The following is a 115,343-nucleotide window of genomic DNA, read 5'->3' as shown; positions in this document are numbered from 1 at the left end:
CAGCCATTCTCTGTAGTTGCGCGGGAGCTTCGCGTGAGGCTCCCGCGAGTAAGCGGCGGAAGCTTCGCGTCCTCGCGACCGTCCAGCCCAGGACCGCCACCACGCCCACGAGCCAGAGGAGCACGAGGCTCGATGCTCCATACTCGGCAAACCACCCTCGGTCGACTGCTCCACCGACGGCGGCGGGCTGGCCGTCTCCGATGGCGACGGCGACCGGGGATACGACGTCACGTGACGCGACGTCCGCAGGCACGCTGGCTGAGGGCTCGGGCTGCAGCACCGGGAGCCCGATCAGCGGCGGGATGAGCAGGGCCGCGAGCAGCGTGAGGCAGAGCGCATGACACAGGCGCGGCCGTTCGCTGCCCCGGGCGGCGAGCCACACCGCGGCGCCGAGAACGATCGAGATCGCCAGCTTGCTGCCGGCGACCTGCAGGGCGAGGTCCGTCATCTCTCCTCCAGCAGCCGGCGCAGGCGTTCCATGTCGGCGTCGGACAGCTTCCGCTCCTCCACCAGGTGCGTGATCATCGGGACGAACGATCCGCCGGTGACCTGATCCGCCAGCGCCTCCAGCCGGCCGGCCGCATAGGCCTCGCGGCTGATCCGAGGCGTGAAAAGGTGGGCCGCGCGGTCGCGGTCACGGTGGACGAAAGCCTTGTCCTCAAGCCGCTGCAGGAGTCTCTGGATCGTTCCGTGCATGGGTCTCGCGGCCTCCGGATAGAGCTGCTCCCGGAGGAGGCGAGCCGTCAGGCTCCGTTCCTCCCAGAGCCGCTCCATGACCGCGAGTTCCGCGTTCGCAAGTTTCGGTACCGCCATCTTGCACTCTCCTCCCGCTTGAACTACGACACTGAGTCGTATACTGCGACACGATGTCGTACCTGTCAAGCGGTCGGATCGGGCACGGTCGCCGCGGCCCGCCTGAGAAACGGCGCGAGATCCCAAGCCACCATGGGAGTGTCGGCGCCCCTGTGTCGGTCTATGCCAATTGAAAATATGATTTTGAATTGGCATACGGCTTCACAGGGGGCTTCCAGTAACAACCCCCAGGCAGGAACCTCAGGTCGCGCTCCCTCGGCGCCCCTCGCGGGAAGGTGGAGGCGAACGCCCCGGGTTGATGGAACGTTCCCGCGGGAACGTCTCTCGACTCTGGTCAGGCGCGGGTCAGTTGATGCGCTTCTCGCGGTCGGCCCACTCGCGGTCGCGGAGGACGTACTTCTGGACCTTGCCGGTGGAGGTCTTGGGGAGGGCGCTGAACTCGATCGCGTCGGGGCACTTGAAGTGGGCGATCCGGCCGCGGCAGAAGTCGATGATCTCCCGCTCCGTGGCGTCAGCTCCCGGTTTCAGCGTGACGAAGGCCTTGGGTCGTTCGCCCCATTCGTCGTGCGGGACGGCGATGACGGCGCATTCCAGCACGGCCGGGTGGCGGGCGACGGTCTGCTCGACTTCGATGGTCGAGATGTTCTCACCGCCGGAGATGATGATGTCCTTGGCCCGGTCCCGGAGTTCGACGTATCCGTCGGGGTGCCACACCGCGAGGTCGCCGGAGTGGAACCAGCCCCCGCGGAACGCCTCTGTGGTCGCCTCGGGCTGCGCGAAGTAGCCCTTCATGACGATGTTCCCGCGCATCACGACCTCACCCATGGTTGTGGCGTCGCGCGGCACGTCGCGGCCTTCTTCGTCCACCACCCGCATCAGATCGGAGGTGACGAACCCCTGCCCCTGGCGTGCGAGGAGCTGTGCCTGCTCCGCGGCGGGCCGGTCTGCCCAGTCGGCGTGCCAGGCGCAGGTAGCGGTGGGGCCATACGTCTCGGTCAGACCGTAGGCATGGATCGGCTCGAAGTTGAGCGCGCGTAGTTGCTCGAGCAGAGTGGGCGAGGGCGGCGCCCCCGCGATCATCGTCCGCACCGGCTGCTCCAGCCGCCGGGCCGCCGGGTGGTTGACGAGCATGATCTGGACGGTCGGCGCCCCGTTGTAGTGCGTGACGCCCTCCGACTCGATCAGCTCCCAGATGCGGTCGGGATCGACGTCCCTGAGGCACACGTGCGTGCCCGCCACGGCGGTCACCGCCCAGGTGAAGCACCAGCCGTTGCAGTGGAACATGGGGAGGGTCCACAGATAGACGGCGCCCGGCGTCATCTCCACCTCGATCAACTCTCCGAGCGCGTTCAGATACGCGCCGCGGTGGGTGTACACGACGCCCTTGGGGCGGCCGGTCGTCCCCGAGGTGTAGTTCATCGAGATCGGGTCTTCCTCGTCCGCCGGCCCGGTGGCGAGCGGGGGCGGCTCCGTCGCGCCGGGACCGGAGTCGAGCGCGAACGCAAGAAACGCCTCGTAGGGGTCGTCCGGGGCGCCGGTGTCGTCGATCCGCACGACGGGCACCCCTTCGCCGGCGAGCGCATCCCCGTCGATGCGCGATTCGAGGGCCCGGTCCACGAACAGGTACCGCGCGCCGCTGTGCTCCAGGATGTAGGCGATCTCGGTGGCGGCCAGCCGTGTATTGATTGCAACCAGCACCCCGCCCGCCGCCGGCACCCCGTAATGCGCCTCGAGCAGGGGCGGCGTGTTCGGCGACAGGAACGCGACCCGGTCGCCCGGCTGCAGCCCGGCGCCGAGCAGCCCCGCGGCCAGCCGCCGCACGCGAAGCTCGAACTCGCGGTAGGAGTAGCTCCGGTCCCCGTGCACGACCGCGATCTTGTCGGGATAGACGAACGCGCTCCGCCGCAGGAAGTCGAGCGGCGTGAGTTCGGTCCGGTCCGGGCTCCTCAAGGTCCGCCCTGCCCCTCTCGGCTCAGTCGCCACCGGCTGCGGAGGCTCCGCCGGCTTCAGACAGCAGCCGGCGATAGACCTCGCGCGCTTCCTCGAACTGCCCGTAGACGTGGTCCTGCTCTGTCTGCGACCGCCAGCCAGGCCACTGCCTCGCCTGCCGCTCGAGTTCGTCGATCCAGTCGAGCCCGTACTGCGCGCCCGCCGCGTCCCGGATCGCCGCGCCCCCGACGGTGAACCAGACGGGATTCGTGAACCCCTGCGGATAGGCGGCGTCGAGCGGGAACCGTTCCGCCGGCTCGCCCTCGGCCCGCAGATGGATCCAGCCGCTTCCCTCGATCTCCACGTCGCCCGAGAAGGAAGCGGACATGCGGTCGTCGGAGAGTTCGAGATCGAGCACGTCCTGACCGTCGCGCACCAGCCACACCCGCGTGAGCGGTACGATGGAGCGGACGCTGGCCTCGACGCTTACGCTCGCGGCGTCCGCCCCGAGATCGAGCACCGAACCGGGGATCGCGCCGTCCACCGTGAGTTCGACCAGCGGCCCGTTGGTGACGAACGCGGCCGCGCCCCGCAGCCCCTCGTACCAGCCCTCGGCCGTCCGGCGTCCGTCCGGCGTCCGCACGTAGGTCCGCATCGCGCCCAGCAGCGGGGTCGCCTGCAGGTTGCTGATCGAGTCCTCTCCGCCGGTGGCGCATACGCGCACGTCGTTGCTCCACAGCGCGTAGATCGGGAAGAAGCCCGCCCGCTCGGCCGAAGACCATTCGAGCGCGTCGCTCGTCCCCAGCACGGCGTCGACCATGAACCCCTTCCCGCCCATGAGGCCCACCGTCGAGCGGGTCCATGTCCCCGGAGTAGGGGTGGACGTACCCGGTCGTCGCCCCCTGGTCCTTCGCCTTCCGCATCATGTCCGTGTTCGACGGATAGAGGCTCTCGATCGCCGTCCCCTCGTATCCGGTCGTGAACGGGGAGATGAGGTGGTCGCGGAGCCCGAACATGAACACGTGCCCGTAGAACGGGGGCCGGTACTCCTGTCCCACCACGACGACGATATCCTCCGTCGACACCGGGTGCGCGCCGCCGCCGGGGACGAAGAACTGGTGGTCGAGGATCCGGTTGTCCTTGTTCGCCACCTGCTCGTTCACGATGTCCTGGTCCTCCGCCTCGGACATGAACATCAGGTTCTCGAGCGTGTTGTGGAGGTTCCCGGCGTAGTTCATGTGCACGTGCGTCGAGCCGTTGTGCCAGCCGCCGGCCGAGAGATCCGCGAACCGGTGCAGCGTGACGGCCAGATCGACCGTCTCGCCCGCCTCGATCGTCACCTTCATGCGCTGGGGCTCGATCTCGAAGCCCTTCACGACGGTGAGGTCCGCTTCGCCCGGCGGGAGGGCGACCGTGAACGTCCCGTCGGTGTGGAAGGCCGGATAGCCTCCCCGCTGGCCGATGCGCGCGTATTCGTCGGCCGGGGCGTGGTACTTCCCGTCACCGCCCAGCAGCGTGACGCGGGCCGGCACCGGACCCCGTCCGGTGGCGTCCGTGCGCACCGTGACCGAGAGCGTGCCCGTGGGCCCGGCGTACGAACGCTCGCCGATCTCGATCCGCCGCCGCCGCCCGCCGTAGGTCTCGATCAACTCGAGTTGCGGCAGGCCGTCTTCGTTCGTGATGTAGGCGATCATCTCGCCGTCGGGCGACCAGCGGGGATGGAAGGCATCGTGATCGAAGAAGGTGAGCTTGTACGGCTCCCCACCTTCCGTCGGCTGCACGTACAGGTTGTTGAACTGGTCCGCGGCCCCCGCCGTCGACGAGTAGACGAAGCGTCGGCCATCGAGCGACACGTCGGGCCGGGTGCGGTACAGCGTCTGCTCTCGCAGCACCGTCGTCGCCTGTTGTATCCCGTCCGCGCGCGCCGGCACCCGGATCACGTTCCCGGAGCCCAGCGGGACGTCGCGGTTCGATACGAGGAGGAGGTCCTCGCCGCCCGGCATCCACGCGGGCGACAGGTGCATGTCCATCGGCCCGAAGTAGAGCCGGTTGTTCCCGTAGTCGTTGTCGCTGGTGACCGCGATCTCGGACCCCGCCCAGTCTCCGTCCGCGACCGCCCGGATGTAGACGTTGAAGAACCCGTTGGGCGCGCTCGACACGTACGCGACGCGGCCCCCGTCCGGAGAGAACACGGGATCCGCATACACGAAGTCGTCGTCCGTCAGCGCCCGCGTCTCGCCGGTCTCCGTGTCCAGCATCTCGAGCTGGATCCGCTCCCCGCCGTGGTCCGCCGTGTACACGACCCAACGGCCATCGGGAGAATAGGAGGGGGACGAATGGTACGTGTCCCCGCGCGTGAGTTCGGTGGCGTCGCCGGTCTCCACGTCCACTTCCCAGATGGAGCCGGCCATGCCCACGGCGATGGAGGCTCCGTCAGGCGACCAGGACGGGAACCAGGGCGTCGTGCCCGGCGCCGGCGGCAGGTAGTAGTTGTGCATGTAGTTGCCGCCGTGCCGCACGCCGGGATACCCGCCGAACTCGGGCGGCGGCTCCTCGGCGAGGACAGGCGTCACGGGCCGGGCCGAAGACGACTCCAGCGGACCGGGTTCGCCGGCGACGCCGGGCGCACCGCCACCGGGCTCGCAGGCAAGCGCGAGTCCGGCGGCAAGGAAAGAGAAAAGGAGGACGGGAGCGGGGCCGATACGCATTGCAGCTCGCAGGCTGAGAGAATCGGGGTAACGGAGCCCCAACTTGCCCCGCGCCAACCGCCCCGCGCAACGCTCCCGGAGCTATGATCAGCCCCGGGAACGGCGGTGGATCAAGCTCCCGGCAGGCGGTAGGAAACGCCCTGGGCGACGGCCTCGTCCACCGTCTCCGGGGTGAGCAGTACGGTCACGGAGACGGTCAGGGCCCCGGCCGCGGCGATGTTCAGCGACAGCGACAGGGCGGCGGTCTCGTCGGGGAGATCCGTGATGAGATAGAGGTCGTTTTCCCCGAACGCGTAGTAGAAGCCTTCCAGCGTCCCTCCCACGCTCTCGACGGTCTGCCTCAGGGCCTCGCGGCGTCCCGTGCCTCCCTCGGCGATCAGACCCTTCAGACCGGACTGCGTGTAGCTCGCCCGAAACATGTACTTGGCCATGACTCTCCGTGTCGTGCCGGCTGGAAGTTGCTGGTTAGCAGGTCACGCAGTTGTTGTTGTTCTTCGCGCCGAGACTCTCGAGGAGCGCAACGGTCTCCGGGAAGGGAGATACACGCTGCACCGGACCGTTCGCCATATCGGCCGTGGTCTGGCCGCGGCGACTGACGACGGTGACGTCCCCACCCATCTCTACGAGGTAGAGGATCATCTCGTCGTCGCCGCGCGAGGCCGCGTTGTGGAGCGCCGTGTAGCCCCCGTGGTCGCGTGCGTCGATGTCGGCGCCCAGTTCCTCGATGAGGTACTTGACCGCCGGCATCCAGCCGTCCGGCGTATGCCGGTGCGCGTTGCCGGCGAACCCCTCGCCGTACCCCACACCCGAGGCGGCGTGCAGCGGCATCACACCCGGCCCGCCCGGGGGCACGGGCGCCAGTCCCGACGCGTCCGGTGCGTTCGCCCGGGCCTGGTCCGCGGCTTCGGCGGCCTGGATGAGGGCGGCCCGAATCTCTTCGTTCAGATTCTCGAGGTCCTTGTCGGGAAACTGCGACTGTTCTGCTTCGGGCAACTGTTCCCGGATGTCCTGCAGCAACGTCAGCTGGTCATCCTCGGACAGTTCCGCGTACGAAGAGTCGCGCAGCGCGTTCAGCGCCTGCTGCCGCAGGAACTCGTCCGGTGACAGACGCTGCCGACGCGGGGGCGCCTTGGTCGGCATATTCGGATCGGCTCCGTACTCGATCAGAAGCTTCATCGCCTCGACATCCGTCGCGTACGCCGCGCGCCAGAAGGCGGTGGCGCCGTTCGTGTCGACGAGGCCGCAGTTCCGGTTGCCGCAGCCGGTGTACACCATGTACCACGGGTGCCGGGTGATTCGGTGGTCGGGATCCGCGCCGGCGTCGAGCAGCGCCCGGGCCACTTCCAGGTAGTTCGCGCGCTGCAGCGACCGCTCCTGGGGCTGCGGGAAGCGGGTCCGCGGCTGCCACCTCGCGTTGATCACGGCCCACAGCGGCGATACCCCGTTGAGTTCGGCGGCGATGTTGGGGTCGGCGCCTCGCTCGAGAAGGAGCAGCACGAGATCGAACTGGCCGTTGATCCCGGCCATGACCAGGGGACTCGTCCCGTCCGCGGTACTCACCCGATCGATGTCCGCGCCGCCGTCCAGAAGGGCGACGGTCGACTCCACATAGCCCTCACGCACCGCATGCAGGAGTGGGGTCAGTCCGCCGATCTTCTCGACCGGGGGAAGGAAGAGACGGCTGAAATCGCTCGGATCCTCTTCTTCTTCTTCCTCTTCGGGCAGGCCCTCCGCGTACACTTCGCGTCCGGCGCGGACGGCGGCCTGGAGTTCAAGCGACGTGGGGGTGCGGGCTTCGTCTCCCTCACCGACGAAGGCTTCAAGCACCTCCGTCTCCCGCTGCCGCGCCAGACGGTCCAGCTTCTCCTGCTCTAGCAGATCGACCACGATGGAAGTGAGGTCGGGATCCGCGCCGCCCTCCAGCAGCGCCGTGATCGCCTCGGCCCGGTTGCCGGCGGCCGCGAACGTGAGCGGGGTCTGGCCCCACTCCGTCTCGCGCGCATCGGGATCCGCCCCGGCGTCGAGCAGGACGGTGACGGCCTCGGGGTTCCCGGCCGCGGCGGCCAGATGGAGCGCTGTCGCGCCGCTGTTGTCCGTAAGGGCCATGACGTCGGACCGGGCTTCGATCAGGCTGCGCAGGATCTCCGGCGCCCCCCGCCGCGCCGCGAGATGCAGCGGCGTGTACTGCCCGACCCGCGTGACCGCCGCGACATCCGCACCGGCGTAGATGAGCATGTCGGCCAGTTCCGCGTCACCGCGATCCGCGGCCCAGTGCAGCGCCGTCATCCCGTCGCCCTGCGCCGCGTTGACGTCGAGCCCCTGCCGCAGCAGCTCGCGTACCGTCGCCGCGTCTCCGCGCATGGCGGCGTCGGCTACGGGAGAATCAGGGGGAGAATCAAGGGGAGAAGCGGGCGGCGTCCCCGCCGAAACGAGGACGGCCGCACAGAGGACCGCGAGCCCGTGCCGAAGCTTCGCCGCGCGCACCGTCAGCTCCCCGCGTCCGTCGTGACCGGGTCGGCCTGGTTGAGCGATAGCGGCCCCGTGCTGTCGCCGAACGCATCCATGTCATCCATGCCGAGTCCGTGCATGACCGACAGCATGGCGTTCGCCATCGGCGTCCCGTCCGGCGCCTGGATGTGCATGTTTCCGTCGAGCATCCCGTTCCCGTGCCCGAGCATGAAGAGCGGCGCCCGCCGGTGGTTATGCAGGTTGGCGTCGGCCATCGGCGAACCCCACAGGACCACCGTCTGGTCGAGCAGGTTCGACTCCCCGTGCATCGTGTTCTTGAGCTTGTCGATCAGATACGGAAGCTGGCCCACGCGGAACTGGTTGATCCTGTTGAACTCCAGCACCGCCTCTTCACGGTTCCCGTGGTGCGAGGCCGGGTGGAAGGGCCGGTCGGATGGGCCCTCGGGGAACACGCGGTTCTGCGCGTCGCGCCCGGTCTTGAACGAGATCACGCGCGTCATGTCCGTCTCGAGCGCCAGCACCTGGATGTCGAACAGCATCTGCATGTGCTCGCTGAACGAATCGGGCACGCCGGCCGGCGCCTCGGGCAGTAGGCGCTCCTCGCCGCTCGAGTTCCGCGACTCGACCATCTCGATCCGCCGCTCCAGCTCCCGCACGTTCGTCAGGTACTGATCCATGCGGCGCGAATCTTCCGCGCCGAGGGTCCGCCGCACCGAGGAGATCTCGCCCGAAATCCAGTCGAGGATGCTGCGCCGCGTGGCCCGTCGCGCCGCGCGCTCCTCCTCGCTGCCGCCGGCGCCGAAGAGAAGGTCGAAGGCAACCCGCGGATCGCGGATCATGGGCAGCGGCTCGGTCGGCGACGCCCAGCTCAGCGAATCCGTGTAGGCGCACGAGTAGTTATAGGTGCAGCCGCCCGCTTGATCGAGGTTCTCGATGCAGAACTGCATGGACGGCATCGGCGTGTCCTGGCCGAAGCGCTGGGCGTAGATCTGGTCCATCGAGGTCCCGCAGAAGATGTCGGACCCCTGGGTCTGCTTCGGATGGGACTGCGTCAGGAACACCGCACTCGAGCGGAAGTGGTCTCCGCCGATCTCGGGCGGCGTGAACGCCTCCGCATTCCGGACATCCGTGTTGCTGATGATCGTCAGATGCTCGCGGTACGGGCGCAGCGAGACGAGCGCGCTGTCGTCGATGATCTCGAACTCGTGGCCCGCCTTCTCCGGCGCGAAGAGGAAATTCGGCGCGCCATGCTCGCTGTTGCAGCCGGCGAGCCCGTGCACTTCCTCGATCGCGATGAACCGGGTGCCGGTCTCCGCCTTCGTCGACGTCGCACCCCACAGGCGGCCCGCGGGAACCATCGCTTCGAGCAACGGCAGGGCCAGCGTGGCCCCGACCCCTCGGACGAAGGTCCTCCGCTGCATGTGCTGTCCGGTGATGAATTCCATGTTTTCCCTCTACCGGCGGTCTTCGGAAACCTCTTCTTCTACCGTAGTCACGGGCATGGCCCGCTTCATTCTGAACGCGTCGCCCTTCACCACTCCCAGGATCAGCGACGACACCCTGTAGTCGTCCGCTTCCGCCTCCTGGACGATCGACCGGATCCACGGCTGATCGTAGTACTCCACGCGACGTCCGAGCGCGTACGCCGCCAGGTTCTCCGTGAAGTTCCGGAGGAGCGGCAGCGGACGCGCGAGCAGTGCGTCGACTAGCTGGGGCGGCGTCGAAACCGCCGTCCCGTCATAGAAGTCACCGCGCGTGTCGAGCGGCATCCCGTTCTCGCGCAGGCGCCATTTACCCGTGACGTCGAAGTTGTCGAGGGCCAGACCGATCGGATCCATGAACCTGTGGCAAGAGCGGCAGGCCGGACTCGCCCGGTGCATCTCCATCCGCTCGCGCGTCGTGAGCAGACGACCGTCCTTCGAACTCTCGGTCTCATCCAGATCCGGTACCCCCGGCGGGGGCGGCGGCGGCGGCGTGCCGAGCAGCACCTCCATAACCCACTTCCCGCGCAGTACGGGAGAGGTGCGGTTCGCCAGCGACGTGAGGACGAGCACGCTGCCGTGGCCCAGAATCCCGACGCGCCGGTCGGTCGGATACGGAACGCGCTGGAACTCCCGTCCGGCCACGCCCTCGAACCCGTAGTGCCGGGCCAGACGCTCGTTGACGAACGTGTAGTCGGCCCGGAAGAAATCGAGCATGCTGCGATCCTCGTGGATGAGACTCTGGAACAGGAGTTCGGTCTCCCGTTTCATCGCGTCCGCGAGGTTCTCGTCGAAGTTGGGGAAGAAGTTCGGGTCGGGCCGGACCTTGTACAGATCCTGGAGCCGCAGCCACTGCGACAGGAAGCGCGAACTCAGCGCCTCGGCGCGGGGATCGTCGAGCATGCGGAGAGCCTGACGTTCAAGCTCGCCGGGATCCGACAGTCTCCCCTCGATAGCCGCGGCGCGCAGTGCCTCGTCCGGGGGCAGTCCCCAGAGGAAGAACGAGAGCCGCGAAGCCAGGTCGATGTCCTCGAGCGCGTACACTTCCCCGCTCGCCACACCTTCGGGCTCGCGCTCCAGGCGGAGGACGAAGAACGGACTCGCCAGGATCGCCTCCAGCGCCAGCCGCACACCGACCTCGAACCCGCCCTGCTCGACGCCCATGCCGTAGAACGTCATGAGCCCATCGACCTCGCTCGGTTCGAGGGGGCGGCGGTAGGCGTGACGCGCCAGATCCGTGAGGATGCCGCGCGCGCAGGGTCGCTCCTCTTCCAGCGAAGTGGGACGGCAGGTGAAGATGCGCTTGCGGATCGGCGACTCGGAGACGCCGGTCGGGTTGTACGGCCCTCCAACGATGAGGTCCTGCAAGTGCGGCAGCGTCGTGACCCCGCCGCCGCCCGAGCCACCGCCGGCGTTCGACCACGCGTGCGGGCGAATCAGGTCCTCGTACGGCCCCTCCTGACGCCGGACGAAGGCGGCGGAAATGCGGCGCTGTCCGGCCCGGACGAAGATCGGCTCGGTCCCGACGGGCGTGAAGCCGCGGTCGTCCGCTCCGCCGCCGCGGCGGGTGTAGTGAAGCAGCGCGACCCGTTCGCCGTCGACCGAGATATCGACGTCCTCCATACGCGAGTTCGCGCCCGAGGTGAACACGAGCGAGAAAGTGTACTCGCCGTCGGCCGGGAACGCGTGCTCCACGACCATCCCGCCGCGTGTGCCGAAGGGGGCGCCTTCAACGTGGTCCCACGGGTGCTGCGAGAGGTACTGCGAGTTCTTGTAGGTCGTGTTGATCGCGGGGGCGTGACGGTCTCCCACGGCCATGCGGCTGATCTCCGCCGCCGCGTTCAAATAGGCGTCGAGGAGGGTCGGAGAGAGCGCCTGGACATCGGCGATGTTGTCGAAGTTGGCGCTCATCTGGTCGTTGGGGAGCCACTTCCCCGCGTCGACTTCGAGCCCCAGCAGGTCCCGGATGGCCCGCTCGTATTCGGGCCGGTTGAGGCGCTGGAAGGTGCGCCCGCCCGGGTCCGGTCGGCGGGCCGCGGCGCGGTCGACGATGTCCTCGAGCGTCGCGACGAGTTCGAGCAGTTCGACTTCCGGGGGACGGCGCACGCCGGGCGGCGGCATCATGCCGGCGCGCAGCTTGCGGATCATCTTCTCGGCGGTCTCGGCCTGCGTATCCGCGGCGTCGACGTCGAAGGACTCGAAGGTGAGGTTGCCCGCCAGCCGGCGACTGTTATGGCAGTTGGTACAGACCCCCTGGACGATGTCGTTCGGCCCCCCGGCGACGGAGAAAACGGAGGCGTGGCGGAAGTCCGCAGCCGAACCCACACCGGCGTGATTCGCGGCCCACGCGACGGCCGCCACCGAACTCGACGGGGCGGCGGCGGCGGAGGTCGACTCGGCGTCCTGCGGGCAGAGACCCGCCGGGGTCGCGAGGGTCAGCGCAAACACCGCACCGATGATGCGGGGCGCCACCTTTGCGTACGCTTCGTTTGCGGGCATCTCGGGCCGTTCTTTCGGGCCGCTGCTTAAAGAGGATGTATCCGCGTAACAGGCTAAGCCTTAATCGCGTTGTCTCGCAAGGCTTCCCGGCCGGTTAATCCGGCCAATCAACGACGCGGGACGTCGCTTGGCAGAGTCCATAGCCGCACCGTCGGGACAAACTCCATTTCGAGCGTTGCGAGGCGACCATCGGTCAGCGTCGCAATGGACACGACCCGGTGCGGAAGCAGGTACGAGCCGGCATAGGCGCCGTCGGCAATGGCATACGTGTCCACGATTCGGCTGGCTCTTTCCGTGTGGCCTTCAAACAGGACGAACAGTCGAGATGGGCCGGCGGTGACCGACCGCACGGCTCTCCTCGCCTCCGGGTCGATTCGGGTGACGCGAAGGATCCTGTTACCCGGTGTGGCGTCTGGGTTCGGCGTGTAGGAGATGACCTTCGGGAACGGGATCGGCTCGACTCCGGAGAACTCGCCCGGTCCCTCACCTGCACCGCCGGATGTCCACAACGGCTGGCCGCTGGCGCTGAACGCACGGATTCTGAACTCTCCCCAGTCGTCAACGAGGAATCCGCCCTCCGGCGTCCCCTTGATGCGCTGGGGACTCCCGAAGAGGGCCCCATCGATGTCCTGAAAGACCGCCGATTCAACGGGGGCGGGCAGCCAGCGCCGCTCCTGTCCGGCTGCCAGATTCCCTGTCGCAGCCATGGCTACGGAGATCAGGACTCCGATGGCGGGTAGGGGGTCCGGACACCTCATGGTCGCTTCCGCGCCGGATCCCGCCGTCCGCGGCTCTTCGCCACGGCCTGCTCCTCCCAACCATCCTCGATTGGGCCAGGGAATTCCAGCCACACCGTCTGGTCCGGTTGTAGCGCCACAAACCTGACCTGACCTGATGCAAATACCGGTGACAGAAATGCCGGATCGACCGCAGTGACGCTCGCCGAACGAGAAGCAAGGTCCAGTGCAGTCATCCGAAATGCACCGAGGTCCAGGACGAGGAGGGTGTTGGCATCTACCCAGGTCACCGAGGCCGGTGCCTGGACCTCACCCGGGGCCTTCGCCGCGAGTCATGACCGCCCCCTGCCACTCTCCATCGCGGTCGAGCACAATAACTTCGGCCAGGCCCCAGTCTGCGATGGCCACCGATCCGTCAGGACCTGCGGCGAGGTCAGCGGGCAGAACCAATCGTTCGGTTTCATCGAGTCCTCCGACGCGCCAGACCTCACGCCAGGAGAGCTCCGCAGGCCAGGCCCCCACGCTCGTGATTTCACAAGCAGCCGGTCCGGGCGAGTCGCAACCGGCCATCACGGCCGCCAACAGGAGCGACGGAACCTGCCAACGACTCTGAGACACTTCGCGAATCAGTATCGTGAGCCCTCCCTTCCCGTTCCGCACAGGCGGGGTTCAGCCGTCCCGCCAGCGCACCGCGTCGGGGGTGATTTCGGACACGGTGCGGGCGCCCAGAAGTGCCATCGTGCGTCGGAATCCCTCGTCGAACCACCTGAGGACGAGGTCCACGCCGCGCTCTCCGCCGGCCCCCAGCGCGTAGAAGTAGGCCCGGCCCGCCAGGCAGGCCTTCGCGCCCAGCGCCACGGCCTTCGCGATGTCGCTCCCGCGCCGGACGCCGCCGTCGATGAGGACGTCGAGCCGATCCCCGACCGCGTCCGCGACAGGCTGCAGCAACTCGAGCGTCGGAGGCGCGTCGTCGAGTTGTCGTCCGCCATGGTTCGAGATCACGATCCCCTCCGCGCCCGCGTCGGCGGCGAGCACCGCGTCCTCGACCGTCTGGATCCCCTTGATGACGATGGGCCCGTCCCAGATCGAACGCAGCCAGTCTACGTCGTCCCAGGCGAGCTTCGGATCGAACTGCTCGTTCACGTACTGCGCCAGGCCCATGGCGTCGACGCCCCTTGCCCCGCCCTTCGCCTCGCGGCTCACCGCGCTCGAGAAAAGGATGGGCTCGGAGGTGAGGAAGTCCCACGTCCAGCCGGGCTTCCGGATCCCGTCCACGAACGTGTCGAGGCCCAGCTGCGGGGGGAGGGTGAAGCCGAGCCGGACATCGCGCTCGCGCCGGCCCAGCACAGCCACGTCGACGGTGAGAAGGAGCGCCTCGTACCCCGCCTCGCAGGCTCTCTGGACGAGTTCCGCGACGAGTCCGCGGTCCTTCCACACGTAGACCTGGAACCACTTGGGGCCGGAGTTGACCGCGGCCACCTCCTCGATGGAGCGGGTGCCGAGCGTGGAAAGGCTGTACGTGATTCCCGCGCGCTCGGCGGACCGGGCCACCGCGAGTTCTCCCTGCGAATCCGCGATGCGGCTGAACCCGGTGGGCGCGAGGATGAGCGGCATCGGGTGTCGTCGACCGAGGACCGTCACGCCGGGATCCACATTCGTTACATCCCGCAGAACCCGGGGCCGGAACTCGAGCCGGTGGAAGGCGGCACAGTTCCGCCCCTGGGTGCGCTCGTCCTCGGCCGCTCCGTCGATGTAGCCGAACACGCCGCGCGGGAGGCGGCGGCGGGCGAGTTCGCGCAGGTCCTCGACGCTCGCGCAGCGGCTGAGCCGGCGAACCACAGGGTTCAGCTCGAACTTCCTGAAGCGAACGACGGAGCGCAGCGTCTTCAGCATGGGGCCTCCGCGACCTGCGGCGTGATCTGGTGCCGTGAACCGGTACGGGGCGGAACGGGGTCCGGGCAAGTCCGTCAGCCCGCCGAGACGTTCCCGCGGGAACGTCCGACCCGGATCGTGCTACGATCCGACGCGCGCCTCGGCCTCGATCTCGACGAGGTATCCGGAGCCGATGAGCCCCGCCTGCACGAGGGTGTTGGCCGGGCGGATGGCGCCGAACCGTTGCCCGTGCGCGCGGGCGACGGGCTCCCAATCCGCCAGCTTCGGGATGAAGATCCGCGTCCGGTACACGTCTTCGAGCCTGCCGCCCAGCGCCTCTATCGCGCCCTCGATCTTGTCGATGACGAAGTGCGTCTGCGCGGCGGGGTCGGCGCCACCGATCAGACGGTCTCCGTGCGTGGCCGTCGTCCCGGAGACCGCGATGTGGTCGCCCGTCCGGACCGCGCGGCTGAACCCCGCGACCTCCTCCCACACGGTTCCGGACACCGCCCGCGTCCGGCTCCCGGGCCCGTCATGGACCGGATACGGGGACGGGAACCCCCCCACATGGTGGCTGAGATCCCCCGCCGCCGTCAGGTAGGGCGGCCGCCGGTACTCGTCGCCGCAATCTCCGGGGATGGGATCCATGGCTCCGCTCGCCACCGCCAGGACTTCCCGGTCTTCCGCATCCAGCCTCAGCGACGCCAGGCGGAGATTGTCGGCGATGTGCTCGCTCCGTCCCAACCGGGCGCCGATGATCACGCCTGCCACCGCAGGCCGGTCGAGGACGGCGCGAGCCGCAACGTTGGCCATCGACACCCCGTGCTTTTCCGCCACCGCGCGGATGGCGGCCAGCAGCGGCTGCAGGCGCTCCCAGCCGCCCGCCGCCTCGACAAAGCGGCGGTACTTCATCTCGGACCACGTCTTCACGCCCTCCGGCCCCGGGTCGTCGGCGCCCAGCCAGGCTTCGGTCAGGAGTCCGCCCGCCAGCGTTCCGTACGCGAGAAGCTGGACGCCGTGCCTGACGCAGACCTCCGTCATGGCGCCCGAGGCGCGCCCATCGAGAAGTGAGCAGCAAATCTGGTTCGAGACGACCTTGATGCCGGTGTTCAGCACCATGTCGAGGTGCGCCGCGTCGAAGTTGGTCAGCCCGAGGTGCCGGATCAGCCCCTCTTCCTTCAACTCCTGGAGCACGAACAGGCAGTCGAGCCAGCTCGGATCCGCGTATCGCCAGGCGTGGAACTGCAGGAGGTCGATCGCAGCGGCCCGCAGGCGTTCCAGTGAACGGTCCACCGCCTCTCGAACCGTCGCGGACGTATGCGGGCCCGGCTCCGGCGTCCACTTGGTCAGGAGCTGCACGTCCCCGCCACGGCGGGCGGCGCAGACACCGGCGATCTCCTCCGCCGAACCGTAGTGGTCCGCCATGTCGAATGTCGTGAACCCGGCCTCGGCGCAGGCGTCCATGGCAGCCGCGGCGGCGGCGACTTCGAGGGGACCCTCGCGCTCCAGATCGGCGACCTGCCACAGCCCGGTCATCACCCGCGAGATCTCCAGACCGGGGGCCAGTTCCCGGCGTTCCGGCCTACTCAGGCGGCAGCTCGCGGAACAGGCGTTCCACGTCCACCCCGGAGGCCCGCAGCTTTCCCATCTTCCGGATGTAGATCAGAGATCCCAGCGTCATGACTCCGATCCAGAGCGGCGTAGAGCGAAAATACCAAGCCGCCACGTCGGCGGTGAGGTCCTTCCACGTGTGCGTCACCAGGAACGATCCCAGAAGCACGATCCCGCCCAGGCACACCCATGTTCGGATCGCCGGCCCGCTCAGGACGCGGAAGTCCGCCGCGATCGAGGGGTTCCGCCGCGGTAGCGCGAGCACGGAAATGCACATGAGGATGAAGTTGACGAGCATCGAAGTGACCATGAGGTCGATGCCGAGGAAGAAGTCCCCGGCAAAGTGGCTCCCGATGATCGCGACCGAAGCGAGCGCCCCCGAGAGGAGAATCGCCGTATGCGGTGTGCGCCATGTCGGATGCACACGGGCGAGGCCCGACGGGAAGATCCCGTCCTCGGCCCATGCGAATACGAGGCGCGAGACGGAGAGCAGCATGGCCGGCAGGTCGTTGATGAGAGCGATCGCGGCGCCGGCCACGATGGCCACCGTCCAGCCCGCGGGAAGCACGTAGCCGAGGAGCCCGGGCGCGGTCAGATCCTGATCCTGTGCGCGCGTCCACACGAACTCCCACGGAACGGTGTGATAGACCGCCGCCGTGAAGAGCAGGTAATACGAGCCCACGATCAGGACCGCGAGGAGGATGGCGAGGGGGAGCGCGCGGTGCGGGTTCCGCGCCTCGCCGCCCGCCTGCGCGATCGCATCGAAGCCGACGAAGCTGGCGAAGAGAAGGCCGGAAGCGGCGAGAAACCCGACCGGTCCCAGCGGCGGAGGGGTGGCGACCGGCACCCCGGCGCCTTCCCGGGCGAGTAGCGCCGCCGCGAAATCGTTCTGATTGAACGAGAATCCCGCCACGATGACGATGGCGCCGAGGGCGAACATGACGATCATGAGCGGCACGACGGTGCGTTCATAGGCCTTCAGGCCGCGCAGGTTCACCCACACGAACGCCCACAGGAGAGCGAGCGACAGCCCCACCCGGACCACCCCGGTCTCGAGGGCGGCGCCTGTGCCGTCCATCTCCAGGGCGCCGGCGATGTCGCGCAGGAAGGGGACGATGAGATAGGACACGACGCCGATCACGATCGAGAGACCGAACCACTGCGAGAAGCTCGCCACAAACCCCCAGTACGGACCGAGCGCCCGGCTCGCGAAGACGTAGCTGCCGCCGGCGCGGGGCATGGCGGAGGCGAGCACCGCATAGGCGAGCCCGGCAAGGACGGCCGGGAGCGCGCCGAACGCGAACGCGGGGAGAACGTTCTCGCCGATCCCGGGCACGCTCCGCTGGATCATGACCGGGACCACGTTGATCCCGGCGCCCAGCATCGAGCAGATCCCGGTGGCCGCCAGCCCCCACAGGCCGAGCTGGCGGACGAGACTGGCCCCCTCCGCGGCGGAGGCCGGCGCGCCGCCGTTCGCCGGCGTCAGACTTCCTCCCCCGCCAGGAACATCCACGTCTCCACGGCCGTGTCGGGGTTGAGCGACATGCTCTCGATCCCCTCCTCGACGAGCCAGCGGGCGAGGTCGGGGTGGTCCGACGGGCCCTGGCCGCAGATGCCGATGTACTTACCCGCCCGGACGCAGGCCCGGATCGCCATCGAGAGCATCGCCTTCACGGAGGCGTCGCGCTCGTCGAAGGCATCCGCGATGAGCCCGGAATCCCGGTCGAGGCCGAGCGTGAGCTGCGTCATGTCGTTCGACCCGATCGACATCCCGTCGAAGTGTTCGAGGAAGTCGTCCGCCAGCAGGGAGTTCGAGGGAAGCTCGCACATCATGATCAGCTGCAGGCCGTCCACACCGCGCTCGAGGCCGTTCTCCGCCAGCAGATCGACGACCGCCCGGGCCTCCGCCACCGTCCGGACGAAGGGGACCATGACCCACACGTTGTCGAGTCCGATCCGCCGACGGACCCGCCGCAGAGCCCGGCACTCGAGTTCGAATGAGGGCCGGAAGCTCTCCGATACGTAGCGGGACGCGCCGCGGAAGCCGAGCATCGGATTCTCCTCGTACGGCTCGTACCGCCGGCCGCCGATCAGATCCGCGTATTCGTTCGACTTGAAGTCGGACAGCCGGACAATGACGGGCTCGGGGGCGAAGGCCGCCGCGATCGTGGCGATCCCTTCGGTGAGTTTCTCGACGTAGAACTCCACCGGGTCCGCGTAGCCGGCGTGCTGGACGCGGATTTCCTCCTGCAGATCGGACGGCAGGTCGTCGAAGTCGAGCAGCGCCTGGGGGTGAACCCCGATCATTCGATTGATGATGAACTCGAGCCGGGCGAGGCCCACGCCGTGGTTCGGGATCGACGCGAAGTCGAACGCCCGGTCCGGGTTCCCCACGTTGAGCATGACCTTGACGGGGATCTCGGGCATGGCGCCCAGTTGTATCTTGCCCTCCTCGAAATCCAGCATCCCTTCGTAGACGTATCCGGCATCGCCCTCGGCGCACGACACGGTCACATCTCCCGCCTCCGCGAGGTTGGTCGTCGCGTCGCCGCAGCCGACGACCGCCGGGATGCCGAGTTCGCGAGCGATGATCGCCGCGTGGCAGGTGCGGCCGCCGCGGTTCGTGACGATCGCGGCGGACTGCTTCATCATCGGTTCCCAGTCCGGGTCCGTCATGTCCGTGACCAGGACGTCGCCCCGCCGGAAGCGCCCGATCTCGGAGGCGGAGGCGATGACCCGGGCCGGGCCGCCGCCGATCCGGTTTCCGATGCTGCGGCCCTCGGCGAGCACGCGGCCCCGCTCCTTGAGCGTGAAGCGCGAGATCACGCCGCCCGCGCGGCTCTGCACCGTCTCGGGGCGTGCCTGCAGAATGCGCAGCCCGCCGTCGATCCCGTCCCGGGCCCACTCGATGTCCATGGGCCGCCCGTAGTGGTCCTCGATGAGAAGCGCCTGGCGCGCGAGTGCCTGCACCTCGTCGTCCGCAAGCGAGAAGCGGCGCTGGTCTTCCTGCGGGACCTCGACCGTCTCGACGGAGGGGCCCGCGCCGCCAGCCCCGGCGTCGGCGTAGGCGAGCTTGATCGCTTTGCTCCCGAGGTTGCGGCGGACGATCGCGTGGCGGCCGGCCCTCAGGGCGGGCTTGTAAACGTAGAACTCGTCCGGGTTCACGGCCCCCTGCACGACCGTCTCGCCGAGCCCGTACGCGCTGGTGATGAAGACGACGTCCCGGAACCCGGATTCCGTGTCAAGCGTGAACATGACGCCGCTCGAACCCAGGTCCGCGCGCACCATGCGCTGGATGCCGACCGAGAGCGCCACGTCACGGTGGGCGAACCCCTGGTGGACGCGGTAGGCGATTGCGCGGTCGCTGAACAGGGAGCCGTAGACGTGATGGACCGCCTCCAGCACGGCACCGACTCCCTGGACGTTGAGCAGGGTGTCCTGCTGTCCGGCGAACGACGCCTCCGGGAGATCCTCGGCGGTGGCGGAGGAGCGCACCGCGACGGATACATCGGAGCCGGAGCCGAGTTCGCGGTACGCCTCCGAGATGCGGGCGGCGAGTCGCTCTCCGAGCGGCGTGTCGGCGATCCGGGCCCGGATCTCGCGGCCCGCGGACGCGAGTGCCGCCAGATCCTCGACATCCAGCGCGTCGAGCGTCGCGTGGATGCGGTCGCCGAGTTCGCCCGACAGGAAATCCCGATAGGCCTGCGCGGTGATCGCGAAGCCCCCGGGCACGTCCACGCCCGCGGCTGAGAGGTGGGAGATCATCTCGCCGAGCGAGGCGTTCTTTCCCCCGACCGATTCGAGATCGGACAGCCCGATGGACTCAAAAGGTGCGATATACCCGGACACGGCGACTCCCAACCCCGGCCTCCCGACGACCCCGGACGGTTGTCTCACATCGATAGAAGCCGGAGAATCAGCGTACGATGACCCAGCGAACGGTTTTCTTCGTCTCCGACCATTCCGGCGTCACGGCCGAGACGCTCGGCCAAAGCCTGATCGCCCAGTTCGACGCCCTCGACTTCACGAAAATCACCGTACCATTCGTCTCCTCCGTCGACAAGGCGAAACGGACCGCGCGGAAGATCAACGCCGCCGCGCGGGCGCAGGGGGCGCCTCCGATCGTCTTCAGTACGCTGGTGAAGGAAGACGTTCGAGACACGGTGCGCGCCATCGTCAGGCGCACCGACACGCTCTTTCTGGATTTCTTCGACTCTTTCCTCGGCCCGCTCGAACGGGAACTCGGCCACACGTCCCAGCACGCCATGGGCCTCTCGCACGGGATTCAGGACTACCGGGAATACGACCGCCGCATCGAGGCGATGAACTTCGCGCTCGCGCACGACGACGGTTCGAACCCGGACGGATACGAGGAGGCCGATCTCGATTCTCGTGGGCGTCTCGAGGTCCGGAAAGACCCCGACCTGCCTGTATCTGGCGCTCCAGTACGGCGTGTTCGCCGCCAACTATCCCCTCACGGGAAGCGATCTGGAGGGACGCCGGATTCCCGCCGCTCTCTCCCGGTACCGCGGCAAGATCTACGGACTCACCATCGAACCTCACCGCCTGGGCGAACTGCGGAGCGCGCGCGGGATCGGCCGCCGGTATGCCTCGCCCCGGCAGGTGAGCTTCGAAGTCCGCCAGGCCCAGGCCCTGTTCGACAGACTCGACATTCCGTTCGTCGATGCGACGCGTTGTTCGATCGAGGAGTTGGCGAGCCGGATCCTCGACGCGACGCGGCTCGAGCGACGCACCACCTCGTGATTCACCCCCCGACCGGAGGTTGCACCATGCGTTCGTCCATCACCTGCCTGCTGGCGCTGCCCTTCCTCGTCCTCGGCGCGACACCGGCGACGGCCGCCGCGCTTCCCCAGGAAGCCGACCCGTCCGCCGATTGGGACGTGACCGCGCCGCGGGGCGAGACGCGCGAGATCGATTTCACGACGGACGAAGGGACGTGGATTTCCATCGACCTCGAGCCCGGCGGCGAGTGGCTCGTGTTCGACCTTCTGGGCCACATCTACCGACTCCCCGTCACGGGGGGAGAGGCGACGGTCCTTACCCAGAACAGCGGCGTGGCCGTCAACTATCACCCGCGTCTCTCGCCCGATGGGTCGACGCTCGCGTTCATCTCGGACCGCGGGGGTCAGAGCAACCTGTGGCTGATGGATGCGGACGGGTCGAACCCGCGCCCCGTGTTCGAGGATCAGGGGCTGCGGGCCTGGGAACCCGCGTGGAGTCCGGACGGGCGCTTCATCGCCGTGCGGCGGGCGTCGACGGGCCGGGGGGGCGGGGGCGCCGGACCGGGCCTGTGGATGTACTCGCGCGACGGCGGCGAAGGGGTGCAGCTCGTGGGCTCGGACTATTCGGGCGCCGCGTGGCCCGCGTTCTCCCGGGATGGGGCGTCGCTCTACTTCCAGATTCGCACGGCTCCCCCCGGGACGTGGTCGGGACGCACCGACGTCATGCAGGGGCACAAGCAGATCCGGCGGCTCGACCTCGAGTCGGGACGGGTCGACGAGATCACCTCGGGCATCATGGTGCAGCAGGGGCAGACATCGAGCGGGGGGGCGATCGCTCCGGAGCCGTCCCCGGATGGACGCTGGCTCGCCTTCGCCCGCCGGATCCCCGACGGGACGATCTCGCATCAGGGACTCCGTTTCGGACCCCGGACGGCGCTGTGGCTCCGCGATCTGGAGACGGGCGACGAGCGCGTCCTCATGGACCCGATCGAAGTGGACATGGCCGAGGGGATGAAGGTGTCCCGTGACCTGCCGGGGTACAGCTGGTCCGAGGACTCGCAGTCGATCGTCATCTCCGCCGGGGGGAAGATCCGGCGCGTGGATCTCGACGGCGCCGTGACCACGATCCCCTTCACCGCCCGCGTGCAGCGCACGATCTCGGAGATGGCGGGGCGGCCGCAGATGGCGCTGGGCGAGACGTTCAAGGTGAAGTTTCCGCGTTGGACCGCTTCCTCGCCGGACGGAAGCCGGCTCGCCTTCCAGGCTGTGGGGCGGGTGTGGGTCATGGACCTGCCCGACGGCACGCCGCGCCGGCTGACGCCGGATTCGTTCGGACCGTTCGAGATGGCGCCGGCCTGGTCGCCGGACGGCCGTTCGATCGCGTTCACGAGCTGGGCGGACACCGCGCAGGGGCATGTGTGGCGCGTTTCCGCCGACGGGGGTGAACCACAGCAGCTCACGACCCGCGCGGGAGAATACGTCCATACGGTGTGGAGCCCGGACGGCGGCGACATCGTCGTGACCCGGGGGTCGGGGGCGACGAGCCACGGGCGGACCGTGGCGAGCAACCAGTTCTACGAGTTCGTGCGGGTGCCGGCCGGGGGCGGCGACGCGACGCTGATCACGAAGGTCGCCCGGCCCTATGGCGGGGGACGCCCGCTCATGCCGCGACGGCCGATCTCGCAGGCGTCGTTCGGCCCGGATGGGCGGCTCTTCTATCCGGAAGCGGTCGGTCCGGCGGACGGCGAGCCTGCGGGGACCGAGATCGCATCCATCCGTCTGGACGGAAGTGACCGTCGCGTACACTTCACGCTGCCGGACGCGGACGAGGCGGCGGTCTCGCCCGACGGCGCCTGGCTCGCCTTTCAGGAGGGGGACAACGTCTACAAGATGCCCTTCCCCTACGCCGGGACCGGGTCGAACACCGTCCGCATCGACAAGCACAACGGCCAGCTCCCGGTGACGCAGGTCAGTCTCGAGGGCGGCATCCACCCGCGCTGGCGCGACGCGAACACGCTCGAGTTCGTGAGCGGCCCGCGCTTCTACACACACGACGCGGACACCGGCGCCACGGTCGAGACGGCGATCGACCTTGAACTCCCTCGTCACATCGCCCGCGGGAGCGTCGCGTTCACGGGCGCCCGGATCATTACGGTCGAGGATGACCAGGTCATCGAGGGCGGCGACATCGTGGTGCGCGACGGGCGCCTGGCCTGCATCGGCGACTGCTCGACGGACGGCGTGGACCACGTGATCGACGCGGCCGGCGCCACGATCATGCCCGGCCTCATCGACATGCACGCGCATCATCACCGCGACCACGAAGGCGTCATCCCCCAGCGCAACTGGGAGTCCGCGATCTACATGGCGTACGGGATCACGACGACGCTCGACAACTCGCAGTGGTCATCCAACGTCTTCCCCACCGCCGAACTCGTCGAGGCGGGCGCCATGATCGGCCCCCGCACCTACAGCACCGGGGATCCGGTCTACTCGGGCGACGGCGCGCGCCAGAACGAGATCACGAGCTACGAGGTCGCCGACCAGAACGTCGCGCGTCTCATGTCGTGGGGCGCCGTATCGATCAAGGAGTACATGCAGCCCCGCCGCGACCAGCGGCAGTGGGTCACCGAGGCGGCCCGGCTGCGAGGCATGCGCGTCACCGCCGAGGGCGGCGACATCGAGTACAACATGGGCATGATCATGGACGGCCATACCGGGTGGGAGCACCCGATGAGCTACATGCCCCTGTACCGCGACGTGGCGAAGTTCTTCGGCCACGCCGACGCCGTGTACTCCCCCACCTTCATGGTCGGCGGTTCGGGCGCGTGGAACGAGGAGTACTTCTTCCAGACGTACGAAATATGGAAGGATGAGAAGATGCGCCGCTGGCTCCCGTGGCGGATGCTCATCCCCTCGACCCGGCGCCGCATGCTGCGGCCGGAGACGGATTACAGCTTCCCGCTCCTCGCGCGCGGCCTCGGCGACATCATCGAGGAAGGCGGCTGGGGCGCCATCGGGTCGCACGGCCAGTTGCACGGCCTGGGCTCCCACTACGAAGTGTGGATGGCCGCCGCAGGGACCGACGAGATGACGGGCATCGAGATCGGGACGATCCACGGGGCCCATTTCCTCGGGCTCGAGCACGAGACGGGGTCGCTGGCCGAGGGTAAACTCGCGGATTTCATCGTCCTCAACTCGAACCCGCTGGACGACATCCGGAACACGACCGACCTCCGCCTCGTGGTGAAGGACGGGATCGTCTACGACGCGGACACGCTCGACGAGGTGTGGCCGAATCCGAAGCCGTTCGGCGACCACTACTGGGTGGACGAGGACGCCCTCATGAGCGACGACCGCCCCACCGACTACTGGGACGCCCAGCGAGGGAACGGCCCGGATGGGGCGTCAGCTCGCGGCCGGAGCGGGAGTAGCGCACGACCATCGACCTGAGGAGGGGCGAGGCGAGCGTATGACCACGTTGCAGGTCGTCAGTGCGCATCCGCGGCCTGCGGGGGGACCTGCCGGGCCTGCGGGGTGCCATCGCCGGCGTCCGGAGCGAAGTGCGCGAGTTCCGCGTGGAGTTGACGCAACAGCTGGCCCGAATTGAGGTCGGACTCTCGCTCCGGGATGGCCCTTGAGCCGCAGCGCTCGCGATTGAGCGGCGGATGGCCCGGGCGGTGATCTCGGCGCGGTAAGACCACGAGCCTCCGACCGTTTTCGATCGTCCGCTCCACCGGCGCGAGGTCGACGCCGTTGATCGAGAAGAGACCGGCTTCCATCCGCTGATCCGCGCGGATCGTGTTCGGATCCACCGTCGCCATGATCGATGAGTAGTGGTAGTCGTCGTGGTACTCGTTGCGGGTGGCGACGCACTCGTCGGGCTGCTGGAAGATCCCCAGTTCTTCCTTGAGATAGTCGCAGCTGTAGATGTCCTCGGTGTAGTACTCGGGGATGAAGTGGACGCGGGCCGGGCGATCGGCCCAGGCGCCGTTGAGGGCCGCGGCGACGTTCTCCATCCCCCGGACGTTCCCTCCGCTGTCCCCGATGAGGACGAGGTTCTCGAATCCGTGCGCGGCGAGGCTGCCCAGGACGTCCGTCAGCATCGCCTCGAACGTCTCCTGCCGGACGCTGATCGTCGCGTGGTAGCGCATGTGCCCGCTGGGCGGATCGATGCTCCCCTCCGGCACCAGCTTGATGATGGGGGCGACGAGCGCGTCGCCGAGTTCACGCGCAATCGCCTCGGCGGTGGCCTGGAGCACGAAGTTGTGCTTGCCGCTGGCGAGGTATGGTCCGTTCTGTTCGACGCCGCCCGTGCCCACGATCGCGGTCGTCATCCCTTCCTCCAGCGCGTCCCGCACCTCCATCCAGGTCAGCTCCTCGATCCACACCGTGTCGAACCCGTCGATGGGGCGCGGGGCGTCGAGATCCTGGGCGTGGGCGGGCGCGCCGTTGAATACGGCAAGGGCAACAAGCACGAAGGCGGAAGCTCGGTACAGGGCGGAGGCTCGGCTGGACACGGCGGTCTCCCGGGGTCGAGGCTGCGGTGGACAGTGGACGCTCCGTACTATACGGCGAGGTCCGAGGTACGCGTCAGAGTCCCGGGAATCGGAGAATCCCCATGAAGTCAACTCCACACGTCCCCTCCCGCGCCGTGATGTCCGGAGTCCTGGCGGCCGGAGTTGTGGTGGCCGGGGCCCTGTCGGGCTGCCGGGCCCCTTCGTCCGCCCCGGCACCCTTCGACGTGGTCGAGGCGACGATCCCGGACATGCAGGCGGCGATGGAGAGCGGGCGGCTCACGTCGCGGCAGCTCGTCATGGAGCACCTGGCGCGGATCGCCCGCTACGAATGGCAACTCAACGCGGCGGTGTCGATCAACCCCAGCGCGCTCGAGGAGGCCGAGGCGCTCGACGCGGAGCGCGCGGCGGGCAACGTGCGCGGGCCGCTGCACGGCATCCCGGTCGCGCTGAAGGACAACATCCACACCACGCACATCCCGACGACCGGAGGCTCGCTCGCCTTCGAGGGCTACACCCCGCCCTACGAGGCCACGCTCACCGCGAACCTGCGCGAGGCGGGCGCGATCATCATCGCCAAGGCCGGGCTCACCGAGTTCGCGAACTTCATGGCCGGACCGCCGAACCAGATGCCGGGCAACTACAACGCGCTCACCGGCTACGGGCTCAACCCGTACGATCCGCGCCGCGACCCGCGGGAGGACCGCAACGACGGGCGCCCCGCCCTCACGACGGGGGGCTCGAGTTCGGGGATCGGGACGGCGGCCAGCTTCTGGGCCGCCAACGTCGGCACGGACACCGGCGGGTCGATCATCAGTCCCTCGAACGCCAACATGCTCGTCGGCATCCGGCCCACCATCGCCCGGGTCAGCCGCTGGGGCGTGGCCCCGGTGACGCTCGACCACGACATGGCGGGGCCGATGGCCCGCACGGTGACGGATGCGGCGATCATGCTCGGGGCCATGGAGGGGGCGGCGCCCGACCCTGAGGACCAGGCCACGGGGAGGTGCGAGGCGCCCCCCGGCCGCGACTACACGCCCTTCCTGAACGCCGACGGCCTGGAGGGCGCGCGCATCGGGATTCCCCGCGCCTTCTACTACGAGCCGGTGGAGGTCGGGGGGCGGTCGGTCGGCGGGCTTGACGAGGAGGCCGCCGCGCTCATGGCGGAGGCGGTCGCGGTGCTCGAGGCGGAGGGCGCCATCGTCGTGGATCCAGCTCAGATCCCCAGCTTCGTCGACCCCGATCCCGAGGCGAACTTCAACACCTGGCCGCTCTGCATCGGCGGGCATCAGGCGAAGGGTTCGGACGAGGGATGTGCGGTCAACTTCAAGTACGGGATGAAGCGGGACTTCGATGCCTGGCTTGCGTCGCTCGGCCCCTCGGCGCCGGTGCAGACGCTCACGGAGCTTCGCGAATGGAACCTGGCGCACCGTGATGCGGGATCCATGAAGTACGAGCAGTCCCGCTACGACATCTCCGACGAGATGGACGTGGAGGCGGACCGGGCCCGGAACGCCGCGGACATGGCGAAGGACTCGCTCCTCAGCCAGGCGCGCGGGATCGACGCGGTGCTGGAGGCATACGAACTGGACGCGATCTTCACGCCGGGGAGCCGCGGGGCCGGACTCGCCGCCCGGGCGCAGTACCCGCACATCGTGGTGCCGTTCGGGTTCGTGGCCAACGAGCCCACGCCGCCCTTCCCCGAGGGCTTCGACGCCCGGCCCGCGCCGTTCGGCGTCGGGTTCACGGGGACGGCGTGCAGCGAGCCTCGGCTCATCGAACTGGCCTACGCGTTCGAGCAGGCCACGCTCCGACGCGTACCGCCGGGAGGCTTCCGTTGAGCACCGGGCCGGAGCACGCCTGATGCGGTATACGGTCGACGACCTGATCGCACTGTTCGATCTCGAGCCCATCGAGCGCAACATCTACCGGGGGCAGAACCGCGACATCGGATCGGGGAGGCTGTTCGGGGGCCAGGTGCTCGCCCAGGCGCTTGTGGCGGCGCGCCGGACGATCGACGTGGAGGACCGCTCCGCCCATTCGCTGCACGCCTACTTCATCCTCGCCGGCGATCTCGACATCCCGGTGGTCTACTTCGTGGACCGCCTGCGTGACGGCCGCAGCTTCCTGACGAGACGGGTGACGGCGATCCAGCACGGGCGCGCGATCTTCAACATGTCCGCCTCGTTTCACAAGGAGGAGGACGGCCTCTCGCATCAGGCCGCCATGCCGGACGTGCCGCCGCCGGAGGAACTGGAATCCCAGCTCGACGTCATCCGCCGGCACGCGGACCGGATTCCCGAGGGGCGTCGAGACCTTCTCACCCAGGACCGGCCCATCGACCGGCGCCTGGTCGTTCCCATCGATCCCTTCGAACCGGAGCCCGCCGAGCCGGTCAAACGTGCCTGGATTCGTTCCGTCGGCGACCTGGGCGACGATCCGCTCGAACATCAGGCAGTCCTCGCCTATTCTTCGGACTACGGACTGCTCCGCGCCTCGCTGCTGCCGCACGGCCGCACCTTCCATGACGCGGATCTGATGGGCGCCTCGCTCGATCACGCGATCTGGTTCCACCGCCCGTTCCGCATCGACGAATGGCTGCTGTACGAGACCGTGAGCCCCGTCGCGAGCGGCGCGCGGGCGTTCACCCGCGGCACGTTCTTCGCCCGTGACGGCACGCTCGTGGCTTCGGTCGCGCAGGAGGGCGTGATTCGGACCGGCGGCAAGCCCGCCTCGCGCGGAGAGTCCGCACCCAAAGGAGGAGATGGAGGATGACGAGATTCAAGAGGACGTTCGCAGCCATCGTGATCGGTGCGGTCACCTCCATCGTCGCGGTCGTCGCGGCCTGCGAGCCCGGCCCCGACACAGCCCCGGGCTCGGACTCCGCCCCGGCGGTCGAGCCCCTGAACGACCTGCCCAACCCTTACGAGCGCATTGAGCCCTGGGCGGAACTTCCTCCGGGCGCGGTCCAGTGGGGCCAGGTCACGGGCGTCGAGCAGGGCCCAGACGGGAACCTCTACGTCATGCACCGCTGCTTCGAAGGCGCCTGTGCGGATCGTCCCGAGGACCCGATCGTCAAGTACGACATGTCCGGCCGCCCGCTCGCTTCGTGGGGCGCGGGACTGTTCAACTATCCCCACGGTTTTCATGTGGACTTCGAAGGCAACGTCTGGGCGACCGACGCGCGCGGGAACGGGGAGCTGGGCCACCAGGTGTTCAAGTTCAGCCCCGATGGCGAACTCCTGCTGACGCTCGGACAGGCTGGCGTGGGGGGTCTCGGGCCCGACGTGTTCAACGAGCCCACCGACGTCCTCGTCCTCCCGGGCGGCGACATCCTCGTCACCGAAGGTCACGGCGACGGCAACGACCGTGTCGTCCGCTTCAACTCCGAGGGCGATTTCCTCGAATCGTGGGGGGAACCGGGGTCCGGTCCCGGCCAGTTCCGGACGCCGCACGCCATCGCCCGGGACTCACAGGGACGGATCTTCATCGGGGACAGAGCCAACAACCGGATCCAGATCTTCCTCGAGGACGGGACGTTCCTGGAAGAATGGAAGCAGTTCAGTCGTCCGAGCGGGATCTTCATCGACGAGGACGACACGATCTACGTGGCCGACTCCGAGAGCTGGGGGCCGGACAACCCGGGCTGGAAGAAGGGGATCCGCATCGGGAGCGCCCGCGATGGTTCCGTCTCCTGGTTCATCGAGGACATCGAGTCGATGACCGACCCCCATAGCGGGGCCGAGGCCGTGGGAGTGGATTCGGAAGGGAACGTGTACGGCGGCGTGGTTCGCCGCCGCATGCTCGAGAAGCATGTGCCCGTGAGGTAGACGCGGCTATTTCGTCCAGATCACGACGGCGCCGCACCGGGCGTCGTATCCCCCGAACTCCGGCGGAAGCTCGCCGGCGCCCTGGTACACCTCGATGCCGGCCACCTCCACCGGCAGCACGATCGTGTCGAGGTCCCGGACCGAGATCGGACTCCCGTCGAGATACCCCTTGAGTTCACAGCCGCCCGGGGTGAAGCCCGCCGCCGCCCTCGAACTCTCGACCCAGCAGCCGCGCCGACCCGAACCGGGGCACTGAAGCCGGATCCCGGGGGCGTCGGCGAGCATGTGACTGATGCGCAGTGGACGGCGGCGGTCGATGTCCTCCACCGTGAAGAAGGTGCCGCCGCTGAGCAGCTCACCGAAGTACTTGCGTTCGTAGAAACCCTTGATCTCGAGCCGGCGGGGTCTCGTCGCCGTCGCCACGAGCGGCTCCATCTCCACGGGCGAGGGCACGAGGCCGATCTCGAGTTCCGTCGTGAGCCCGCGGATCACCGTCACGGGATACCGGAGGGACGCGTAGCCGATGCGTCGCACCTCGATCGAGTGCTCCCCGGCGGGCACGCCGCTGAGGGCGAACCGGCCCTGACGGTCGCTCTGCGCCTCCTGCGGCCGTCCGACCACGGAGACGGCCGCCGTGGCCACCGGATCTTCGGTCGCGCCATCGAGCACCCGGCCGACGATGCGCCCCGGTTGCACCGTCCCGAACAGGACCCGGAGTTGGACTTCGCGCGTGGTGCCGGGCTCGAAGGTGACGACCGCCTCTTCGCTCGAATCGTCGCCGAACTCCGCCCACAGCGTGGCCCCCGACGCATCCCTTGGGATACAGAGGGAGAAGCGCCCGTCGGCGGCGGCGGGGTCCCGAATCGGCCTGAGCACGACATCGGTCCAGCGGAGCACGACCGTGGCCCCGGGAAGGGCCAGCGCCCCGGACTCATCCGTGACGAGGACATGAAGCGAAGCCCGGTCGCCGCAGTCCGTCTCCTGCAGGCCGGCCGCCGGCGGGACGATGGCCGTTATGGGAAGCGAAACGAAGGCGATCGCCTTCACCGCTTCTCGCAGTCTCAACGCCGTGCGGGACATCATGCGGGACATCATATCGAATACCCTCTGATCGGTCGCGGTCAGTAACTGCTGTCGAAGTGAAACTACTCCAGGCCCCGCTGAAGGGGTGAGGGCCCCCCCGCGCGTCAGGCGAGGGCGCGTCGATGGCGGCGGCGTGTCTCGGCGAGGAACGCGTCGAACTCCTCGACCAGTGCGTCGCAGTCGTCATCGTCGTGCGCGAGGGAGACCGTGACGAAGCCGCGGCGCGCGACCCAGAACCCGGCGAGCAGCATCTCGAGATGGAACAGGTCGCGCGCCGCCTGTGGCGTGGCGGCGAGGTCGGCCCGGCGGCGGATCGGCGTCCGCTGGAAGTGCACCATCATGATGGAACCACGCCCCGTGACCTGGACCGGCGCGTCCCTCCCGGCGGCGACCCCGTTGAGGGCGGCCCGCAGCGCGTCCCCGCGCCGGGTCAGCCGACGCACCGCATCGGGCGTGAACACGTCGCGGAGTCCGGCGAGCCCTGCTGCCATCGTGAGCGCATTGTTGTTGTGGGTTCCGTGGTGGCTCAGGTGATCCTCCCGGCGCGGATCGAACCGGTCCATGAGGTCGGCCCGCCCCCCGAAAGCCCCGAACGAGGCGCCGCCTCCGAGGTATTTGCCGAGACTGGTGAGGTCGGCGTGAACGTCGAGCGCTTCCTGCAGGCCGCCGGGCGCCAGACGCGAGGTCTGCACTTCGTCGAAGATCAACAGCACGCCGGCCCGCTGCGTGGCGTCCCGCAGCGCGCTCAGGAAGACCCGGGTTCCCGGGATGCAGCCGCCGCCGCCGAGCATGGGTTCGACGAGTACGCACGCGAGTTCACCCGCCCGCCCCTCGATCAGCGACCGTGCCGACTCGGCGTCGTTGTAGTCTCCGACGACCCACGGGAACGGAACATTCAGCCGCCGGTCCGGCTCCGAGAAGTTGAGGGGGCCGCCGTGGTATCCGCCGTCGAACACGAGAACGCCGTCCCGGCCCGTGGCGGCGCGCGCGAGGCTGATCGCCATCAGGTTCGCCTCCGTCCCCGAGTTCGTGAACCGCACGCGCTCGACCGAGGGGTAGCGCCCGCAGATGAGTTCCGCGAATTCCTGCTGATTGGGGGTCGGGCCGCCGAGCGTGAAGCCCTTCCCCGCCGCCTCGACCACCGCCGCCTGAATCGTGGGATCGGAGTGCCCGTAGAGGCCGGCCGTATAGTCGTTCAGGAAGTCCAGATAGACGTGGCCATCGAGGTCGTGGAGCCGGGCGCCTTCCCCTCGGACAATGGTGACCGGAAAGGGCGCGTAGTGGTTGACCGTCCGGGTGTCCGCGCCGGGGAGGTACTCGGTCGCGCGCTCGAAGCTCGCCTGGCTCAGGGGGTTCGCCGCGGTGTAGCGGGCGGCGGCATTCGAAGCGAGTTCCTGCAGCGTCCGGGTCTCGAGCGGGCGAGTGGCCATGAGTTCCGTCCCGAGTTCGGGTCATGCAGCCGTCCGGGGCGCTCCTCCCCCGGCATCCCCCGGACATTCGCACCGTGACGGGAACGGTTCAAGGGGCGGGTGCCGAGCGGGCGTCGGTCGGGCTGATCGACACTCGCCGTCGCCGGGACGCGCCGCGTATAGTGGGTCGCCAACCAGCCATGACTCCGGGGGGAGACGACGCACCGTGGAGAGACGGAAGCTCGCCAATACGGATCTCGAGGTGTCCCGTGCGTGCATGGGGACGATGACCTTCGGATCACAGACCGATGTCGACGCCGCCCTCGCAATTGTCGACATGTGCCTCGATCACGGAGTCGACTTCTTCGACACCGCGAACGTCTACAACCAGGGACTGTCGGAGAAGATCCTGGGCGAGGTTCTCGGAGACCGCCGCGGGGACATCGTCCTCGCCAGCAAGGTCCGGAACCCGATGGGAGACCCGACGGAATACACGGGATTGTCGCGCGATGCGATCCGTCGTGGGATCGAGGCCTCGCTGCGGCGGCTCGGGACCGACTATCTCGACATCTATTACCTGCACCTTCCCGACTATGACACGCCCATGGAAGAAAGCCTGGCCGCGCTCGAGGAACTTCGCGTCGAGGGATTGATCCACTATCCGGCGACCTCCAATTACAGCGCGTGGCAGATGTGCGAGATGTTCGCGATCTGCGAGCGGGAGGGCTGGGCAAAGCCGTGGATCGCGCAGCCGATGTACAACCTCGCGGCGCGCGGGATCGAGCAGGAGTACCTCGCGTTCACCCAGGGCTACGGGATCTCGAACGTCGTCTACAACCCGCTCGCGGGCGGACTCCTGACGGGGAAACAGGACCCGGAGTCACCGCTGCCGGGGACGCGCTTCGACGGCAACCGCATGTACCTGGACCGGTTCTGGCACGACGAGTACTTCCACGCCGTGGGCGAGGTCGAGGCGATCGCGGGTGACGCGGGCCTCACGCCGGTGCAACTCGCGCTGGGCTGGCTGCGGGCGCAGGATGGGGCCGACTGCATCATCCTCGGCGCTTCCCGCATGGAGCATCTGGAGGAGAACCTCGCCGCGTTCGAGGCTCCGCCGCTGGGAGCCGACGTGCTCGCCGCCTGCGACGGGGTCTGGGCCCGGCTCCGGGGGCCGACGCCCGAATACAACCGCTAGTAACGGCGGCGATCGGCGTCGTCCAGACCCGGAATCACGCGCACGATCCGTCCGTCCCGGTCGACGACGATGATCGGCCCGCGCCAGATGTCGTCGCCGTACGGAATCAGCCGGCCTGGATCGATGTCCCGCGCGGCGCCGGCATCGGGGAGTCGGTACGGGTCGGCCACGGTCCGATCCACCGCGTAGCCGATGTCCGCCAGGGACTGGATGGTGATTGCACTCAACGGGCTGGAACCTCCTACCACGACGCTGGGGGTCATGAGTTCCGTCACCATGACCGTCTCTCTCCAGTGACTGTTGCGCGATCCGGGTCCGCCCATGTTCTCCACCGGCACTTTAGCGCCTCGATATCCCCGGAGGTCGGTTACGTCGAACTCCATGCGGCCATACAGAGGCATCAGGGTCCCGGTCCGCCGCCAGCAGGCGCCGGCTCGTGCCAAGGTCCCGCCCGGACCATCGATTTCGTCCACCGCCGCAAGTCCCGGAGTTCGGTCGGCGCCAGAATCGTCATCCAGCGCTGTGCCGCACGGCGAAACGCCGCCTCCCGCGATTGGGTCATGGACGTCACGAACACGAGTTCGATCTGGAATCTGCCCTCGGCGACCTCGACCGTGACGGCAAACGGGGAGGAGGCGCTCAAGCCGCCGCCGCGATCGCGCGCCGTCACCGTGACTGTCACCACACCCCTCGCGTGCGCGGCGACCGCCACGGAACTGCCCGACACCGAGGCTTCGGCGACCCCGGCGTTCGATGAAGCCGCCGTGTAGGAGAGGGCGTCGCCGTCCGGGTCGCTGAAGTAGGACGACACGTCCACCGTCGTGTTTCCCCGACGGACAGCATCCGCTCGGGGATCGTCCCCACCGCCTGCGGCGGCCGGTTTGTACAGGAGTCGGACCCGTGCCGTCCGGATCCCCGTCTCCGCAGGCGGCGGCCCACACGACTGCGACCGCCGCTAGTCCGCGTAGTCGTCGTCTCCCCGAGGCGAACCTCACGTCTCGCGGAGCGGACGCGCTCCCGCCGCAGAATCGGCGGGAGCGCTCCAATCCTCGTTACCGATCCTTCTTCAATGTGAGGCTTGGGGTCGGGATGTCCAACCGCGCTCGATTCACATCCTTCATACGACGCAGAGAGTCGATTCCCGGCGCCTCTGGCCTATCCGCCATCCGTCCGCTGATCTCGGTACCGTTCAAATCCGCCCAATCGAAGAGTCCCTTGTCGCCGTTGCTACCCACACCGAGCCAGACTTCCTGTACGCGGCCGAGGAAGTCGCTCAGCCGGATGCCCGCGATCCTACCGGAGGTGGCCACGCGGACCAACTCCGTGTCTCCCACGACGAGGGCGAATTCTCCGTTCTGGTGCGAGAAAGTAATATCCATGAATTCCCCCGGCTCTTCGGCGATGGCATCCGAGTTGCCGCGGAATTCGGTGATCGAGAAAAAGCCCTGCTGTTGCGCATCATAGAAAGTCAGCCTGTAGTTCTCGCCATTGTCGAAGGCAAGAATCACCAACCTGAAGACGGCGAATCGGTCGTGGCCGGTCACCCAATACACGAGCCCGGGTTCGTCGACCGCGTCCCGGGCCATTCTCGTGCCGAGCACCCACTCCGTCACCGGGGTTTCGAGCACGCGATCTGCACTTCCAAGGAGACTCGCGTCCGTGCCGGTCAAGTGTAGAACCCCGTCGACCACCTCAGCGGCGGCGTTGTAGAGTTCCCAATCGTCCAGGCTGGCGTCGGAGTCGAAGTCGTCCCGGAATCCGGTGCGGGCTTCGACCGTCACTTCCGCACTCTGCGCCGCGGTCAGGCCATCGGGGTCCGCCGCCGTCACCGTCACCGTCGCCGTGCCCGCCGACACCGCCGTAACTGTCAAGCTGCTTCCCTCAATGCTGGCGGCCACCACGTCCGCGTCGCTCGACTCCGCCGTGTACGTCAGCTCGTCCCCGTCCGGATCGCTGAAGAACGAAGACACGTCCACGGTCAAGACGTCGCCCTCGGTCATCGACTGCGCCGGAATCGCCCCCACCGCCCCCACGGTCGCCCCAGGTGCCTGGTTGGCCGCCTCCACGGTCACTTCCGCGCCCTGCGCTGAAGAACGAAGACACGTCCACGGTCAAGACGTCGCCCTCGGTCATCGACTGCGCCGGAATCGCCCCCACCGCCCCAGGTGCCTGGTTGGCCGCCTCCACGGTCACTTCCGCGCCCTGCGCCGCCGTCAGGCCGTCCGGGTCCGCAGCCGTCACCGTCACCGTGGCCGTACCTACCGCCACCGCCGTTACCGTCACGCTGCTTCCCTCGACGCTGACGGCCACCACGGCCGCGTCGCTCGACTCCGCCGTGTACGTCAGGTCGTCGTCGTCCGGATCACTGAAGAAGGAAGACACGTCCACCGTCACCGTCTGGCCGGCCGTCATCGTCTGCGGAGGAATCGCCCCCACCGCCTCGGGCGCGTTGTTGGCCGCCTCTACCGTCACCCCGGCGCTCTGCGCGGCGCTCTCGCCGTCCGGATCCGACGCCGTCACCGTCACCGTCGCCGTCCCCGTCGCCACCGCCGTCACCGTCAGGCTGCTCCCCTCGATGCTCGCCGTCACCACGTCCGCGTTGCTCGACTCCGCCGTGTACGTCAGTTCGTCGTCGTCCGGATCGCTGAAGAAGGGAGACACATCCACGACCACTTCGTCACCGGCCGTCATCGCCTGCGCCGGAATCGTCCCCACCGCCCCAGGCGCCTGGTTGGCCGCCTCCACGGTCACCTCCGCGCCCTGCGCCGCCGTCAGGCCGTCCGGGTCCGCAGCCGTCACCGTCACCGTGGCCGTACCTACCGCCACCGCCGTTACCGTCACGCTGCTTCCCTCGACGCTGACCCGACCACGGCCGCGTCGCTCGACTCCGCCGTGTACGTCAGTTCGTCCCTGTCCGGATCTCGCCGACCGTCATCGCCTGCGCCGGAATCGCCCCCACCGCCTCGGGCGCCTGGTTGCCCTGCCCGACGCCACGCGCCGCGTCCGCTCGACTCCGCACGTGTACGTCAGTCCGCGTCGTCCGCGGTGTACGTCAGTTCGTCATCGTCCGGATCACTGAAGAAGGGAGACACATCCACGACCACTTCGTCGCCGACCGTCATCGCCTGCGCCGGAATCGCCCCCACCGCCTCCAGGCGCCTGGTTGGCCGCCTCGACGGTCACCTCCGCGCTCTGCGTCGCCGTCAGGCCGTCGGGGTCCGCAGCCGTCACCGTCACGGTCGCCGTCCCCGCCGCCACCGCCGTGACCGTCAGGCTGCTCCCCGAAATGCTCGCCGTGAGCACGTCCGCGTTGCTCGACTCCGCCGTGTACGTCAGTTCGTCATCGTCCGGATCGCTGAAGAAGGGAGACACATCCACGACCACTTCGTCGCCGACCGTCATCGCCTGCGCCGGAATCGCCCCCACCGCCTCCAGGCGCCTGGTTGGCCGCCTCGACGGTCACCTCCGCGCTCTGCGTCGCCGTCAGGCCGTCAGGGTCCGCAGCCGTCACCGTCACGTCGCCGTCCCCGCCGCCACCGCCGTTACCGTCACGCTGCTCCCCGAAATGCTCGCCGGCCAGCACGTCCGCGTCGCTCGACTCCGCCGTGTACGTCAGTTCGTCCCCGTCCGGATCGCTGAAGAAGGAAGACACGTCCACAGTCACCGTCTGGCCGGCCGTCATCGTCTGCGGAGGAATCGCCCCCACCGCCTCGGGCGCATTGTTGGCCGCCTCGACGGTTACCCCCGCGCTCTGCGTCGCCGTCAGGCCGTCAGGGTCGGTAGCCGTCACCGTCACGGTCGCCGTCCCCGCCGCCACCGCCGTGACCGTCAGGCTGCTCCCCGAAGTGCTCGCCGTGAGCACGTCCGCGTCGCTCGACTCCGCCGTGTACGTCAGGTCGTCCCCGTCCGGATCGCTGAAGAAGGAAGACACGTCCACCGTCACCGTCTGGCCGGCCGTCATCGTCTGCGGAGGAATCGCCCCCACCGCCACAGGCGCATTGTTGGCCGCCTCGACGGTTACCCCCGCGCTCTGCGTCGCTGTGAGGCCGTCAGGGTCGGTAGCCGTCACCGTCACCGTCGCCGTCCCCGCCGCCACGGCCGCTACCGTCAGGTTGCTGCCGGACAGGGAAACAGACACCACGCCGTCGTCCGACGAGGCGGCGGTGTACGTCAGGGCCCCCCCATCCGGATCGCTGAAGAACGGAGACACGTCCACGGTCACCGACTGTCCCGCGGTCATCACCTGGGCCGGTATCGATCCGACCGCCACCGGGGCCACCGGCGCGGGTGGCGGCGGGGGCGGGGGCGGAGGTGGCGGATCCGTGGTTCCGTCTCCTCCACAGGAGGTGATTCCAGCGAGAAGGGCGAGAACCGCAAGAGATCGAATCAGGTGGTGCCTAGCGTTGTGCCCGTCCATTGCGCCTCACTCAGTCGGGGGATGGAAACAGGCCGTGCATGCATTTTATGCATTATGCATGCCGACCAGGGGTACCTACGGCGACAGAGTAATACTCCCCCCCCGTTTAGGGGGCAACAAGCTTGGCTGTCAACGTGGGGAGCCTTCCAGCAGACCCTCGAACGGTCGCTCCTCCGCCCCGTTGTCGGTGCAGACGGCGTAGTGCGTCTCGCCGGATCCGTACATGGCGACGCCCGCCGTCTCGCCCTGTTTGTTGAGGATGAAGAAGCGGACATCGAAGTTCGGCAGGCCGCGGTCGTTGAGGAGCCTCGACTCGACGGTGTTGGATTTGATCCGCTTGAGGGTCGCCATACCGGCGTCGAGCGGGCTCATGCCCTGTCGCATGAACTCCACGGCGAGGAAGGACGAGAGGTTGTAGAGGTTCGCCTCGCCCCGACCCGTCGAGCCGACGGCACCCACATCGTTGTCCACGTACAGGCCGGCGCCGAGGATCGGCGAGTCGCCGGTGCGGCCGGGGATCTTCCATGAGAGCCCGCTCGTGGTGGTCACGCCGCAGATGTCGCCGTCCGCGTTCACGGCGTCGCAGTTGGTCGTGCCCCGGAACGAGTGGGCGGGGATGAGGCCCTCGTCGACCATGGCGAGGCCCGCATCGAGCCGCTTGCGGGGGTCGAGCCAGTGGCCGGGGTCGATCCGGCGGCGCCATTCGAGCCACAGCGCGCGGGACGCTTCCGTGTTTAGGTCTTCCTCGATCTCGAATCCCAGCTGGCGGGCGAACGCCTGGGCTCCGGCCCCGACGAGCAGATGGTGGTCGGTGAGTTCGGCCACCGCCTTCGCGACGAGCGACGGAGTGCGCACGCCCTCGAGCGCCGCGACGCCGCCCGCCCAGCGACGGGGGCCGTGCATGCAGCAGGCATCGAGCTGGACCACGCCGTCCGCGTTGGGGAGTCCGCCATAACCGATCCCCATCTCCGTGGGATCGTTCTCGGGAATGTTCACGCCCGCGACGAGGGCGTCGAGTACGTCCTCGCCCTCGGAGATGCCACGGAAGGCGCGCTCGACGGAACTCTCGGGCCCGCCGTTCCTGAAGCGGATCCCGCTGAGGTCGGAGATCACGATGGGTCGCGCGGCCCGGGAGCGCCGGACGGCAGGCGCGCCGAAGCGGGCGGAGGCTCGGGAAGGGCGAGTTTCCGCGGCCAGAGCGGCGGGTGCGGCGGCGGCGGCAAGGCCGGCGGCGGAGGTCCGAACGAAGTCTCGACGATCCATGCTCATGCTCTCATCCTCGCTTCCGGGGGGTGCTGGAGCCACAACATACCATCCCGGACACGGTTCGTTACGTTCCCGCGGGAACGTCGGGAGCGTCGAGGAGAGACGAGAGCGAAATGAACATTCGGGTCTGTGTGGGCGGGGCGACGGGGTGGACCGGCGAGAGCATCGTGTCCGCGGTCCTCGATTCGGACGAATTCGAACTGGTGGGCGCGGTCGCGCGGCAGGCGGTGGGCGAGTCAGTGGGCGCCCTTCGCGGCGAGGCGGACGGTTCGGCGGTTCGCGTCACCGCCACCGTGCGGGCGGCGCTCGAGGCCCCGGCGGACGTCTACATCGACTACACGCACCCAACGGCCGTCTACGAGAACGTGATGGTCGCGATCGAGGCGGGAGTGGCCGCGGTCGTCGGAACTTCCGGGCTCACGGCTCAGGACTACGCCGAGATCGACGAGGCTGCCCGCGAGCACGGCGTCGGGGTGATCGCCGCGGGCAACTTCTCGATCACGGCGGCGCTGCTGAAGCACTTCTCCGGGATCGCGGCTCGCCATGTGCCGCACTGGGAGATCATCGACATGGCTTCGGCCGCCAAACCCGACGCCCCCAGCGGCACCGCGCAGGAACTGGCGGAGTTTCTGGGGACGGTCGCGGCCAATGAATTCGCCCGGCCGGTCGAGGAGACGCTCGGTTCACGGAAAGCGCGCGGGGCCACGATCGGAGGGGCGCAGGTCCACTCCCTCCGGCTCCCGAGCTACGTCATATCCGTGGAATCGATCTTCGGGCTCCCCGGCGAACGGCTCACGATCCGGCACGACGCGGGGTCGAGCGCCGAACCCTACGTCGGAGGCACGCTCCTGGCCGCACGACTGGCGCCGGAGCGGGTGGGCCTCACGCAGGGACTCGACCGGCTGCTGTTCGACCCGGCCCCCACCGGCGCCTGACGGCCGCTACGGGCGCCGGGACGTTCCCGCGGGAACGTCTCACCCTCCCCCTCCCGGCCTGTTGGCGACGATCGCGATCCGGTCGCCCGCGGGACTCACGGCCAAGCGCGTAATCCCCGCGACGCCGAGGTCGGAAAAGTCCGCAATCTCGGTCCATTCCGAGGACGGCGACCAGGCGTAGAGGCGCGATCCGTCCCCCATCACCATCTCTCCCTCGGGCGTCCAGGCGTAGTCCTCGCGGCCCGGCAGCGTCTGCGTGATCCGTTCCGTGGTTCCCGCGACAGGGTCGAGGCGCTCGATCCACCACTCCTCGTCCGACACCTTCCTCACGAAGGAGATCTCCTCCGTCCCCGGAATCCGGTGGATGGACCGCCCCGGGCGCTCGGCAACGACCTGGATATCGCCGGTCAGCGCGTCGCCGACCTGGAGCGTGGGCGGGTTTCCGAGGATGAACATCGCCACGACGCGCTCGTTGGCCCAGGCGTGGTAGCCAACGGGCTCGGCGGTCGCGAAGATCGGCCCGAGCGGTTCGCCGGAGAGGGCGTAGCGCCACAGGTACTGCTTGCCCCGGATCTCGTGAATCGCGGAGAAGGCATCCTGCCCCGGGATCTGAAGCGCCGAGAACTCGCTCGCTTCCGCCGTGTTCGTCAGCCGCTCCGATGTCCCGGGTTCCGCGAGGCGCATGATCTCGGTCTGCGTTCGGTCCAGCGCCGCCGTATGGAGGATCGCCGAGCCATCGAGGAGGAAGCTCGGCTGGTTGTCGTAACCGTCGCGGTCCGTCGCGCGGCCCAGATCCGGGATCGAGAGCACCCCAGCTTCCCGGACCAGTGCCGCCATCCAGATGTCGGTGGACGGCGCACCCGCGGCCGTGGGCGTGTAGCCCTCCGGCGCCGGCCCGATCTCGGGCATCGGTCCGTCCGGCGGCTCGGCCGGGAAGGAGACCGCCGTCCCCGCCTCGCCGGTCGCCGACTCCCCTTCGCCGCCCGGAGCACAACCCGCCACGGCCGCCGCCGCGAATCCTCCGAGCGCCAAGGCCGTCGCCCCACGCACAGCGTGCCGGAATCTGTGTTGGATCATTTCGTCCCGCCTTTCATCCTCTATATTCTCTTGAACGGTCTTTCGCACATTGGGTCCGAAGCGAGTCGTGCGGAAGAGCCGAGCGTGTGGCCCGGATAAGCCCGAAGTGGAATGACGCATCTCTGCAGGAAGCCCAGCCGTCGTCGGATCGCGGCGCTTTCCATGACGCTGGCGTTCCTCGCGCCCGTGCTCGCCGTCTCGTGCGGCGACGGCCCCGCCGAACCCGACCCCTCGCCCACGCCTCCGGTCTCCGCCCCGGTCCGGCCAGAGCTCGTCCCGCTGTGGAAGCTCTATGAATCGACGAACGGGCCCGAGTGGCACCACAGCGACAACTGGCTCACCGACGCGCCGCTCGAGGCCTGGCACGGCGTGAAGGTCGACGATCATGGACGGGTGTCCGTACTGAATCTCGCCTTCAACAACTTGAGGGGCCGCATCCCGCCCGAACTCGGCGATCTTCCCGGTCTGGAGTGGCTGTGGCTTGAGAGCAACGAACTCAGCGGACACATCCCGCCCGGACTGGGGAATCTCGGTAGTCTGGACGAGCTGCGGCTTGACCATAACAGTCTGAGCGGGTCGATCCCGCCGGAACTCGGACGCCTCGCCCACCTTGCACATCTCCGGCTTCACGAGAACGGGCTCACGGGCAGGATCCCGCCCGAACTGGAGAACCTCGCCAGCCTCAACAGTCTGTCGCTCAACGGCAACGACCTGAGCGGCGCCGTGCCTCCCGAACTCGGTCGCTTGACGTGGCTTCAGCTGCTCGTCCTGTCGAACAACTCGCGTCTGGCGGGGCCCCTCCCGTCGAGCCTGAGAGCTCTGGAACGGCTTGCCACGTTCGAGACCGTCGGCACGGCCCTCTGTGCCCCGGTGGATCCCGACTTCCAGGCGTGGATCCGGCGCGTCACGAGCCAGGTGCCTCGTTGCCTCGACGACACGGGCCCCGCGATGGCGTACCTGACGCAGGCCGTGCAGTCGCGTTCGATTCCCGTGCCGTTGGTCGCGGACAGGCCCGCGTTGTTGAGGGTGTTCGTGACCGCTCCGCACTCGACCGCCGAGTTGATCCCACCCGTGCGGGCCACCTTCTACGTGAACGGTGTGGAGACGCACACGGCGGAGATCCCGGCCGGGACGGCGGTCATCCCGACATCGGTGAACGAAGGTCGTCTGGCGGCGTCGGCGAACGCGGACATCCCCGGCGAGATCATCCGGCCGGGGCTGGAACTCGTGGTCGAGATCGACCCCGAGAGGACGCTGGACGCCGCGCTCGGCGTCGCGCGGAGGATCCCGGAGACGGGCCGCATGGCAGTGGATGTGCTAGAGGTGCCCGAACTGGACCTTACCCTGATCCCCTTCCTGTGGAGCGCAGCGCCGGACGAGACGATCGTGGCGGCGATCGATGCCATGGCGGCCGACCCCAGGGGCGGCCGGCTCCTGCGCGACACGCGCACGCTCCTGCCGGTAGGCGACCTGAAGGTGACAGCGCACGAGCCCGTGCTGAGCTCGACTAACGAGGCCCGCGAATTGCTGTCCCAGACGGCCACGATCCGGGCGATGGAGGGCGCACGCGGCCACTACATGGGCATGATGTCCGGTTCCGTGACGGGGGGCGCAGGCCGGGCCCGGATCCGAGGGCGCTCGAGTTTCGCGCAACTTTTCGGTTCTACTATTGCCCACGAACTCGGGCACAACATGAGCCTGCGTCACGCCCCGTGCGGAGACCCCACGCGTGTCGACCCATCGTATCCCCACGCGGATGGGAGCATCGGCTCCTGGGGGTTGGGTCACCGTGCGTTCGGGAGTCGGCAGTTGATTTCGCCGGGCAGCCCTGACCTGATGTCCTACTGCTATCCTCGCTGGATCAGCGGCTATCACTTCACCAAAGCCATCCTCTTCCGCATTCGGGACGAGGGCGTCACGGCGGCCGCCGTGGGGGCTGCGGCCACGCCGGCCGCCCGGTCGCTCCTGCTGTGGGGCGGCATCAACGGGCGGGGCGAACCGTTTGTCGAACCCGCGTTCGTCGTCGACGCGCCGCCCGCACTCCCCGCACCCGGGGGTGGCGCCTTCGAGCTTGAGGGGCGGACGGTCAGGGACGACCTGCTGTTCTCGTTGAGCTTCGACATGCCGGCGACCGCCGACGGCGATGGGAGTTCCGCGTTCGCGTTCCTGCTCCCGGTGGAAAGGGAGTGGGCTGGCGATCTTGCCACGATTACGCTGTCCGGGCCGGGCGGGACCGCGACCCTGGACGGGGACACGGACCGCCCCATGGTCATCCTGCAGAACCCGCGGACCGGACAGGTGCGCGCCTTCCTGCGTGATCCGCCGCCCGCCGCGCTCGCCGGGAGTGTCGTGGATGTTGGGGCTCTGTCCCCGGAGCGGGGTCTCGAGGCCTTGTTCAGCCGCGGCCTGCCGGGCGCGCTGGCATGGCCACGCTGAACTGACCACCCAACGCCGCGACCCCCAGGAAACGTTCCCGCGGGAACGTCTGGTGGCCCAAGCTTCCAGGGCTACCGGCGGCTATCGGGGCAGGACGCCGAGGATCACTCGCGACGGGTGCTCCGCCGAGCGGTAGAGAGTCTGCGTCGCGGCCTGGTAGTCGTCCGGTGAGGCGCGGTACGTGTCCACGAACGTCTGCGAGTTCCGGTCGTAGGCCGGGAACCACGAGCTTTGGACCTGCACCATCAGCCGGTGCCCCGCCCTGAAGGTGTGGAAGCGGTCCCGGAGATCAATCTCGATCCTCGTGACCTCGCCGGGCACCATTGGCTCAGGATTCTCGAGGTCGTTCCGGAATCGGCCCCTCATGATCTCCCCGGCCAGGTGCATCTGGTATCCGCCCATGGGAACATCGCAGTTCGCGCTGGGCGGCGCGTCGTCGGGATAGACGTCGATCAGTTTGACGATCCAGTCGGAGTCCGTCCCCGTTGTGGAGACGAAGACCTCGGCCCCGATCGGCCCCGCGATCGTGAGGTCCTCCTCCAGGGGTTCGGACTGGTAGACGAGGACATCGGGGCGCTCCGAGGCGAAGCGCTGGTCCTCGACCTTCCACAGGTGGCCCAGCGTCGTGCGCTCCTCGGCGCTGAACGGCACCGGGTTGGCCGGATCGCTGACGTAGGAGTCCGCGGCGGAGTCCCCGGTCTGCGACGGCGGCTCGAAGCTCAGCGTTCCGTCCGAACCCAGGTACAGACTCGTGGAGGTGACGCCCGCCGGCGGCCATGAATCGTAGGCGCGCCATTCGTTCGATCCCGTGAGGAAGACGTTCGCCTCCGTCGCGTCCCACATCCCCTCGTCCTTCAGGTGGTATTCGAAGAAGGGGAACTGGAACTCGGTCTGGAAGTGGAGCGAGGTCTTCGTGTCGAAGGCGATGCAGCCGAGGAAGTCGCCGTCCATGCGCCTCCAGCCGCCGTGCAGCCACGGACCCACCACGAGCGTGTTTTCCAGCCCGGGATTCTCCTCCTCGACCGTCCGGTAGATGGACATGGGGCCGTAGAAGTCCTCGGTGTCGAACCAGCCCGCCACGTTCAGCGTCGCCGGGCGGACGTCGTCCAGGTAGCGGAGGGCGTTCTGCGCCTGCCAGAACTCGTCGTAGTCGGGGTGTTCGATGAAATCGCGCCACGCGGGCACGTCTCCGTGGAAGTAGAGTTCGTCCACGGTCGCGGCGGACCCGGCGTTGAGGAAGAAGTCGTATCCGGACGGTGTACCGTAGTCGAAGCGGGCGCCGCGCGTCTCCGTCGGGCCGTCGCGCCGGCGGGCGTTCCCGGACAGCCAGGAGAAGGCGTACATGATTCGGAAGGCGCCATTATGGTGCCAATCGTCGCCGATGAACATGTCGGAGGGCGAGGCCTGGGGTGAGGCGGCCACGAGCGCCGGGTGCGCGTCCACCATCCCCATCACGGTCTGCCAGCCGGGATAGGAGATCCCCCACTGCCCGACGCGGCCGTTGTGGCCTTCGACGTGCGCGAGCAGCCACTCGATCGCGTCGTAGTTGTCCGTAGTCTCGTCGGGGTCGGTCGGGCCGCGGGGTTCCGGCGCGGGGGGGCGGATGACCTCGAACTCGCCCTCGGACTTGAACTGCCCGCGCACGTCCTGGAAGGCGAAGATGTACCCGGACTGGTCGAACTCCCTCGAAGGTCCGAGCGGGTTCCGGTACTCGCCCGGCTCGTAGGGGCCGATGGAATACGGAGTGCGGAAGAGGAGGATGGGATATTCCCGGGAGCGGTCCCGGGGGGCGTAGACGATCGTGTACAACTCGATGCCGTCGCGCATGGGGACCATGTACTCGGACTTCTCGTAGTTCGCCCGGAGGTACTCGAGGTGCTCGGCCTCGATCGCCGGGACTTCGCTGGGCGCCGGGGCCGCGGATGCCTGGCTCTCGGGTACGTCCGCCTGCGGCCCGCACGCGACGAGCAGCAGCGGGGTGGCCAGCAGCATGGTGGCCAGCAGCCGGATCGCCGTCGGTGAGATCGGCCGGTCGGATCGAGTCATCGTGGTTCCCTTCCCTATGGGTCTATCGCGCGAGCCCCGGCCGCTGGGGGCCGGACCCGTTGCGGTCTCAGCGGCGCCGCCGCACTTCCGCCCAATGGGTGAGGGCGTTGCCCAGACGCACGTTCGGCAGCGTGATGGCCGTCACCGAACCATTCAGGACGTCGCCCCTCAGCTTGAGTTCGACCGACAGCGCATAGTCGGTCCGGTTCGCGTCGTCGGTGCCGATGTCGCCCTTGAAGCCGCCCCGCAGGTATCCGTCTTCGAAGCGCGCATTGTTGAGCAGTGTCCAGAGTTGGTCGCCCAGCTGCACGTGGACGCGCCCACCGTCGTCGATCGCGAGTGCCAGGCGGCTCGGGCCGAGGTGCGTGTGGACCTCTCCCACCCAGGTCAGTTCGGGGATGGGCGTGAACTCGATCAGGGGAGCGGCGCCGTCCGCCGGATCGTCCGGGGCGCCGTCCCGCTCGGGAGGCGTCGGCTTCGGCACGCGGTCCGGGTACAGCGTGTGCCAGATCAGCTCCGCGACATAGCCGGTGAGCGGAGAGGCGGCGTTCATGAGCACGACGATGGCGACGTTTTCGTCGGGCGCGATCGCGAGCTCCGTCCGGACGCCGCCCATCCCGCCGCCGTGCCTCGTGAGCCGGATTCCGCCGGGCAGTTCACGCAGCGACCAGCCGATCCCGTATTGCGAGGCGGGACCGCTGCTCCCGCTCGGCTGGCGCATGCGTTCGATCGACGCGTCGGAGATGATCCTGCGTTGAACCTTCAGGTCATGTCCCAGGTGGAACATGCCGAAGCGGACGAGGTCGTGGGCGCTGCTGAACACGGCGGACCCGCCGGGGTGGTCGAAGTCGTAGAACGCGATCGGACTCTGGTCGGTCGCGTAGCGTCTCGCCGCATAGTCCTCGAGCCCGGGGCCGATGTCGATCGAGGTCCGGGTGAGGCCGAGCGGCTGGAACACCTCATCGCGCATGAAGTCGGGGTACGACTGTCCGGACGTTCGGGAGATGATGTAGTCGAGGATCCCGTAGCCGAGGTTCGAGTAGTTCCACCGTTCCCCCGGCGCCGTGACGAGGTTGGCGTAGCGGCGGATCGTCTCATCCATGTGAGGCCGGCGGTACGGCTCGTCCTCGTAGAAGAACTGATAGTGGAGCGGGAGACCGGCGGTGTGCCCGGCCACGCGCCGCACCGTTGCCGCGGCGGCGTCGAAGGCGCGGCCCTTGATCTTCGCCGGGCCCAGATAGTCGTTCGCGGGGGCGGCGAGGTCGATCAGGCCGCGTTCGACGAGGACCATGAGACCCGTCGCCGTGATCGGCTTCGAGATCGAGGCGAGGGAGTACACCGTGTGCTCGGTGGCCGGAATCCGTCGCTCGCGGTCGGCCCATCCGAAGCCTTCCTCCCACACGATCTCGCCAGCCGTCGCCACCGCGACCGACATCGAGGGGGCGTCGTAGTCGACGAGGGCCCGCTGGATCTCGCTCCGAACGGACGAGAAGTCGGGCGGCGTCTGGCCCGCTGCGTCGGTCGCCGCGAGGCCGGAAAACCCCAGGCACAGGACCCCGACGCGGACGGTTCGTTTCATGTCGTCTACCTCCGGAGGGAACGACTCCCGTTGGACGGTGGAACCCCGCGCAGCCGGGCGTCAATGGGGAGCCGGGAGCGGGCGAACTCATTGACCGCCGGGTGAAGCCGCTTCCATGATGTTTGAGCGAGCACGGGCCGGGCTCCCGTGGCCCCGGCCGAAACCCTCAGACCGCACGAGACGACAGACCGCACGAGACGACCTATGGCCGACATGGATCGACGCACTTTTCTGGGAACCGGCGTGGCGGCCGGGGCTCTCCTCTCCCTCGGTGGCTGTGCGACTCCGCGAGACGACTCGCGTTCGGGCGATGGCGGCGCCGGGGACGCGAGCTACTCGGGCGAGGTGCCCGACTTCGCGCTCGACGAGATCACGCTCGACGAGATCCACGAGGGGATGCGGTCGGGCGAGCACACCTGCCGCTCGATCACGGAGATGTACCTCGACCGGATCGAGGCGCTGAACCGGCAGGGTCCGCGGCTGTTCGCGGTGCTGGAGGTGAACCCGGACGCGCTCGAGATCGCCGATGCACTCGACCGCGAGTTCCAGGCCTCGGGCCCCCGGGGGCCGCTGCACGGCATCCCGATTCTTCTCAAGGACAACATCGATACGGCGGACGGGATGACGACGACCGCCGGGTCGACGGCGCTGCGCGGCTCGATCGCGCCGCAGGATTCGTTCGTGGCCGCGGGGCTGCGCGGGGCGGGGGCGCTGCTGCTCGGCAAGGCGAACATGAGCGAGTGGGCCGGCTGGAAGTCGTTCGAGTTCGGGGCGTCGGGCTGGAGCGGGCGCGGGTGGGACGGAGGCCGGGGCGGCTTCTGCAGCAACCCGTACGCGCTCGACCGCACGCCGGGCGGATCGAGTTCCGGATCCGGAGCGGGCGCGTCGGCCAACCTCGCGGTCGCGGCGATCGGCTCCGAGACCGACGGCTCGATCGTCGGCCCTTCGTCGCGCAACTGCCTCGTCGGCATCAAGCCCACGATCGGCCTCCACAGCCGGGGCGGGGTCATCCCCATCGCCCACAGCCAGGACAGCACCGGCCCCATGGCCCGCACCGTGCGTGACGCCGCGATCATGCTCGGCACCATGGTCGGCGTCGACCCCCGCGACCCGCTGACCGCCGCGAGCGCGGGCAACTTCCTGACCGACTACACCGGCGCACTGGACCCGGGCGGCCTCAGCGGCGCCCGCGTCGGCGTCCTGCGCGAGTACGCCGGCTTCGACAGCCGCGTCGACGCCCTGTTCGAGGAGGCGCTGGACGTGATGCGGGCCGAAGGCGCGACCGTCGTCGACCCGGTGACGCTGCCCGAGGAGCTGCGGTTCGGGAACGAGTACGAGATGGAGGTGCTGTACCACGAGTTCAAGGCGGACCTGAACGCCTATCTCGCCTCGCTGGGCCCCGGGGCGCCGATCAAGTCGCTCGCGGAACTCATCGAGTACAACGAGGCGAACCACGATCTCGAACTCGCCCTCTACGGGCAGGAACTCCATGTGCGGTCGCAGGAGCGGGGTCCGCTGACCGACCAGAAGTACCTCGACGCGCTGGCCGCGAGCCACAGGCTCTCGCGCGACGAGGGGATCGACCGGGCCATGAACGAGCACCGGCTCGACGCACTCGTCGGCATCACGGCGGGAATCCCCGCCCTGCAGGATCCGCTCGACGCTTCGGGCGGGGGTGGCGGGGGGTGCTCCACGCCCCCGGCCATGGCGGCCTATCCCAACATGTCGGTCCCCATGGGCTTCATCTCGGGGCTCCCGGTCGGGATGTCGCTGTGCGGCCGGGCCTGGAGCGAGGCGACGCTGATCCGGCTCGCGTACGCCTTCGAGCAGGCGACGAACCACCGGCGGCCGCCGACCTTCCGGGCGTCGGTGCGGGTCTGAGCGCGCCGACGAAGCCGACCTCACCGCGGACCCCGACCACGGTGCGGAGACCGTGACGCTCGGCGACTTCATCGACCGTCACTACCGTCACTTCAACGCCGCGGCCCTGCGGGAAGCGGCAGGCGGCTACCGCGATCTCATCGACGGCGGCGGCCGGATGCTGCTCACACTGGCCGGCGCCATGAGCACGGCGGAACTCGGTCTCTCCCTCGCGGAGATGATTCGGGCCGGGAAGGTCCACGCGATCTGCGCCACCGGGGCGAACCTCGAGGAGGATCTGTTCAACCTCGTCGCGCACGAGCACTACCGTCGGATCCCGGACTGGCGGGCTCTGACGGCCGAGCAGGAAAAGGCTCTGGAGCGGCGGGGCCTCAACCGGGTCACCGACACGTGCATCCCCGAGGCCGAGGCGGTCCGGGCGGTCGAAGCTCCTTTGCGGGAGCTGTGGCGGGCCGCAGAGGCCGCGGGCGAGCGGCGCCTCCCCCACGAATACCTCTATCAGCTGATCCGTGACCGCACCCTGGCCCACAGCTACCAGATCGATCCCGCCGATTCCTGGCTCGTGGCGGCGGCGGCGGCCGACCTCCCTCTGTTCGTGCCGGGCTGGGAAGACTCCACGCTGGGCAACGTGTTCGCGGCCGAACAAGTCCGCGGCGGCCTGAGCCGTCCGGGACCCGTGCACGGGGGCACCGAATACATGGTCGAACTGGCGGAATGGTACGCCCTCGCGAGTACCGGGCGTGCGCTGGCGGATCTCCCCGAAATCGACGCGGGTCCGGACGTGGCCCCCGGCGCGGATCCGGACGCCAGGCCCGTCGGACTGTTTCAGATCGGGGGCGGGATCGCCGGCGACTTCCCCATCTGCGTCGTCCCGATGATTCGGCAGGACCTGCGCCGCCGCTGCCCCTACTGGGCGTACTTCTGCCAGATCAGCGACTCCACCACGAGCTACGGCTCGTATTCCGGTGCCGTCCCCAACGAGAAGATCACCTGGGGCAAGCTCGACGTGGACACGCCGAAGTTCGTGATCGAATCCGACGCGACGATCGTCGCGCCCCTCGTCTTCGGCTACGTCCTGGGTTGGTGAACGGCCCGGCCCCCTAGTCCCTCGTCATCCTCCGTCCCGGGCCAGGCCCTCGAGATCCCAGCCCTCCAGCTCTTCGAGGCTCGGGCGATCCGTCCAGTCGAAGCGGAGCGGAGTGATCGTGATGAAGCCGCCGTCGTACGCCTCGGAATCGCTCCCGGCGGGGTACGGATCGGGAGCCGCGAATCGGGGGCGGAAGACGCGCGCGCCCTCGGTCCCTTCGATCTCCTCGTACTCGACCCGGATGTAGCTCCCTCCCATCGGGCGTGCGGTGACGCCGCGGGTGTCGGCCTCCGTCCCGCGGGGAAGATTGATCGAGTACACGACGCCCGGTTCGGGCTGCCGGTGCCGGAGTCCGTCGACGAAGCGGGCCACGACGCGGGCGGCGTACTCGAATCCGGCCGACCCATCGCCAAGCGAGGCCGCCACCGACGGCACCCCGTGGTACGCCCCCATCATCGCGGCCCCGACGGTACCGGACATGTGCGACACATCCCCGACGTTCGCCCCGCGATTGATCCCGCTCACGACCACGTCGAAACCGGACTCGGGCGCGAGCGCCTCGATGGCGAAGAGAACGGCCCCGGCCGGGGTCGCGTCGACGCACTGGCCCGCCAACTCTCCCCCTTCCGGGAAATCGCGGAGCCGGATCCCCTGGCCCAGCAGGATCGACATGCTGCTCCCGCTGCGTTCGCCACACGGGGCCACCACCGTCACCTCGCCGACCTTCCCGAGTTCCGCCGCGAGTTCCTGGATGCCGGGCGATTCGATCCCATCGTCATTGGTCACGAGGATGTGGTACGGAGACTCCGCTTCCGCAGCCTCCCGGGTTTCCGCCGCCGGCTCCACGGCGCAGGCGACGACGGCACTGCACGCGAACGCCGCGAGCGCATGGACGATGGAGGAGGATCGCCGCGTGAGGTCGGTCGCTGTCCGGGTGTGCATCGAGAGTTCCTCTTGTGTCCGTTGTTCCGTCATCTTCCGATGGATAGTCTCGCCCGCCGAATGATGGCGAAACCCGCAGGACGTTACTTCTGGAGCATGATCGACGCGCTCATCGTGTTCCCCGTGGTGGCGCTCGCCAACGCCCTGCTCTACCCGAGGTTCTTCCGCGACCCGGCCGCCGCCTCAGAGTAACTGGTTCGCGGCCAGCGCTCCGACGTACGCGAGCGCAAGCATGTACGTGAACTGGGTGATCGGCCACTTCCATCCCGCCGTCTCCCTCCGCATCATCGCGACCGTGGACATGCATTGAAGGGCGAACACGAAGAAGACGAGCAGGGCGACGGCCCCCCCGAAGTCCAGATCTCGCTGCAGTGCCGCCCGCAGTTCGAGAGATGTCTCGTCCGTGTCCTCGATCCCGTAGATCGTGCCGAGCGTTCCGACGATCACCTCGCGCGCGGCGAGCGACGAGACGAGACCCACGCCGATCCTCCAGTCGAACCCGAGCGGTTCGATCGCGGGCTCGATCACCTGCCCCATCTGTCCGAGCGCGCTCTCCTCGACGGGCGGCGGGCTTCCGTCGATGCGCGGGAACTGGGCGAGGACCCAGAGGACGACGGTCACCGCGAGGATGATCTTGCCGACCCTGCGCAGGAAGATCTTGCTGCGGTCGACGAGCCGCAGCGCGAGCGTGCGCACGGCGGGGATCCGGTACGGCGGCAGTTCCAGCACGAACCCGGCCGGCTTCCCGCGCAGCACGGTGCGCCTGAGCAGGAATGCCGTCCCCACCGCGGCGGCGAGGCCCAGTGCGTAGAGGCCGAGCATCGTCGCCGCACGGGTGCCCACGAACGGCCCCAGGAGCGGGCGTTCGGGGATGAACGCGGCGATGAGGAGCGCGTACACCGGGAGCCGGGCCGAGCAGGTCATGAACGGGGCGATGAACATGGTGGCGAGCCGGTCGCGCTCGTCGTCGACTGTGCGCGCGGAAAGAATCGCCGGAACCGCGCACGCGTAGGCCGAGAGCAGCGGCAGGAACGCCCGCCCCTGCAGACCGACCCTCAGCATCATCCGGTCGGCGATCACCGCCGCGCGGGCCATGTAGCCGGAGTCCTCCAGGATCCCCAGGAAGAGGAAGAGGATGAGGATCTGCGGGAGAAAGACGAGGACGGAGCCCACCCCCGCCCACACGCCGTCGATCAGGAGACTGCGGAACCAGCCCGCCGGGAGGCGCGCCGCGACCCATTCGCCGGAGGAGGCGATGGCGAGTTCGACCCCGTCCATGATCGGCGTCGCCCAGGTGAAGATGGCCTGGAATACGAGCGCGGCGAGGACGAGGAACACCACGGGGCCCGCGATCCGGTGCAGGAAGATCGCGTCCAGCCGCTCCGTCAGCTTCGGGAGGCCGGCCGAACGGTACTGTGCGGCGGCGAGCGCATCCTGGACCACGGCCCGCCGTCGTGCGAGCGCGTCGAGTAGCGGCAGACCCGTACGCTGGCGAGGCTCCTGTACGGGCGGCGCGTCGGTCTCGCGGGCCACGGCGCGGACGGCCACCCGGTCCAGAAAGTCCGCAACCGCGTCGACACCCCGCCCGGTGCGCGCGTCCGTCCGCACGACCTCCACCCCGAACTCCGAGGCGAGCGTCTCGTCGTCCAGGCGCCCCCCGCCCCCTTCGAGTTCGTCCGCCATGTTGAGCACGAGCAGCGTCGGGACCGACCGCTCGAGGACGGGCTCGACGAGCATGAGGTGCGTCTCGAGCCGGACGGCGTCGACGATAAGAACCACGGCTTCCGGCGCGCGCAGACCCTCGATGCGGCCTTCGAGCACATCGCGCGTGATCCGCTCGTCCGGGGATCGGGCCGAGAAGCCGCTGACCCCGGGCAGGTCGACGATGTCCAAGTCCAGACCCGAGGCGAAGCGCGCGCGACCGACGTGTTTTTCGACCGTGACCCCGGGATAGTTCGCGACCTTCTGCCGCAGCCCGGTGAGGCGGTTGAACAGCGTCGTCTTGCCCGAGTTGGGCGGACCGATGAGGGCGACGACGGGCGGCCCCGAAGCAGGGACGTCCGTCGCGGGTCCTCGATCCGCGCGCGCTGGGCTCGCGACTGGAGACATGACGGGCACAACCGATAATGATTATTGATAGTTGAGACTGGTTCTCAACTGGAACGGACGCTAGTATGTTGCGCGTCGGCGGTCAAACCAGCGCGAAGGACGGACGAGTGAACGGCGAAGTCGCGACGGTCGCTTCTTTCCAGGCCGGCCCGGTCACAGGGCCCGGGCAGGAGTCCGTCAGGTCGCTCATGGACGTGCCGCTGCGCCAGACTGTCGAACTGGAACGGATCGAGGCGCCGGACGACGAAGTCGAACCCCTGCTCGAGCGCGGTATCCTTCCAGGCTGCCGCCTCCGTCGCGTCCGCAATTCTCCCTCGGGAGATCCGATCGTCTCCGTCGAGGGCACCCTGCTCGCCCTGCGGCGCGAGTGCGCCGCGCAGCTATTCGTACGCGAAGTCGCGCCGGCTTCCTCCGGCGAATCGCCGGCGGAGATCCTCGCTACGCGTACGGCATGACCGGCTCTTTGCCGAGCAGCCGCGCGTAGACCGTCAGCGCGCCCCGGTGGTGGGCCGTGTGATCCGTGATTCCGTTGACGATCGCGCCACGCGGCTGGCCCTGCATGATCTGCGGGTCGTCGATTGGCGTGTCCAATTCTTCGTCCGATGAAGACCCGATGACCTCGATGGCTCGGCCGTAGGCCCGGTCGACCCAGGCGATCGCTTCCGCCAGCGAAGTGACGGCCCTCGCCTCCGCGAGGTGCCCCTCGAAATCCATGTTCCAGCCGTCCCCGAACGCGCCGTCGACGAACCAGTCGACCGTACCGGCGGCGTGCGCGACATGGCCGGCCACGGTGAAGACATCCGTGCGCGGCCCGAAGCCGGAGTCTTCCTCCTCGAACGTCTCGAGGGTCTTCTTGAACAGCTTCATGGACATGGAGAGGTCTGAGGCCAGGCGTTCGGCGTATGACATGGATGCTCCGGTGATCATTCGGTTGATATTCGGTATTTATTCGGACTTCGAGACGATGCTCGCCGGCCGCGTCGTTGTCAACCGAGATCAGCGGATCTCGGCGGGGATTCGCCTCACGGTGATGACCGGGACGTCGAACTCGTCGGTGTCCACGAACGCGACGAGGCCGTCCGGGCCGAATGCGTCCGGCATGTGGGGCAGCTCCGGCGTTCCCAGCGCCAGCGTGCCCACGTAGCGCCCGTCCGGCGCGATCACGTCGATGGGGCCCGGCTCGCCCGAGCCCGGCTCCGGGCTCCGCTGGACCCACAGCGCGCCGCCCCAGGTCGCTCGCAGGGCCGTGATCACCGGCACTTCGGGAAAGAACCGCATGTTCTCGACCGCCGTCACCCGCGCGGCGGCCAGGGCCCTCGACAACTCCGCCATCTCGGGAGTTCTCTCCCCTCCCCCCACCGTGGCGCTCGTCCGGTTCCCGGTCTCCGCGAGCCGACGGTCGCGCTCCGCTTGTCTGATCGCCTCCGTAGCGGGCAGCGGCGACATGGGCCGCCGCAGGACGCGCGATATCACGCCCGATCGATCGGCCAGTTTGATGGCGTACGCCGAGGAGTCCGAGAACGCGATCCCGCCCGACGGCAGTACGTCGAACAGAAGCGCCGGTTCGAAGCCCCACACCTCATCGACGAAATCCTCGAGGCTTTCGGGGGCGCCGCGGCCCTCGTCCCCGGGCCGGGGCACCCAGGCCTCTACGAGAGTCCGCTCGCTGACCTCGTCCGACGACAGGTCGAAGCGAACGATGGAGCGCCCGTTATGGTCCGCACGACGCCACGACGCGCCCACGACCGTCCTCGCGCCGCCGCGTTCCGGTCGCATGTCGCGGCCCGCCGCGCCCCGCACCATGCGGTCGAAGTCGCCTTCCGGCCCGAAGACGTGGCATCCCATGTGCATGACGTCCTCGATGAGCGTGCCCCCGTCCGCCCAAACGACCATGCGGCGCGGCCACCGGAACTCTCCCGGCCCGTCGCCGTGGCGACCGAAGTCCTTCACGTGTTGACCCGCAGGGTCCACGATGACGACGCGCGTCCCGGCCTCAGGCCCCGGGGCATCCAGCAGGTAGAGGTTGCCCACGCCGTCGAAGCCGATGTGCCCGATGGCGGTGAACTCCTCCCATTCCGATTCGCCCAGGGCCGAGCCGATGCGGTACACCGGCTCGAAGTCGACCGAGAGGGGGAGATCTTCGGCCGGCAGATCGACCACCTCCTGCGCCTGCAGCCCGACGGCTCCGAGCGCGATCACGAACCCTCCGAGCAGTAGCGTTCCGCATATGCCGTCTGGTTGTGCTCTTCGGCTCATCACGGCAGTCCCCTTTGCCTGACGTACGACCCCGGATCCTGGACACCCACCGCTGGGACACAGGATCTCCGGGCACGGTTGCAAAGAGGTAGCTGTGCTTAGCGGATCTCGGCCGGGATTCGCCTCACGGTGACGACCGGAACGTCGAACTCGTCTGTGTCGATGAAGGCGACGAGACCGTCGGGACCGAAGGCGTCCGGCATGTCCGGCAGGGCTGCGGCGCCCGGGGTGAGCGTGCCCACGTAGCGTCCGTCCGGAGTGAGCACGTCGATCGGGCCCGGTTCTTCTCTGCCCGGCTCCGTGCTCCGCTCGACCCAGAGGGCTCCATCCCAGGTGGAGCGCACGGCCGCGATCACCGGCACTTCGGTGAAGAACTGCATGTTCTCGACCGCCGCCGTCTGAGCCGTTCTCAGCCTGCTGACTAGCGTCTGGACTTGCGGGGGCGGCTCCCCCCCCGTGATCGAAGTGAACTGCCGGTTCCGCTGCGCCTCGAGGCGGCGCTCGCGTGCCGCGTGCCTCATCTCCTCCGTCACCGCCAGCGGCCGTATGGGTCGCCGCAGGATGTGCTCGATGGCGCCCGTGGGATTGGTGAGCTTGATCGCGTAGGTCGAGGAGTCCGAGAACGCGACCTCGCCCGACGGCAGCACGTCGAACAGAACCTCGGGTTCGAATCCCCACACCTCATCGATCATGTCCTCGATCTCCCCGGCTCTCGGGCCTTGGTCCTCTCGCTCCGGCGGCGTCCAGGGCTCCACCAGCGTGCGCTCCGTCACTTCGTCCGACGACATGTCGACGCGGACGATCGAGCGACCGTCCCGCCCGATCACCGTCTGGCGGCCCGTCCGCTCCGGTCGGAGGCCGGGACGACTGGAGATGCCGAAGCCCCCGCCCGCGCCCGCTTCTCTCACCATGCGCTCGAACTCGCCGCCGGGGTCGAAGACGTGATACGCCTGACGCATCATGTCCTCGACGAGGGTGCGCCCATCGGCCCACACCACGAGTTGTATCGCGGCGCGGAACTCGCCCGGACCGTCGCCGGAGCGACCGAAGTGGTTCAGGTATTGGCCCGAAGGGTCGACTACAACGATGCGCGAGGCGGCCCCCATCCCCGCACCGTCCATCAGGTAGAGGTTGCCCATCTCATCGAAGCCTACGTTCCGGATGGAGGAGAACTGCTCCCATGCGGATTCCGCCGCGGCGGACCCGATGCGGTACACCAACTCGAAATCCGCTGAGAGGGGAAGATCCTCCGCCGGTAGATCGACAACCTCCTGAGCCTCCAGGCCGACAGCTCCCAGGGCTCCCGCGAAGATTGCGGGTAGCCGAGTTCTGCCGACGCCACGTGATCGTGATCTCCGGCTCATCCCGGTAGCCCCTCCGCTCGCTTAGGTTATTCCGTGTGAGGTCGTCGGCGCGGCGGGCTGTCCAGAAAGGACGTACCCGACACCATCTACTATGGAGATAGTTGATATGGCACGCAAGCGTTCATCCGGTTCAACCGCGACCCTTCTCATCGCCGGGGCCCTGTGGGTGGGCTGTGGCGAGGGAGAGCCTCCATCCGACGAGAGCGCGGGGACTGACGCGCCGGCGCAGTTCGAGACGACGGAGGTCGCGGAGGGGGTGTACCAGTTCCGCTGGATCGGACACAACGCCCTGTTCGCGGTAACCTCGGAGGGAGTCTTCGCCTTCGATCCGATTTCCGTGGAGGCGGCCGCCACCTACGCGGAGGAGATCCGCCGGGTCGCGCCGGACGCGGAGCTGGCGGCGATCGTCTACAGCCACCGGGATGCGGATCACGCGACCGGCGCCGAGGTGCTGCGTGAAGCCTTCGGGACGGACACCCCCATCTTCGCGCACGAGAACGCGGACGCGCCTCTGCGGGAGGCGGGCGACCCCGACCTTCCCCCGCCCACCTCGACCTTCGCCGAGACGATGACGCTGGCGGGCGGCGAGATCGAGCTTCACTACCTCGGACGAAGCCACAGCGACGACATGGCGGTCGCGTTCCTCCCCGCGCACGGCCTCGCCTTCGCGGTGGACTTCGTGTCGCGTGACCGCTTCGGGTACATGGACCTCGGATCCTTCTATTTCCCCGACATGTTCGGGGCGATCGAGGGCCTGCTCGAGATCCCGTTCGAGCAGATCGTGTTCGGCCACGGGCCATCCGGAGATCGGGCCACGATCGAGCGGCAGCTCGCCTACTACCGGGACCTGGACGCGGCCGTGCGCGACGCGGTGGAGGCGGGACTGAGCGAAGACGAGACCGCCGAGTCGGTGCTCATGGAGGACTACAGCCACTGGGACCGCTACGACGACTGGCGCGAACTCAACGTGCGCGGGATGCACCGGAAGCTCTCGGCGGCCGGTGTCGGCGAGGGCGGCGAGGAAGGTGAGGGAGAGCACGGCGAGGGCGGACACGACGAGGGCGGCGAGGGCGAAGAGTCGGGGGAATATGTCGGTCGGAGCGAAACCTGGGATGCGGCGCGGCGCGGGGCGCGGCTCGTCCTCTCCTACGATCCGGGGCGCGAGGCGTTCGCGGGGACGGTCGAGAACACGACAGGCGAGACCCTGTGCGCGGTCCGGGTCGAAGTCCACCTCTCCACCGGGACGGAACTCGGGCCCACCGCGCGCACGGACGTCGCCCCGGGTGCGACGACCGCCGTCGAACTGCCGGCGGGCGGCGAAGTCTTCGAGAGCTGGACAGCGCACCCGGAAATCTCGTCCTGCCCAAGCTGAGAGACGTTCCCGCGGGAACGTCCCGCCGTCATCTTGTCAGGCGGCGCAGCTCCGTGATCTCGTCCTCGAGCGAGCGCTCGACCTCGTCAGCCCGCGCGTCGGTGTTCAGTTCCTCGATCATCCGTTCGATTTCGCGCGTCTTCCCTTCAAGATCGTACGCCTCGATCTCGGCTTCGATGGCCGCGACCTTCCCCGCGAGGTCGTAGTCCTCGATCTGCTGCTGGATCGTCGCAACCCTGCCCGGGAGGTCATAGTCCTCGATCTCCGCTTCGATCTCGCGAACCTTCCCGTCGAGGTCGTACCGGTCGATCTCTTCTTCGGTCTGCCGGATCTGCGTGTCCCACTCCCGAATGTCTTCCTCGATCGCTTCCCGGGCTTCGGTACTCGTTGTCAAGGCCATGGCGGAGCGCAAGGCGCTGATCCGGCCCCGGTACCCCGCGATCCGACCGTTCATGCTGGCGACGCGTCCTCTGCGAGACGCGATCTGGCCCAGCAGGCTGGCGACGTGCCCCCGATTGGAGGCGATCCGGCCGCGCAGGCTGGCAACGTGCCCCCGGTGGGACGCGCTCTGCCCGCGAAAGCTGGCGACACGCCCTCTGTGAGAGGCGATTTGGCCCCGCAGAGCGGCTTCTTCGCTGCGGCTGCGAATCCCCCATGCCTCCTCGTAGCCCCGCAGCACCGTGAACATCAGGTCGCGCCATTGCCGTGCCTGGGCGTCAAAGGTCCGGCTGACGCCATCGACGCTCCACTGGTGTTCGATGCCGCCGGGATCTTCGGTGACGACAAGCCGGTGGACCTTCTCGTCGCTGGACTCGAGGACGATCCAGCTGTCGGCACCCACGGCTCGAACCGAGGTCCCGTCGTCGCTCATCACCACGTCTCCATGCGTCCGCATGCAGAGGTGCAGGCCCCCAACCGACTTCTCGATGGTGCGGTCTCCGTTGCGCCACCCGGTCAGCGTGATACCCTGGCCGCGAATGACCATCGTCCGCATCGAATCGGCGGAGAAGGAGCACTGGATCGCCTGCGAGGCGGAGGTCTCCAGCCGCAAAGCAACCGGATCCGGTCGCGGTTCGGCTGCGGGCGCGATGATCGGCGGAGATTCAGGTTCAGCGGGGAGCGCCGGGGCCTCATCGATCGGGATCGGGCGGGCGGCCGCGGCACACACCGCCACGATGCCGATCACGGTCAGGGTGATGGTCGTACGGACAACGCTGGGACGCGGCCGCTGGCGTTCGAGTATGGACATGATTCGGCTCTCAAGTTGTGACGACTTCACGATGGGCAGCGCCAATACGTTGGGATCGGGGCGAAGGCCGGACGCCAGCAGGAGAAGATGCCGGGCGTAGTCGGAGGGGCGCATACCGAGCCTGAGCACCTCTTCATCGCAGGCTTTCTCGCTGGCGAGCGTCGCGAGGCGTGACGCCAGCCAGCTCAGGGGATGGAACCAGTAGAGGGCGAGCACGACCCGTCCCGCGAGTTGCCGGAGCGCGTCGCGCCGACGCACATGGATGAGCTCGTGGGCCAGCACCACAGCGCGCCGAGCGGGGCTCCAGTCCGTGGCCGACGGAGGGAGCAGGATCACCGGCTTCCAGAACCCCCCGGTCATCGGCGTGGCCGCGGCTTCGCTCGACAGGAGCCGTACTTCGCCGCGAATCCCCGTTCGCTGCCGGACTACGTCGGCCTCTCGAAGCCACTCCGGATCTCGCAGGGGGTGCGCCGACCGGATCAGTTCCCGGAGGCGGACGGCGCTGGCCCCAAGCGAAACCAGCGCAAGCACGCAGCCGATCGCCCAGACGAGGACGAAGACGGTGATCGGGCTCGGAGCAGACCTCACTGGCTCGGTGGCGGGTGTGTCGAGCCGAGGCCCGTGCACCGAAGCCTGGGCGTCCTGTAACTCGGTGGTCTGAGGCGGCGTCATGCCGGCGGGAGCTGCGATGGAGGCCGGTTCCGCCTCGCCACCGCCTGACGGGAGGATCGGGACGTTCCAGGAAGGCCCGAAGAGACCGAGCAGGGGCAGCGCGAGCACGAGGGCGAACGTCGTCGTCCACAACAAGTGGAGCGTCCTGGGCGAGCCGCGTCGTCCGAGCCATGCCAGAGCGAGCGCCAGCAGCAGGAGCAGCGTAACCCGTGCCGCCAGTCCGGCCACGCTCGGGGCCGTGCCCATGAGGAGCCCGGTCATCGTCCCTCCTCCGCGGCCTTCTCGATCATGGCCTGAAGGCGGGCGTGCTCTTCGGGCGTCAGGTTGCCCTCCCGGAGCTCGAGCAGCGTCGCCACGGCGCCCTCAACCGAGTCGCCGAAGAAGGTCCGCAGGACGTGGCGCATGGCCGAACGCCGGGCGCGCAGGGCCGGCATCGTGGGCGAGTAGAGGTAGCGCGGTCCGTCCGGCTCGCTCACCAGGTGTCCCTTTTCCACAAGGTTCCGGAGGATGGAACGGACGGCCGAGTACGTCGGAGGATCGGCCATGTTCTCCTGGATCTCCGCGGCGGTCGCATTCTCCAGTTCATAGACGAGGTCCATGACTTCGCGCTCACGCCGGCTCAGTGACGGGAGTGGACTCACTGCGGTTCTCTCCTTCTCTCACGACTTCTCTCACGACGGGCCTGTGTCCCTGGAAGACACCGTAACATGGAGCTGCTGAAAAATCAACACATCGGCTTCTAGCGGATGGTGACGACCGTCACACCTTCGATGGAGAGTTCGGCCCAGTCCCGATCCGCCGTGAGCGCCGGCAGGCCGAGCCTGCATGCCGTCGCCAGGCAAGCGCGGTCGCCCAAGCCGAGCCCAAGGTGTCGCGTCTTCGGGCGGTACGCGCCGCTGAGTAGAGCGGTATCGTGGTCGAAGGGAACGGCCTCGATCCCGAGTTCATGGAAGACGCTCGTCACCGCTCGCGCGGTCCAGCCGTCCTGCGAGAGTCGCGCCGCGACTTCGGCCACGTTGACCGCCGACATGGCCACGCCACGCCCAAGGGCACGGGCGACCCACCCCGCGCCCGGTTCTTCGAGGACCGCCGCAAGAAGGGCTGAGGCGTCCAGGACGCTCTCGGCCGGTTCACTCACGCGCGGCTTCGGCTCGCCGTTCCAGGATGAACGCGTCAACGACGCTCCCGGACCCCTGCTTCCGCCTCGCGATGACCTGCAGGCGCTTGAGCGCCCCGGCTGCCGTGCGCACTCGGATCGTGTCGCCCTCCAGGCCGACGATCAGCTGCTGCCGGCCGCGGATGTCCAGGGCCTTGCGGAAGCGTGAGGGGAGCACCAGTCGGCCGGCCTCGTCGATCGTGACGCGCTCGGTCTCGGCCACATGGTCTTGCGGGCCCTCGGTGGTCGGGTGCCGAGTTCGATCTTTCATGGCATGATCCGTATTTGTGGTAGATCATACAATCATACCATTAGGAGCTACAGGTCGCGAATGGGTCACAGCCCTCGCGGGGAACTGGACCCCTACCTGGTGTCGCATGCCGCACACCGCCTTCGTCGATACCATGGGAACCGCGTCTCTGATCTCCGGAGGTTTCGCGGCGGCGATCAACCCGGGATCATCACCGCGGCAGGCATCGACCAAATGGGAGGGTTCCGCGTGATCACGCTCGAGGGGAAAACCGCGATCGTCACCGGCGCGGCGAGGGGGATCGGCGCCGCGTGCGCACTCGCCTTCGCCCGACACGGCGCCTCGGTGGTGCTCGGAGACGTCCTGGAGGAGCGTTGCGCCGAGACTGCCCGGGCCATCGCGGAGGAGACCGGGGCCGATGCTCTCGCCGTGCGGGCGGATGTGAGCGATGAAGGGGAGTGCGCCACCCTCCTCGAGACCTGCACCGAACGGTTCGGCGGCTGCGACATCCTGCTCAACAACGCGGGGATCATCGCGGCGGGGTCGATCCTGGACGCGACCGTCGAGGACTTCGACCGTGTCCTGTCCGTGAACCTGCGCGGGACCTTCCTCGTCTCCCGCCTCGTGGCCCGCCACATGGTGGCACGCGGGGTGAAGGGGACGATCATCAACATGTCGTCCACGAACGCGGTGGTGACGATCCCGAACCAGCTCGCCTACGCGGCCTCCAAGGGGGGTGTGGCGCAGCTGACCAAGGTCATGGCGATGGCGCTCGCGCCGCATGACATCCGCGTCAACGCGATCGGCCCGGGGACGATCGTGACCGATATTCTGGGCGCCGTGATCGCCGACGACGAGGCCCGGCGCACGATTCTTTCGCGTACCCCGCTGGGGCGGTTCGGCGACCCGGACGAGGTCGGGACGGTGGCCGTCTTCCTCGCCAGTGACTACGCGTCCTATCTCACGGGCGAGACCATCTACCCGGACGGGGGACGGCTGGCGCTGAACTACACCGTTCCGCTGCGCGAAGACGGGTGAACGGCGGGTGAGCGGCGGATCCATGGCCCGGGCGCGGCTGGCCATCGACATCGGCGGGACGTTCACGGACGTAGCCCTCGAGACCGGCGGGCGGCTGGTCACGACGAAGGTGCTCACGACCACCGCGGCCCCGGAACGCGGCGTCCTCGAGGGGGTGCACAAGGTCCTGGGGATCGCCGAGGTCCCGGCCTCGGCGGTCAGCCTCGTCATTCACGGCACCACGCTGGCCACGAACGCCATCATCGAGCGGCGCGGCGCCCGCACCGCGCTCATCGTGACGTCGGGGCATCGCGACGCTCTGGAGATGGCGCACGAGAACCGCTTCGAGCAGTACGACATCGGCGTGGACCGCCCTCCCCCCCTCGTCCCGCGTCGGCTTCGGCTCCCGGTGGTGGAGCGGGTCGACCACCGCGGCCGCGTCCTCGTGCCGCTGGAGGAAGGATCCGTGCGTGCGCTACTCCCGACGCTCGGGGCCGAGAGCGTGGAGGCGGTCGCGGTGGGGCTCATCCACGGCTACGCCAACCCATCTCACGAGCGGCGCATCGGCGAGATCCTCGACGAGTGGCGGCCGGGGCTGCCGGTGACGCTGGCCTCGGACGTGTGCCCCGAGGTGCGGGAGTACGAACGCCAGTCGACGGCCTGCGCGAACGCATACGTGCAGCCGCTCATGGCCCGTTACCTGCGGGGGCTCGCGGATTTGCTCCGCGAGTCGGGTCTCGCGTGTCCCTTCCTCCTCATGACCTCCGGCGGGGGGCTCACGACGCTGGAGACCGCGATCAGCGCACCGGTCCGTCTGGTGGAGTCCGGGCCGGCGGGGGGCGCGATCCTGGCCAGCCACCTCGCCCGGGAACTGGATCTGGGCGACGTCCTCTCCTTCGACATGGGCGGGACGACGGCCAAGCTGTGCGTCATCGATGGCGGGCAGCCGCTCCATTCGCGGACGTTCGAGGTCGCCCGCAGCTACCGCTTCAAGCAGGGGAGCGGGCTTCCGGTTCGGATCCCGGTGATCGAGATGGTCGAGATCGGAGCCGGGGGCGGGTCGATCGCCGGCGTGGACGACCTCAAGCGGATCCAGGTGGGGCCCGCGAGCGCCGGGTCCGAGCCGGGACCGGCGGCGTACGGCCGGGGCGGGGACGAGCCCACGGTGACGGACGCCGATGTCGTGCTGGGGCGGATCGATCCAGACCTCTTCGCCGGGGGCTCGATCGCTCTCGACCGGGGGCGGGCCGCGGCCGCGGTCGAGGCCCGCGTGGGTGGGAGGCTGGGACTCGACCCGACGCTCGCCGCACTCGGCATCAGCGAGATGGTGGACGAGAACATGTCCAACGCCGCGCGCACACACGCGATCGAGTGGGGGAAAGGGGTGGCGGGCCGCACGCTGATCGCCTTCGGGGGCTCCGCGCCGATCCACGCGGCGCGGCTGGCGGACAAGCTGGAGGTGGACCGCTTCCTCGTCCCCGCCGACGCGGGGGTGGGCTCGGCCGTGGGCTTCCTCCTCGCCCCCATCTCCTACGAGGTCGTGCGCAGCCGCTACATGCGGCTGTCGGGCTTCGAACCGGGTGCGGTGCGGGAGGCGTTCGTCGAGATGCGAGCGGAGGCCGTGGCCGTGGTCTCGCGAGGAGCGCCGGGGGCGGCCACCAGCGAGAAGGCGCGCGCCTACATGCGCTACGTGGGCCAGGGCCACGAGATCGGCGTCGACCTCCCCGAGGGGGTCGAGGACGCGGCGGCCCTGCGCGAAGCGTTCGACCGCGGCTACGAAACCGTGTACGGACGGACCATTCCGGGACTCGACGTGGAGGTCCTGAGTTGGACGCTCGTCGTGAGCACCCCCGCGGCGGCAGACGTTCCCGCGGGAACGTCCACGGGGTCCGTGGAAGAGTCCGGAACGGGACCCGCGGAGAAACCGGAGCCCGAGCGCTGGACCGAACTGTGGGATGGACCCGGAGGAGAGTCGGCCTCGGCGGCCGTCCACACCCGCGCGGGGCTCGCGGAAGGGGCGGGCGTCGAGGGCCCGGCGCTGATCGCCGAGGACCAGACGACGACGGTGGTCCCGGATGGCTGGGCGGCCCGGGTGCTGGCCGGCGGCCACCTCCTCGTCGAGCGGCAGGCGGCGGCATCCGGCGTCGGCGCGGGCATCGCCGCCCTCGAGGACCAGATCATGTGGAGCCGGCTGCTCTCCGTGGTGGAGGAACAGGCCCGGACCCTCGTGCGCACCGCGTTCTCAACCCCCGTGCGCGAGGCGGGCGACCTCTCCGCCGGCGTGTTCGACCTCTCCGGGCGCATGCTGGCGCAGGCCGTCACGGGCACGCCCGGCCACGTCAACGCCATGGCCGCGTCCGTCGGGTTCTTCCTCCGGGACCACCCCGTGGAGACGCTGGCAGAGGACGATGTCCTGATCACGAACGACCCGTGGGAGGGGACCGGGCACCTGAACGACTTCACCGTCGTCACGCCCGCGTTCCTGGGCGGCCGTCCGGTGGCGCTCTTCGCCGCGACGAGTCACATCGCCGACGTCGGCGGGCGCGGCTTCGGGGCGGACGCGAACCAGGTGTTCGAGGAGGGGATCCGCCTCCCCATCGGATACCTGATCCGCGGCGGCCGGGTGGACGAGACGCTCATGCGACTGGTCCGGGCCAACGTGCGCGACCCGGACGTGGCCCAGGGCGACCTCTATTCGCTGGCCGCCTGCAACCGCACCGGATGCGAGCGGCTGGTGGCGATGATGACGGAGTTCGGGATCGATTCCCTGGCGCCGCTGGCGGAGATGATCATCGCCGCGTCTCGTCGCGCGATGGAGGAACGGATCCGGGCCCTCCGTCCCGGCACGTACCGGAACCGCATGAGAATCGACGGCTACGACGAGGACCTCGATCTCGTGTGCGCCCTCAGCGTGGGCCCCGACGGCATCCGGATCGACTGGGACGGCACGTCGCCCATGTCATCGCGCGGCATCAACGTCCCCGTCACGTATACGCGCGCCTACAGTTCGTTCGGGGTGCGCTGCATCGTGGGCTCCGAGGTCCCGAACAACGCCGGATCGCTGGCCGCGATCGCGGTCTCCGCCCCGCCCGGTTCGCTCCTCAACGCGCCCCCGCCCGCCGCCGTCTCAGCCCGTCACGCCATCGGGCAGATGCTTCCGGACGTGGTGCTGGGCTGCCTGGAACAGGCGCTGGACCCCGGATCCGTGCCCGCGGAGGGCGCGTCCTGCCTGTGGAATCCCGTCATCATGGCCGGGCCGGGCCTCACCGGTCCGCACATCTACCGTGGCGAGCATTTCGTGGTCAACCCCTTTCATGCGGGGGGCACCGGGGCCCGCCCCGGGAAGGATGGGCTCTCGGCGACGGCGTTCCCCTCCGGCGTCCGCAGCACACCCATCGAGATCACCGAGACGGTGGCGCCGCTCATCTTCTGGCAGAAGGAGTACATTCCCGACTCCGGCGGCCCCGGCGAGTTCCGGGGGGGCCTCGGCCAGGTCATGGAGATCTCCCACGCGTCGGGTGAAGCGTTCGCCGTCTCCAAGATGTTCGAGCGGGTGCGCAACCCGGCCCGCGGCCGCGACGGCGGCGGCGACGGGGCCGCGGGGCGGGTCCACGTGCCGGGCGTGGGCGAGTTCCGGCCCAAGGGTCGCGAGATCGTGCCTCCGGGGTGTCGGATCGTGCTGGAGACGCCGGGGGGAGGCGGCCTCGGAGACCCCTCCCGGCGGCCACCCGAACTGGTACGGGAGGACGTGCTCGACGGCTACGTCAGCGCCGAGGAGGCGGCGCGCGCGTACGGTGCTTTAGACTTGAAATAATGTCCATGATGATGTACGGTATGTCATGCAAACACCATTATCATGGTCAGTAACATGCAGAAGCGCATTCAGGGGACGCTGCCGCTTCCGGTTCGGCGACTCCTCCGTAAGCTCGGCTCGGACATCAGGGACGCCCGCCTCCGCCGTCGCATCCGCGCGACGACGATGGCGGAACGGGCGCTGATCAGCCGCACCACGCTGCACAAGATCGAGCGCGGCGATCCCGGCGTCTCGATGGGCAACTACGCGACCGTCCTCTTCGTCCTCGGGATGGAGGACGGCCTGGCGGAACTGGCCGACCGCAGCCGGGACGGCCTTGGGCTCGACCTGCTCGAGGAGCACCTGCCGCAGCGCGTCCGCCATCCCGCTCCGCGCCCGCGACGCGCCCGCAGGGGGGACTGAGGCCGTCTCGTGGAGCGCCGGATCCTGGTCCATCTCGACCTGCACGGAACGCCGACCCTCGTCGGACGACTCCGGGTCAGAGTTCGCGGCGGCCGCGAGAGCGCGTCGTTCGAGTACGATCCGGACTGGCTGAACCACCCGCGACGATTCGCGCTCGAGCCGGCGCTGGCGCTCGGGCCCGGTCCGTTTCACACCCGGCGGGCGCTCTTTGGATCGATCGGCGACTCCGCGCCGGACCGCTGGGGACGCGTCCTGCTGCGGCGCGACGAGGTTCGACGTGCCCGGCGGGACGGGCGCGCACCCCGCACCCTGTTCGAGTCCGACTTCCTTCTCCGCGTGGATGACGAACTGCGCATGGGGGCGCTCAGGTTTTCGAGCGACCCGGACGGACCCTTCCTCGCCGAGCCTCGGGCGAGACGCATCCCGCCCCTGGTCGATCTGGAACGGCTACTGGCCGCCTCGACGCGGTTCACGCGCGAGGAGGAAGGGGATGACGACCTGCGGCTGTTGCTCGGGCCCGGCGCTTCACTCGGGGGCGCCCGGCCGAAGGCCGCCGTGAGGGACAGCGGAGGCGGGTTGGCCATCGCCAAGTTCCCCCATGCCGCGGACGAATACGACATCGTGCTCTGGGAAGGCGTCGCCCTCTCGCTGGCGCGACGCGCTGGCATCGAAGTTCCCCATTGGCGTCTCGAGCAGGTCGGCGAGCAGCGCGTCTTGATCCTGCGGCGCTTCGATCGTGAGGGCGCCCGTCGGGTGCCCTTTCTATCCGCGATGAGCATGCTGGGGGCCGACGACCGCGAGCAAAGGTCCTATCTGGAGATCGCGGACGCCCTTCGGCGCCATGGAGTCGCGGCGAAGCGCGGTCTGGCCGAACTCTGGAGAAGGGTCGTCTTCAGCATCCTCGTCTCGAACACCGAAGACCACCTTCGCAACCACGGATTCCTGTACGACGATGGCCAGGGTTGGCGGCTCTCTCCCGCCTACGACCTGAACCCGACCCCCACGCACATCCGCCCGCGCGTTTTGCGCACCCATATCGACGAGTATGACGGAACGGCTTCGTTGGACCGCGCATTGCCTACGGCAGAGTATTATGGGATCGATCTCGGGCAGGCGAAGCGGATCGGCGGCGAGGTGGCGCAAGCGGTCTCCGGCTGGCGGGCCGAGGCGGCCGGTTCGGGGGCTTCCGCGAGGAGCATCGCGCTGATGGAATCCGCCTTCGCTCACGAGGATCTGAGGATGTCGAGGTCATGGGGCTGATGCGAAACGGAAGGGCGGCGCTCGCTTTCACCTTAGGGATGGTCGGGTGTGACGGCGGCACTACGGAGCCGGCGCCCGCACCCGTCCGGACTCCGGTAGCGACGCTCGAGGCGCGGTCTCCGGACGCGTCCGAGGGCTTGGACGCCATCGTGCCGTTCCGCCTCGATCCCGCACCCACTTCTCCCGTCACCGTGAGATATTCGCTCGGGATGGACGACGACCCGGCCACTGCCGATGCGGATACGGCGGACTACCGCGCGAGCGGTTCGGTCTCCTTCCCCGCAGGGACCAGCGCCGTCGACGTCCGGATCACGATCCGGGACGACCCGGACATCGAACCCGCCCGCGAAGCCTTCGTCCTCACGCTGGACCCGCCGGCGGAGGGTGCGGGATACGTGCTCGGCGCGGTGACTTCGGCTCCGGTCACGATCCGCGAGGGCGTCTGTGACCGCACGCCTCATATTCGCGACGCCCTGGTCGTGCGAACGCGCGCCGCCAGCTGCTCGGATGTCTCCAGCGAACATCTGGGGATCACGACTCTGAACCTCTCGGGAACCGAGCTCCCGACGCTCCGGCCGGGCGACCTCTCCGGCCTCTACAACCTGAGAAATCTGGACCTGTCCGAGGTCGGTTTCACCGCGTTCCCGGAGGGCGTCTTCTCCGACCTCGCCAGGCTCGAGACGCTGCGCCTGCGGAACAACGGCTTCGAGACCCTGCCGGCGGGTGCGTTCGCGGGGCTCTCCCGCCTGAAGACGCTGGATCTGGGCGGAAACGCCCTCGCGACGTGGTCCGAGGACGCTTTCTCGGCACTCCCCGCGCTCGAGAGTCTGGATCTGCGCGACAACGCGCTGGCCGCCCTGCCGGCGGGCGCCTTCGCCGGGCTCGCCGCTCTGAAGATGCTGAACCTTGGCGGCAACGAGTTCGAGACGCTGCAGGAAGGCGTGTTCGACGGTCTCTCCGGCCTGACGTGGCTGTACTTCGGCAACGGCGGCATCGGGACGCTGGAGGAGGGCGCCTTCGCCGGCCTTTCCGGCCTGGAGAGCCTGCTCCTGCAGGACAGCGGACTCGAGGCGCTCCCGGCGGGGGTCTTCGCGGGCCTGGCCCAGCTCACCGAACTCCGGCTGGACCGGAACGCGCTGGAGGCACTGCCGGCGGGGGTGTTCGCCGACCTCACCCGTCTGGAGACGCTGCGCCTGTACAGAAACCGGCTCGCGGAGCTGCCCGCGGGCCTGCTCTCGGGCCTTTCCGCCCTGCGCGTGCTGCGACTGGACCAGAATCGGCTGACGACGCTTCCCGAACGGATGTTCGTCGGCCTGCCCAGCCTCGACACACTGCTCCTGGCCGGGAATCCGGGGGCTCCCTTCCCGCTCGCACTCGAAGTCGAGAGGACCGACAGTTCCGACCCGCGAGCCGCGAGCCCGGCCCGGGTCGCGATCCGGTTGGCCGCGGGAGCGCCGTTTCGGATGGAGGTTCCGCTGTCGGTCCAGGGGGGGGGGCTCTCGTCGGAGGTGGCGGACCTCGAGGCCGGGAGCGAGCAGAGCGCCGAAGTCACGGTTACGGCAAGCGGCGGCGGCCAGAGCGAGGCTCAGGTCGTCGCGGGCCCTGCCCCTCTGGTGCCCGCGGGCGTCACCGGCCTCGAGATCGGACTGGGGGACCCCCTCATCCTGTTCGGAGAGGGCACGAACCGCACGCCCGTGCCGGAGCGCGAGGTGGCGCCCCAGCGGCTGCAGGCAGACGGCCCCGTAACGACGCTCGCGGCGTCAGCGTATTTCCGTGACCCGGAGGGCGCCGAGCTGGAATTCACGGCCGGCACCGATGATCCGGGGGTGGTCACGGCGACCGTCGAAGGCGGCGCGATGACGCTGACCCCCGTGGGTCCGGGAACCACGATGGCCACGTTGACGGCGGCCGACCCGCCGGGGCTGACGGCGGAGCTGTCCTTCCGGGTAATCGTGAGAGAGGCCGCTTCCCGACCCTTCGACATTGATCTCATCCTGCTGGACGAGGTGACCGAGTCGCAGGCGGAGGCGTTCGAGGATGCGGTGAACTTCTGGTCGGCGATCCTGGCGGACACCGAGCTGCCGGACGTGCCCCTCGGACAGGACATGTCGCCGGGGTGCTGGAACATCCACTCCGACCAGCGCATCGGCACCGTGGACGACATCGTCATGGTGGCTTCGGTCAAGGAGATCGACGGCGAGGACGGCACCCTGGCCCGGGCCGGTCCGTGCGGGATCCGTGACGGGTCGCAGCTGCCCTTCCTCGGCGCACTCGAGTTCGACGCGGCCGACCTGGCGCGGCTCGAGGCGGAGGGGAACCTGAAGGACGTGGAGGAAGTGATCCTGCACGAGATCGGCCACGTCCTGGGGATCGGCACGGTATGGGCCCGCCAGGGCCTGCTCCGGAACCCCTCGCTTCACGATCCGGACGCGGACACGCACTTTACGGGTCCACTGGCCATCGAGGCATTCGACGCCCGGGGCGGCGCGAGCTACGACGACGGCGAGAAAGTGCCCGTCGAGAACGCGTCCGGGCCGGGGGCGGCCGACTCGCACTGGCGCGAATCGGTGATGGGCCATGAACTGCTGACGCCGTATCAGGAGGCGGGCGAACGCGACCTGCTCAGCCTGATCACCGTACAATCCCTGGCGGATCTCGGGTACTCCGTCCGGGTCGGGCTGGCCGAGATCTACCGGGTGCCGGGTTCGACCGGTGGAGCGCGTGCCACCCCCTCCCGGAGGATCCCGTACGGCGACGATGTCCTCAGGGGACCCATCACCGTGGTCGACCGGCATGGGCGTGTCGTCCGGGTGATCCCCAACTGACGAACATTCAAGGGACGAGTGGAGTTGATTCCGCTGGAGCCCATCGAGGCGGCGCGGGGCTTCCTTCGAGGCATCGATACGACGGTCCCCCGCGACGGAGACGGGTAGTCGACCTCGACGGGGACCTGGCCGTGGCCGCCGCCGCGTTGAGCGTCGACGAGGGGTTGCCGCTGACCGACAGCATCATCCTGGCGACGAGCCGGATGGAGGATGCGGTCCTATGGACCCAGGACGCGGATTTCGAGAGACGAAGGTGACAGAATGCGAACGATGATCTCACATCGGTGGCGGTCGTTGGCCCTCGGCTCCATGACGCTGGGGGCGGTATTCCTCGGCGCCTGCGCGACGGATGCCGGTGGCGGGGCCGGAGACGTGCCGGCCCCCGCCGACGTCATCGGGTTCGCGCCCGGCGAGGACTACAAGCTCACGAACTACGACGGGATCAAGGCCTATTTCGAGGCGCTCGCCGCATCGACCGACCGCATGGTGCTGGAGCAGATCGGCGAGAGCACACGCGGAGAGCCGCTCTATCTGGCGGCGATCTCGTCGCCCGCGAACCTCCGCCGCATGGAGCGTCTGAAGGAGATCACGCGGACGCTCGCCTACGCGCGCGATCCGGACGAGGGCTACGGATCGGTCCTCGATGAAGAAGAGGCCAGGGCGCTGGCGCGGGAAGGTGTCGCGGTCGTGTGGATCGATGGCGGCTTGCACGCGACCGAGGTCGCGCACGGCCAGGTGATGCCGGAGATGGCGCACCACTTCGTCACGGACGAGTCGCCGGAGACGCGGCGGATCCGCGACAACGCGATCGTGCTGCTGATGGCGAACATGAACCCGGACGGCCTCAACATCGTGGCCGACTGGTACATGTCGAATGTGGGCGGCGAGTTCGAGATGGCGCGCGTCCCCGAGCTCTATCATCACTACATCGGGCACGACAACAACCGCGACTGGTACATGCTGACGCAGGTCGAGACGCAGGCCGTGACGCGGCAGCTCTATCACAACTGGTTCCCGCAGATCGTCTACAACCAGCACCAGTCGAGCCCCTTCCCCGGCCGGATCTGGATGCCGCCGTTCGAGAACCCCGTGAGCCCGAATCTGGACCCTCTGGTCGTGAGTTCGATCAATCAGATGGGCCACTCGATGCGACGCCGGTTCGACGAGGAGGGGAAGCCCGGCGTCAACAGCGACATCGTGTTCGACCTGTGGTGGAACGGGTCGATGCGCGGCGGCCCCGACTATCACAACATGCTCGGGTTCCTCACGGAGACCGCCGGCGCGGGGTACGCGACGCCCCGCTGCTATGAAGAGGACGAGATCCCCGACACTTTCGGCGCCCGTGCCGGGAACCTGCCCGCGAAGGCGCCGTCGACGAACTACAACAACCCCTGGCTCGGCGGCTGCTGGCACCTCCGCGACGCCATGGACTACATGATGACCGCGGCGAAGGCCGTGGCCGACATGGGCGCCAAGCTCAAGGGGGAATACCTGTTCAACCACTACCGGATGGGCCGGCGCCAGATCGAGCGGGGCAATGCGGCGGACGGGGGACCCTTCGCCTACGTGCTCGACCCCGCGGCCTCGCACGACCCGGGGTCGGTCGTCGAGTTCATGAATCTGATGTCGCAGTCCGGGATCGAGTTCCTGCGCGCCTCGGAGCCGTTCTCGGCGGGAGCGGCGGGATCGGCGGGAGAGGTCGCCTTCCCCGCGGGGTCGTACGTGATTCCGCCCCAGGCCTTCCGTCCCTACGTGGTCGACCTGATGGAGCCCAAGCAGTACCCGGACCGGCGCCAGTATCCCGGCGGCCCGCCCGAGCCGCCCTACGACATGACGGGGTACGAGCTGCGCTTTCAGATGGGTCTGGAGGTGGCGAACGTGGACGGCCCGTTCGACATGCCGGCCGGTGAATGGGGGGAGGTCGCGGCCGACATCGGCGAGGTGCGGGGCGAGGGCGCGGCCGGGTTCGCGCTGCACGGCAACTCGAACTGGGTGTACCGCGGGCTCGCGACGGAGGCCGGCCGCGGTGCGGAGCGGTTCCGGACCACGCGCGCGCTGTCGACGCCGGACGGTGACATCCCGGCCGGGTCGTACTGGCTCCCGGGGCTCCCGGCCGCTGCCGCCCGCACGATGGCGGCCGAGCACGGGCTCACGCTGACGGGCATGTCCGACCCCCTTCCCTCCGACGCGGTCGCCCCCGCGCGAACCCCGCGCGTCGCGATCTATCGCTCGTGGCAGGCCGCGATGCCCGAAGGCTGGACCCGGTGGGTGCTCGACCAGTACGGCTTCGAGTGGGAGAACGTGTGGGACGCCGATGTGCGGTCCGGCGACCTGTCGCGCTTCGACGTCATCCTCCTGCCCTCGCAGGGCGCGGCCGGGATCGCGCGGGGACATGCCCCCGTTGACATGCCGCCGCAGTACACCGGCGGGCTGGGCGAGGAAGGCGCCGCCGCCCTCCGGGCCTTCGTCGAAGGCGGGGGTTGGCTGGTCGCCTTCGACCAGTCCGTGGACTACGCGATCGAGACGTTCGGTCTTCCGTTCAGGAACCGTTCGCGCGGGCTCTCCTCGCAGGAATTCTTCATCCCCGGCTCGGTGATCCGGCTCCGCGTCGACCCCTCCCACCCGCTCGGCTACGGGATGGACGAGGGAGCCGCGGCGCTGTTCTCCCGCAGCCAGGTGCTCGAGCGGACCGGCAGCGGGGGTGCCGCGGGGGCGCGTGTCTCGACGCCGGTGTGCTACGCCGACTCCGACTTCCTGGTGAGCGGCTGGACGCTGGGGGGCGAAGAAGTGCTCGCGGGTTACCCCGCCGCCGCGCAGGTGGGCGTGGGCAGGGGGCAGGTCGTGCTGTTCGCCTTCCGGCCGCACTTCCGCGGGCAGCCGCGCAACACGTTCAAGCTCCTGTTCAACGCGCTGGCCGCTTCCGCCACGGAGGACCTCCCGGCGAACCCCGGCCTGCGATGCCGCTGATCCCACCCAACTCCGTCGCGCCCGGCCGCCCCCGCGTTCGCCCCCGCGTCCCGCAAAGACTACCATTCCTTCCACGCTAACGGATGTCGCGCACGCCCGATGGAGGTTGCTCGGATGAGGTTTGGCTTCCACCACATCGGCCCCGTCGATGCCGCCGAAATCACGCTCGGCGACCTGACTATCATCGCCGGTCGCAACAATACGGGGAAGACGTACGTAACGTATGCCCTATATGGTTTCCTTGACGCCTGGTATGCTTGGCCCGGCGCCGAGGATTTTTTTCTTGGCGATTCGTATCGTGACATTCGCACGGTCGCCGGAGCGGATCGTCTTCCCGACGTTCGGGAACTCGCCAAGACCGCGTCTGCGACCGGCGAGGCTCTTCATACCGTCGCTCCCCGGGACTTGCACAGGGTACGCACGCAGATGCTCAAGGTGCTTGCCGCCCACTTCTCCGAAGCCATGCTTCCCGCCGTGTTCAGTTCGTCGGCGAGCACGTTCCGCAATGCTGCAATGACCGTCGACATCACCGAACCCTTTCCCGACTCTCTTCCACCTCTCGAATTGCGAACCGGAAGAAAGGGACGGTTGTCGATTGAGTACCAATCCGAAACCATGACCGTCCGATGGACCGGTAGTGATGAGAGCTCCCGACGCCTAACACATATGATCTCACATCTCTATCACCGTCTCCTGTGCGCCACCTTTCCCGAGGCTTTCATCCTCTCAGCCGAGCGCTTCGGCATCTCTCTCTTCTACAAGGAACTCGACTTCGCAAAGAGCCAATTGGTCGACCTGCTCCAGAAAATTGATACCGAAGAAGATCGTGCCAGGATTTCGCCATATCTGATTATTGACCGGAGCACTAGCCGGTACGCACTTCCGATCAAGGACAATATCGACTATACGCGAAGCTTGCCCGATCTCCGCAAGAAGCTCGGTCCACTTTCAAGCCACAGGATCTTCAATGAAATAAAGGATATGATGGAGGGATACTATAAGGCCTCTGGAGACGACATCTCATTCAAGTCCAAGACTCGGGGAGATCACAAGTTTGAGATTCCGCTTCATCTTGCGTCGTCGTCCGCACGGGGTCTGTCAGACCTTTATTTCTTCCTCAAGTATGTCGCGGACGAGAACCACCTACTCATCGTGGACGAGCCCGAGAGTCATCTCGACACGACGAACCAGATCCAGCTCGCCCGCCTGCTGTCCCGGCTCGTTCGTATCGGCATCAAGGTCCTGATCACCACACACAGTGATTATCTCATCAAAGAGATCAACAACCTCATCATGCTGAGCCATCTCGTGGATAATGACGAAGCGACGGCAGCGACACTGGAGTACGTTGAAGCGGATGCGCTACCCGGCGCCTCGGTTCGGGCTTACGTGGCCGATAGTCGCGAGCTTGTCGAGGCTCGCATCGACCGTTTCGGAATCGACATGCCGGTCTTCGACACGACGATCAACAACATCAACAAGACATCGAACACGCTTGCAGCGGCGTTGGAAGCCCATGAGTCTCGCAATTCCTGACGGCATGAACCTCTCCGCGCAGCTGAGGAACGTATTGAAGGACGAGCTTCTTACGGAGGTGGCCAGCGGAACAATCGAGCTACTCGAGGATCAACCGGAACGGGACAGGCCCATGACGTATACGATTTCGGGACTTCCCGAGTCCGCGACGGTGATCAACATGAGAGCAACGCAGCATCTTAAAGGGCTGGCCGATGGTGGAGACTGGAAGCGAATCTGCGACTATCTGCTCGTTGCTCGGCTCGACGACGATGAGCGTCACTATGCCGTCCTGTTGGAGATGAAGACAACGATCGGGATCGCTCGCAAGTACAGGGAACAGCTTCGGCGATCGATGCCGATCCTGGACTACCTACGACGCGTCTGCGCGGTAGAGTATGGCCAGAAGCTATCAGTAGTTCGGAAATACGTTCTCGTGGGAGAGCAGTTCCAGAACAGATTCGACAAACAGCCCACTAGAGCGGGGCCGATGCGGGGCCTCGTCGAAGAGTACGAAGGGATCGCGATCAGGATGTTCGCAGGGACCGGAGCACCTTTCAGAGCCCTGGTGGAGTGACGCCGGGCGGGGGTCAGAGGCGGGCGGCCTGCACGTGCATCCAGTCGAAGTTGCGGTGCCGGCCGAGGCTGACCCAGCCCTCCTCCTCCCAGAAGCGCCACCAGTCCCCGTAGTCGGGGCCGTCGAGCGACGCCTGTCCCCGGCCCCAGTCGAGCTGGTTGTGGCCCGGATCCCAGTCGATCGCGATCCCCCAGGAATGCGTCGACCAGCGACTTCCGCGCCGCATCTTCCGAGGATTGTAGCTGCCCCCGTACAGGTCCAGACGCAGCCGCTCGATCTCGGGCCCGCCGTAGTGGTCCCAGGCGTTGGCGAGGATCCGGCCCAGGCTGTCGGCGCACGCCTCGTGGATCGTGATCCTGCGCGTCGTCGCCTTCATGTTCCAGGCGACCTTCAGCTTCCACGGACACTCGACACGCCGTAGCGGAGGGGTGAATCCGTCTCTCACGCCGCGCGGACCGAACACAGCCTCGATCTCGCTCTGCGGCGACTGGGACGGCCATGCGTTGGGGTTCAGGCGCGGGGGCTCGAAGTCGCGCCAGTTGGCGGGCGGACGCCGGGTCTCGAGCGTTTCGGCGAGCGCGCCGTATGCGAAGTCGGTCTGCGGCCCCCACCAGCCGTCGACCGGCCCGGCATCGATCCCCTCCTCGTGACACCAGAGTTGCAGGTAGGCGACCGTCCGGCGTTTCTCCGACCAGTTGCGCCAGCCCGAGGGCAACTCCGCGTCCCGGTCTTCCAGCGCCGCGTCCACCGCACCGTTCGTTCGCGGACCGCGGCGCCCGTCGATCTCGCCCCCGTAGTGGCCCAGCGTTTCGAGCCGCGCCTGTATCCGTCGCACCGCCGCTGCGATCATCTGACTTTCCCCCCCGAGTGTTGCCGGCCGGTGGCGGCGCCGGTAGCGTCAAGGATCGTGCCCGGCGAGGGAGGCTTCAACCCGCCGGGCTCGTGCTTGCGGAGGAGATCTCGATTTGAAGCTGACGATACTCACGGCCGTCGTCGTTCTCCTCGCCACATTCGAGGCGCCCGGCGTCAGCGCCCAGCCGTCTCGCTCCGTCGAGCGCGAAATGGAAAGCGACGCGAGCGCGAGGTGGCGCGCGTGGCGGGACTACAACCGCTATCCCGGCCCGATCCCGACCCCCGACGAGTGGGAACCACCCGACGGCCCGATCAAGGTCGGGCTCCAGGCCGGACACTGGCGCGCCGACGAGGCCCCCCGCGAGCTCCGCCGGATCAAGTACAACGGGACGGTGTGGCGGGAGACGGCGGAGTGGGAAGCGAACCTCGCGATCGCCCGGCTGGCGGCGGCGGACCTCGAGGCGCTCGGCTACGAGGTCGACATCCTGCCCGCCGTTGTGCCGCCGGGCTACCGAGCGCACCTGTTCATCGCGATCCACGCGGACGGAAGCGACAGTCCCCAGGCGTCGGGCTACCGCGTCGCTTCGCCGCGGCGCGACGCCACCGGACGCGCACCGGAGATGGCGCAACTGCTGCGGGAGAAGTACGGCGCGGCGACCGGGCTTCGGGGTCTGCCGGTCGAGACGCGGCGCATGCGGAACTACTACGCCTTCAACTACCGCCGTTATGAACACGCCCTCCATCCGATGACGATCGGCGTCATCATCGAGACGGGGTTCATCACGAGCGCGAGGGACCGAAGCGTCATTCTGGACGCGCCGGAGAGAGCGGCGCGGGGGATCGTCGAAGCGGTGAAGGCCTTCCCGGTCACGCCGCCGCCCGCCGAACGCCAGCAGTTCGAGCCTTAGCAGCCCGCGGCTGTCAGCGGTCGATCCGCAGTCCGACGCCGCCCAGGGCTGACCAGTTGCGGGCGTTGGATCCGTCGGATGCAGGGTCCCAATGGAGGTTGCGCAGCCCGACGTGATAGCGGGCGTCGACCAGCACGAACCACCCGCCCGTCACCGCAACCTCCACGGCTCCGCCGACCGTGAGGCCCACGTCCGCGACGCCGCGCAGTTCGAATCGACCCTCGCAGCTCTCACTCTCCTCGAAGCTCGCCACGCCCCCGATGCTGCGGCAGGCCACCTCATGCCCCCAGTATCCCCCGGCCATGAGAATGGGGCTTACCCGGGAGGGCTGAGGGGTCAATCGAAACCGGAGGAGAATCGGGAAATCCAGGTACGACATCGTCGTCGTGGACCCCTCCTCGTGGAGCCCGGTCGTGGCGAAGCCCTTCTCGATATGGAGCGCCTCGATCTGAATCGTCCCACGGTCGGACAGAGGTAGTGTCACGAAGGCACCCACAAGCGTGCGTGCGCGCGCGACCGAAGTGAACTGGTCGTAGAAGGCGGCATCCGCGTAGGTCACGCCGCCCTTGATCCCGAATGCCGTCTGCCGTACCGCGGTCTGCCCCGCGGCGGTCGCGGGAGTCGCGAGCAGGGTCGCCACACCCAGTCCCATCAGCCACCGTGTCGCTCTCACCGCCGCTCCTTCCGCTCTGAGTCCGCTCTGAGTCCGCTGATTCAGGATCTGCCGGGAGTACCCCTGACAACCTGCGCAGGTCCGGGCGGCCTGTCATCCTCCCCCCCTGCCCGTCCCCGGCTATCGCGTTGTCCGCCGAGCGGTCGCAGATTCCCCCCCGCAATGGGTAGCCAGCGCAGATACGGAGAAGACGAGGTCAGGGAGATCTTCGCGGACGCCGCACGGGAGGGCCCCGCGAGTCTGCCTGCATCCGTAGCACCGATCGACGGCGGTCTCACGCTGGGGGAACTGCAGGCGGTGGGCCTCGAGGTCGGGCTTTCCGCCGAGCGTGTCGCCCGCGCGGCCGCAACGCTGGATGCGCGGGCGGCGGCCCTTCCGCGGCGGAAGCTGCTGGGCTTCCCGATCTCCGCGGGTCGCGTGACCGATCTGCCGAGAGAGGCCACGGAGCGCGAATGGCAGTTCCTCGTCGCGGAACTGCGGGCGACATTCGACGCAAAGGGAGAAGTCAGCGCGGAGGGCGGCGTCCGCGAATGGAGCAACGGGAATCTCCACGCGGTCCTCGAACAGACGGCGGCCGGGCACCGCTTGCGGCTCGGTACGCTGAAGGGTGACGCGAGGGAGACGACCGCCCTGGGGGTCGTCGGTCTCGTCATGGCCTTGATCCTCGCCGTCATCATGACTGCGGCAGGCAGGGAGGGCGCAGCGTTGATCATGCCCGTGGTGATCGGGCTGGCCGGGGCGGGCGCTCTGGCCGCCAATGCCCTTCGGCTGCCGCGCTGGGCGGGTGAACGCGAGCGTCAGATGGAGCACGTCGCGGCGTGGACGCGCGACCTCCTGTCCGCCCCTCCAAAGGAGTGAATCGCATGCGGCATAGTGTGCTGGTCGCGGTTCTGGCGCTGGGTGCGACGCCCGGGGCGGCCCTCGGCCAGGGCGGGCTGGATGTGATCGTCCAGCACGCGGAGACGGGCTCGGGGCTGGCCCGGGCGCAGGTGTCCCTTCCGGGACTCGGCTACGGCGGAATTACGGATTTCGAGGGACACTTCCATATCGCGAACCTCCCGCCCGGCCCCGTCGAGGTGGAGGTGCGCCTGCTGGGCTACAGCATCGAGCGGCGCGAAGCCACGATCGTCGAGGGCGAGGTCGTGCAACTCGACGTGCCCCTCGTCCAAACGGTCATCTCCGTGGCCGGGCTCGTCGCGGTGGGCAGCCGTTCACGTCCGCGGACGGCCACGGAGTCCATGGTCCCCATCGACGCCATCGCCCCTTCGGAACTGCTGGACCAGAGCGACACCGACATCGGCGATCTCCTGAGAACGACGATCCCTTCCTACAACATCAACCCGCAGGCGACCGGCGACGCGGCGAAGATCATCCGGCCGGCAAACCTGCGGGGCCTGGCCCCCGACCACACGCTCGTGCTCGTGAACGGGAAGCGGCGTCACCGCGCGGCGGCCATCCTCTGGATCGGCAACGGCGTCGCCGATGGCGCGCAGGGCCCCGACCTGTCCAGTATCCCCGCGATCGCGCTCCGGCAGGTCGAAGTCCTGCGCGACGGGGCTTCGGCGCAGTACGGCTCCGACGCCATCGCCGGCGTGATGAACTTCCATCTGAAGGACGCGCGCTCGGGGGGCGCCCTCCAGGTGCGCGGCGGCGGCTTCGGCGACGGCGGCGGCGAGGGCTACACGGTGTCGGGCAACGCCGGCCTGCCCCTGGGCGCGGCCGGGTTCGCGAACCTGAGCGCCGAGTTCGGCCGTTCGGACGCGACGAGCCGCAGCGTGCAGCGGGGGGACGCGGCGCTGCTCGTCGCCGCCGGAAACACGCACGTCGGGGACCCGGCCCAGATCTGGGGCGCGCCGAAGATCGAGGACGATCTCAAGCTGTGGGGCAACTTCGGCTACTTCCTCGGCAGCAGCACCAAGGTCTACGCTCACACGAACTACGCGAACCAGCGGGTCACCGGGGGATTCTTCTTCCGTAACCCCAACACCCGGAGCGGCGTGTTCAGCGTCGACGGCGGCGAGACCCTGCTCATCGGCGACCTGCTCGACGCGCAGGACGGCATCCTCGACGGCTCCGCCGGCTGTCCGGAGGTCCGGGTGACGGACGGGCTGCCCGACCAGGCGGCGCTCGGGCACGTCCTCTCGGATCCCAACTGCTTCACTTTCCAGGAACGGTTCCCGGGCGGCTTCACGCCCCAGTTCGGCGCGGACGTGACGGACGTCTCTCTGGTGGCGGGCGTCGAAGGACAGGCCGGCCGGCTGCACTGGGACGTCAGCGGCAATTACGGCGCCAACGAGGTCGACTTCTTCATCTTCAACACGGTCAATGCCTCGCTCGGACCGGCGACGCCCGTGGAGTTCAATCCGGGGCTCTACCAGCAGGTGGACATCGACCTGCACGTCGACGCCGCCTACACCCTCAGCGACATGATCGATCTGGCCGCGGGCGTGGAATGGCGGGACGAGCACTTCACGATCGGGCTCGGACAGGACGAATCCTGGACGCTGGGCCCGCTCGCACCCCAGGGATTCAGCACCGGATCGAACGGGTTCCCCGGCTTCAGCCCCATCGCGGCCGGCGATTGGCACCGTACGAACACGGCCCTCTATGCGGACGCCGAACTGCACGACTACCGGAACGACCGCTGGACGCTGGGCGGCGCGCTGAGGTTCGAGGACTTCGAGGACTTCGGGTCGACGCTGAACGGCAAGCTCGCCGGGCGGTACGGCCTTAGCGGCGCACTCGCGCTCCGCGGCAGCGTGAGCACGGGCTTCCGGGCGCCCACACCGGGCCAGCAGAACGCCTTCAACGTGTCGACGCTGTTCGACCGGGAACTCGGGGATCTGGTGAACAGCGGCACGATCCCCTCCACCTCGCGAGTCGCCGAACTGAAGGGCGGGGTCCCGCTCGACGCCGAGAAGTCGCGCAACTTCGCGGTGGGCGCCGTACTGGACGGCGGCGACTTTCTCCTGACGGCCGATTACTTCCGCGTCGTGGTGTTCGACCGGATCGCGCTGACCCAGCGCTTCACTCTCACGCCGGACGAACAGACCAGCCTCGTCGAGGAAGGCATCGTGAGCGCGCGGAACCTGCAGGAGTTCCGCTTCTTCACCAACGACTTCAGCACGCGCACGCAGGGCATCGACATCGTCGCCACGTACGTGCCTCCGGCCCTCGGGGGCGGCACGTCGATCAGCTTCGCGGTCAATCACACGAATACGCGCGTCACGCAGTTCGATCCCGACAAGGTGGACGACACCCGAATACGGCAGCTGGAGGAGGCCCTGCCGGCGACGCGCTGGATCCTGACGGGGAAGCACCGGCTCGGCCGCCTGGGTCTGCTGGGCCGCGTGAGCTCCTACGACGGCTGGTTCGATGCGCGGGACGACCGGTCGTACCCCGGTGAGTATCTCGTCGACCTCGAAGCGTCCTGGTCGATCGGCGAGTCGCTCACGTTTTCCGCAGGGGGGCAGAACGTCCTCAATACCTATCCCCAGGAGAATCCGGGGGCGACGTTCTCCGGCAACCGCTATGGTCCGGGGTCGCCCTTCGGCTCCAACGGCGGCTTCTACTATGCCCGCCTCGGGTATCGCTGGAACTAGCGACCGCCCACCGCGACCCCGATCCCATCACCTGAACGCGATCCCATGACCCGATCCCATGCTTCGATCGCGTGGCTGGCCGTGGCGACGCTCGCGCTGGCGACGGCGTGCATCGACGGGACCACGGCTCCGGATCCGGATCCGCCCCCGCCCAACCGGGCGCCCGTCGCGGTGGGGACGATCGCCGGACTGGAATTGACAAAGGGCGATTCGGCATCGGTGGACGTGTCGGCCTTCTTCCACGACCCCGACGGGGACGCGCTCATCTTCGAGGCCGCGACGTCGAACGCCGGCATGGTCACCGTCGCGGTATCGGGCGGCACGGTGACGGTTATTGCGGGCGGCCAGGGTACGGCGACGATCACGGTCGCGGCCACCGACCCGGGCGGACTCGTCGCGCAGCAGCTCTTCCCGGTGACGGTGCGGAACCGGGCGCCCGTCGCGGTGGGGACGATCGCCGGACTGGAATTGACAAAGGGCGATTCGGCATCGGTGGACGTGTCGGCCTTCTTCCACGACCCCGACGGGGACGCGCTCATCTTCGAGGCCGCGACGTCGAACGCCGGCATGGTCACCGTCGCGGTATCGGGCGGCACGGTGACGGTTATTGCGGGCGGCCAGGGTACGGCGACGATCACGGTCGCGGCCACCGACCCGGGCGGACTCGTCGCGCAGCAGCTCTTCCCGGTGACGGTGCGGAACCGGGCGCCCGTCGCGGTGGGGACGATCGCCGGACTGGAATTGACAAAGGGCGATTCGGCATCGGTGGACGTGTCGGCCTTCTTCCACGACCCCGACGGGGACGCGCTTATCTTCGAGGCCGCGACGTCGAACGCCGGCATGGTCACCGTCGCGGTATCGGGCGGCACGGTGACGGTTATTGCGGGCGGCCAGGGTACGGCGACGATCACGGTCGCGGCCACCGACCCGGGCGGACTCGTCGCGCAGCAGCTCTTCCCGGTGACGGTGCGGAACCGGGCGCCCGTCGCGGTGGGGACGATCGCCGGACTGGAATTGACAAAGGGCGATTCGGCATCGGTGGACGTGTCGGCCTTCTTCCACGACCCCGACGGGGACGCGCTTATCTTCGAGGCCGCGACGTCGAACGCCGGCATGGTCACCGTCGCGGTATCGGGCGGCACGGTGACGGTTATTGCGGGCGGCCAGGGTACGGCGACGATCACGGTTGCGGCCACCGACCCGGGCGGACTCGTCGCGCAGCAGCTCTTCCCGGTGACGGTGCGGAACCGGGCGCCCGTCGCGGTGGGGACGATCGCCGGACTGGAATTGACAAAGGGCGATTCGGCATCGGTGGACGTGTCGGCCTTCTTCCACGACCCCGACGGGGACGCGCTCATCTTCGAGGCCGCGACGTCGAACGCCGGCATGGTCACCGTCGCGGTATCGGGCGGCACGGTGACGGTTATTGCGGGCGGCCAGGGTACGGCGACGATCACGGTCGCGGCCACCGACCCGGGCGGACTCGTCGCGCAGCAGCTCTTCCCGGTGACGGTGCGGAACCGGGCGCCCGTCGCGGTGGGGACGATCGCCGGACTGGAATTGACAAAGGGCGATTCGGCATCGGTGGACGTGTCGGCCTTCTTCCACGACCCCGACGGGGACGCGCTCATCTTCGAGGCCGCGACGTCGAACGCCGGCATGGTCACCGTCGCGGTATCGGGCGGCACGGTGACGGTTATTGCGGGCGGCCAGGGTACGGCGACGATCACGGTCGCGGCCACCGACCCGGGCGGACTCGTCGCGCAGCAGCTCTTCCCGGTGACGGTGCGGAACCGGGCGCCCGTCGCGGTGGGGACGATCGCCGGACTGGAATTGACAAAGGGCGATTCGGCATCGGTGGACGTGTCGGCCTTCTTCCACGACCCCGACGGGGACGCGCTCATCTTCGAGGCCGCGACGTCGAACGCCGGCATGGTCACCGTCGCGGTATCGGGCGGCACGGTGACGGTTATTGCGGGCGGCCAGGGTACGGCGACGATCACGGTTGCGGCCACCGACCCGGGCGGACTCGTCGCGCAGCAGCTCTTCCCGGTGACGGTGCGGAACCGGGCGCCCGTCGCGGTGGGGACGATCGCCGGACTGGAATTGACAAAGGGCGATTCGGCATCGGTGGACCTCTCGGTTCACTTCGAAGATCCGGACGGGGACGGTCTGACGCTCGCGGCCGAGACCTCGAACGCTGACGTCGTTTCGGCCTCAATAACCGGAGACACGCTGAAAGTGGCGGCTCTGGCCCGGGGGACAGCTGTCGTAACGGTGACTGCGCACGACCCGGGCGGTCTCTCGGCTCGGCAGACGCTCGTCGTGACGGTGCCCAACCGCGCGCCCGCGCCGAGGGATTCCATCTCCGCGCTCGAACTTGAGGCCGGCCATACGGCCACCCTGGACGCGTCCCTCTACTTCACCGACGCCGACGGCGACACCCTCACGTACTCTGCCGTGACCTCGAACCCCGGCACGGCCGGAGTCTCCGTGGCCGGGGCCGTGCTTACGATCGATGCGGTGGCGCGGGGAACGGCGACGATCACGGCGACGGCGACCGATCCACACGGCCTCGCGGCCCGGCAGGTCTTCAACGTGACGGTGCCCAACAGGCCGCCGACGGCCACGGATGCGATCCCCGATGTGGCGCTCACGATGCGAGAGATCGCCACTGTCGACCTGTCCCTCTACTTCACCGACGCCGACGGCGACACCCTCACGTACTCCGCCGTGACCTCGAACCCCGGCACGGCCGAAGTCTCCGTGGCCGGGGCCGTGCTTACGATCGATGCGGTGGCGCAGGGAACGGCGACGATCACGGCGACGGCGACCGATCCACACGGCCTCGCGGCCCGGCAGGTCTTCAACGTGACGGTGCCCAACCGGCCGCCGACGGCCACGGATGCGATCCCCGATGTGGCGCTCACGACGCGAGATGTCGCCACCGTCGACCTGTCCCTCTACTTCACCGACGCCGACGGCGACACCCTCGTCTACACAGCGGAGGCGGAAGATACGGCCATTGTGTCGACGGTCGTGTTGGGAAGCCGGCTGGAGGTGAGTCCGCTGGGGCCGGGCGAGACGAGGATCGCCGTGGCGGCGGCGGATCCCGAGGACGCCCGCGTCGAATCCTCGTTCGCGGTTTCGGTCGCGCGGCCCTCCACTGGTCTGTTGAACATCGAACTCCAGTTCCAGAACACGCTGACGCAGGCGCACGAGGCAGTGTTCCGGAACGCGGCGGCCTGGTGGATGTCGACTCTGGCGGAAACGGAACTGAGCGACATCCGGCTCCCGCCGGGACAGCAGACGTGCAGCGGCGTGGACCCGCTGATCCGAGAGCAACTGATCGACGATCTCGTGATCCTGGTGATGGTCGTCGAGATGGACGGGCCAGGGGGAACGCTCGCCGCGGCTGGACCGTGCATCGTCCGGGTTTCGTCGGGATTGCCGGTCGCGGGGAGAATGAGGTTCGATGCCGCCGATGTCGCGCGGCTGCAGGAGAGCGGCGACCTGCTCGATGTCGTCCTGCACGAGATGGCGCATGTCTTGGGCCTGGGGACGCTGTGGGAGCGCTTCTTCCTGCTTCGGAACTCTTCGACGGCCTCCTTTTCGCTCGATACGCACTTTGCGGGGCGGGCGGCCATCCAGGCATTCGACGAGGCGGGCGGCACGGCCTACACAGGTGGACGCAAGGTGCCGGTTGAAAACTCGACCGGCCGTTCCGGAGCGGACAACCGGCATTGGCGGCGGTCAGTATTCGGACTGGAACTCATGACGGCCGTCGAGGTCCTCGGGGTCCGGGAGCCCGTGAGCGCGATCACGATCCGGTCGCTGGCCGACCTCGGGTACTCGGTGAATACCGACCTGGCCGACCCATACCGACTACCGCTCGCCGGAGCGGTCGAGGCCCCCGCACCCGGTCGTGCGATCTTCCGCGGAGACGACATCCTCAGAGAGCCGATCCGCGTGGTCGACGCCGATGGGCGTACGGTCCGCGTGATCGGGAACGATCCATGAGACGGCCGCGTTCGGCATGCCGGGCTTGCGTCGTCATGGTGCTCGGACCGGGAGGGGCCGGGGTGGGGCTCGAACCCACGACCTGCGGATTAAAAGTCCGTTGCTCTACCAACTGAGCTACCCGGCCGGGAGGCGGGGCGGACACGTAGCGGCGTCCGCCCGGCGCGAATCAAGCTAACACCGTCACTCGGGCGGCGCGGCAGTCCCCGGATGATCTCGAGGCCGGCGCTGTCGGCGGCCAGCGCTGCCGGCAGCCCGCCGGAGCCGTCGCGCAGGATGCTCCTGACCTGTCCCGTGGCGCGGTCGATGATCAGCATCGCCCGGCCCCCGGCCACCCGATCCACCGTGGCGACCCCCTCCGGACCCCGGACTTCGATCCGATCCAGCGCCTCCGTCCACGCGGGTTCGAACGCGATCGAGAAGGAGAAGCCGCTACCTCCGTGGTCGATCTCATGCGGCGTGAAGCTCAGGGAGAACAGCGTCTCCCCCTCGCCGTCCAACCCCCGGAGGCTGTAGGGGCCGGGCGCCTCGGGCAGCCGGACTCTCCCTTCGTACACGAAGGCGGGGTCGATCGACATCTCTCCGTCCCGCACACCTCCCATCAGCAGGAGCACCTCCGCCTCCTGGGTCCGCTCCCGCGGCAAGATGTCGGCCTCGAGCGCCCCTCCCGCCGCTGTGGCCAGCGCCAGCACGGTGGTCGCCCCGAGGGTGGCCCAGCGGGTGGCCCCGAGCGCCGCGCCAAATCTCGTCCGTGTGCCGTTCATGGTCGGCTCGTACCCCCGAACCCTCCGTAGTGCTCCAGCATGAACCGACGGATCACGCGGGCCGCCGCCTCCGCGTACGCGCGCCGGTTCGCGTCGTTGTCCCGCAGTCCCGCGAAGTGGTGCTCGAGCTGAATGCCGCTGATCACCTCGTCCTCCGCCAGAGAGCCATGGCGCCGCGTGTTGTACCCGCCGCGAAAGTAGGGAGCGTCGCCGGGCGAAGGGTCACCCGGGCTCGGCACCGACGCGACTCCTTCCGCCTCCAGCAGACCCCCGAAGGACGCGGGGCCCCGGAGCAGCCGTGAGAAGGGGAGCGACGACGTGCGTCCCAGAGCCCGGATGCTGGTGCGCGCGACGACCTCGGCGCCGTCGAGCACCGCGTCCGACTGGTTCAGCTCGTCGGCGGTGAGGAGGTATCCCAGCTCGAGGCGATCGATGTCGTGGCCATGGCCGTGGACATCCAGGTACAGGCCCGCGCCGAAGTCCGCCGCCACCGTGGTCCGGGCCGTCTCGATCCAGCCCTGAAACTCGCGCCAGGCCTGCTCCGCGAACGGGTTCCCCTCGGCCGCCTCCACGATTTCACGGTTCGGGTCCATCCGGGGCCGCTGGAGGTGAGAGAGGATGACATGGGGCGCGCGGCCCGTGAGGTCGAGCAGCGCCCCGCGCAGGGCCCGCGTGAGTTCCATTGAGTTGGTGTCGGTCACGTGCGTCCCGGACCGGCGTTCACGGATCTCGGCGGGGATGAGCCTTCCGCCATGAGGGGCCGACAGGATCACGGGCAACTCGCCGGGGATGTACTCCACGTACCGGCTCCGGCCGAAGTAGCTCCGCCCGGGTTCGTACCGGGCGACCTCCTCCGGGATGAAGACTTCCAGGCTGGCGCTGCCCCGGACCCCGTCGATCGTCGCCACGACCCGCGTAACGCCGGCGGCCACCCCCGTCACGACCGCGGTGGATGTCCCGGCTGCGCCCCCGGGCGCGATGGTCGCGACGGTCGGATCCTCCAAGGACCAACGGAGCGCGCCCGCCCCGCCGGGTACGACCGTCCCGAGTCCGGTGCGGGCGGTGGCCGAGAAGCTCGCTTCGCCACCCGCTCCCACGATCAGGGTCGCCTCGGGTACGACCTCCACCGAGACGACGCGTGCGTCGGCGGCATCCGGCTCCGCCACTTCGCCGCCGCCGCACGCCAGAACCGCGCACGCCGCTCCGATACGCCACATCGGCCGCAGCCGCGGCGGCGGACCCGCGATCGTCGCTTCCGCGTTGATCCGTAGTTGACCCATGAACCACATCATCCTGCGCGCGACGTCTCGTGGCAACAATCCGCCGAAACGTTCCCGCGGGAACGTCTTCGCAATCGTGAGAGGCAACTTGCACGATACTTGCACCGATACTTGCACGATAAACGTAGATAGAAATATGATTTTCTGCATCTGTTATTCATATGGAGATAATCATGCGCATATCGGAACGGGGCCAGATCACGATCCCCAAGCCCCTTCGGGATCGCTTTGGAATGAATCACAACGTCGAGATCGAACTCGTGCCGACGGAGGGGGGCCTCCTCATCCGGAAGCGAGCCGCGGCCGAACATCCGGTGGACCGGGTGTACGGCGTCCTCGGGTCCGGCGGAAACACCGACGAGTACCTCGAGGAGATTCGGGGAAGATGATCACGGCGGCGGACACGAGCGTCCTGCTGGATGTCTTCCTGCGCGACGACCGGCACGGCCACACGTCGAGGCAATGGCTCCGGGAGGCGTACGATGCCGGAGCCCTCATCATCTGTGATGTCGTATACGCGGAACTGGCCCCCGCTTTTCCTGACCGCCATGCGCTGGACCGGACGCTGCGCGAGATCAATGTCGTTGTGTCCGCGGTCGACTCGCATATGGCCTACGACGCGGGCCAGCGCTGGGGGCGCTATCGCCAGGCGGGCGGCACCCGGGCACGGATCATCTCGGACTTTCTGATCGGCGCACATGCGGTGGCGGCCGCCGAGCGCTTCCTCACGCGCGACCGGGGTTTCTATTCGAGCTACTTCCCCGAACTGGACCGGCGCGAGATCCAGCCTCCGTAGAGGAGCGAGCGGAAGTAGCGCTGCACGTCCTCGAACCCCGCCGCGGCCAGCAACTCCAGGATCCGGGCTTCGGAGATCCAGTGGATGCCCTCGTCGATCTTCGCCCGGAACTCGGTTCGCTCCGCCTCGCCCATCCCCTGGATTTCCCAGTACCGGCTCCACGCCGCGAAGTACTCGCCGAAGTGGGAGGCGGCGCGATCTCCGTGGAGTTCGAACAGGACGAAGGGCGAGCCCGGGGCGAGCCGCTCCGCGATGCTTCGGAGGAGCGCCTGCTTGGCCCCATCGTCGGGGAGGAAGTGCATCACGTTGAAGCAGGTGGCCGCGTCGAAGCCGCCCTCGTCGAGGTCGTCCGCGCGCCCGTGGACGAGATGGACCCCGTCGTTCACTCCGGCTTCGCGGACGCGGTGCCGGGCGATCTCGATCATCTGGGCGGACGGGTCGACGCCGGTCAACCGCCACCCCGGCTCGGCTGTCTTGAAGGTGACGATCTCGATGCCGGTTCCGGCCCCGACGACGAGCACGCGCGGGTTCGGCCCCAGGCGTCCCCGCAGAAGCGCGAGCGCCTGGTGGAACGAGGTCAGATAGCCGGGTATTACGGTGCGTGCGAGCCGTTCGTAGCCGCCCCCGTACGCACCGTCGAAGTCGAAGGGTTCCTGGCTCATCCGCACAAGAGACTCGGGGCGCGGGGAAAGCTCAAGGCCTGAACCCTGCGGCAAGGCGGGCCTCGTAGGGACCGTGGTGAGGGGTGTGTGGGGAGAGGGCCTGTTGAGATTCAAGGTGCTTTCGAGCACGATGGTCACGATGGTATAGATGACTACGAAACGATGTTCAGTGAGGGGACCCGGCCGCTTCGCCGCGGTCCTGGCCGTGCTGGCCGTGTTGTCCGTGTTGTCCGTGTTGGCCGTGTTGTCCGTGCCGGGGTGTGGCCCGGCGGGCGCGGGAGGCGATGGCGCCGTCTCGGTCCGTCCCGAAGAGCGGATCCGGGGGGTGTCGTTCTCCGCGCCGCGCCGCGAGATGTCGGCCGACGCGCTCGTGCCGGCCGCCGGGGCGGGGGCGAACTGGGTGGCGGTCATCCCCTACGGGTTCCTGGATCCCGACGATCCCCACGTCGCGTTCGATCGCGAGCGCCAGTTCTGGGGCGAAACGACGGGCGGCGTGGCAAGGACGATCGAGTACGCGCAAGCGAGCGGGCTCTCCGTTCTCCTCAAGCCTCATCTCTGGGTGCGCGGGCAGGGCTGGCCCGGCGAGTTCGAGCCCGACACGGCCGAGGACTGGGAGACGTTCCTCTCCGACTACCGCGACTACATCCTCAGCTTCGCCGCGCTCGCGGACTCCATGGATGTGGAGATGATGAGCGTCGGGACGGAGGTCGATCTCGTCGCGCTCGCACGTCCCGACTACTGGCGGTCGCTGATCGCCGAGGTACGCGAGATCTACGGCGGACGGCTGACCTACGCGGCGAACTGGGACAAATACGCCCTCATCGAGTTCTGGGACGCCCTCGATCTGGTGGGCGTGGACGCCTACTTCCCGCTCGCCGACGACCCCACCCCCGGCGTGGAGACACTGGTCGAGGCGTGGGGTCCATGGAGCGAGGAGTTGAGCGAGGTCGCGCAGGTCACGGGCAAGCCGATTCTGTTCGCCGAGTACGGATATCGCAGCGTGGACGGCGCGGCGGGCCGGCAGTGGGAGTTGCCGGAGGGACGGCGGGCGCGGGGCGTACCGGCGAACCAGGAGGCGCAGGCGGCGGCGTACGAGGCGCTGTTCCGCGTGTGGTGGAATCGGCCCTGGTTCGCGGGCGGCTTCGCCTGGAAGTGGTACGCGGGCTCCCCGTCCGGAGAGTGGATCGCCACGGACTATTCGCCGCAGGGCAAACCGGCCGAGACGGTCATGGCGAGCTGGTACGGGGGAGACGCGAGCGCCGGCGCCCCGCCCGCGCTCATGATGCCGGATCGAGATCGAGTTCAGTCTGCAGCACGCCCTGGAAAGTGACGCGGTGGTGCGGCGTCGGGCCGTGCCGACGGATCGCTTCCATGTGGTCCCGAGTCCGATATCCCTTGTTCGACGCCCAGCCGTAGAGCGGATACCGGGCGTGCAGGCGCCGCATCAGGCGGTCGCGCGTGACCTTGGCCAGGATCGAGGCGCAGGCGATGGAGTGAGAGGCCCGGTCGCCGCCGACGATCGACTGGTGTTCACCGAGTTCGGGGACGGGGTTGCCGTCCACCAGGACGAGATCCGCTTCGAGGGACAGGCGGTCGAGCGCGCGGCGCATGGCCACGATGGACGCCGCGCGAACGTTGAGACGCTCGATCTCGCGGGTTGAAGCGGCAGCGACGCGCCAAGCCAGGCTCTGCGCGCGGATGAGGCGGGCGAGTTCTTCACGGCGCGTGGGACTGACCTGCTTGCTGTCCGTACAACCTTCGAACTGCTGGCCGCGGTGGAGCGCGACCGCTCCCACGACCACTGGACCCGCCACCGGGCCGAGGCCGGCTTCGTCGATCCCGACCACGACGCGCAGACCCGAAGACCAGCCGCGCTCCTCGTAGTCGAGCGGCGCGGCCACCGGGCCCGCTGGCGATCGAGTCCCGGTCGTCAGGCGCCTTCCTTCTTGTCGAGCCACCACTTCCGCTCGGGCACCCGGGCCCGCTTGCCGCGGCGCTTGCGCAGGTAATAGAGCTTCGCACGCCGGACGTCACCGCGCCGGACGACTTCGAGCCCCGCGATCCACGGGGAGTGGAGCGGGAAGATGCGCTCGACGCCGACGCCGCCCGAGATCCGGCGCAGCGTGAACGTCGCGTTGACGCCCGCCCCGCGGCGCCCGATGCAGATGCCCTCGAACGGCTGCACGCGTTCCTTCTCGCCTTCCTTCACCCGCACGCGGACGCGCACCGTGTCCCCCGGCGCGAAGGCCGGAAGATCGGAGCGTTTGTATCCCTCCTCGATCTCGGCGATTCTGGGATCCATCGTTCGTCTATCCTTGTCCGTCTCTTGGGTCAGTCTCTTGTCACAGGAAGGTTGCGGCGGCGTGATCGTCCTGCGGCCGCAGCCGATTATTATACGGGCGTCAGTCAGCCGCGTCGAGATCGAGAAGGTCGGGGCGGCGCTGCCGGGTGGCCGCATCAGCCTGCCCGGTCCGCCAGCGCTCGATGCGCGGATGATCGCCCGACCGCAGCACGTCCGGCACCGATCGGCCGCGGTGCTCGGCCGGCCGGGTGTACGCGGGCGCGGACAGCCTGCCCTCGTAGAAGGAGTCGGACGCGGCCGAATCGTGATCGCCGAGCGCGCCGGGGAGGAGGCGCACCACGGCGTCAATGACGACGAGCGCGGCCGGCTCGCCCCCGCTCAGCACGTAGTCGCCGATCGAGATCTCCTCGTCGACCCACGCCTCGCTGACCCGTTCGTCGATGCCCTTGTAGCGCCCGCACAGAAGCGTGAGGTCGGACTCGAGCGCGAAGCGAACCGCCGTGTCGTGGTCGAACGGCCGCCCTCGCGGCGACAGCGACACGACGTGGCCCGGCCGCTCGAGCGCCCTCAGAGCCTCGCCGAAGGGTTCGGGCTTCATGACCATGCCCCCGCCGCCCCCGAACGGCTCGTCATCCGTCGTCCGGTGGCGGTCGGTCGTGTACGCCCGCAGGTCGATGAGATGGTAGTCGATGAGCCCCGCCTCGCGGGCGCGCCCCGGAATCGAGAGACCGAGCGGACCCTCGAGGTAGTCGGGGAAGATGGTGATGACGTTGATGCGCATGGGGCTCACGTTCGCGGGCGGACGGGTCAGATTTCGAGCAGGCCGGCGGGGAGAGCCATGTGGACCGCGCCCGCCTCGAAGTCCAGTTCCACGACCAGTTCCGCCCGGAAAGGGATCAGACGTTCCCGGCCGGCGACATCCAGCGCGAGAAGCGGCGCGCCCGGCTGATCGTACACCTCGCGGATCACGCCGATCGTCTCGCCCGCTTCGCACACCGACATGCCGATCAGATCGTGGAGCAGATAGCCTCCGTCCGGCAGATCCGGCAGTTCTTCGCGGGGGACGCTCAGGCGCGCGCCGCGCAGCGACTCGGCCGCGGGGCGGTCCGCCACTTCGCGGATCGCGACCAGCCAGCGTCCGCTGTGGGGCTGCGCCGCGTCGAGAGTGATCGCCTCGAGGCCAGCCGCGCCGTCCACGATGCCAAGCCGCCGCCCGGCCCGGAACAGCGCCTCACCGTGGTCCGTCTCGGCTTCCAGCAGCAGTCCGCCGCGGATCCCGTGGGGCCGGACGACACGGGCCACGATCACGATCGCGTCGGACATCACGACGCCGGGGCCGGCAGCGCGCGGCTAGGCGTCCGAGTCTTTCTGCTCCGCGTCGTCATCCGGCGCGGCCTCGGCCGCAGCTTCGGTCGCAGCCTCCGGTGCGGCTTCCTCAGCGGGGGCTGCCGGCGCCTCGGCTTCGGGCTCCGGCTTCGGGCGCTGAGACGTGCCGCGCTGCCCGGGAGGCGGTCCGATCTCGACCACCGCGGTCTCGAGCGACGCGGGGTCCACCCCGTCGTGAAACTGCTTCCATACGCCTGTCTTCCGGAGCAGGGAGCGCACTGTGTCGCTGGGCTGCGCGCCCTCGTTGAGCCAGTGCAGCGTGCGCGCGGCGTCGATGCGCACCCTCGAAGGCTTCGTCCGCGGGTTATAGAGTCCGAGCCGTTCGATCGAGGCCCCGGATGTCCCTTCGCGCGAATCCGTCACGATGATGCGGTACGAGGGGGCCTTCTTCGCGCCCACCCGCTTGAGTCTGATTGCTGTCGCCATTCCGTTCTCCGATTCGGCCCTGTGTTTCAGCTCTGGGTCTCAGCTCTGTGTTGGTCTCAGCTCATGAGCCGGCTGAGGTCCGGGGGGCCGCCGCCCCCCATCATCTGCGGCATGAGCTTGCCCATCTGTTTCATCATCTTCCGCATCTCGCGGAACTGCTTGATGAGACGATTCACTTCGTGTACGGGCCGGCCCGAACCCTTCGCGATCCGCGCCCGCCGCGACCCGTTCAGTATGTCCGGCCGTCTCCGTTCCTCCGGCGTCATCGAGAGGATGATCGCCTCCAGGTGCCTCACCCGTCGAGGGTCGACATCCGCCTGGTCGAGCATCCGGGCGTCGACGCCAGGCATCATCTTCAACAGGCCCTTCAGGGGCCCCATCTTCTGAATCTGCTGGATCGACGCAAGGAAGTCCGAAAGATCGAACTCTCCCCTGCCCGTCAACAGCTTCTTCTGCAGCCGCTCCGTCTCGCCCAGATCGATCGTCTGCTGGGCCCGTTCCACGAGGCCGACGATATCCCCCATCTGGAGGATGCGTCCGGCCATGCGCTCCGGGTCGAAGACCGTGAGGTCCTCGGGACGTTCGCCCGTTCCGACGAAACGGATCGGAACGCCCAGAACGCTGTAGATCGAAAGCGCCGCGCCCCCGCGGGCGTCACCGTCCATCTTCGTGAGGACGACGCCCGTAAGACCCACCGCCGCATGGAAGCCCTCGGCGATGCGGACCGCTTCCTGTCCGGTCATCCCGTCCGCCACGAGGAAGATCTCGTGCGGCTCCACGGCGTCCTTCACGCGGCGGAGTTCATCCATCAGCGCTTCGTCGGCCTGCAGGCGGCCCGCCATGTCGAGCACCAGATGCGTGACCCCGCTCTTCCGCCCCGCGCCGGCCGCCTCGCTCGCCAGCGCGGCCATGTCCTCGCCGCCCGGACGTGCGAGCAGCGGGACGCCGACCTTCCCGGCCAGCACCTCGAGCTGGTCCGCCGCGGCCGGCCGGTACGGGTCACACGCCACGAGCCCCGGCCGCCCGCCGTCCTTCGCCAGGCGACGGCCCAGCTTGGCGGCCGTCGTCGTCTTCCCCGACCCCTGCAGCCCCACGAGCATGATCACCGTGGGCGGCACGGCGGCCTCGAACGGCTCGGGCATCGTCTCGCCCAGGAGCGCGACCAGTTCGTCGTGCACGATCTTCACGATCTGGTCACCCGGGCGGACCGACTTCAGCACGTCCTCGCCCAGCGACCGCGTCTTCACCTTGTCGAGGAAGTTGCGCGCCACCCGGAAGTTGACGTCCGCCTCCAGCAGGGCGCGCCTGACTTCGCGCAGCCCCTCGTCCAGCATCTTTTCCGTGATGACGCCACGCTGACGGAACTTCTTCAGCACGCCATCGAGACGGTCACCCAGACGTTCGAACATCCACCGCTCTGTCAGTTCCGGAGTCGGCTCCGGAGTCGGTTCCGGAGTCGGTTCCAGACATCAAAAGACGCGATTGGATCGCTCCATCGCGTCTCGAGGGGCCCGCCCGGGGGCCGCAATACCGCCCGCACCCGACTCATACGAAGCCAAGGATTTTAGGGGGTTCCGCGACTTCGGGCAACGAACTTCGGCTTCCGTCCGCTCTGGCCGCAGCATGGACCTCGCAGGAAGGCGGTGTGCGCGTTCGCCAACGACCTGCCGGGCCATCGGCGCCCCGGCGTCGTTTTCGTAGGAGCCGACGACGCCGGCAGACCCACGGGGTTGGAGATCACAGACGCCTTGCTGCGTCAACTTGCCGACATCAAGACGGACGGAAACACCGTGCCCCCACCTACGCTGTCGGTCGAGCGGCGCAGGCTCTCCGATGCCGACGTGGCCACTGTGACGGTTGGGCCGTCGGATTCCCCCCCTGTGAGATACAAGGGGCGGATCTGGATTCGGGTCGGTCCGCGCCGGGCCATCGCACAAGCGGTTGATCGCGCCGTTCTTGAACTCAATGACCGGAGTCTCGAAGAACGCCTGACATCTACTAAAATGGTTGCGACGGCGGACGATCCAACGCCAACCGTAACGGGCATGCTGGTGCTCGGCATCCGTCCGCAGGACTTCATTCCAGACGCTTACGTGCAATTCCTGCGGATCTCGGGAACGACGCGGGCGGTTGACATCACGTCTGAACCAACAGACCGCCGCCGGACGACCTACCCGTTGGCGGCTCTGCAGCCCCGGAGGTCCCTACGGGGGCGTGACGGCGGCAAATTTCGGCCGGCCGGGAGTCGTCGCCTACCGCAATCCGAACCTGGCCGAGGCAATGAAGGCTCTCGGGCTGGTTCAGCGATATGGCGCCGGTATTCCGATCGCGCGCCGCGAGCTGAGGGAGAACGGACAACCGGAACCGGAGTTCCGCGTGAACTCCCATTGGGTGCACTGTACCGTCGGAGCTCGCTAGTGGCGGCGCCAGTATTGACGTTCTTCAACAACAAGGGAGGTGTGGGCAAGACTCCGCTCGTCTACCACCTCGCGTGGATGCTGTCGGAGATGGACCGCTCCGTTCTCGCGGTGGATCTCGATCCACAGGCCAATCTGACTGCGGCCTTTCTCTCGGAAGGCGTTGTGGAGGCGCATGGAGGGCGACCCGCTCCGCGTGTAGCGGCGCGGCGGGCCGACCCGGCGAAGGGTCAGCGGAGGGCGGCACCGGCAGGCACCGCGATGGTCTCGCGGCGGGCCGCGCCGACCCCCACGAAACGGATGGGCGTGCCGCACACTTCCTCGAGTCTGGCGAGGTAGCGGCGCGCGGCCCCGGGCAGTTCCGCGAAGGTGCGGCAGCCCGTCGTATCCGTGGCCCAGCCCGGCCAGCGCTCGAACACGGGGGTCACCCGCGCGAGGTCCGCGATCGAATCCGGGAACGACGCGACCGGCGCCCCGTCGACCTCGTAGCCGGTGGCGATGCAGATCTCCTCGAAGGTGTCGAGTACGTCCAGCTTGGTGACCGCGAGGCCGGTGAGGCCGTTCACGCCGGCCGCGTAGCGCGCCACGCTGGCGTCGAACCAGCCCGGCCGGCGGGGCCGCCCGGTCGTGGCGCCGAACTCGCCGCCGAGCTGCCGCAGGCGTTCGGCCTCCGCCTCGGCCAGTTCCGTCGGGAGCGGACCCGCCCCCACACGCGTGATGTACGCCTTGACGACGCCGAGCACCTCGTCGATGAGCGTCGGGCCGATGCCGACCCCCGAGGCGGCCCCTCCCGCCGTGGTGGTCGAGGAAGTGACGAACGGATACGTCCCATGGTCGATGTCGAGCAGCGCGCCCTGCGCACCCTCGAGCAGCACCCGTCCCCCCGCCGCCAGCCCGCCGCGAATCTCGTCCCCCGCGTCCGTCGAAAGCTCCACCATCTGCCGGCGAACCTGCTCCAGCCGCGACATCACGTCATCCGTGTCCACCCGCCGCGCGTCCCCGAGCCCGGCCAGCGTGACGTTCGCGCGCACCGCCGCCCCCGCGACGATCTCCCGCGTCCGGTCCACGTCCCGCAGGTCCCCGAAGCGCAGCCCCGTCCGGGCGACCTTGTCCCGGTACGCCGGACCGATCCCCCGCCCCGTCGTCCCGATCTTCGCCGCGCCCCGGCTGTCCTCCTGCGCCGCGTCGAGCAGCCGGTGATAGGGGAGGACGAGGTGCGCCCGGCGGCTCACGCCCAGCCGCCCGTCGAGGTCGATCCCCCGGTCGCGCAGCGTGGCGATCTCCCGCGCCAGCACCCACGGGTCCACGACCACCCCGTTTCCGAGCAGGCAGCGCGTGTCCGGGTTCAGGATCCCCGACGGGATGAGGTGGAGGATGAACTCGTCCTCCTCGACCCACACCGTGTGCCCCGCGTTCGCGCCACCCTGATAGCGCGCCACGATCGTGGCCTGCTCCGCGAGCACATCCACGATCTTTCCCTTCCCTTCGTCTCCCCACTGCGCGCCCACGACCACCAGGCAGCGCACATTGTCGCTGAACAAAGAGCTTTCCCCGTTGTGGATGGTACGGTGGCCCGCGGACGCGGCTCCCGAAGTGGATCGACCTGCCCGCAACCTATTCTCTCAGCCCGGCGTTGTCCCCCGCGAGAGGGTATTGATCTTGTCCATTACCGCCTGACAGATCACCTCCACCCTTTCCTGCACGCCCGCGGACTCGACACCGAGGCTTGCGTAGGGAATCCCGTGCGACGCGTCCTCGATAGGCGGACCGTTGAGCTTCACTTCAAACTGGCGCGCGTCGCGTCCGAGCACCCACTGGAGATGCAGCATCAGAGAGAACCCTTCGTTCGCGTCGCCGCGATAGTCCTCCAGTGAATATGCCCGCCTCAACATTACAGGAGGGTCACCGAGCGCGAACTCGGATTCGGACTCAAGCTCCTCCCTGAACCCCTTCCATTGCTCGAGATCCAGAATATTCTCGCCCCGGATCTTGTGAGGATGTGCATCGATCCGCGCCGTGGCCTGATAGACGCGAAACAGGTCGGCGAACGCTTCCATGTGCCGGTCGAGCTTCTCGACCATCGGCTGGACGTACAGCTCGTAGATGGCGTCCAGGATCTCAATGTCAGACCTCGTCGCCGTCTCCGGATTCTTCTCCCTCACAAAGAGCGATATTTCCTTGTCGAGATCGTCGGGTTCCCGGAGCGACTCGCCGCCGGCCGCCCGGATGCCGAGATCCAGCGACCAGAGGAGTTGGGTCAGCATGAACTGCGCCAGCGGGATACCGTTCCCCGCGTCAGCTCGTCGAAGAGCACCGATGTACCGATCCCGGTCCCTGCTCTTGATGACTATGGGAGGGAGGTCTTTCCAGAGCAGGAGATAGTTGGTGAGCAGCCGCGCCGTGCGTCCATTCCCGTCGTCAAACGGATGAATGTGAACGAACGACCAGTGTGATTCCGCCAGGAACTCCGGGAGAGGGTAGTCTTCCCGGGCCAGATCGCTCCGGAACCGGCGTACCCACTCTGCCATTCGTGCGGGCGTCTCCTCGGGTTCGGCGAACTTGTGGAGTTCTCCGGTGACCGTCCGGACGTGGTTCGGTTGTTTGAGGAGTACGGTCTCGTCGTACGTGAGCGTGTTCCCCTCGATGCGGTTGCTGTTGTAGTTCCACTCGAGGCGGAACTTCTTCCAGAGACGCTTCTCGTCCTCGGGAGCGATCTCGTCGCGGACCCGGTGCCATTCCGAGATCGCGGCATCGAGCGCGGCCAGAGACTCGCGCGAGAGCGCACCTGTTCCGCTGCTCATCGATGAATCCGGGAGGACCGGGTCGGCGACTTCAGGCGGAGACGCCGAGGGCGGCGGCTTCGAGCGCGGCGTCTACGACGGCGAGCTGCGCGGCGTCGGCGGGCTGCAGCGGGCTGCGCGGGGCGCCTCCGTAGAGCCCCAGGCGGTCGAGGGCGGCCTTCACCGCGGCGATCCCTCCCTCGGCCACGACACGCTTGTGGAGCGGGCCGATCCTCTCCTGCATGGCCCCGGCCCGGCGATGGTCCCCCGCCCGCCACGCGTCGTACAGCGCGCAGGACGAGCGCGTCGCGATCACGGCCACGCCGAGGATGCCCCCGACGGCCCCCACCTCGAGCGCCGCGTAGAGGAGCGCCCCCGAGCCCACCAGCACCTGCGCGTTGCGGCCGCAGGCTTCGACCAGCGCGCCGAGGTTGCGGAGGTCTCCCGAGGAATCCTTGATCCCGATGATGTTGGGGTGTTCGACGAGCCGGCTCACGAGATCGGGCGTGAGGTGCACCGGCACGAACTGGGGGATGTGATAGAGGATGACGGGCACCGGCGATGCGTCCGCCACGGCGAGAAAATGGTCGCGCACCACGTCCGGCCTCATCGCCTTCAGGTAATAGGAGCCGGAGCGGACGAGCACGGCGTGGGCGCCCAGCCCGGCCATGTCTCGATTCGCGGCGATCACGTCCCGCGTCGCCTCTGCCCCGGTGCCGACCGTGAGGGTGCGGTCGCCGATCTGCGCGGCCGTCGCCTCCACCAGCGCGCTCAACTCACGGCTCCGGAGGAGCGGAGCCTCCCCCGTCGAACCCGCCACCACGATGCCCGCGATGGGGTGCGAGAGCCACTCCCGGAGGTTGGCTTCGAACGCTTCGATCGCGAGCCCGCCGTCCTCGGAGAAGGGCGTGGCTACGGGCAGATGTACGCCGCCGAGATCTCTCATGGGATTTCCGGAGTTGGAGTTATCGGGGTCTTTGCAGGTCCCCGACGTTCCCGCGGGAACGTTTCCGCGGAAACGCGGCGTGACATCGTACTCAGTAGCCGCGCGCCTTGTCCACCCGGTTTTCGAGCGGCTCGCCGCGCTGATAGCGGGAGATGTTGCGCACGATCAACTCCGTCTCGCGCTTCCAGAAGTTCGCCGAGGTCCCGCCCACGTGCGGCGTCACGAGGACGTTCTCCAGCCCCCACAGCGGGTGGTCGGCCGGGAGCGGCTCCGTCTCGAACACGTCCAGCATGGCCCCCCGCAGACGGCGCGCCTCCAGCGCCCGCACGAGCGCCGCTTCGTCCACGAGCGTGCCGCGAGAGAGGTTGATGAACACGGCCCCCGGCCGCATGCGCGCCAGTTCCTCCGCGCCGAGCAGGCGATGCGTCTCCGGTGTCTCCGGGGCCGTGAGCGCGACGTAGTCGGAGGACTCGAGCAGGGTCGGCAGGTAATCCGGCCCCTCCAGGCGGTCAAGCTCGGGGGGCGTGGCGCCCACCCGCCGGCGAATGGCCTGAACTCGCATGCCGAGGGCGCGGGCCCGCCGGCCGAGCGCCGATCCGATGCCGCCGTAGCCGATGATGCCGAGCGAGGCCCCGGCCACCTCGCCTCTCGGGGGCGCGGCATGCAGCGGACTCCGGGGCGAGTTCAGCGCGGACTGGGCCCACACCCGCTCGCGCTGCGCCCGCACCGCCACGTCCAGGCCGCGGGCGAAATAGAGAATGCCGGCCAGGGCATGGTCCGCCAGCGAGTCCGCGTACATGCCCGCCGAGTTCGTGAAGATGACGTCGCTCTCGCGCATCTCCTCGAACAGCGAGTTCCGCGCCCCCGCCGCGCCCGAGTGGAACCAGCGCAGCCGGCGCGCGGCCAGGAACACGTCGCGGCGGATCCCCCATCCGCAATAGACCTCCGCGTCCGCGACCGCCTCCAGAAGTTCGGGCGGCGTCACCCGCACGCCGTCCCCCGACGCCTCCAGCGCGACCCGCACCGAGTCGATCGTCCACTCCGGGTCCAGCGCCTCCCGAATCCGTTCGAAGGACCAGTCCGGCATCGACCAGTGGGGGGTCTCCGGCGCGTACATCCAGATGACGAAGCGGCGCACTCAGCCTCCGGCGGCCCCCGCGGCTCCCGCGGTTCCGGCGAGTTGGCGCAGATCCGCGTCGAGGGTTCTCGCGCCCACGCCCATGCGCTCGCGCACCACCTCCATCGTGCGCGCGGCCTCCGCGCGGGCCCGCTCCGCTCCCGCCGCAAGGATCTCGATCACCTGCTCCGGGTTCGCCCGCAATTCGGCCGCGCGCGCGCGCACCGGGGCCAGGTCCTCGGCCACGTTGTCGGCCAGCTTCCGCTTGCAGGCCACACAGCCGATCCCCGCCGTCTGGCAGCGGATCTCGATCTCCTCGCGCTCGGCCGGGTCCGTGAAGAACCCGTGCAGGGCGAACACGTTGCACACGTGCGGGTTGCCGGGGTCGTCCTTCCGCACCCGCGCCGGGTCGGTCACCGCCGTGCGCAGGCGCGCCCACAACTCGTCCGGCTCGGCGACCATCCGCACCGTGTTGTCCCTCGACTTCGACATCTTCCGCACGCCGTCGAGTCCGCGGACGCGGCTCCCCGTCCCGACCAGCGTCTCCGGCTCCGGGAAGAAGGTCCCGAAGCGCGCATTCCAGCGCCGCGCGATCTCCCGCGACAGTTCCAGGTGCTGCCGCTGGTCCTCCCCCACCGGCACGAAGTCGGCCCGATAGAGGAGGATGTCGGCCGCCTGCAGCACCGGGTAGTTGAGGAGTCCCGCGTTCACCGACTCGCGTCCGGCGGATTTCTCCTTGAACTGCGTCATCCGCCCCAGGTCGCCCACCGGAGTGACCGTGTTGAACAGCCAGGAGAGTTCGCTGTGATAGGGGACGTGCGACTGCGCGAACAGCGTGCAGCGCTCCGGGTCGATCCCCGACGCCACCAGCGACACGGTGAGATCGAACACCCGTCGGAGGAGGTCCTCGCGCTCGTACTCGCGCGTGATCGCATGCAGGTCGACGATGCAGTAGTAGCACTCGTATTCGTCGACCATCCGCGCCCAGCGCCGGAACACCCCGAGGTAGTTTCCGAGGTGCGCCTGGCCCGTGGGCTGGATTCCGCTGAATACCCGCTTGCGCTTATCCATGTTGCGCGTAGTATCGCCTCACGCGTTACGCGACGCGACCCCGAAACCCGATTCCCCGACCTCAGACGGAAGCGCCTCTGTGCCCCCACTCTCCGACGATCCAGATCACGACGCAGCACTCGACGCAGCACTCATGGAGACGAGCCTCGAGGCGGCGCGGGTCGCCGCCGGCTTCCACCGCGTCATGCAGGGGTCTCTCGGTCCCGGCGAGGCGATCGACAAGAGCACGGCCAACTTCGTAACGACCGTCGACCACGAGTCGGCGCGCCTCATCGTCGACCTCGTACGCGACCGTTTTCCACACCACATCATCATGGCCGAGGACGACCTCTCGCCGGTTTCCACGCAATCCGAGACCGGGGCCGGCGAGCGGATGCTCTGGGTCATCGACCCACTCGACGGGACGACCAACTGGCTGCACGGCTACGCCTCCTTCGGCGTGTCGATCGCCACCGTCGACTCCCGCGGCCTGCGGACGGGCGTCGTCATCAATTCGTCCAACGAGGAGGAGTTCACCGCGCAACGAGGGGGAGGGGCGATGCGGGACGGGCACCCGATTCGGGTGTCGGAGGTCTCCGACCCCAAACTCGCCCTGCTGGGGACCGGCTTTCCGTTCAAGAGGCGGGAACTTCTGCCGCGCTACCTGGCCGTACTCGGGACGATGCTGGCCAAGACGAGCGGCGTGCGGCGCCAGGGGGCCGCGTCGGTCGACCTCTGCGACGTGGCGTGCGGGCGGCTCGACGCCTTCTGGGAGCACTGGCTGAGGCCCTGGGATGTGGCCGCGGGCGCCCTCATCGTGCGCGAGGCCGGGGGTACGTTCGGTCCCCTGCCGTCGACCATCGACCCCGTGCTCCAGAGGGCCGTCGAGGGCGGCCACGACGTGGTCCGGGCCTTCGCCGGAGAGCGGCGGCTGACGCTCGAGTGCGGGGGCGCGTTCCTCGCGGGCAACGGCCGCATCGAACCCGGGATGAGGGAGCTGTGGTCCGGCGGTGCCGTGGAGGGACTGGCGAGGGGGAACGGCCAGGCGGCTCCGGCGGCGGATTTGTGGGAGGCGCCATAGCCGTGGTCAGGGCTGCGGCGGGCTGAACCCCACCTGACGACGCGGTACATCCAACTCGGCGATTCGCCGCTCCACCGTCCCGGTCCGCTGCTCCAGCGCGCCGATCCTCTGCTGGACCGCACCGACCTTCTGCTCCAGCCCCCCGACCTTCTGCTCCAGCCCCCCGACCTTCTGCTCCAGCCCCCCGACGCGGTTCCCCACGGCGCCGACCCGCTCTTCCAGCATGCCGATGCGCTGGTCCATGTGGTCGCGCAGGTCCAGGAACCGGTCTCGCAGGCTCGCGAATCCCTCCCGGAGTCCCAGCACCGCGGAGAGCAGTTCGTTGAAGCGGGCGTCGAAGCTGGCTTCCACAGCCGTGACGATCGCGTCGACAAGATCGGCGTGATTTCCTGCGGGTACTACAGCTTCCTGTGTGGGCACCAACCCATCCTCCTGCGGCTGCGGAGTGCAACGTAACCCATCGGGCCGACCGGTGGCGCCGGGCGTCCGATAGCGGAATCCCGCACAGGATGTGAGAGCCGATCAACGGTGCATCATCGAGGTCTTCAGGGCGCCGATGATGGCGTCGGTCAGGGGGGCGGCGCCGAAGCGGATGGGGTCGGTGGCCGGGAGTCCGGTCACCTCGCGCGCGTGGCGGACGGCGGACCGGGCCTCGTCCTCGGGGAGATCGTAGGTCGCGAGGGCGACGCCGATCACGCGCCCCGGGACGTCGGGGCAGACCCAGGCGAGGGCGGACTCGTAGCGTTCGATGACCTCGTCGAGGTCGGGGAGCACGACCCAGCTGTGATTGCCGCCGTAGATGCGCGGGCGGCTCGGCATCCAGGTGAGGATCATCGCCTCCGGCAGCGTGCCGTGCAGCAGCCCCAGCGTCACGCCCGAGTAGCCGGGGTGCATGAGCGATCCCTGGCCCTCGATCAGCACGACATCGGCCGGGGGGTCGGCCGGGGGGTCGGCTGCCGCGTCGAGCGTCAGGCGCTCGGCGGCGCCCGAGATGAAGTCCGACACCACGGCATCGACCGCGATGCCCGAGCCCGCGATCAGGATCCCCGTCTGGCCGGTGGCCGCGAACGCCGCCCTCACCCCGCGCGCCTCCAGCGCCCGCTGCAGTTCGAGCGACACCGTCATCTTGCCGGTGTTGCAGTCCGTGCCGACCGTCAGCACCCGGAACGCGTCCGTGCCCATGGCGCGGCCCGCACCCACAGAGAGGTCATCCGGCGGCTTGCGCAGATCGACGAGGGCGCACCCCCGCCGCGCCGCCAGCGCCGCCAGTTCGGGGTCATCGGAGAGGAAGAAGTGGAGCCCGCTGATCACGTCGAGGCCGGCCTCCAGCGCCGCCACGAGCACCGCCCGCCACGCGTCGGGCAGCTGGCCTCCCTGGGGCGCGATGCCCACCAGGAGCGCCTCCGGACGCGGTTCGAGCGCGAGCGCCTGCGCGAAGGTCGCGACCATGGGGATGTCGCCCCCGAACCCGAGCGTCTCGCCCACCGTGCGCCCGGCGAAGCGGGAGTCGATCACGGAGCCGACGCGCTCCGGCTGGTAGCGCACCACGGACGACGCGGTCTTCGCCGTCTCGACTCCGAAGGCCCCCTCGGCGAGTATCGTGAGCCGAGAGGACGAGAGACGCCGGCTTCCCGGCCCCGGGCCCTGGCTGCCCACTAGCCCCCGGTCTGCTCGGCTTCCCCGGCTTTCCCGGCCTCCGTCTCGTCGCTCGCGTCGCCGCCCTCGTCGCCCTCGCCGCCCGCATCGCCCGCATCGCCCAACGCGTCGCCGCCCTCGAACAGTTCGCGGAGTTCCGCCTCGGGGATCTCGTCGGCGGCGGCGGCGGAGTCCGAACCCGATCCGAGCGCCTTCAACTCGTCCGGCTCGGCGGCCGGGAGCATGCCCATGGAGGCCTTCAGGGCCAGCAGCTTGTCATCGACCGCCGCGTCGCCGCCCGCCTCCAGCGCCTTGAACTCGCTCACCAGCGTGTCGCCGGTGAGTTCCTCGGTGACTTCGGCGCTCGCGACCGCCCGCCGCTCCGCCTCCTCGATCTTTTCCGTCATCTGGTCGAAGGCGCGGAACGCGCTCTTGTCCTGCAGCCCCTGCATGGTGTCGTGGATGCGCTTCTGGGCTTCGGCGCGCTTCTGCTTCGCGATGAGGAGGTTCTTCTTGCGCTTCGCTTCCTCGATCTTCGCGTTCAGCTGCCGCAGCGAGCTCTTGAGCTTCTCCGTCTCGTCGCGGTGGTTGCGCCATTGCGCCTCCAGGTCACGCGCGTGCTGCGCGTGCTCCTGCCCCCGCATGAGCGCCTGCCGGGCCAGGTCGTCGCGGCCCTCCCTGATCGCGAGCCGCGCCCGGCGCTCCCACTCCTCCGCCGTGGAACGCGACTCGTCGAACTGCGCGCGCAGCTTCCGTTCGTCCGCGATCGCGACCGCCACCTCCTGCTTCGCCTGCGCGAGCTGGCGGCGCATGTCCTCGATGATCTGGATCAGCATCTTCTCGGGATTCTCGGCCCGAGCGATGAGGTCGTTGATATTCGAGCGTATCAGGCGTGTAAGACGGTCGAGGAGACCCATGTATACCCTTCCCTCAATCGTTGGGGACTTCAGCGGTCAGCGTGTCCCAGTGCGACGTCAGCGCGAGGGACAGGCTCTCGAGCGAAGCCCGAAACTCGGAGAAATCGAGGTTCTCCAGCTCCAGCGTGTCACTCAGGATGACATCTTCGTTCTCGAGACCGTAGGCCCCGTGGATGAGGTCCACCGCGTTCAGTTGCAGCAGCCTCCTGTACAGCGCGAGCTGGTCTTCGTCGTCGACCGGCAGGTCCCGGATATCCGCGCGGCACACCACCACCGGTGGCTGGAAGTTCACCACGATGCCCGGTCGCCTCTCGGCGCTCTCGCCGCTGGCGTGGACCATCCAGAGTCCCTCGTCGAGTTCCTCGAAGTCCGCCTCGCTGCGGATCAAGAAGCTCTCTATGTCCTCTCTGTTCAGCATCAGATCGGCTCCCTCAACCGTGAATCAGGTCGCCCCTCCGGGCGCGGCTCGCCCGACGACGCCCTCCGGCCCCGCGCGCCCGTCTCGAGGAGGCGGGTCATGAAGCGCTGTTCCTCGCTCAGGCGGTCCACCTGGCTCGCGAGGAGCGCGACATGTTCCCGCAGGCGCGCGATCTCCTCGTCGGACGGCCCGTCGCGGCCCGGTGCGATCTCGGACCGCGAGCGACGCCCCTCGAACCACTTCGAGGCCACCTCGCCGAACGTCACGAGTCCCACGATGATGATGATGAATTCAAAGACACCCATCGCCGCTCTCCCCGGGACCCGGCCGCCGTCGGTTGAACCGGATGTACGAAACGGCCTGAACCGAAGTTTCCCGCGGACGGCCACGCGACCGCCGAACGGGGGGCCATGTTAACGCACCGGCACCCGCCACGGAACCGGGGAGAGGCCGGGATCTATTGGGTTTCCGTGCCCGGCGTTTCACGCGCGCGGATGAGATCGGCGAGTTGGCGGATTTCCTCACGCATTTCGCGCATTTCCTCGCGCATTTCCTCACGCATTTCGCGATTTCCTCGCGCACTTCGCGGAATTCCTCGCGCGTTTCCTCGCGCAGATCCGTGACTTCCCGCCGGAGACCCGTGACTTCCACTTCGAGGCGGGACACCCGGCTGACGAGTTCGACCTGCGTGTCGCCAAGGGTGGCAGTCTCGTCCCACACCAGCGTGAAGGCTCCCGTCAGGACCGTGACCGCGATGGTGAGGGAGAGGCCGAGGCTCCAGCGGGTGATGGTGATGCCGTCCGTCGCCCTGGAGCGGGCGGCGCGCGCACGGGATCTGCCGGCATCGGCTCCGGTTGTGCCGACATCCGTTCGAGACTTCGCGGCGTCTGTCTTCGACTTCGACATGGGGCGGGTCAGGGTGCCGGGGGTGTCCCCAAGGCGCGAATGTCTTCACGGATCTGCGCGAACCCTTCGGTCATCCTGCTCTCCAGGCGGTCGATGCGCCGATCCAGCTGATCCAGATGCCGCTCGAGGGGCTGCGAAAACAGCTTCGTCATCGTCCAGACGGAGCCCACCAGCATGGCGAAGACCGTCATCATCGGCAGGACCGATTCCCAGTTCACGCTGTGCCCCTCCTCTCCGCGTCGTTACCTGCTTCGGAAGCTAGCCCCTTCGGTCACCGCACCAAAGTCGCCGACGGGGTCAACCGGCTATCAACGGGAAGCGGCGAAGGTTCGCTAACGTCGCACGGGACTGCGCCCTCCGGTACGGCGGGGCAAGCCGCGGGGGCCAGGGTGTGTCAGCCCTTGAGGGGCCGGGGGGCACCGCCAGCGAGCGGATGTCCTCCCGCATTCCCCGCATGTCCTCGTGAAGTCGGATCTCGCCCTTCAAGTCGGGGCGCACGGTCGCGATCTTGCCGCTCGAGTCTATCCGTGCGGCCCGCGTATCTCGGCGACCGAAAGCCGTGCGGGACGGCCGCGATCTCGTGCCTTATCGCGGACGCGTCAGCACCAGAAGTCAGGCGCGGAACTCCATCGCGACCGCCCACCTGAAGTAACGGGATCCGGTGCTTTTCGCTGCGCCACCCTGCCTGCTTCTGCAGATAGGCCGCCCAGTCGGCCGACTCGGCGCTCGAACAGATCCGTGCGCCGGTAGGCTGCCTCGGTTCTGCAACACATGCGCCAGCGCCGCCTCGACAACCTCGCGCGGATGATCCGTCTCCTCGGCCGCCCAGTCGCGAAAGCTCGACCGAAAGCCGTGCGGGACGGCCGCGATCTCAGCCGCAGGTGCGCGTCCGCGAGCGGCTTCCCGCTACCGCGGCTGACACCAGCCAGGACCGCCATCGTCGAGCCTTCGCACCTGGTCGACGGTCTCCATGGCGCGGCTGCCTAGCGGCACGCGATGCTCCCGCTTCGCCTTCATGCGCGTCGCGGGAACCGTCCGCGGCGCCTACAGTTCGAACAATCCGCCGGTAGCCCAGGGTTCGATCCGGACGCACTCCGTGGGGTTGGCGGGACAGTGACCGTTGACGTGACGGGGTACTTCAGCGATGCGGACGGTGACGAGCTCAGCTACATGGCATCGAGTTCGAACGCCGACGTGGCCACTGCCTCCATGGAGGGCACGACGGTGACGATCGAGGGCGTGGCCGCCGGCCAGGCCGTGATCAACGTCACCGCCAGCGACGGCGAGTCGACGGTTGCGCAGGGCTTCAGTGTGACCGTCGAGGCCCGGGAGAAATCCGGCGAACCGCAAGCTGCGAGGGCGGCCACCCAGCTCTGCGTTCGATTCCAGGACACCGGGCGGCCCAGCTTCGAACCGTGGAACGCGAGGGTCGCCGCCGGAGCCAGCTTGCGGTTTCGACCCGCGCCGCCTGGCAGCGACGACGTGGAGCCCCACCTCCTGCGGCGGATCACGGGGCGCTACGACCCAGCTCCGTGCATCACCGACTCGAGGTGTTGGAATGGGTAGAGTCCGATTGCCGTCGCCGTCGAGAGCGCACGGCGCAGCGGCGGCACGGGCACCGATCGCCGGTCGAAGGAAAACCACCATCGAGTGTAAACCATAGTTACCAATGGTATTATGAGCGGCTCGACTTTACAGCGACGCGGACGGCGACGAACTGACCTACACGGGATCCAGCGTCGAACGAGGGCGTCGCGACAGTCGCGATGGAGGGCTCGACGGCGACGATCACCGCGATCGCGGCCGGCGATGCCGTGATCACGATCTCGGCAAGCGACGGATCCGCGTCCGTGTCGCAGGGCTTCACCGTGACGGTCCAGGCGGAGCCGGTGAACAACCCGCCGGTAGCGGTGGGTACGATTCCGGGTTCGAGCCTCGAGATCGGCGGCACGTCCACGATCGACGCGGCCGGCTACTTCAGCGACGCGGACGGCGATGAGCTGACCTACACGGGATCCAGCTCGAACGAGGGCGTCGCGACCGTGGCGATGGAGGGCGCGAGCGCGACGATCACCGCGATCGCGGCCGGCGATGCCGTGATCACGATCTCGGCAAGCGACGGATCCGCGTCCGTGTCTCAGGGCTTCCGCGTGGAGGTTAACGCGGGTCCGAAGGAGGCCACGGTTGTTATCACCAGACTGCTGGACGCGGATCGGCAGCAGATCAGCGATCCGTCGGGCATCTCGGGCACGATTTACGTGGTCCTGGATGTGGAGTCGAACGATGAGACGTGGACGGACATCGGTCTCACGCTGGGAGGCGAGACGGTAACTCCCATGTGCCGCGGCAGTGCCTCTGCCGACGTAGCCGTGGGCCCCGGACTCGCCGCCGCAGGGCAGGCCGAGATCGAGTGCCAGCTCACCACCAACGCAGTTGTGGGTGAGTGCGTGGGGATGCAGCTCGATCCCAAGTACGCCAACGGCGAGTACCAGTTGGGTGCCTTCCTCACCACCGATGCGGACGAGCGGCGCGAAGCCATCGCCGGCCAGCCGATCGCGCTCAACAATCACGGGTTCGTGAAGATCGCGCATGTTCCGGGCAGCCAGTCCGAGGTCGGGACCCACACCGAGGGTCTCACCTTCTACGGCGGTCCCTCCGTCGAGGGCAACGTCAACAGCTTCCATGCGTGCCCGGTCGCGTACGACGGCACCGAGGTTGGGACGATGCAGCTCGGAACGGTCGTGACCGACACGGAGCGTCCGACTCCGAATCCGATTGCCGAGGCGGCACGAGCGACCTTCAGGGAAGGTGGCAGCGGATCGTATTATCCGATCAAGGAAGCCCCGTTCACGTGGTCGATCAGCACGGCGTCTTCACGGAACGCGAACGGTGGCGTCGAGAACGTGCCGGGCGAGACCGAGCATTGGATCATCAACGACGGCACCATCACCGACCCGAACGGCCGCGACGTAAGCGCGACGTTCCGCGCGGGCGGTGAGGAGGCCATGCTCGGCCCGCTTCACTTCGACTTCAAGGCTCCGGCGATAGCCGAGAACTCGGAAGTCGTGATCGCCGCCGCAAACGCCGCTTCCGGGGATTGGGTATCGACGGATGCGGTGTACTACCGCGACGGCGCGGGGGGGAGCGCGCGACGCTTCCGGATCACGGAAATGACCGATATGGGTGTCGGGCACGTGTACGGCACGACCTCGGCGATCGCCGTGGGCGACCACTCTGCGGGCAGGAATGCCGACGTTAGCCCAAACACGGCGTTCACTCCCCTGGGCGGTCTTGAGAACGTCACGCATCATCAATCAGTTGCCCGAGGAAGATCCTGTCGCGGATGGCGTAGCGGATGGCGGCGGAGTCGACACCTACGTGGCCGAGGTCCAGTCTCTGGCGGACCGGCTGGGGAATGCCGCTCGGCTTGGTGGCGGCAGGATCCGTACGGCCTCGACCTTCGGCGTGGACCGCACGGCGCCCGTGATCAGCCGCGAGCGGCCCTCCGAAGCGCTGGTGCTGAAGACCAACGAGCTGTTCTTCGAGGTCGAAGATCCACGGCTCGCGACCGGCGAAGACGGCAGTCAGCCGATGGCGCACAGTCCATGCGTATGCCGGCGACTCGAATCCCATTGGGTCACCAGGTCATTACTGGACCGCCGACCCCGCGCCCAGCGACTGTCGGTGGATCGGTCGACGGTCGATATCGATCCGACGGGGAACGCCCGCTTTCGCGCGTGAAGAGTACACACGTCGTGTACGTTCGGACGCCGGACATGCCGGCAACGCCGCGTCGACGTCCTTCACGTTCACGCGCGACCAGACGGATCCGGTTCTCTCGCTCTCCGCGGTGCCGAACGATTTCGGCAGCATCACGGCGAAGTCGGTGAGCGTGAGCGTGGCGGGAACGCTGAACGACGCGACGGAGATCCGGCGTGCGTTCCTCAGCATCCATCACGGTACCACCTGCACGGCCGACGCTCCGTTGGAGGCGTCGCAGGTGAGCGGTCCCGTGCGGCGGCTCGACAACGAGAGCAACTCGATCGAGTTCTCCGAGGTGTTCACGGTCAAGCAGGGCGACGACACCAGTGCGACGGACTACTGTTTCTTCCTGCACGGCGAGGATGACGCCCGCGACGCGGATGACCGCGCTGCCGCGAACTCGTACAGCGATGTCATCTCCACGTTCAACGTGACGTGGCCTGCGGGACAGGGTCCGGGTCCGGCGATCGATGCCGGTGATGCCAAGGGCGAGGCGTCCGCGACGGAGGGCGCGACGCCCGACGCGGGGGATGCATCTCCCTGCCGCAACCCCGCCCGAGCCCCGCGTGAACGGCTTCCCTGTGAAGCTGGGCACCGAGCCGACCGAGGACGTTACGGTGACGGTCGGCGGCGCATCGCCTCCGGTCGGCAGCATCGACACGGATCTGGTCACGGCCAACGACCAGAACACGCTCACGTTCACGAAAGCCGATTACAGCACGGCGCAGTACGTGTACGTCACGATCACGCACGACCTGAACGCCGCGTCGGAGTCGGTGACGCTCGATCTGTCGGCGGAGAGTGATGACGACGACTACGACGGCGTGACCGGTCAGGTGACGGTCAAGACGGCCGATGACGACATCGGTCTGACGGCGAATGTCGAGTTCATCGATGAGGATGCCGACAGCACCGCCGTAGTCGTCACGGCGACTGCGGCCACCGCGCCCACTGATGCGGACGGCTTGACGATCGACCTGGCCCTGGCAGGTGTGAGCGGCGGCGTTGACGGTGACTTCCGCGCAATGATGACCGGCACCGAAAACCAAATCGTGATTAAGAAGGACGAGACGTCGGCCATCGATACTGTGTGGGTGACGGCGATCGATGATGCCAACGCGGAGTCCGAACTCGGTGAGCAGATCGAGATCAGGGACGACGACCGCACCGACGTAAACGGTCTCTACGTGGCGCCCTGGAGGATCACGATCAACGACGCCGATCCGGACATCACGCTGACGGTGACCCGGAATTCTTCGATCGATGAAGGGGCGGATGCGACGTCAGTGGAGGTCACCGCGGCCCTGCCGGATGGTGTGACGGCGCCGGAAATCCTCACGTTCACGATAGGAAATGTCTCCGTGTGCAGCGCGGTTAGTGCTTCCGCGAGTGGCCAGACGTTCACGATCGACACGGGTTCGTCCTCGGGCAGCGGCACGGTGTCGGTGACCCCGGTGGCTAACATCGACGACGACGTGGACTGCGACGTCACCGCCACGGTGGCCCCGCCGGCCAAGACTACCGGCGGCGTGAACTGGACGATCAAGGATGCCGCGTTGACGATCGTCAACGCGGACGATTCCGAGTCCTAAACCTTCAGACGTCCCTCGGTAGGCTTACGAGGGCGGGCAGTAAGGAAAGGGGCCCCGCAACTTCGCGGGGCCCCTTTCTCTCTTAACCGCACGACCCGACGAGGAGGACATGATGCCCGACCGTGCACCTGAGCGCCTCTCCGCCGCCGGACGGAAGCCGGACCCGAAGGAGCATGACCCGAAGGCCGTGAACCCGTTCTACCGGGGGGCACGTTTCTCCGAGGTGGCGCGCGCCGTAGCCTCGCCGGTTGACCCGGAAGTGCGCGAGCGGATCAGACGTATGGGACGGCGGGATAACGAGCCGCGCCCCGACCGAACACCAGATCCCGGTAGGTGAGGCGTTTGCCCACCATGTGAATCACGACCTGCTGCATCCTCTCCAGGGTGCCGAACGGTCGAAGGTTGTGCTTGCCCGCCAGTTCATCCACGTACCGCTGCAGATGCTTCCGACTCAAGACATGAAACGTTCCCTTGTAGGCCCGCTTGAGTATCGCCCAAAAGCTCTCCATGCCGTTGGTGTGGGCATCGCCCCGGACGTACTCCCCCGTCTTATGCTTTGCCGCTCCGTGCCGGTAAGCCTTCGCCAGCCGGTTGTACGTAGGGTACTCGTCGGTGTAGATGATCGAACCCGGCTCGGCGTGCGCGGTGACGATCCGCCATAACGTCCTGCCGTCCGTGCTTCTCACGACGTAGGCCGACACCTTGTTCGTGGCCCGGTCCTTGAGCGCGACCACCGGGATCTTCCCCGCAAACCCTCCCTCCTGACGAAGCCGTTTGTTGGCGTGCTTGTTCCTCTCTTTCCCTCCGATGTAGGCCTCATCCACCTCCACCGGCCCCTCGAACCGGACCGGGCGGACTCCAACAAAGGCTTGCCGAATCCGGTGCTGCATGAACCATGCCGTCTTCTGCGTGACGCCGATGTCGTGCTGGAGCCGGGTCGACGCCACGCCCTTGGGACTCGTCATGTCCAGGTAGATCGCGTAGGCCCATTTCCGTAAGGGCAGCGGGGATCCCGCCATCACCGTCCCCGTCTTGACCGAGAAGTATTTCCCGCAGTCGCGGCACCGGTACGGCATCTTCGCGTGCTTGCAACGGTAGGTCCCCAGGCTCGCGCACCGGGGGCAGTGCCGGTCCCCGTTCGGCCACACGATTTCCTCGAACCATTTCCGTGCCGCCGCCTCCGTCGGGAACCTCTCCGCTAATTCCAACAGACTCAACCCTTTGACGTTCATCGGGACGCCTCTCGATTCCTCGCTACGTCAACCCACGTATGTAGTTCCCGATCAGGTGAAGGCGGTCGCCGGTTCCCCCGCCGCGAATCGGGTCCGGCTTCCCGGCGGTGTGGACAGGCTCGACCGAAGGCCGCGCTAGCCAGGGAAGGTCTGCACAGGCCGGGGAGCACACGGTGACGGCTACGGTGACCGCGTCCGACAGGCGGAGGGTTGACAGGACGTTCACCGTGGCAGTTGCCGTGCCCTCCGGCAGGGCCGGCGCGGTGGCAAACTTCGAGGTGACCATCGGATCCGGCGAGTTGATCGGACGTGGGACATTCGATTTGACGCCGATCGATAGTGCCGACGACGGCGGCAACGCCATGGTTACGATCACCGCGACCGTGGTGCCGGAAGCCAAGGAAAGCGGCGTCAATTACACGATCGGTGATGCGGAGATCGAAGTCGTCGATGATGACGAGAGCAACTGACCTGAACCAGCAGTTGTGGCCGACGTAAGCGAAGTCGGCACAGCAGGAAAGAAACGGCCCCCGTTTCGGAATTGGCGGGGGCCGTTTCTTGTCCTCATGGAGGAGCCGGACCCGAAGAAGGAGCACGACCCGAAGGCCGCCAACCCTTACTACCGGGGCGCGCGGCTGTCCGAGGTGGTGCGCGCCGTCGCCTCGCCTACGGATCCGGAGGTGCTCGAGCAGCTGCGCCGTTGCCGCGGCGAGGCCGTATAGCGGGCCGTCGCCCGCTCCTCCACCAGCTCTCGGTGCGTCAGGCGCTTCCCGATCATCCTGGCCACGACGTGGCGCATCCTCCTGAGCGTGTCGGCACCGCAGAAGTTGGGACGCTCGGCGAACTCGTCGACGTAGCGCCGGAGATGCTTCGCGCTCAGGTGGTGGTACGTTCCGTTGTGCGCCCGCTTGAGTGTCGCCCAGAAGCTCTGGCTGATGGCCGTAGTGCGCGCTTCCAACGGGCGACCCGTCGCGGGCACGGCAGTGACGTGGTCTTCCGGCGATCCATCGGTCGTAACCGTGAGCCGCGATGGGTTGGTGACCGCGGCGGGCCACGGCGAGGCGACGATCACCGCGACATCGGGCGCCGCCTCGGGCTCGGCCCGGCTCACGGTCGATCAGATCGCGAACTCCGTAGACGTTTCGCCAGCCGCCCACACACTGACGGCGCTGGACGATACGTTGCGGCTCGCGGCCGCGCTGGACGGCCGAATCTACTCGCCCAATACCGGCATATACTACGACCACCTCCGGGCGACATCCGCCGACCACATCGTGGCCAGGACGGAGGCGCACGATTCCGGCGGGTGCGCGTGGTCCGGAACCGAGCGCCGGGCGTTCGTACACGACATCGAGAACCTCGCTCTGGCTGCGTCGAGTCTGGATCGCGGCATCAAGGCCGCAAACGACGCAGCGGAGTGGCTCCCGGACTTCAACCAGTGCTGGTACGCGGGCGCCATCGTCGCCGTGCGCCTGAAGTATGAACTGACGGTGGACGAGGCCGAGCGCGACGCCCTGGAGGAGGTGTTGGCGAGCTGCGAATCGACCGAGATGGTCTTCTCCCCAGAAACGTGGACGATCGAGGCGATGACGCTAGGCGACGAAAGCTCTCGATCGCGTGGTCGCTCGCCGGAGACGCCGCGACGGTGATCTACCAAGGCGGTACGGACGCCGAAGAGAAGATCTTCGAGATCCTCCAGCGGTGTAAGGGAGGAGACCAGGATATCGCCGGGCTTCTGTCGGGTCTGTCCCACGACCCGACCGCGATCAGGGAACGTCCCTGCCCGACGGCATCACCTGATTGCCATCCTCGGCGTGCCACGCGGTAACTTCGCCGCGCAGCACTGATCACAGGGTCGCAGCGGCGTTCAAGAGATCGTCAACGGTGTGCGGATGGCCGGGTCAGGCGGACTCTGTCGCAGTCTCCGTCACGGTGAGTCCGAGCACGGCGCCCTCGAGCCGAGCCACGCGGCCGGCCATGGCCACGCGCGTCTCCACCAGCTCCCGGTGGACGCCATCGATACGGGTACCCAGTTCGTCGCGGAGACCGTTGATCTCGCCGCCAAGCTCGTCGCGGACGCTCGTGATCTGCTCGCGAAGATCGCTCCCCAGCTTCTCGATCTTGGCGTCGATTCTGACCACGGCGGCGTCCAGCTTCCCGTCGAGCCTGTCCGTGGCGGCGTCCAGCTTGCCGTCCAGCCTGACCGTGGCGGTGTCCAGCTTGCCGTCGAGCGTGCCCGCAGTGGCTTCAATCTTGCCGCCGAGCGTGCCCGCAGTGGCTTCAATCTTGCCGTCCAGCCTGACCGTGGCGGTGTCCAGCTTGCCGTCGAGCCTGTCCGTGGCGGCGTCCAGCTTGCCGTCGAGCTTCTCCAGCCTGCCGTCGAGCTTGGCCGTGGCGCGGTGGATCATGCGCGCGAGAGCCGCGCCGACGCCGAGCATGGTCACCAGTACGGT

Annotated in this window: 97 protein-coding genes, 1 tRNA gene and 2 pseudogenes (2 of these 100 only partly in view); 40 read left to right on the top strand and 60 right to left on the bottom strand. The window is 68.4% G+C overall.

What is annotated here, in order from left to right:
* From ACN9M6_RS13605 to ACN9M6_RS13590, 4 genes are all read right to left on the bottom strand, one after another.
* Window positions 1-448: the beginning of a M56 family metallopeptidase gene (locus ACN9M6_RS13605; RefSeq protein WP_419163429.1), read on the bottom strand. 1,079 nt of this gene lie to the left of the window's left edge; the window shows 448 of its 1,527 coding nt (coding positions 1-448); it begins with the start codon at window positions 446-448; its stop codon lies off the left edge, out of view.
* Window positions 445-813 (bottom strand): BlaI/MecI/CopY family transcriptional regulator, encoded by a 369-nt coding sequence (locus tag ACN9M6_RS13600; RefSeq protein WP_419163428.1) that lies wholly within the window; start codon window positions 811-813, stop codon window positions 445-447. The genes ACN9M6_RS13605 and ACN9M6_RS13600 overlap by 4 nt, the downstream gene beginning before the upstream one ends.
* A 345-nt stretch (window positions 814-1,158) precedes the next feature.
* Entirely contained in the window at window positions 1,159-2,763 is a 1,605-nt protein-coding gene (locus tag ACN9M6_RS13595; RefSeq protein WP_419163427.1) for an acyl--CoA ligase family protein, read from the bottom strand.
* 22 nt (window positions 2,764-2,785) lie between these two features.
* The gene (locus ACN9M6_RS13590; RefSeq protein WP_419163761.1) at window positions 2,786-3,562 is read right to left on the bottom strand and encodes a CehA/McbA family metallohydrolase; all 777 of its coding nucleotides are present in this window, start codon (window positions 3,560-3,562) and stop codon (window positions 2,786-2,788) included.
* A 479-nt stretch (window positions 3,563-4,041) separates the two neighbouring features.
* Between ACN9M6_RS13590 and ACN9M6_RS13585 the strand changes: the two genes are divergently transcribed.
* The 3 genes from ACN9M6_RS13585 to ACN9M6_RS13575 all read left to right on the top strand — a co-directional run bounded on the left by ACN9M6_RS13585 (window position 4,042) and on the right by ACN9M6_RS13575 (window position 5,229).
* A complete protein-coding gene (locus ACN9M6_RS13585) occupies window positions 4,042-4,188 on the top strand; it encodes a hypothetical protein (RefSeq protein ID WP_419163426.1) in 147 nt (48 codons plus the stop codon).
* A gap of 684 nt (window positions 4,189-4,872) precedes the next feature.
* Entirely contained in the window at window positions 4,873-5,067 is a 195-nt protein-coding gene (locus ACN9M6_RS13580) for a hypothetical protein (RefSeq protein WP_419163425.1), read from the top strand.
* Window positions 5,068-5,085: 18 nt separating this feature from the next.
* Entirely contained in the window at window positions 5,086-5,229 is a 144-nt protein-coding gene (locus tag ACN9M6_RS13575) for a hypothetical protein (protein WP_419163424.1), read from the top strand.
* A gap of 331 nt (window positions 5,230-5,560) precedes the next feature.
* On the opposite strand, the gene ACN9M6_RS13570 is transcribed toward ACN9M6_RS13575, so the two are convergent.
* From ACN9M6_RS13570 to ppsA, 9 genes are all read right to left on the bottom strand, one after another.
* A complete protein-coding gene (locus ACN9M6_RS13570; RefSeq protein ID WP_419163423.1) occupies window positions 5,561-5,881 on the bottom strand; it encodes a GYD domain-containing protein in 321 nt (106 codons plus the stop codon).
* Window positions 5,882-5,915: 34 nt separating this feature from the next.
* Window positions 5,916-7,934, bottom strand: a complete 2,019-nt coding sequence (locus ACN9M6_RS13565; RefSeq protein ID WP_419163422.1) for an ankyrin repeat domain-containing protein — start codon at window positions 7,932-7,934, stop codon at window positions 5,916-5,918.
* A 2-nt stretch (window positions 7,935-7,936) separates the two neighbouring features.
* Entirely contained in the window at window positions 7,937-9,364 is a 1,428-nt protein-coding gene (locus ACN9M6_RS13560) for a DUF1552 domain-containing protein (protein WP_419163421.1), read from the bottom strand.
* A gap of 9 nt (window positions 9,365-9,373) precedes the next feature.
* Entirely contained in the window at window positions 9,374-11,899 is a 2,526-nt protein-coding gene (locus tag ACN9M6_RS13555; RefSeq protein WP_419163420.1) for a DUF1592 domain-containing protein, read from the bottom strand.
* A gap of 107 nt (window positions 11,900-12,006) precedes the next feature.
* Window positions 12,007-12,606: a hypothetical protein gene (locus ACN9M6_RS13550; protein WP_419163419.1), complete on the bottom strand. Its 600-nt coding sequence runs from the start codon at window positions 12,604-12,606 to the stop codon at window positions 12,007-12,009.
* Window positions 12,607-13,305: 699 nt separating this feature from the next.
* A complete protein-coding gene (locus ACN9M6_RS13545; RefSeq protein WP_419163418.1) occupies window positions 13,306-14,529 on the bottom strand; it encodes an alpha-hydroxy acid oxidase in 1,224 nt (407 codons plus the stop codon).
* 120 nt (window positions 14,530-14,649) lie between these two features.
* Window positions 14,650-16,044, bottom strand: coding sequence for an aldo/keto reductase (locus ACN9M6_RS13540; protein ID WP_419163760.1), 1,395 nt, complete (start codon window positions 16,042-16,044; stop codon window positions 14,650-14,652).
* A 46-nt stretch (window positions 16,045-16,090) separates the two neighbouring features.
* On the bottom strand, window positions 16,091-17,632 hold the full coding sequence (locus tag ACN9M6_RS13535; protein WP_419163417.1) for an APC family permease: 1,542 nt from the start codon (window positions 17,630-17,632) through the stop codon (window positions 16,091-16,093).
* Window positions 17,602-19,968, bottom strand: coding sequence for a phosphoenolpyruvate synthase (ppsA, locus tag ACN9M6_RS13530; RefSeq protein WP_419163416.1), 2,367 nt, complete (start codon window positions 19,966-19,968; stop codon window positions 17,602-17,604). Before ppsA ends, ACN9M6_RS13535 begins: the two co-directional genes overlap by 31 nt.
* A gap of 77 nt (window positions 19,969-20,045) precedes the next feature.
* Here ppsA and ACN9M6_RS13525 point away from each other — a divergent pair.
* Both ACN9M6_RS13525 and ACN9M6_RS13520 read left to right on the top strand, forming a co-directional pair.
* Window positions 20,046-20,883: pseudogene (locus tag ACN9M6_RS13525) on the top strand (pyruvate, water dikinase regulatory protein).
* A 26-nt stretch (window positions 20,884-20,909) separates the two neighbouring features.
* Window positions 20,910-24,314 carry an amidohydrolase family protein gene (locus ACN9M6_RS13520; protein ID WP_419163415.1) on the top strand — a complete coding sequence of 1,135 codons (3,405 nt, stop codon included), beginning with the start codon at window positions 20,910-20,912 and terminating at the stop codon, window positions 24,312-24,314.
* 38 nt (window positions 24,315-24,352) lie between these two features.
* Here the strand turns inward: ACN9M6_RS13520 and ACN9M6_RS13515 are convergent, their stop codons facing one another.
* Window positions 24,353-25,381 (bottom strand): creatininase family protein, encoded by a 1,029-nt coding sequence (locus tag ACN9M6_RS13515; protein WP_419163414.1) that lies wholly within the window; start codon window positions 25,379-25,381, stop codon window positions 24,353-24,355.
* A gap of 101 nt (window positions 25,382-25,482) precedes the next feature.
* On the opposite strand from ACN9M6_RS13515, the gene ACN9M6_RS13510 reads away from it, so the two are divergent.
* From ACN9M6_RS13510 to ACN9M6_RS13500, 3 genes are read left to right on the top strand one after another with little or no spacing between them, the layout of a single operon-like run.
* Window positions 25,483-27,219, top strand: coding sequence for an amidase family protein (locus ACN9M6_RS13510; RefSeq protein WP_419163413.1), 1,737 nt, complete (start codon window positions 25,483-25,485; stop codon window positions 27,217-27,219).
* A 22-nt stretch (window positions 27,220-27,241) separates the two neighbouring features.
* On the top strand, window positions 27,242-28,153 hold the full coding sequence (locus ACN9M6_RS13505) for an acyl-CoA thioesterase (protein ID WP_419163412.1): 912 nt from the start codon (window positions 27,242-27,244) through the stop codon (window positions 28,151-28,153).
* Window positions 28,150-29,208: a peptidyl-alpha-hydroxyglycine alpha-amidating lyase family protein gene (locus ACN9M6_RS13500; protein ID WP_419163411.1), complete on the top strand. Its 1,059-nt coding sequence runs from the start codon at window positions 28,150-28,152 to the stop codon at window positions 29,206-29,208. Before ACN9M6_RS13505 ends, ACN9M6_RS13500 begins: the two co-directional genes overlap by 4 nt.
* 6 nt (window positions 29,209-29,214) lie before the next feature.
* Here ACN9M6_RS13500 and ACN9M6_RS13495 read toward each other — a convergent pair whose 3' ends face one another.
* Together ACN9M6_RS13495 and ACN9M6_RS13490 are read right to left on the bottom strand one after the other, a co-directional pair.
* Window positions 29,215-30,291 carry a carboxypeptidase-like regulatory domain-containing protein gene (locus ACN9M6_RS13495; RefSeq protein WP_419163410.1) on the bottom strand — a complete coding sequence of 359 codons (1,077 nt, stop codon included), beginning with the start codon at window positions 30,289-30,291 and terminating at the stop codon, window positions 29,215-29,217.
* Between the two features lie 104 nt (window positions 30,292-30,395).
* Complete coding sequence (locus ACN9M6_RS13490; RefSeq protein ID WP_419163409.1) at window positions 30,396-31,721, bottom strand: aspartate aminotransferase family protein; 1,326 nt, start codon at window positions 31,719-31,721, stop codon at window positions 30,396-30,398.
* 205 nt (window positions 31,722-31,926) lie between these two features.
* On the opposite strand from ACN9M6_RS13490, the gene ACN9M6_RS13485 reads away from it, so the two are divergent.
* Window positions 31,927-32,895, top strand: a complete 969-nt coding sequence (locus ACN9M6_RS13485) for an aldo/keto reductase (protein WP_419163408.1) — start codon at window positions 31,927-31,929, stop codon at window positions 32,893-32,895.
* On the opposite strand, the gene ACN9M6_RS13480 is transcribed toward ACN9M6_RS13485, so the two are convergent.
* The 7 genes from ACN9M6_RS13480 to ACN9M6_RS13450 all read right to left on the bottom strand — a co-directional run bounded on the left by ACN9M6_RS13480 (window position 32,892) and on the right by ACN9M6_RS13450 (window position 38,581).
* On the bottom strand, window positions 32,892-33,296 hold the full coding sequence (locus ACN9M6_RS13480) for a leishmanolysin-related zinc metalloendopeptidase (protein ID WP_419163407.1): 405 nt from the start codon (window positions 33,294-33,296) through the stop codon (window positions 32,892-32,894). The two genes, ACN9M6_RS13485 and ACN9M6_RS13480, sit on opposite strands and share 4 nt — an antisense overlap.
* Window positions 33,296-33,784: an Ig-like domain-containing protein gene (locus ACN9M6_RS13475; protein WP_419163759.1), complete on the bottom strand. Its 489-nt coding sequence runs from the start codon at window positions 33,782-33,784 to the stop codon at window positions 33,296-33,298. Before ACN9M6_RS13475 ends, ACN9M6_RS13480 begins: the two co-directional genes overlap by 1 nt.
* Before the next feature lie 163 nt (window positions 33,785-33,947).
* Window positions 33,948-34,895, bottom strand: a complete 948-nt coding sequence (locus ACN9M6_RS13470; RefSeq protein ID WP_419163758.1) for an Ig-like domain-containing protein — start codon at window positions 34,893-34,895, stop codon at window positions 33,948-33,950.
* Entirely contained in the window at window positions 34,777-35,736 is a 960-nt protein-coding gene (locus tag ACN9M6_RS13465; protein ID WP_419163406.1) for an Ig-like domain-containing protein, read from the bottom strand. The genes ACN9M6_RS13470 and ACN9M6_RS13465 overlap by 119 nt, the downstream gene beginning before the upstream one ends.
* A gap of 231 nt (window positions 35,737-35,967) precedes the next feature.
* Window positions 35,968-36,297, bottom strand: coding sequence for an Ig-like domain-containing protein (locus tag ACN9M6_RS13460; RefSeq protein ID WP_419163405.1), 330 nt, complete (start codon window positions 36,295-36,297; stop codon window positions 35,968-35,970).
* On the bottom strand, window positions 36,236-37,165 hold the full coding sequence (locus ACN9M6_RS13455; protein ID WP_419163404.1) for an Ig-like domain-containing protein: 930 nt from the start codon (window positions 37,163-37,165) through the stop codon (window positions 36,236-36,238). The genes ACN9M6_RS13460 and ACN9M6_RS13455 overlap by 62 nt, the downstream gene beginning before the upstream one ends.
* A gap of 276 nt (window positions 37,166-37,441) precedes the next feature.
* On the bottom strand, window positions 37,442-38,581 hold the full coding sequence (locus ACN9M6_RS13450) for a N(4)-(beta-N-acetylglucosaminyl)-L-asparaginase (protein ID WP_419163403.1): 1,140 nt from the start codon (window positions 38,579-38,581) through the stop codon (window positions 37,442-37,444).
* 110 nt (window positions 38,582-38,691) lie between these two features.
* On the opposite strand from ACN9M6_RS13450, the gene dapB reads away from it, so the two are divergent.
* Window positions 38,692-39,513, top strand: a complete 822-nt coding sequence (gene dapB, locus ACN9M6_RS13445) for a 4-hydroxy-tetrahydrodipicolinate reductase (RefSeq protein WP_419163402.1) — start codon at window positions 38,692-38,694, stop codon at window positions 39,511-39,513.
* A 39-nt stretch (window positions 39,514-39,552) separates the two neighbouring features.
* Here dapB and ACN9M6_RS13440 read toward each other — a convergent pair whose 3' ends face one another.
* Window positions 39,553-40,590 (bottom strand): hypothetical protein, encoded by a 1,038-nt coding sequence (locus ACN9M6_RS13440; RefSeq protein ID WP_419163401.1) that lies wholly within the window; start codon window positions 40,588-40,590, stop codon window positions 39,553-39,555.
* A gap of 111 nt (window positions 40,591-40,701) precedes the next feature.
* On the opposite strand from ACN9M6_RS13440, the gene ACN9M6_RS13435 reads away from it, so the two are divergent.
* Window positions 40,702-43,026, top strand: a complete 2,325-nt coding sequence (locus ACN9M6_RS13435) for a leucine-rich repeat domain-containing protein (RefSeq protein WP_419163400.1) — start codon at window positions 40,702-40,704, stop codon at window positions 43,024-43,026.
* A gap of 81 nt (window positions 43,027-43,107) precedes the next feature.
* Here the strand turns inward: ACN9M6_RS13435 and ACN9M6_RS13430 are convergent, their stop codons facing one another.
* Both ACN9M6_RS13430 and ACN9M6_RS13425 read right to left on the bottom strand, forming a co-directional pair.
* On the bottom strand, window positions 43,108-45,072 hold the full coding sequence (locus tag ACN9M6_RS13430) for a CocE/NonD family hydrolase (RefSeq protein ID WP_419163399.1): 1,965 nt from the start codon (window positions 45,070-45,072) through the stop codon (window positions 43,108-43,110).
* Between the two features lie 67 nt (window positions 45,073-45,139).
* Window positions 45,140-46,651, bottom strand: coding sequence for a serine hydrolase domain-containing protein (locus tag ACN9M6_RS13425; protein WP_419163398.1), 1,512 nt, complete (start codon window positions 46,649-46,651; stop codon window positions 45,140-45,142).
* Window positions 46,652-46,855: 204 nt separating this feature from the next.
* Here ACN9M6_RS13425 and ACN9M6_RS13420 point away from each other — a divergent pair, with 204 nt between their 5' ends.
* A complete protein-coding gene (locus ACN9M6_RS13420) occupies window positions 46,856-48,532 on the top strand; it encodes an amidase (RefSeq protein WP_419163397.1) in 1,677 nt (558 codons plus the stop codon).
* Between the two features lie 52 nt (window positions 48,533-48,584).
* A complete protein-coding gene (locus ACN9M6_RS13415) occupies window positions 48,585-49,619 on the top strand; it encodes a deoxyhypusine synthase family protein (RefSeq protein ID WP_419163396.1) in 1,035 nt (344 codons plus the stop codon).
* Window positions 49,620-49,643: 24 nt separating this feature from the next.
* On the opposite strand, the gene surE is transcribed toward ACN9M6_RS13415, so the two are convergent.
* Window positions 49,644-50,561: a 5'/3'-nucleotidase SurE gene (surE, locus tag ACN9M6_RS13410; RefSeq protein WP_419163395.1), complete on the bottom strand. Its 918-nt coding sequence runs from the start codon at window positions 50,559-50,561 to the stop codon at window positions 49,644-49,646.
* Between the two features lie 60 nt (window positions 50,562-50,621).
* Here surE and ACN9M6_RS13405 point away from each other — a divergent pair, with 60 nt between their 5' ends.
* Window positions 50,622-50,753 (top strand): hypothetical protein, encoded by a 132-nt coding sequence (locus tag ACN9M6_RS13405; protein WP_419163394.1) that lies wholly within the window; start codon window positions 50,622-50,624, stop codon window positions 50,751-50,753.
* Here the strand turns inward: ACN9M6_RS13405 and feoB are convergent.
* The gene (gene feoB / locus ACN9M6_RS13400) at window positions 50,745-52,670 is read right to left on the bottom strand and encodes a ferrous iron transporter B (protein WP_419163393.1); all 1,926 of its coding nucleotides are present in this window, start codon (window positions 52,668-52,670) and stop codon (window positions 50,745-50,747) included. The two genes, ACN9M6_RS13405 and feoB, sit on opposite strands and share 9 nt — an antisense overlap.
* A 107-nt stretch (window positions 52,671-52,777) precedes the next feature.
* Here feoB and ACN9M6_RS13395 point away from each other — a divergent pair, with 107 nt between their 5' ends.
* Window positions 52,778-53,125 carry a FeoA family protein gene (locus tag ACN9M6_RS13395; protein WP_419163392.1) on the top strand — a complete coding sequence of 116 codons (348 nt, stop codon included), beginning with the start codon at window positions 52,778-52,780 and terminating at the stop codon, window positions 53,123-53,125.
* On the opposite strand, the gene ACN9M6_RS13390 is transcribed toward ACN9M6_RS13395, so the two are convergent.
* The 3 genes from ACN9M6_RS13390 to ACN9M6_RS13380 all read right to left on the bottom strand — a co-directional run bounded on the left by ACN9M6_RS13390 (window position 53,109) and on the right by ACN9M6_RS13380 (window position 56,290).
* A complete protein-coding gene (locus ACN9M6_RS13390; protein WP_419163391.1) occupies window positions 53,109-53,579 on the bottom strand; it encodes a DinB family protein in 471 nt (156 codons plus the stop codon). The genes ACN9M6_RS13395 and ACN9M6_RS13390 overlap by 17 nt on opposite strands.
* Window positions 53,580-53,666: 87 nt before the next feature.
* A complete protein-coding gene (locus ACN9M6_RS13385; RefSeq protein WP_419163390.1) occupies window positions 53,667-54,869 on the bottom strand; it encodes a hypothetical protein in 1,203 nt (400 codons plus the stop codon).
* A gap of 155 nt (window positions 54,870-55,024) precedes the next feature.
* The gene (locus tag ACN9M6_RS13380; RefSeq protein WP_419163389.1) at window positions 55,025-56,290 is read right to left on the bottom strand and encodes a hypothetical protein; all 1,266 of its coding nucleotides are present in this window, start codon (window positions 56,288-56,290) and stop codon (window positions 55,025-55,027) included.
* A 106-nt stretch (window positions 56,291-56,396) separates the two neighbouring features.
* Here ACN9M6_RS13380 and ACN9M6_RS13375 point away from each other — a divergent pair, with 106 nt between their 5' ends.
* The gene (locus ACN9M6_RS13375) at window positions 56,397-57,662 is read left to right on the top strand and encodes an MBL fold metallo-hydrolase (RefSeq protein WP_419163388.1); all 1,266 of its coding nucleotides are present in this window, start codon (window positions 56,397-56,399) and stop codon (window positions 57,660-57,662) included.
* Window positions 57,663-57,690: 28 nt separating this feature from the next.
* On the opposite strand, the gene ACN9M6_RS13370 is transcribed toward ACN9M6_RS13375, so the two are convergent.
* From ACN9M6_RS13370 to ACN9M6_RS13355, 4 genes are all read right to left on the bottom strand, one after another.
* A complete protein-coding gene (locus ACN9M6_RS13370) occupies window positions 57,691-59,844 on the bottom strand; it encodes a M56 family metallopeptidase (protein WP_419163387.1) in 2,154 nt (717 codons plus the stop codon).
* Complete coding sequence (locus ACN9M6_RS13365; RefSeq protein ID WP_419163386.1) at window positions 59,841-60,224, bottom strand: BlaI/MecI/CopY family transcriptional regulator; 384 nt, start codon at window positions 60,222-60,224, stop codon at window positions 59,841-59,843. Before ACN9M6_RS13365 ends, ACN9M6_RS13370 begins: the two co-directional genes overlap by 4 nt.
* 98 nt (window positions 60,225-60,322) lie before the next feature.
* A complete protein-coding gene (locus tag ACN9M6_RS13360) occupies window positions 60,323-60,721 on the bottom strand; it encodes a type II toxin-antitoxin system VapC family toxin (protein WP_419163385.1) in 399 nt (132 codons plus the stop codon).
* Window positions 60,714-61,010, bottom strand: coding sequence for an AbrB/MazE/SpoVT family DNA-binding domain-containing protein (locus tag ACN9M6_RS13355; RefSeq protein WP_419163384.1), 297 nt, complete (start codon window positions 61,008-61,010; stop codon window positions 60,714-60,716). The genes ACN9M6_RS13360 and ACN9M6_RS13355 overlap by 8 nt, the downstream gene beginning before the upstream one ends.
* A 228-nt stretch (window positions 61,011-61,238) precedes the next feature.
* On the opposite strand from ACN9M6_RS13355, the gene ACN9M6_RS13350 reads away from it, so the two are divergent.
* The 8 genes from ACN9M6_RS13350 (at window position 61,239) to ACN9M6_RS13315 (ending at window position 75,366) form a co-directional block, all read left to right on the top strand.
* Window positions 61,239-62,027 (top strand): SDR family NAD(P)-dependent oxidoreductase, encoded by a 789-nt coding sequence (locus ACN9M6_RS13350; RefSeq protein WP_419163383.1) that lies wholly within the window; start codon window positions 61,239-61,241, stop codon window positions 62,025-62,027.
* A gap of 7 nt (window positions 62,028-62,034) precedes the next feature.
* A complete protein-coding gene (locus ACN9M6_RS13345; protein WP_419163382.1) occupies window positions 62,035-65,820 on the top strand; it encodes a hydantoinase B/oxoprolinase family protein in 3,786 nt (1,261 codons plus the stop codon).
* Between the two features lie 54 nt (window positions 65,821-65,874).
* A complete protein-coding gene (locus ACN9M6_RS13340) occupies window positions 65,875-66,222 on the top strand; it encodes a hypothetical protein (RefSeq protein WP_419163381.1) in 348 nt (115 codons plus the stop codon).
* Window positions 66,223-66,231: 9 nt separating this feature from the next.
* Window positions 66,232-67,482, top strand: a complete 1,251-nt coding sequence (locus ACN9M6_RS13335) for a type II toxin-antitoxin system HipA family toxin (RefSeq protein WP_419163380.1) — start codon at window positions 66,232-66,234, stop codon at window positions 67,480-67,482.
* Window positions 67,473-70,307 carry a leishmanolysin-related zinc metalloendopeptidase gene (locus ACN9M6_RS13330; protein ID WP_419163379.1) on the top strand — a complete coding sequence of 945 codons (2,835 nt, stop codon included), beginning with the start codon at window positions 67,473-67,475 and terminating at the stop codon, window positions 70,305-70,307. Before ACN9M6_RS13335 ends, ACN9M6_RS13330 begins: the two co-directional genes overlap by 10 nt.
* Window positions 70,308-70,577: 270 nt before the next feature.
* Complete coding sequence (locus tag ACN9M6_RS13325) at window positions 70,578-73,274, top strand: M14 family metallopeptidase (protein WP_419163378.1); 2,697 nt, start codon at window positions 70,578-70,580, stop codon at window positions 73,272-73,274.
* Window positions 73,275-73,388: 114 nt separating this feature from the next.
* Window positions 73,389-74,810, top strand: coding sequence for an AAA family ATPase (locus ACN9M6_RS13320; RefSeq protein ID WP_419163377.1), 1,422 nt, complete (start codon window positions 73,389-73,391; stop codon window positions 74,808-74,810).
* A complete protein-coding gene (locus tag ACN9M6_RS13315) occupies window positions 74,791-75,366 on the top strand; it encodes a hypothetical protein (protein WP_419163376.1) in 576 nt (191 codons plus the stop codon). The genes ACN9M6_RS13320 and ACN9M6_RS13315 overlap by 20 nt, the downstream gene beginning before the upstream one ends.
* Window positions 75,367-75,379: 13 nt before the next feature.
* Here the strand turns inward: ACN9M6_RS13315 and ACN9M6_RS13310 are convergent, their stop codons facing one another.
* The gene (locus tag ACN9M6_RS13310; protein ID WP_419163375.1) at window positions 75,380-76,216 is read right to left on the bottom strand and encodes a M15 family peptidase; all 837 of its coding nucleotides are present in this window, start codon (window positions 76,214-76,216) and stop codon (window positions 75,380-75,382) included.
* Window positions 76,217-76,331: 115 nt separating this feature from the next.
* On the opposite strand from ACN9M6_RS13310, the gene ACN9M6_RS13305 reads away from it, so the two are divergent.
* The gene (locus ACN9M6_RS13305) at window positions 76,332-77,126 is read left to right on the top strand and encodes an N-acetylmuramoyl-L-alanine amidase family protein (protein WP_419163374.1); all 795 of its coding nucleotides are present in this window, start codon (window positions 76,332-76,334) and stop codon (window positions 77,124-77,126) included.
* 13 nt (window positions 77,127-77,139) lie between these two features.
* Here ACN9M6_RS13305 and ACN9M6_RS13300 read toward each other — a convergent pair whose 3' ends face one another.
* On the bottom strand, window positions 77,140-77,799 hold the full coding sequence (locus tag ACN9M6_RS13300; protein ID WP_419163373.1) for a porin family protein: 660 nt from the start codon (window positions 77,797-77,799) through the stop codon (window positions 77,140-77,142).
* A 162-nt stretch (window positions 77,800-77,961) separates the two neighbouring features.
* On the opposite strand from ACN9M6_RS13300, the gene ACN9M6_RS13295 reads away from it, so the two are divergent.
* From ACN9M6_RS13295 to ACN9M6_RS13285, 3 genes are read left to right on the top strand one after another with little or no spacing between them, the layout of a single operon-like run.
* Window positions 77,962-78,657, top strand: a complete 696-nt coding sequence (locus ACN9M6_RS13295; RefSeq protein WP_419163372.1) for a hypothetical protein — start codon at window positions 77,962-77,964, stop codon at window positions 78,655-78,657.
* A 5-nt stretch (window positions 78,658-78,662) separates the two neighbouring features.
* Window positions 78,663-81,401 (top strand): TonB-dependent receptor, encoded by a 2,739-nt coding sequence (locus tag ACN9M6_RS13290; protein WP_419163371.1) that lies wholly within the window; start codon window positions 78,663-78,665, stop codon window positions 81,399-81,401.
* Window positions 81,402-81,446: 45 nt separating this feature from the next.
* The gene (locus ACN9M6_RS13285; protein ID WP_419163370.1) at window positions 81,447-85,421 is read left to right on the top strand and encodes an Ig-like domain-containing protein; all 3,975 of its coding nucleotides are present in this window, start codon (window positions 81,447-81,449) and stop codon (window positions 85,419-85,421) included.
* Between the two features lie 54 nt (window positions 85,422-85,475).
* Here ACN9M6_RS13285 and ACN9M6_RS13280 read toward each other — a convergent pair.
* Together ACN9M6_RS13280 and ACN9M6_RS13275 are read right to left on the bottom strand one after the other, a co-directional pair.
* A tRNA-Lys gene (locus ACN9M6_RS13280) sits at window positions 85,476-85,548 on the bottom strand.
* Between the two features lie 633 nt (window positions 85,549-86,181).
* Window positions 86,182-87,465 (bottom strand): hypothetical protein, encoded by a 1,284-nt coding sequence (locus ACN9M6_RS13275; protein ID WP_419163369.1) that lies wholly within the window; start codon window positions 87,463-87,465, stop codon window positions 86,182-86,184.
* A gap of 173 nt (window positions 87,466-87,638) precedes the next feature.
* Here ACN9M6_RS13275 and ACN9M6_RS13270 point away from each other — a divergent pair, with 173 nt between their 5' ends.
* Both ACN9M6_RS13270 and ACN9M6_RS13265 read left to right on the top strand, forming a co-directional pair.
* Window positions 87,639-87,854 carry an AbrB/MazE/SpoVT family DNA-binding domain-containing protein gene (locus tag ACN9M6_RS13270; protein WP_419163368.1) on the top strand — a complete coding sequence of 72 codons (216 nt, stop codon included), beginning with the start codon at window positions 87,639-87,641 and terminating at the stop codon, window positions 87,852-87,854.
* Window positions 87,851-88,261 (top strand): type II toxin-antitoxin system VapC family toxin, encoded by a 411-nt coding sequence (locus ACN9M6_RS13265; RefSeq protein ID WP_419163367.1) that lies wholly within the window; start codon window positions 87,851-87,853, stop codon window positions 88,259-88,261. Before ACN9M6_RS13270 ends, ACN9M6_RS13265 begins: the two co-directional genes overlap by 4 nt.
* Here the strand turns inward: ACN9M6_RS13265 and ACN9M6_RS13260 are convergent.
* Window positions 88,219-88,923 (bottom strand): methyltransferase, encoded by a 705-nt coding sequence (locus ACN9M6_RS13260; protein ID WP_419163366.1) that lies wholly within the window; start codon window positions 88,921-88,923, stop codon window positions 88,219-88,221. The genes ACN9M6_RS13265 and ACN9M6_RS13260 overlap by 43 nt on opposite strands.
* A gap of 169 nt (window positions 88,924-89,092) precedes the next feature.
* On the opposite strand from ACN9M6_RS13260, the gene ACN9M6_RS13255 reads away from it, so the two are divergent.
* The gene (locus ACN9M6_RS13255; protein WP_419163365.1) at window positions 89,093-90,253 is read left to right on the top strand and encodes a glycoside hydrolase family 113; all 1,161 of its coding nucleotides are present in this window, start codon (window positions 89,093-89,095) and stop codon (window positions 90,251-90,253) included.
* On the opposite strand, the gene ACN9M6_RS13250 is transcribed toward ACN9M6_RS13255, so the two are convergent.
* The 6 genes from ACN9M6_RS13250 to ffh form a co-directional block, all read right to left on the bottom strand.
* The gene (locus ACN9M6_RS13250) at window positions 90,201-90,824 is read right to left on the bottom strand and encodes a ribonuclease HII (protein ID WP_419163364.1); all 624 of its coding nucleotides are present in this window, start codon (window positions 90,822-90,824) and stop codon (window positions 90,201-90,203) included. The genes ACN9M6_RS13255 and ACN9M6_RS13250 overlap by 53 nt on opposite strands.
* 29 nt (window positions 90,825-90,853) lie before the next feature.
* A complete protein-coding gene (gene rplS, locus ACN9M6_RS13245) occupies window positions 90,854-91,225 on the bottom strand; it encodes a 50S ribosomal protein L19 (RefSeq protein WP_419163363.1) in 372 nt (123 codons plus the stop codon).
* 100 nt (window positions 91,226-91,325) lie between these two features.
* Window positions 91,326-92,006 carry a tRNA (guanosine(37)-N1)-methyltransferase TrmD gene (gene trmD / locus ACN9M6_RS13240; protein ID WP_419163362.1) on the bottom strand — a complete coding sequence of 227 codons (681 nt, stop codon included), beginning with the start codon at window positions 92,004-92,006 and terminating at the stop codon, window positions 91,326-91,328.
* A gap of 26 nt (window positions 92,007-92,032) precedes the next feature.
* Window positions 92,033-92,548 (bottom strand): ribosome maturation factor RimM, encoded by a 516-nt coding sequence (rimM, locus tag ACN9M6_RS13235; RefSeq protein WP_419163361.1) that lies wholly within the window; start codon window positions 92,546-92,548, stop codon window positions 92,033-92,035.
* A 27-nt stretch (window positions 92,549-92,575) separates the two neighbouring features.
* The gene (gene rpsP, locus ACN9M6_RS13230) at window positions 92,576-93,037 is read right to left on the bottom strand and encodes a 30S ribosomal protein S16 (RefSeq protein ID WP_419163360.1); all 462 of its coding nucleotides are present in this window, start codon (window positions 93,035-93,037) and stop codon (window positions 92,576-92,578) included.
* Window positions 93,038-93,093: 56 nt separating this feature from the next.
* Window positions 93,094-94,446 carry a signal recognition particle protein gene (gene ffh / locus ACN9M6_RS13225; RefSeq protein ID WP_419163359.1) on the bottom strand — a complete coding sequence of 451 codons (1,353 nt, stop codon included), beginning with the start codon at window positions 94,444-94,446 and terminating at the stop codon, window positions 93,094-93,096.
* A 234-nt stretch (window positions 94,447-94,680) separates the two neighbouring features.
* Between ffh and ACN9M6_RS13220 the strand changes: the two are divergent.
* From ACN9M6_RS13220 to ACN9M6_RS13210, 3 genes and pseudogenes are all read left to right on the top strand, one after another.
* A pseudogene (locus tag ACN9M6_RS13220) lies at window positions 94,681-94,899 on the top strand (RNA-binding domain-containing protein); the annotation flags it as partial.
* 352 nt (window positions 94,900-95,251) lie between these two features.
* On the top strand, window positions 95,252-95,455 hold the full coding sequence (locus ACN9M6_RS13215; protein WP_419163358.1) for an ATP-binding protein: 204 nt from the start codon (window positions 95,252-95,254) through the stop codon (window positions 95,453-95,455).
* On the top strand, window positions 95,455-95,793 hold the full coding sequence (locus tag ACN9M6_RS13210) for a ParA family protein (protein WP_419163757.1): 339 nt from the start codon (window positions 95,455-95,457) through the stop codon (window positions 95,791-95,793). Before ACN9M6_RS13215 ends, ACN9M6_RS13210 begins: the two co-directional genes overlap by 1 nt.
* Here the strand turns inward: ACN9M6_RS13210 and ACN9M6_RS13205 are convergent.
* The 5 genes from ACN9M6_RS13205 to trpS all read right to left on the bottom strand — a co-directional run bounded on the left by ACN9M6_RS13205 (window position 95,685) and on the right by trpS (window position 101,368).
* Window positions 95,685-96,980 carry an adenylosuccinate synthase gene (locus tag ACN9M6_RS13205; RefSeq protein WP_419163756.1) on the bottom strand — a complete coding sequence of 432 codons (1,296 nt, stop codon included), beginning with the start codon at window positions 96,978-96,980 and terminating at the stop codon, window positions 95,685-95,687. The genes ACN9M6_RS13210 and ACN9M6_RS13205 overlap by 109 nt on opposite strands.
* A 96-nt stretch (window positions 96,981-97,076) precedes the next feature.
* Window positions 97,077-98,255 (bottom strand): Fic family protein, encoded by a 1,179-nt coding sequence (locus tag ACN9M6_RS13200; protein ID WP_419163357.1) that lies wholly within the window; start codon window positions 98,253-98,255, stop codon window positions 97,077-97,079.
* A gap of 31 nt (window positions 98,256-98,286) precedes the next feature.
* Complete coding sequence (locus ACN9M6_RS13195; RefSeq protein WP_419163356.1) at window positions 98,287-99,180, bottom strand: dihydrodipicolinate synthase family protein; 894 nt, start codon at window positions 99,178-99,180, stop codon at window positions 98,287-98,289.
* Between the two features lie 91 nt (window positions 99,181-99,271).
* Complete coding sequence (locus ACN9M6_RS13190; RefSeq protein ID WP_419163355.1) at window positions 99,272-100,318, bottom strand: D-2-hydroxyacid dehydrogenase; 1,047 nt, start codon at window positions 100,316-100,318, stop codon at window positions 99,272-99,274.
* Window positions 100,319-101,368 (bottom strand): tryptophan--tRNA ligase, encoded by a 1,050-nt coding sequence (trpS, locus tag ACN9M6_RS13185; protein WP_419163354.1) that lies wholly within the window; start codon window positions 101,366-101,368, stop codon window positions 100,319-100,321.
* A gap of 79 nt (window positions 101,369-101,447) precedes the next feature.
* Here trpS and ACN9M6_RS13180 point away from each other — a divergent pair, with 79 nt between their 5' ends.
* A complete protein-coding gene (locus tag ACN9M6_RS13180) occupies window positions 101,448-102,428 on the top strand; it encodes an inositol monophosphatase family protein (RefSeq protein ID WP_419163353.1) in 981 nt (326 codons plus the stop codon).
* 6 nt (window positions 102,429-102,434) lie between these two features.
* On the opposite strand, the gene ACN9M6_RS13175 is transcribed toward ACN9M6_RS13180, so the two are convergent.
* The 6 genes from ACN9M6_RS13175 to ACN9M6_RS13150 all read right to left on the bottom strand — a co-directional run bounded on the left by ACN9M6_RS13175 (window position 102,435) and on the right by ACN9M6_RS13150 (window position 106,522).
* On the bottom strand, window positions 102,435-102,848 hold the full coding sequence (locus ACN9M6_RS13175) for a hypothetical protein (protein ID WP_419163352.1): 414 nt from the start codon (window positions 102,846-102,848) through the stop codon (window positions 102,435-102,437).
* Window positions 102,849-102,950: 102 nt separating this feature from the next.
* A complete protein-coding gene (locus ACN9M6_RS13170; RefSeq protein ID WP_419163351.1) occupies window positions 102,951-104,084 on the bottom strand; it encodes a DUF1611 domain-containing protein in 1,134 nt (377 codons plus the stop codon).
* Window positions 104,084-104,980 (bottom strand): PspA/IM30 family protein, encoded by an 897-nt coding sequence (locus tag ACN9M6_RS13165; protein WP_419163350.1) that lies wholly within the window; start codon window positions 104,978-104,980, stop codon window positions 104,084-104,086. Before ACN9M6_RS13165 ends, ACN9M6_RS13170 begins: the two co-directional genes overlap by 1 nt.
* A 13-nt stretch (window positions 104,981-104,993) precedes the next feature.
* Window positions 104,994-105,398 (bottom strand): hypothetical protein, encoded by a 405-nt coding sequence (locus ACN9M6_RS13160; protein WP_419163349.1) that lies wholly within the window; start codon window positions 105,396-105,398, stop codon window positions 104,994-104,996.
* Window positions 105,398-105,703, bottom strand: coding sequence for a hypothetical protein (locus ACN9M6_RS13155; RefSeq protein WP_419163348.1), 306 nt, complete (start codon window positions 105,701-105,703; stop codon window positions 105,398-105,400). Before ACN9M6_RS13155 ends, ACN9M6_RS13160 begins: the two co-directional genes overlap by 1 nt.
* Before the next feature lie 609 nt (window positions 105,704-106,312).
* Complete coding sequence (locus ACN9M6_RS13150) at window positions 106,313-106,522, bottom strand: hypothetical protein (RefSeq protein ID WP_419163347.1); 210 nt, start codon at window positions 106,520-106,522, stop codon at window positions 106,313-106,315.
* An 895-nt stretch (window positions 106,523-107,417) separates the two neighbouring features.
* Here ACN9M6_RS13150 and ACN9M6_RS13145 point away from each other — a divergent pair.
* From ACN9M6_RS13145 to ACN9M6_RS13135, 3 genes are all read left to right on the top strand, one after another.
* A complete protein-coding gene (locus tag ACN9M6_RS13145) occupies window positions 107,418-107,870 on the top strand; it encodes a hypothetical protein (RefSeq protein ID WP_419163346.1) in 453 nt (150 codons plus the stop codon).
* A 200-nt stretch (window positions 107,871-108,070) separates the two neighbouring features.
* Window positions 108,071-110,194 carry a hypothetical protein gene (locus ACN9M6_RS13140; RefSeq protein ID WP_419163345.1) on the top strand — a complete coding sequence of 708 codons (2,124 nt, stop codon included), beginning with the start codon at window positions 108,071-108,073 and terminating at the stop codon, window positions 110,192-110,194.
* Window positions 110,195-110,632: 438 nt separating this feature from the next.
* Window positions 110,633-111,658 carry a hypothetical protein gene (locus ACN9M6_RS13135; RefSeq protein ID WP_419163344.1) on the top strand — a complete coding sequence of 342 codons (1,026 nt, stop codon included), beginning with the start codon at window positions 110,633-110,635 and terminating at the stop codon, window positions 111,656-111,658.
* A 272-nt stretch (window positions 111,659-111,930) separates the two neighbouring features.
* Here the strand turns inward: ACN9M6_RS13135 and ACN9M6_RS13130 are convergent, their stop codons facing one another.
* Window positions 111,931-112,890 carry an IS1595 family transposase gene (locus ACN9M6_RS13130; RefSeq protein ID WP_419163343.1) on the bottom strand — a complete coding sequence of 320 codons (960 nt, stop codon included), beginning with the start codon at window positions 112,888-112,890 and terminating at the stop codon, window positions 111,931-111,933.
* Window positions 112,891-113,117: 227 nt separating this feature from the next.
* On the opposite strand from ACN9M6_RS13130, the gene ACN9M6_RS13125 reads away from it, so the two are divergent.
* On the top strand, window positions 113,118-113,360 hold the full coding sequence (locus ACN9M6_RS13125; RefSeq protein WP_419163342.1) for a hypothetical protein: 243 nt from the start codon (window positions 113,118-113,120) through the stop codon (window positions 113,358-113,360).
* A gap of 149 nt (window positions 113,361-113,509) precedes the next feature.
* On the opposite strand, the gene ACN9M6_RS13120 is transcribed toward ACN9M6_RS13125, so the two are convergent.
* Complete coding sequence (locus ACN9M6_RS13120) at window positions 113,510-113,962, bottom strand: transposase (RefSeq protein ID WP_419163341.1); 453 nt, start codon at window positions 113,960-113,962, stop codon at window positions 113,510-113,512.
* Here ACN9M6_RS13120 and ACN9M6_RS13115 point away from each other — a divergent pair.
* Window positions 113,874-114,539: an Ig-like domain-containing protein gene (locus tag ACN9M6_RS13115; protein WP_419163340.1), complete on the top strand. Its 666-nt coding sequence runs from the start codon at window positions 113,874-113,876 to the stop codon at window positions 114,537-114,539. The genes ACN9M6_RS13120 and ACN9M6_RS13115 overlap by 89 nt on opposite strands.
* Window positions 114,540-114,791: 252 nt before the next feature.
* On the opposite strand, the gene ACN9M6_RS13110 is transcribed toward ACN9M6_RS13115, so the two are convergent.
* Window positions 114,792-115,343 carry the 3' portion of a hypothetical protein gene (locus tag ACN9M6_RS13110; RefSeq protein ID WP_419163339.1) on the bottom strand. It continues 27 nt past the right edge of the window, so 552 of the gene's 579 nt are visible here — the last part of the coding sequence; its start codon lies off the right edge, out of view; the stop codon is at window positions 114,792-114,794.

This window comes from Candidatus Palauibacter sp., from assembly GCF_965197445.1.
Taxonomy (GTDB): Bacteria; Gemmatimonadota; Gemmatimonadetes; order Palauibacterales; family Palauibacteraceae; genus Palauibacter.
The sequence above is the reverse complement of the archived record's forward strand: the minus strand, read 5'-3'. Positions and strand labels throughout refer to the sequence as shown.

Excerpts from the sequence above, each read along its gene's own strand:
- ACN9M6_RS13520 (WP_419163415.1), top strand. The coding sequence starts at position 20,910 with ATGCGTTCGTCCATCACCTGCCTGCTGGCGCTGCCCTTCCTCGTCCTC.
- ACN9M6_RS13495 (WP_419163410.1), bottom strand. The coding sequence starts at position 30,291 with ATGATGTCCCGCACGGCGTTGAGACTGCGAGAAGCGGTGAAGGCGATC.
- ACN9M6_RS13560 (WP_419163421.1), bottom strand. The coding sequence starts at position 9,364 with ATGGAATTCATCACCGGACAGCACATGCAGCGGAGGACCTTCGTCCGA.
- ACN9M6_RS13370 (WP_419163387.1), bottom strand. The coding sequence starts at position 59,844 with ATGACCGGGCTCCTCATGGGCACGGCCCCGAGCGTGGCCGGACTGGCG.
- ACN9M6_RS13165 (WP_419163350.1), bottom strand. The coding sequence starts at position 104,980 with ATGGGTCTCCTCGACCGTCTTACACGCCTGATACGCTCGAATATCAAC.
- ACN9M6_RS13590 (WP_419163761.1), bottom strand. The coding sequence starts at position 3,562 with ATGGTCGACGCCGTGCTGGGGACGAGCGACGCGCTCGAATGGTCTTCG.
- ACN9M6_RS13260 (WP_419163366.1), bottom strand. The coding sequence starts at position 88,923 with ATGAGCCAGGAACCCTTCGACTTCGACGGTGCGTACGGGGGCGGCTAC.
- ACN9M6_RS13340 (WP_419163381.1), top strand. The coding sequence starts at position 65,875 with ATGCAGAAGCGCATTCAGGGGACGCTGCCGCTTCCGGTTCGGCGACTC.
- ACN9M6_RS13155 (WP_419163348.1), bottom strand. The coding sequence starts at position 105,703 with ATGGGTGTCTTTGAATTCATCATCATCATCGTGGGACTCGTGACGTTC.
- ACN9M6_RS13480 (WP_419163407.1), bottom strand. The coding sequence starts at position 33,296 with ATGCCTCTGTATGGCCGCATGGAGTTCGACGTAACCGACCTCCGGGGA.
- ACN9M6_RS13330 (WP_419163379.1), top strand. The coding sequence starts at position 67,473 with ATGGGGCTGATGCGAAACGGAAGGGCGGCGCTCGCTTTCACCTTAGGG.
- ACN9M6_RS13320 (WP_419163377.1), top strand. The coding sequence starts at position 73,389 with ATGAGGTTTGGCTTCCACCACATCGGCCCCGTCGATGCCGCCGAAATC.
- trmD (WP_419163362.1), bottom strand. The coding sequence starts at position 92,006 with ATGCGCATCAACGTCATCACCATCTTCCCCGACTACCTCGAGGGTCCG.
- ACN9M6_RS13140 (WP_419163345.1), top strand. The coding sequence starts at position 108,071 with ATGGAGGGCTCGACGGCGACGATCACCGCGATCGCGGCCGGCGATGCC.
- rimM (WP_419163361.1), bottom strand. The coding sequence starts at position 92,548 with ATGTCCGACGCGATCGTGATCGTGGCCCGTGTCGTCCGGCCCCACGGG.
- ACN9M6_RS13500 (WP_419163411.1), top strand. The coding sequence starts at position 28,150 with ATGACGAGATTCAAGAGGACGTTCGCAGCCATCGTGATCGGTGCGGTC.
- ACN9M6_RS13200 (WP_419163357.1), bottom strand. The coding sequence starts at position 98,255 with ATGAGCAGCGGAACAGGTGCGCTCTCGCGCGAGTCTCTGGCCGCGCTC.
- ACN9M6_RS13510 (WP_419163413.1), top strand. The coding sequence starts at position 25,483 with ATGAAGTCAACTCCACACGTCCCCTCCCGCGCCGTGATGTCCGGAGTC.
- ACN9M6_RS13295 (WP_419163372.1), top strand. The coding sequence starts at position 77,962 with ATGGGTAGCCAGCGCAGATACGGAGAAGACGAGGTCAGGGAGATCTTC.
- ACN9M6_RS13315 (WP_419163376.1), top strand. The coding sequence starts at position 74,791 with ATGAGTCTCGCAATTCCTGACGGCATGAACCTCTCCGCGCAGCTGAGG.
- trpS (WP_419163354.1), bottom strand. The coding sequence starts at position 101,368 with ATGGATAAGCGCAAGCGGGTATTCAGCGGAATCCAGCCCACGGGCCAG.
- ACN9M6_RS13390 (WP_419163391.1), bottom strand. The coding sequence starts at position 53,579 with ATGTCATACGCCGAACGCCTGGCCTCAGACCTCTCCATGTCCATGAAG.
- dapB (WP_419163402.1), top strand. The coding sequence starts at position 38,692 with ATGAACATTCGGGTCTGTGTGGGCGGGGCGACGGGGTGGACCGGCGAG.
- ACN9M6_RS13265 (WP_419163367.1), top strand. The coding sequence starts at position 87,851 with ATGATCACGGCGGCGGACACGAGCGTCCTGCTGGATGTCTTCCTGCGC.
- ACN9M6_RS13285 (WP_419163370.1), top strand. The coding sequence starts at position 81,447 with ATGACCCGATCCCATGCTTCGATCGCGTGGCTGGCCGTGGCGACGCTC.
- ACN9M6_RS13310 (WP_419163375.1), bottom strand. The coding sequence starts at position 76,216 with ATGATCGCAGCGGCGGTGCGACGGATACAGGCGCGGCTCGAAACGCTG.
- rplS (WP_419163363.1), bottom strand. The coding sequence starts at position 91,225 with ATGGATCCCAGAATCGCCGAGATCGAGGAGGGATACAAACGCTCCGAT.
- rpsP (WP_419163360.1), bottom strand. The coding sequence starts at position 93,037 with ATGGCGACAGCAATCAGACTCAAGCGGGTGGGCGCGAAGAAGGCCCCC.
- ACN9M6_RS13405 (WP_419163394.1), top strand. The coding sequence starts at position 50,622 with ATGATGGCGAAACCCGCAGGACGTTACTTCTGGAGCATGATCGACGCG.
- ACN9M6_RS13290 (WP_419163371.1), top strand. The coding sequence starts at position 78,663 with ATGCGGCATAGTGTGCTGGTCGCGGTTCTGGCGCTGGGTGCGACGCCC.
- ACN9M6_RS13555 (WP_419163420.1), bottom strand. The coding sequence starts at position 11,899 with ATGCCCGCAAACGAAGCGTACGCAAAGGTGGCGCCCCGCATCATCGGT.
- ACN9M6_RS13325 (WP_419163378.1), top strand. The coding sequence starts at position 70,578 with ATGATCTCACATCGGTGGCGGTCGTTGGCCCTCGGCTCCATGACGCTG.
- ACN9M6_RS13450 (WP_419163403.1), bottom strand. The coding sequence starts at position 38,581 with ATGAGCATGGATCGTCGAGACTTCGTTCGGACCTCCGCCGCCGGCCTT.
- ACN9M6_RS13545 (WP_419163418.1), bottom strand. The coding sequence starts at position 14,529 with ATGCTGAAGACGCTGCGCTCCGTCGTTCGCTTCAGGAAGTTCGAGCTG.
- ACN9M6_RS13550 (WP_419163419.1), bottom strand. The coding sequence starts at position 12,606 with ATGGCTGCGACAGGGAATCTGGCAGCCGGACAGGAGCGGCGCTGGCTG.
- ACN9M6_RS13600 (WP_419163428.1), bottom strand. The coding sequence starts at position 813 with ATGGCGGTACCGAAACTTGCGAACGCGGAACTCGCGGTCATGGAGCGG.
- ACN9M6_RS13380 (WP_419163389.1), bottom strand. The coding sequence starts at position 56,290 with ATGAGCCGGAGATCACGATCACGTGGCGTCGGCAGAACTCGGCTACCC.
- ACN9M6_RS13440 (WP_419163401.1), bottom strand. The coding sequence starts at position 40,590 with ATGATCCAACACAGATTCCGGCACGCTGTGCGTGGGGCGACGGCCTTG.
- ACN9M6_RS13470 (WP_419163758.1), bottom strand. The coding sequence starts at position 34,895 with ATGACCGAGGGCGACGTCTTGACCGTGGACGTGTCTTCGTTCTTCAGC.
- ACN9M6_RS13275 (WP_419163369.1), bottom strand. The coding sequence starts at position 87,465 with ATGGGTCAACTACGGATCAACGCGGAAGCGACGATCGCGGGTCCGCCG.
- ACN9M6_RS13460 (WP_419163405.1), bottom strand. The coding sequence starts at position 36,297 with ATGACGGTCGGCGACGAAGTGGTCGTGGATGTGTCTCCCTTCTTCAGC.
- surE (WP_419163395.1), bottom strand. The coding sequence starts at position 50,561 with ATGCACACCCGGACAGCGACCGACCTCACGCGGCGATCCTCCTCCATC.
- ffh (WP_419163359.1), bottom strand. The coding sequence starts at position 94,446 with ATGTTCGAACGTCTGGGTGACCGTCTCGATGGCGTGCTGAAGAAGTTC.
- ACN9M6_RS13425 (WP_419163398.1), bottom strand. The coding sequence starts at position 46,651 with ATGAAACGAACCGTCCGCGTCGGGGTCCTGTGCCTGGGGTTTTCCGGC.
- ACN9M6_RS13375 (WP_419163388.1), top strand. The coding sequence starts at position 56,397 with ATGGCACGCAAGCGTTCATCCGGTTCAACCGCGACCCTTCTCATCGCC.
- ACN9M6_RS13490 (WP_419163409.1), bottom strand. The coding sequence starts at position 31,721 with ATGGCCACTCGCCCGCTCGAGACCCGGACGCTGCAGGAACTCGCTTCG.
- ACN9M6_RS13270 (WP_419163368.1), top strand. The coding sequence starts at position 87,639 with ATGCGCATATCGGAACGGGGCCAGATCACGATCCCCAAGCCCCTTCGG.
- ACN9M6_RS13540 (WP_419163760.1), bottom strand. The coding sequence starts at position 16,044 with ATGACCGGGCTGTGGCAGGTCGCCGATCTGGAGCGCGAGGGTCCCCTC.
- ACN9M6_RS13160 (WP_419163349.1), bottom strand. The coding sequence starts at position 105,398 with ATGCTGAACAGAGAGGACATAGAGAGCTTCTTGATCCGCAGCGAGGCG.
- ACN9M6_RS13505 (WP_419163412.1), top strand. The coding sequence starts at position 27,242 with ATGCGGTATACGGTCGACGACCTGATCGCACTGTTCGATCTCGAGCCC.
- ACN9M6_RS13570 (WP_419163423.1), bottom strand. The coding sequence starts at position 5,881 with ATGGCCAAGTACATGTTTCGGGCGAGCTACACGCAGTCCGGTCTGAAG.
- ACN9M6_RS13430 (WP_419163399.1), bottom strand. The coding sequence starts at position 45,072 with ATGACTCGATCCGACCGGCCGATCTCACCGACGGCGATCCGGCTGCTG.
- feoB (WP_419163393.1), bottom strand. The coding sequence starts at position 52,670 with ATGTCTCCAGTCGCGAGCCCAGCGCGCGCGGATCGAGGACCCGCGACG.
- ACN9M6_RS13130 (WP_419163343.1), bottom strand. The coding sequence starts at position 112,890 with ATGAACGTCAAAGGGTTGAGTCTGTTGGAATTAGCGGAGAGGTTCCCG.
- ACN9M6_RS13435 (WP_419163400.1), top strand. The coding sequence starts at position 40,702 with ATGACGCATCTCTGCAGGAAGCCCAGCCGTCGTCGGATCGCGGCGCTT.
- ACN9M6_RS13195 (WP_419163356.1), bottom strand. The coding sequence starts at position 99,180 with ATGAGAGATCTCGGCGGCGTACATCTGCCCGTAGCCACGCCCTTCTCC.
- ACN9M6_RS13355 (WP_419163384.1), bottom strand. The coding sequence starts at position 61,010 with ATGAAAGATCGAACTCGGCACCCGACCACCGAGGGCCCGCAAGACCAT.
- ACN9M6_RS13420 (WP_419163397.1), top strand. The coding sequence starts at position 46,856 with ATGGCCGACATGGATCGACGCACTTTTCTGGGAACCGGCGTGGCGGCC.